Raw genomic sequence first — 87,761 nt, forward strand, 5'->3', positions numbered from 1 at the left:
TTTGCGGCGCATGCCTACAAGTTTGACGAGAACACCTCGACCTTTATCGTCGAGACGCCGGAGGCGGTGTGGAAGGCGCACGGCCTGGACCAGATGAGCCAGGAGGAAGGCATCGCGTTTTGCGAGCGGCTGTTTGCCAAATACCTGGACGGCAATGCGCTGATGAACAACGCAACGCACGTGCGCGGCTCGGCGATCTGGATACGTTTTCCGCGCGTGGTGTGCGAGCGCTGGGTGCATGAGGCCGACATCAAGAGCAAGAACGTGCCGATTGTCTTGATGGGCGATGCGGCGCACACAGCGCATTTCTCGATCGGCAGCGGGACCAAGCTGGCGCTGGAAGACGCGATTGAGCTGACCAACTGCTTCGCGAAGCATGGCGATGCCGCGGCGGCGCTGCAGGCCTATGAGGCGCTGCGCTCGGTCGAGGTGCTGAAGATCCAGAACGCGGCGCGCAACTCGACCGAATGGTTTGAGAACGTGGACCGCTACAGCGGCATGGAGGCCGAGCAGTTCTTTTATTCGCTGCTGACGCGCTCGCAGCGCATCAGCCATGAAAACCTGCGGGTGCGCGATGCGGCCTGGCTGCAAGGTTATGAGCAGTGGTTGGCCAAGAGCAGTGCCGCGCATGCGCCACCGCCCATGCTGTTGCCGCTGAAGGTGCGCGAACTTCATTTAAAGAACCGCATTGTGGTGTCGCCCATGGCGACCTACAGCGCGGTGGACGGCGTGCCGCAGGACTTCCACCTGGTGCACCTGGGCGCGCGCGCGCTGGGCGGCGCGGCGCTGGTGTTTGTGGAAATGACATCGCCCTGCCCCGAGGGCCGCATCACCCCGGGCTGCCCGGGCTTGTGGAACGACACGCAGGCCACGGCCTTCAAGCGCATTGTGGATTTTGTGCATGTGTCGGGCGCGGGCGCGAAGATAGGCCTGCAGCTGGGCCACAGCGGGCCCAAGGGTTCGACGCAGGTGGGCTGGGAGCAGCCCGATGAGCCGCTGGTCACCGGCAACTGGCCGCTGCTGGCGGCGAGCGCCGTGGCTTACGGCCCGACCAACCAGATCCCGCAGGCGATGACGCGCGCCGACATGGACCGCGTGAAGGCGGAGTTTGTGCAGTCCACCCGCTACGCGGCGGAGGCCGGCTTTGACTGGCTGGAGCTGCATTGCGCGCACGGCTACCTGCTGTCGAGCTTTATCACGCCGCTGACGAACCAGCGCACGGACGAGTACGGCGGCAGCCTGGAAAACCGCTGCCGCTTTCCGCTGGAGGTGTTTGCCGCGATGCGCGCGGCCTGGCCCGCAAGCCGGCCCATGAGCGTGCGGATCTCGGCGCACGACTGGGCGCCGGGCGGCAACACGGCGGACGATGCAGTGGACATCGCGCGCATGTTCAAGGCCGCGGGTTGCGACTTCATCGACGTCTCGTCAGGCCAGACCACGCGCGCGGCCAAGCCGGTTTACGGCCGCATGTACCAGACGCCGTTTGCCGATCGCATCCGCAACGAGGTGGGCATACAGACCATCGCGGTGGGCGCGATTTCGGAAGTGGACCACGTCAACAGCATCATCGCGGCGGGCCGCGCCGACCTGTGCGCGATTGCGCGCCCGCACCTGGCCGACCCGGCCTGGACGCTGCATGAGGCGGCCAAGCTGCAAAGCCGCCACGTGAACTGGCCCCAGCCCTACCTGAGCGGGCGCGACCAGCTGTACCGCGAACTCGCCAAGCAGAAAGAGATGGCGGCGCAGGCACCCATCAACAAGTAGCAGGCAAACAGCAAGCACACCAAGGAGACGACCATGGACATGGAAGCACGAGGCCACAGCGAGCACCCCGAGGCATTGCGGCTCTGGCTGCGCATGCTGACCTGCACGCAGCTGGTGGAAAAGCAGGTGCGCACGCAGCTGCGCGAGCAGTTCGACACCACCTTGCCGCGCTTCGACCTGATGGCGCAGCTGGAGCGCAGCCCCGAGGGCCTGAAGATGAACGAGCTGTCGCGCCGCATGATGGTGACGGGCGGCAACGTGACGGGCATCACCGACCAGCTGGTGGCCGAAGGCCTGGTGGAGCGCGTGGACGTGGAAGGCGACCGCCGCGCCTACCGCGTGCGCCTGACGCCGCGCGGGCGCAAGCTGTTCGACGAGATGGCCAGCGAGCATGAAGCCTGGATCGTCGCCGCCTTCGAGGCCCTGTCGCCGCGCGAGGTCGAATCACTGCACAAGCTGCTGGGCAAGGTCAAGCAGCACCACCACCAGCTCGCCGACAACAAACTGGAGACCACATGAAGCATTACATAGGCCTGGCCAACCCCATGCGCTCGCATTTCGATGCGATGGCGCATTACCAGGCGGAGCACTTCGCCTATGCCTTCGACGCCGGCGTCGCGACGCTGACGCTGAACCGGCCGGAGCGCAAGAACCCGCTGACCTTTGATTCGTATGCGGAGCTGCGCGACCTGTTCCGCACGCTGAACAGCGCGACCGACGTGAAGATGGTGGTGATCACCGGATCGGGCGGCAATTTCTGCTCGGGCGGCGACGTGCACGAGATCATCGGGCCGCTGACGAAGATGACCATGCCGGAGCTGCTGGAGTTCACGCGCATGACGGGCGACCTGGTCAAGGCCATGCGCCTGTGCCCGCAGCCCATCATCGCGGCGATTGACGGCATTTGCGCCGGCGCGGGCGCCATGATGGCGCTGGCGGCCGACATGCGCCTGGGCACGGCGCAGGCGAAGACGGCCTTCCTGTTCACGCGCGTGGGCCTGGCCGGCGCCGACATGGGCGCCTGCGCGCTCCTGCCGCGCCTGATAGGCCAGGGGCGCGCGTCGGAACTGCTGTTCACCGGCAGATCGATGAGCGCGCAGGAAGGCCTGGCCTGGGGTTTCTTCAATGCGCTGCATGAGCCGCAGGACGTGCTGGCGCAGGCGCAGAAGCTCGCGCTGGAACTGGCCGAGGGCCCGACCTTCGCGCACGGCATGACCAAGACCATGCTGCACCAGGAATGGGCCATGACGCTGGACCAGGCGATAGAGGCCGAGGCGCAGGCGCAGGCCATCTGCATGCAGACGCAGGATTTCACGCGCGCCTACAAAGCGTTTTCGGCCAGGCAGAAGCCTGTGTTCCAGGGCGACTGAGCGCGGCAGCACAACAAGGACTATTGACGCATGAGATCCACCACCGCCCACCTGGCGCTGCCTTTTTTTGGTGACGTTCACCGCGAGCTGGGCCAGCGCCTGGCCGACTGGATGCCGGCGCAGCACATCGACGAGAGCGACGACCGCAAGGCCTGCAAGGAGTGGGTGGCGCTGCTGGGCGCGGAAGGCTGGCTGCGCTACTGCGTGCCGGCCGGCAAGGACGGCGCCCTGGGTGGTGCACTGGAAAAACTCGACTCGCGCGCGCTGGTGATCCTGCGCGAGACGCTGGCCTTTCATTCGCCTTTGGCGGATTTCGCGTTTGCGATGCAGGGCCTGGGCAGTGGCGCGATCACGCTGGCGGGCACGCCGGCGCAGCAGGCGGCGTACCTGCCGCTGGTGGCCAGCGGCAAAAAGATCGCGGCCTTTGCCTTGAGCGAGCCCGATGCGGGATCGGACGCCGGCGCCATGGTGACTTCAGCCACAGACACCGGTGAGGGCTGGACGCTGAACGGCAGCAAGACCTGGATCAGCAACGGCGGCATCGCGGATTTTTACGTGACCTTCGCCAAGACCGACCCGCAGGGCGGCACGCGCGGCATCACGGCCTTCATCGTCGATGCGACCAACAAGGGCCTGGACAGCAGCGAACACATCGCCGTGATGGCGCCGCACCCGCTGGCCACGCTGAAGTTCGCGCATTGCAGGCTGCCGCAAGACGCGCAGCTGGGCGCGCTGCATGGCGGATTCAAGCTGGCGATGCAGACGCTGGACATCTTCCGCGCCTCGGTGGCGGCGGCCGCGCTGGGCATGGCGCGCCGGGCGCTGGCCGAGGCTGTGCGCTTCTCGAAGGAACGCAAGATGTTCGGCCAGACGCTGGCGGACTTCCAGCTCACGCAGGCCAAGCTCGGCGAGATGGCGGCGCTGGTCGACGCGGCCGCGCTGCTGACCTACCGCGCCGCCTGGATGCGCGACGAAAGCGAACGCCTGGGCACCGGTGCGCGCATCACCGCCGAGCCGGCCATGGCCAAGATGGCGGCCACCGAGAACGCGCAGAAGGTCATCGACATGGCGCTGCAGATGCACGGCGGCCTGGGCGTGAAGGTCGGCACCAAGGTGGAAAGCCTGTACCGCGACATCCGCTCGCTGCGCATTTACGAAGGCGCGACCGAAGTGCAGCAACTGATTATTGGAAAGGCCGTACTGCAATCATGAGCTCCTCCACTTCCGACGCTATCGACGCCATCGCCCCCATCGAAAGCCTTGCCTCCGCGCCCTCCGCGCAGGCGGACCGCTTTGTGCATGAGCGCCTGCCGTCGCCCGAGCAGCTGCCGCGCATGGTGTATGCCATGCCCGAACTGCGCATCCCGGCGCGGGCCAACCTGGTGCAAAGCCTGTTTGACAAGGCCTTTCGCGAGGGGCGCGCGGACAAGCCGATGTTGCGCTCGGACAAAATCACCCTGACGTATGCCGACGCGCTGGAACGCGTGAACCGGATCGCGCAAGTGCTGACCGAAGACTTCGGCCTGCAGCCCGGCAACCGCGTGCTGCTGCGCGGCGGCAATTCGATAGGCATGGCGCTGGCGTGGCTGGGCGTGGTGCAGGCCGGGCTGGTGGCGGTGGCGACCATGCCGCTGCTGCGCGCCAAGGAGCTCGGCGAGATCATTGAAAAAGCCCGGCCCGCGCTGGCCCTGTGCGATGCCACGCTGCTGGAGGAATTGCAGGCGGCGCAGGCGCAAAGCGACACGCTGCCGACCATCGTGCCCTTCAACCTGATGGATGCGCCGGGCTCGCTGGCCGTGCTGTCGGCGCAGAAGGACGGCAAGTTCACGCCCTGCCCGGTGTCCGCCGACGACATCGCCTTGATGGCCTTCACCTCGGGCACCACGGGCAAGCCCAAGGCCGCCGTGCACACGCACCGCGACGTGCTGGCCGCCTGCGAGGCCTGGCCGCGCCACGTGCTCAAGGCGAAGCCCGACGACATCGTGATCGGCTCGCCGCCGCTGGCCTTTACCTTCGGCCTGGGCGGCATGCTGATTTTCCCGATGTGGGCGGGCGCTTCTGTCTACTACCCTTCCATCGGCTACACGCCGGAGGCCATGGTCAAGCTGATCAACCAGGTGGGCGCGACGGTCTGCTACACCGCGCCCACGTTTTACCGCCAGATGGCGGCGTTCGCCAAACAGCACGGCGTGCCCGGCCTGCGCATGTGCGTGAGCGCCGGTGAAAGCCTGCCGGACGCCACGCGCCAGCTGTGGAAAGACGCCACGGGCATAGAGATGATCGACGGCATAGGCGCGACGGAAATGTTCCACATCTTCATCTCGGCCGCCGGCGCCGACGTGCGCCGCGGCGCCATCGGCAAGGTGGTGCCGGGCTACACCGCCAAGGTGGTGGACGACACGGGCGCGGAAGTGCCGCGCGGCACCATAGGCAAGCTGGCCGTGGTGGGGCCGACCGGTTGCCGCTACCTGGACGATGAACGCCAGGGCAACTACGTGAAAGAGGGCTGGAACTACCCGGGCGACGCCTTCATGCAGGACGCCGACGGCTATTTCTTCTACCAGGCGCGCGCCGACGACATGATCATCACCGCGGGCTACAACGTGGCCGGCCCCGAGGTGGAAGACGCGCTGCTCAAGCACCCGGCCGTGGCCGAATGCGGCGTGGTGGGCCTGCCGGACGACGACCGCGGCATGGTGGTGAAGGCCTTTGTCGTGCTCAAGCCCGAGCACACCGCCGGCGACGCGCTGGCCAAGGCCCTGCAGGACCACGTCAAGGCGACGCTGGCGCCCTTCAAGTACCCGCGCCAGGTCGAGTTCGTGGACAAGCTGCCGCGCACCGAGACCGGCAAGCTGCAACGTTTCAAGCTGCGCCAGTCATGAAGTTCAGCGTTCCCAAGCTCGTCCGCTTCCACCACTGCGACCCGGCCGGCATTGTTTTTTACCCGCAGTTCTTTTACCTGCTGCATGAGGTGCAGGAAGACTTCCTGGCGCACATCGGCTTCCCTGAACACAAGCTGATCGCCGGCGGCACCGGCGTGCCCATCGTGGACCTGAAGACCGAGTTCCTCGGCATGTGCCGCAACGGCGACCAGCTCACGATCACGCTGGAACTCACGCGCATAGGCGGCTCGAGCATGGGCATGCAGTACGAGATCCTCGGGGATACCGGCGCCGTCAGGCTCAGGGCGCACGGTGTGGTCGTGTATTCCGAAGTTCCCCATGGCAAGGCCGTGCGCATCCCCGACGAACTGCGCAGCGCGCTGCTGCCTTATCTGAAAACAACATCTCCTGGAGACACATGATCAAAAAACTACAACCCCCTGATTGGGCCGAGCCCAAAGGGTATGCCAACGGCATCCTGGCGCGCGGCGCGCTGCTCTTCGTCGGCGGGCAGATAGGCTGGAATGCGAGGCAGGAGTTTGAGAGCGACGACTTCATCGCGCAGACCAAACAGGCCCTGCAAAATATCCTGGCGGTGCTGCAGGCCGGCGGCGCGGGCCCCGAACACATGGTGCGCATGACCTGGTACGTGGTGGACCGCGTGGAGTACGGCGCCAGGCTCAAGGAACTGGGCGGCGCCTACCGCGAGGTGATGGGCAAGAACTTCCCGGCCATGACTTGTGTGGAAGTGGCGGCGCTGGTCGAGGACCGTGCCAAGGTGGAGATTGAAGTCACGGCGGTGGTGCCGGACTGAGTGGGTGTACGGGCCTGTTGGGTGGCGATGTTTGCATCGCCGCTTGACAGGCCCTATCGCGGCGCCCATTCGATCAATCAAGAATGTGAGCCGGAAAGCAAAACGCCTGCTAGATGCAGGCGTTTTGCTGTGAGTCCGGAGACTCACGTGTTGGTTGCGCGGGCAAGATTTGAACTTACGACCTTTGGGTTATGAGCCCAACGAGCTACCAGGCTGCTCCACCGCGCGGTATATCTGTATTGTAGCTTACTCTGCCTTGGCCGTGTCAGCGGTAGTGTCTTCCGACACATCAGGGCGGTCCACCAGTTCAACCAGGGCCATCGGCGCATTGTCGCCAACGCGGAAACCCATCTTCAGGATACGGGTGTAGCCGCCGGGACGAGCCTTGTAGCGCGGGCCGATTTCAGCGAACAGCTTGACGACCATGTCGCGGTCGCGCAGGCGGTCGAATGCCAGGCGCTTGTTGGCCAGCGTGGGTTCTTTGCCCAGGGTGATCATGGGCTCGACCACGCGGCGCAATTCCTTGGCCTTTGGCAGAGTGGTCTTGATGACTTCGTGCTGCAACAGCGAGTTCATCATGTTGCGCAGCATGGCGAGGCGGTGCTCGCTGGTGCGGTTGAGTTTACGTAGTCCGTGTCCGTGGCGCATGGTGTGTTCCTTTTTTAAAATCCGGGCAGCCGTGTCAGGTACTGCCCGTGCGAGATCCCCGTTCAGGCGGGATCTTGGGGTTTCTATTATCGCTTGTCGAGGCCGGCGGGCGGCCAGCTTTCAAGGCGCATTCCGAGGGTGAGGCCGCGGGAGGCCAGCACTTCCTTGATTTCGTTGAGGGATTTGCGTCCCAGATTGGGGGTCTTGAGCAGCTCGTTTTCAGTGCGCTGGATCAGGTCGCCAATGTAGTAGATGTTTTCCGCTTTGAGGCAGTTCGCCGAGCGCACGGTGAGTTCGAGCTCGTCGACAGGACGCAGCAGAATCGGGTCGAACTGCTGCGAGCTGCGCTGAACGGGTGCGTCAAACGCGGCCAGTTCGTTGCCTTCGAGCTGCGCGAACACGGCCAGCTGCTCAACCAAAATCTTGGCCGAGGCACGGACGGCATCTTCAGCCGTCACCGCGCCGTTGGTTTCGATTTCCAGCACGAGCTTGTCGAGGTCGGTGCGCTGCTCAACGCGGGCGCTTTCGACGATGTAGCTCACGCGCTTGACGGGCGAGAACGACGCGTCCAGCACGATGCGGCCGATGGATTTCGGCGACTCGTCGCCGTAGCGGCGCTGGTTGCCCGGCACGTAGCCGCGGCCGTTTTCAACCTTGATCTGCATGTCGATCTTGCCGCCGTGCGACAGGTTCACGATCACGTGCTCAGGGTTGATGATTTCCACGTCATGCGGCGTCTGGATGTCGGCGGCGGTGACAGGGCCTTCGCCGTCCTTGCGCAGGCTCAGCGTGACTTCGTCGCGGTTGTGGAGCTTGAACACCACACCCTTGAGGTTCAACAGGATGTTGACGACGTCTTCCTGCACACCGTCGATGGACGAGTACTCGTGCAGGACACCCGCGATGGTGACTTCGGTGGCGGCGTGGCCGACCATGGAAGACAACAAAACGCGGCGCAGCGCGTTGCCCAGCGTATGGCCGTAGCCACGCTCGAACGGCTCCAGAGTCACCTTGGCGCGGTTGGCGCCAAGCTGCTCAACATTGATGGTTTTTGGTTTCAACAAATTGGTCTGCATGCAGTCTTCCTCTCAATACCCTCGGTTCGTTACACCGATAAGGCCGGCGAAGCACACCCTGGCGATACGGTGCCCCGTATCGCAGGAACGAAAATTAGCGTGAGTACAACTCGACGATCAACGATTCGTTGACGTCGGCGGCAAACTCATCGCGGTCAGGAACCTTCTTGAAGGTGCCTTCGCCCTTGTCGGCGTTCACATCGACCCAGGCGGGCATGCCGACCTGTTTGGCGAGCTCGAGAGCTTCGGTGATGCGGGTCTGTTTCTTCGACTTGTCGCGCACGGCGATGATGTCGCCGGCCTTGACCATGTACGAAGGAATGTTGACCGAGCCGCCGTTGACCGTGATGGCCTTGTGCGACACGAGCTGGCGCGCTTCGGCGCGGGTCGAACCGAAGCCCATGCGGTACACCACGTTGTCCAGGCGGCATTCCAGGATGAACAACAGATTGGCGCCGGTGTTGCCCTTGCGGCGGTCGGCTTCTTCGAAGTAGCGGCGGAATTGCTTTTCGAGCACGCCGTACATGCGCTTGACTTTTTGCTTCTCGCGCAGTTGCAGGCCGAAGTCGGAAGTACGGGTACCGGAGGTACGGCCGTGTTGACCTGGCTTGGAGTCGAATTTGGCCTTGTCGCTGATGGCGCGGCGTGCGCTCTTCAGGAACAGGTCGGTGCCTTCACGGCGGGAAAGTTTGGCCTTGGGGCCTAGGTAACGTGCCACTTGAGTGTCCTTTTGTCATCTGCTGCAATGAATTGCAGGAGCCGGAGGTCGTAACCTGCGGCGGTGGGCTTGGTGAAAATGCCTGGTATCTGACGGGCCGAAACAACCCGTCGGATACCAGGCACGGGGGATCAGATGCGGCGGCGCTTTTGCGGCCGGCAACCGTTGTGCGGAACCGGGGTCACATCGGCAATGGAGTTGATCCGGATGCCGAGTGCGCCCAATGCGCGAACAGAGGATTCACGGCCTGGACCAGGACCCTTGATTTCGACGTCAAGGTTCTTGATGCCCTGCTCAATGGCGGCGCGGCCAGCCACTTCGGAAGCGACCTGCGCTGCGAAGGGGGTGGATTTGCGCGAGCCCTTGAAGCCCTGGCCACCGGAGGATGCCCAGGACAAGGCGTTGCCCTGGCGATCCGTGATGGTGATGATCGTGTTGTTGAAAGAAGCGTGGACGTGGGCGATGCCATCGGCCACGTTCTTGCGAACTTTCTTGCGAACGCGCTGTGCGGCGTTATTGCTTGGTGATTTTGCCATGACGACCTCTCAATTATTTCTTCAAAGCTGCAGCGGCCTTGCGCGGGCCCTTGCGGGTACGGGCGTTGGTCCGGGTGCGCTGGCCGCGCATGGGCAGGCCACGGCGGTGACGGAAACCGCGGTAGCAGCCGATGTCCATCAGGCGCTTGATGTTCATCGTGGTTTCACGACGCAAGTCACCTTCGATGGTGAACAGGGCGATCTGCTCACGGATTTTTTCCAGGTCGCCATCGGTCAGATCTTTGACCTTTTTGGCGTACGCGATGTCACATGCTTCGCAAATTTTGCGAGCGCGTGTGCGACCGATGCCAAAGATAGCAGTCAAGCCGATTTCGGCGTGTTGCTGCGGCGGAATATTGATACCAGCGATACGAGCCATGTTCGTCCTCTAAAACTCTTGAAATCAGCCTTGACGCTGTTTGTGACGCGGATCCGTGCAAATCACACGGACAACGCCCTTGCGACGGATAACTTTGCAGTTACGGCAAATTTTCTTGACCGAAGCTGAAACTCTCATTTCTATTACTCCTAAACTTTCACTCTGTGCTTACTTGGCACGGAAAACAATTCGTGCGCGCGATAAATCGTAAGGCGTCAATTCAACCGTTACCTTGTCACCGGGAAGAATGCGGATGTAGTGCATCCGCATTTTCCCTGAGATGTGCCCCAGTACAACATGTCCATTTTCCAGCTTCACCCTGAAAGTCGCATTGGGAAGGTTTTCTACAACCTCACCTTGCATCTGGATCACATCGTCTTTAGACATATCCCATCAAATATCCAGTTAACCGCCCAGTGACGTCTTGAAGTTCGCCTTTTTAAGCAACGACTCATACTGTTGCGACATCATGTAGTTCTGCACCTGGGCCATGAAATCCATGGTCACCACGACAATAATCATCAACGACGTGCCGCCGAAATAGAAAGGCACGTTGTATTTCAAAATCAGAAACTCCGGCAGCAAACACACGAATGTGATGTACACCGCACCTGCCAGCGTCAAGCGCACCAGGATTTTGTCAATGTAGCGGGCCGTCTGGTCGCCCGGCCGAATGCCGGGGATGAAGGCGCCGCTCTTCTTCAGGTTGTCCGCCGTTTCACGGCTGTTGAACACCAGGGCCGTGTAGAAGAAGCAGAAAAACACGATCGCGCTGGCATACAGCATCACATAGATCGGCTGGCCCGGGGTCAGCGTGCTGGCGATGTCCTTGAGCCAGCGCATGCTGTCACCAGCACTGAACCAGCCCACAACCGTCGCCGGCAACAAGATGATCGACGAAGCGAAGATCGGAGGGATCACACCCGCCATGTTCAGCTTCAACGGCAAGTGCGATGACTGCCCGCCGTAGACCTTGTTGCCCACCTGTCGCCGCGCATAATTCACAAGAATCTTGCGCTGGCCACGTTCCACAAACACCACAAAGTAGGTCACCAGCACAACCACAGCAACGATCAGGATCGCCACCACGATACTCATGGCACCGGTGCGCACCAGCTCCAGCAAACCACCCATCGCGTTCGGCAAGCCGGCCGCGATACCGGCGAAGATCAGGATCGAAATCCCGTTGCCCAGGCCGCGCTCGGTGATCTGCTCGCCCAGCCACATCAAGAACATCGTGCCGGCCGTGAGGCTGAACACCGCCGTCATACGGAAACCGAAACCAGGCACCAGCACCAGGCCCGGCGAGCTTTCCAGCGCCACGGCAATGCCCATGGACTGAAACAAAGCCAGGGCCAGCGTGCCGTAACGCGTGTACTGGGTGATCTTGCGGCGGCCGCTTTCACCTTCTTTTTTCATCTGCTCAAACGTCGGGACCACATAGGTCATCAACTGCATGATGATGGAGGCCGAGATGTACGGCATGATGCCCAGGGCAAACACCGTGAATCGCGACAGGGCACCACCCGAGAACATATTGAACAGGTTCAATATGCCGCCTTGCTGGCCCTTGAAAAGCTCTTTCAGCTGGCCAGGGTCAATCCCTGGCACCGGGATGTGCGCGCCAATGCGGTACACCACCAGGGCCAGCAGCAAAAACACAAGCCTGTTGCGCAGATCACCGTACTTGCCGGTTTTCGCGATTTGAGCCGAAGTGGTTGCCACTGATTTATCCAGTCAGGTATTAAGCGACGGAGCCGCCGGCGGCTTCGATCACGGCCTTGGCAGCTGCCGTGGCGGAAATGCCGTTCAGCTTGACAGCCTTGGTCAGTTCACCGGTCTTGATGATCTTGACGTTCTTGGCGAGCTGGCCCACCAGGCCGGCCGTCTTCAGAGCGAGCAAGTCCACTTCGGCCAGGCCGAGCTGCTCCAGCGCGCCAAGAGTGACTTCGGCGTTGAACTTCAGCAGATGCGACTTGAAGCCGCGCTTGGGCAAGCGGCGCTGCATAGGCATTTGACCGCCTTCGAAGCCCACCTTGTGGTACCCACCGGAGCGGGACTTCTGGCCTTTATGACCACGTCCTGCCGTTTTGCCCAGGCCAGAGCCGATGCCGCGACCGACGCGTCGTTTGGCATGTTTGGCGCCTTCGCTAGGCTTGATTCCGTTCAATTCCATGATGAGTCTCCGCTCAGACAATCTTGACCAGATAGCTGATCTTGTTGATCATGCCGCGCACTGCGGGGGTGTCCTGCAGTTCGCTGACGCTGTTGACGCCACGAAGGCCCAGACCGCGCACGGTGGCGCGATGCGATTCCTTGGTGCCAATCGGGCTGCGAACCAGCTGGACTTTTACTTTGGTTTCTTTGGTCATTTCAATGCCGCCTTAGCCGAAGATTTCTTCGACTGATTTACCACGCTTGGCCGCAATTTCAGAAGCGGTCGTGGAGTTGTTCAGTGCATCCATGGTGGCGCGCACCATGTTGTAGGGATTGCTCGAACCATGGCTCTTGGCCACGATGTCGGTAATGCCCATGACTTCGAAAACAGCGCGCATCGGGCCGCCGGCAATGATGCCGGTACCCTTGGGAGCCGGCGCCATCATGACGCTGGCTGCACCGTGGTGGCCGAAAACATTGTGGTGGATCGTGCCGTTCTTCAACGAGACCTTGGTCATGTTGCGGCGCGCTTCTTCCATGGCCTTCTGCACGGCTGCAGGCACTTCTTTCGACTTGCCCTTGCCCATGCCGACGCGGCCGTCACCGTCACCAACGACCGTGAGTGCGGCGAAACCGAGGATACGGCCGCCCTTCACGACTTTGGTCACGCGGTTGACCGCGATCATTTTTTCCTTCAGACCATCGTCTGGAGCGTCGTTGTTCGATTTTGCTTGAAACTTAGCCATACTTAATTCCAGTCTGCTTAGAACTGCAAACCAGCTTCGCGAGCCGCATCAGCCAGCGCTTTGACGCGGCCGTGGTACGCAAAACCGGCGCGATCAAACGCCACTTTTTCAACACCTGCTGCTTTTGCCTTTTCGGCAATGCGCTTGCCAATGGCCTGCGCAGCAGCAACGTTTCCGCCTTTACCCGAGGCGCCGATTTCCTTGCGCACTTCGACTTCCGCGGTGGAAGCGGCAGCCAGAACCTTGGCGCCGTCGCCGGAGATAACGGTCGCGTAGATGTGCAGATTGGTGCGGTTGACGGTCAGACGAGCAACACCTTGCGTGGCAATGCGGATGCGGGTCTGGCGTGAACGACGAAGGCGCTGCTCTTTTTTGGTCAACATGATGCAGCTCCTTATTTCTTCTTGGTTTCTTTGATCGTGATTTTCTCATCCGAATAACGGATGCCCTTGCCTTTGTAGGGCTCGGGAGGACGGACGGCGCGCACTTCGGCGGCGATCTGTCCCACACGCTGGCGGTCGGAACCCTTGATGACGACTTCGGTCGGCGTAGGCGTTTCCACCTTGATGCCGGCCGGCATGTCCATCACCACCGGGTGGGAGTAACCCACCGTCAGGTTCAGCTTGGCGCCTTGGGCCTGGGCCTTGTAACCCACGCCGATCAGGCTGAGCTTCTTCTCAAAGCCCTTGGTCACACCGGTCACCATGTTGTTCACGAGCTGGCGCATCGTGCCGCTCATGGCATTGGCTTCACGCGAATCGTTGGCCGGTGCAAAGGTCAGCTTGCCCGCATCGTTCTTGATGGTGACAAGCGCGTTTTGCGTCAGCGCCAGGGTACCGAGGGCGCCCTTGACGTTGATCTGGTCGTCTTTGATCGCCACGTCCACGCCCTGGGGCACGGAGACTGGCATTTTTCCTACACGAGACATTTCAGTTTCTCCTCAATGCCGCCGTTAGGCCACGTAGCAAAGCACTTCACCACCGATACCGGTAGCGCGGGCTTTACGATCAGTCATGACGCCCTGGGGCGTCGTGACAATTGCCACACCAAGGCCATTCATGACCTGGGGGATGGCGCCATGGCCTTTGTAGACACGGAGGCCGGGGCGGCTGACGCGCTCGATGCGCTCAATCACGGGGCGGCCTGCGTAGTACTTCAGGGCGATTTCCAGCTGGGACTTGCCTTCGTCGGTCTTGACGGAGAAGCCATCGATGTAGCCCTCATCCTTCAGTACCTGCGCGATGGCAACTTTGACTTTCGACGACGGCACCAGCACAACGGCTTTTTCAACCATTTGTGCATTGCGGATGCGGGTCAACATGTCGGCAATAGGATCACTCATGCTCATTTTGTGGTTCTCCTATGCTTACCAGCTTGCCTTGGTGATACCAGGGATATCACCAGCAAAAGCCAATTCACGGATCTTGGCGCGAGCCAGGCCGAATTGACGGAACGTACCGCGCGGGCGACCCGTGATCGCGCAGCGGTTGCGCTGGCGGGTGGGGTTGGCGTTGCGGGGCAACTTTTGCAGCTCAAGGCGGGCCAGAGCGCGTTCGTCGTCCGAGCGCTTGGCGTCGTTGGACGTCGCCTTGAGTTCAGCGTATTTTTTGGCGAACTTGGCCGCGAGTTTCTCGCGCTTCAGTTCACGTTGCAGTAAAGCTTGTTTTGCCATGTCCCGCCTCAGTTCTTGAACGGAAAACGGAAAGCGGTGAGAAGTGCCTTGCACTCTTCATCGGTCTTTGCCGTGGTGGTGATGCTGATATTGAGACCGCGCAGGGCGTCAACCTTGTCGTACTCGATCTCAGGGAAAATGATCTGCTCTTTCACGCCGATGTTGTAGTTTCCGCGGCCGTCGAAGGCCCGGCCGGAAATACCACGGAAGTCGCGCACGCGGGGCAGGGCCACGGTGACGAAACGATCGAGGAACTCATACATCTTCACGCCGCGCAGGGTCACCATGCAGCCGATGGGCAGGTCTTCGCGGATCTTGAAACCGGCGATAGCTTTCTTGGCCTTGGTAACTACTGGCTTCTGGCCAGCGATCTTGGTCATGTCGCCGACGGCGTTGTCCATGACCTTCTTGTCGGCGACAGCCTCGCTCACACCCATGTTGAGCGTGATCTTGGTGATGCGGGGAACCTGCATCGGCGAGGTGTAGCCGAATTTTTCAATCAGGCCGGGGGCGATTTTTTCGCGGTACTGGGCTTGCAGGCGGGCCTGCGAAGCGGCTTGTTGTACAGGTGCGGTCTTTGCCATGTTATGCAGCCTTGATTTCTTCGCCGCTGGACTTGAAGACGCGCACTTTTTTGCCGTCTGCCAGAAGCTTGATGCCAACGCGATCCGCCTTGCCGGTTGCGGCATTGAAAATTGCCACGTTCGACTGGTGAATCGGCATGCTTTTTTCGACGATGCCGCCGGTGGTGCCCTTGAGGGGGTTGGGCTTGGTGTGTTTTTTCACCAGGTTGATCCCATCCACCAGCACGTAGCTGTCGTCTTTGCGCAGCGAAATCTTGCCGCGCTTGCCTTTGTCGCGACCGGCGATCACGATGATCTCGTCGCCTTTACGGATTTTGTTCATGGCGAGTCCTTACAGAACTTCAGGAGCCAGGGACACGATCTTCATGAACTTCTCAGTGCGCAGTTCGCGCGTGACGGGTCCGAAGATGCGGGTGCCGATAGGCTCCAGCTTGGCGTTAAGCAACACTGCTGCGTTGCCGTCGAATTTGACGAGGGAGCCGTCACCGCGGCGGATGCCTTTGGCGGTGCGAACGACCACAGCGCTGTAAACCTCGCCTTTTTTGACGCGGCCACGCGGAGCGGCTTCTTTGATGCTCACCTTGATGACGTCACCAACGCTGGCGTACCGGCGCTTGGAGCCGCCCAGAACCTTGATGCACATCACGGACTTGGCACCCGTGTTGTCAGCAACATCGAGCTTGGATTGCGTTTGAATCATTTAAATGTGTTCCCAACTTGCACCGGAAGGCAACCCCTTGGGATCACCAGCCAATCAGTCTTGGGCCTGTCGTCCACACCGCAAACCACTTGCGATGCTTCCTTTAGGCAGAATTCTTCGCCTTTTAGAGCGAAGCCCACGATTATCACTAAATCATTTGGGCCTGTCAACCGGCTGTTGTGAAAATATCCCCGCGACAGCCCGGCAAACGGCTTTGGCGGGCCCAAAGGCCTCGCAACCAGCCTTGGTGTTGCGCCGAGAAACCATGCCAAATCAAGTTCAAACTCACTACAGGCATAGTCAGGGTGCTATCAAAAATAGAGCAAGCCGGGGCCGGTGCTTTCCGGTCCCCAGGTGTCCGATTTTTCAGTCAGGCAGGCTCAGGTATTGGCCGCACAGCGCCAAAAATGCGTCCAGTTGCGGATCCACCCCGGTTTCCTGCTGCAGCAGGGACGCCACTTCCGGGGCCAGGGTTCTGGCCAGGGCGGCGTCCAGGAAGAGCAGGCGCGAACGCCGCGCCAGCACGTCTTCGACCGTACGCGCATATTCATGGCGGGCGGCGAAGCGCACCATGGCTTCCGTCAGGCCGCCGCCCAGTTCGTGGCCGGCGCCCGGCAGACTTTCCATGGCGGGAGCCTCACTGCCATATAGATGTGGGCCCGGCGCTTCGCTGATCTTGTGACCAGAGTTGTGAGCGCCAACTAACTTCAGGTGCGAAGTGGCGCCGGCAGCACGGGCCGACAACAAGGCCGCCTTGAAGCAGTTGTCCAGCACGTCTTCGGCCATGGCCCGATAGGTGGTCCATTTCCCGCCGGTGACCGTCACCAGGCCGCTCTTGCTGACCAGCACCGTGTGCTCGCGCGACAGGGCCTGGGTGCTGCCGGCGTCCTCGTCCGGCGGCTTGACCAGCGGCCGCAGCCCCACCCAGATGCTTTTGATGTCCGCCGGCCCGGGCGCGCGGCTCAGGTAGCGGGCCGATTCGCGCAGGATGAAGTCGACCTCTTCCCGGAAAGGCAGCGGCTCGCGCGCCAGGTCGTGGCGCGGCGTGTCGGTGGTGCCCAGGATGGTCTTTCCGAGCCAGGGCACGGCAAACAGCACCCGGCCGTCGGCCGTCTTCGGCACCAGCATGGCGTGGTCGGTGGGCAAGAACGAGCGGTCAACTACGATGTGCACGCCCTGGCTGGGCGCCACCATGGGTTTGGCGTCGCGGCCTATGGCCTGGCCGTCCAGCAGGCGCAGCTGGTCCACCCAGACGCCGGCGGCGTTCACCACGCAGCTCGCGCGGATCTCGAAAGCACGGCCGGTTTCCTGATCGCGCGCATGCAGGCCGGCCAGTTTGCCGTCCTCATGGATCAGGCCGGTGGCGGCGCAGTAATTGACCAGCAGCGCGCCCTGGCGGGCCGCCGTGCGGGCCAGCGCCAGCGCCAGCCGTGCGTCGTCAAACTGGCCGTCCCAGTACTTGACGCCGCCCTTGAGGTCTTGCGGCTGCACGGTCGGCAGGTAGGCGAGCGTTTCCTTCCGGTTGAGGAACTCGGTGGCGCCCAGGCCCGCCTTGCCGGCCAGCGCGTCATACATCTTGAGCCCGATGCCGTAGAACGGCGCCTCCCAGAATTTGTAGGAGGGCATCACAAATGGCAGCGGTTGCGCCAGGTGCGGCGCATTGGCCAGCAGCGTGGTGCGTTCGTGCAAGGCTTCGCGCACCAGGGAGATATTGCCTTGCGCCAGGTAGCGCACGCCGCCGTGCACCAGCTTGGTGGCGCGCGAGGATGTGCCCTTGGCGAAGTCGTGCGATTCCACCAGCACGACGGAAAACCCGCGCGCGGCGGCGTCCAGCGCCACGCCCAGGCCGGTGGCGCCGCCGCCGATGATGGCGACGTCGTAGTGCCGCGGCTCGGCGAGCCTGGCCATCAAATCCTGGCGCCGCGTCGCCGCCGGCGCAAATTCAGTCGTCATGGGCTTTGATTCCCGTTCCATACAAACCCATTTTTTAAAGTGCGCCCGAGCTTACCCCAGCGCCATGGCGTCGCCCGTATCAGGCTTCAGCAAAAAGCAGGCCGCGCGGCACCCTTGTGCCGCGCGGCCTGCGGGCTTAGCGTACCTTGCCGTCTTTCCAGGCCTGCAGCAGCTTGTCGTAGTTGATGGTTTCGCCTTTGGGCTTTTCATTGGCCAGCTTGGCCCAGGGCGCCGCCTTGTCGCTCAGCCATTTGGCCGGGTCGCCCTTGGGATTGAGCTTGGGCGGGCACTTGGCCATGCCCGCGCGCTCCAGGCGGCCCATCACCTGGTCCATCTCGTCGGCCAGGGTGTCCATGGAGGCCTGCGGGGTTTTTTCGCCGGTCACGGCCTGCGCCACGTTCTTCCACCAGAGCTGGGCCAGCTTGGGGTAGTCCGGCACGTTGGTGCCGGTCGGCGACCAGGCAACGCGGGCGGGGCTGCGGTAGAACTCCACCAGGCCGCCCAGCTTGGGCGCCATGTCGGTCATCGCCTTGGACTGGATGTCCGATTCGCGAATCGGCGTGAGGCCGACGATGGTCTTTTTGAGCGAGGTGGTCTTGGCGGTGATGAACTGCGCGTACAGCCAGGCGGCTGCCGTCTTGTTCTCGTCATGCGCGGCGAAGAAGGTCCATGACCCGACATCCTGGTAGCCGTTTTGCATGCCCTGCTTCCAGTAGGGGCCGTTGGGGCCGGGCGCCATGCGCCACTTCGGCGTGCCGTCGGCATTCACCACGGGCAGGCCCTTCTTGGTCATGTCGGCCGTGAAGGCCGTGTACCAGAAGATCTGCTGGGCGATCTGGCCCTGGGCCGGCACCGGGCCGGCTTCGCCGAAGGTCATGCCGGTCGCCTCCTTGGGCGCGTACTTCTTCATCCAGTCCACGTACTTGGTCAGCGCGTAGACGGCGGCCGGCGAATTCGTCGCGCCGCCGCGCGACACCGAGGCGCCCACCGGCGTGCACTTGTCGGCCGCCACACGGATGCCCCACTCGTCGATGGGCAGGCCGTTGGGCGTGCCGATGTCGGCGGTGCCGGCCATGGACAACCAGGCGTCGGTAAAGCGCCAGCCCAGCGACGGATCCTTCTTGCCGTAGTCCATGTGGCCGTAGATGGGCTTGCCGTCTATGGTTTTCACGTCGTTGGTAAAGAACTCGGCGATGTCCTCATAGGCGCTCCAGTTCAGCGGCACGCCCAGGTCGTAGCCGTATTTGGCCTTGAACTTGTCCTGCAGGTCCTTGCGCGCGAACAGGTCGGCGCGGAACCAGTAGAGGTTGGCGAACTGCTGGTCGGGGAGCTGGTAGAGCTTGCCGTCGGGCGCGGTGGTGAACTTGGTGCCGATGAAGTCCTTGAGGTCCAGGCCAGGATTCGTGTATTCCTTGCCCTTGCCCGCCATGTAATCGGTCAGGTTCAGCACCTTGCCGTAGCGGTAATGGGTGCCGATAAGGTCGGAGTCGGAAATCCAGCCGTCGTAAATCGACTTGCCCGACTGCATGGAGGTCTGCAGCTTCTCGACCACGTCGCCCTCCTGGATCAGGTCGTGCTTGACCTTGATGCCGGTAATCTCCGCGAAGGCCTTGGCCAGCGTCTTCGATTCGTACTCGTGGGTGGTGATGGTCTCGGACACCACCGAGATTTCCTTCACGCCCTTGGCCTGCAGCTTTTTGGCCGTGTCGATGAACCACTTCATCTCCGCCTGCTGCTTGTCCTTGGACAGCGTGGAGGGCTGGAATTCGCTGTCAATCCATTTCTTCGCCTCGGCTTCGCCGGCCCAGCCGGGGCTGGCCGCGGCACACGCGGCGGCAATCGCCAGTACCGAATAACGCGAATAACGCACTTTCATGACTTGTCTCCTCATTGGTTCACTCCCCGTGGTGGAAGGTTGTTCGGCTCCGGGGAATATGAGCCGGGTTCCTTTTTCTCATCTCTGTTTTTCTTTTCTTTCTTGTCGCCTGGCTATCCCTTGCGCATGACCAGGGCCAGCAAGGCCATCGACAGCACAAAGCTGATCCAGATAGACGGGTCCGCCTCCAGCCCCAGCCAGCCGGCCAGCTTGCCGCTGATGCCGACAAAAATCAGGTTCACATAGGCCGCGCCGAGCAGGCCTATGAAGAGCCGGTCGCCGCGCGTGGTCTCCAGCGGCAAAAAACCGCGCCTGAGCGTCGTCGGCGACTTCAGCTCCCACACCGTCATGCCCACCAGCATCAACACGATGCAGCAGAAAAAAACCGCCACCGGCGTCGTCCAGGCCATCCACTCAAACATGAGTCATCTCCTTATTCAGCAGCATCCGCACCGCACGTGCCCAGGCAAGTGCCATCGCGGAACCGGCTTCGCCGGGCCGCAGGTGGCGCCCCCTTGAGGGGGAGGCGCCGAAGGCGCTTCGGGGGTGTTTCATACCCGGCCCATCGCGAAACCCTTCGCGATGTAGTTGCGCACAAACCAGATCACGATGGCGCCCGGCACGATGGTCAGCACGCCGGCCGCGGCCAGCGTGGCCCAGTCCATGCCCGAGGCCGACACGGTGCGCGTCATGGTCGCAACGATGGGCTTGGCATTGACGCTGGTCAGCGTGCGCGCCAACAGCAGTTCCACCCAGCTGAACATGAAGCAGAAGAAGGCCGCCACACCCACACCGGCCTTGATCAGCGGCAGGAAGATGCGCACAAAAAAGCGCGGGAAGGAGTAGCCGTCGATATAGGCCGTCTCGTCGATCTCGCGCGGGATGCCGCTCATGAAGCCTTCCAGGATCCACACCGCCAGCGGCACGTTGAACAGCAGGTGGGCCAGTGCTACCGCGATGTGGGTGTCCATCAGCCCCACCGTGGTGTAGAGCTGGAAGAAGGGCAGCAGAAACACCGCCGGCGGCGTCATGCGATTCGTCAGCAGCCAGAAGAACACATGCTTGTCGCCCAGGAAGCTGTAGCGCGAAAACGCATACGCGGCCGGCAAGGCGACGGTGATGGAGATCACCGTGTTGATGGCGACGTAGATCAGGCTGTTGATGTAGCCCGAATACCAGGACGGGTCGGTAAAGATGGTCTTGTAGTTGGCCCAGGTGAAGTGCTGGGGGAAAAACGAGAAGCTCGACAGGATCTCGGAATTGGTCTTGAAGCTCATGTTGACCATCCAGTAGATGGGCAAGAGCGCGAACACGATATAGGCAATCAGGAACAGCGTGCGTGCCTGGAATCTGGAGGTGTTCATTCCACGCCTTCTTTCCCCTGCGTGCCGACGCGCTGCATCCAGTTGTAAAGGATGAAGCACAAGAGCAGGATGATCAAAAAGTAAATCAGCGAGAAAGCCGCCGCCGGGCCCAGGTCGAACTGGCCGACGGCTTTCTGCGTGAGGTATTGCGAGAGGAAGGTCGTGGCATTGCCCGGCCCGCCGCCCGTCAGCACAAAGGGCTCGGTGTAGATCATGAAGCTGTCCATGAAGCGCAGCAGCACCGCGATCATCAGCACGCCGCGCATCTTGGGCAGCTGGATGTAGCGGAACACCGCGAACTTGCTGGCGCCGTCTATGCGCGCGGCCTGGTAGTAAGCGTCCGGAATCGAGCGCAAGCCGGCGTAGCACAACAAGGCCACCAGCGGCGTCCAGTGCCAGACGTCCATCATCAACACCGTCACCCAGGCATGCGTGGCGTTGCCGGTGTAGCTGTAGTCAAAACCCATTTTCTGCAGCATCGCGCCCAGCAGGCCGATGTCGGCGCGCCCGTAAATCTGCCAGATGGTACCCACCACGTTCCAGGGGATCAGCAGCGACAGCGCAACCAGCACCAGCACCAGCGAGGCCTTCCAGCCCTGCGCCGGCATGGAGAGCGCGAGCGCAATCCCCAGCGGAATCTCCACCGCCAGCACCGCCAGCGAAAAGGTCAGTTGCCGCCACAGCGCCGCATGCAGTTCCTCGTCGCGCATGACCGAGGCAAACCACTCGGTGCCGACGAACACGCGCCGCTCGGGCGAGATGATGTCCTGCACCGAATAGTTGACCACCGTCATGAGCGGCAGGATGGCGGAGAAGGCCACGCAGATGATGACCGGCAGCACCAGCAGCCAGGCCTTTTGATTAATGGGCTTGGTTGTCGTGCTCATGGGTTTGCCCCCACGCTTGTCACTGCGTGTACTGCGCTGCCCCCCGAGGGGGCCGGAGCTTGCTTGAAGCGGTTCTGCGCTGCGCTCATGCATCCACCAGTTCATCATTGAGGTAAAGGCAGGTATGCGGCCCCATGACCTGCAGCCAGACTTCCTCGCCCACCTTGGGCGCTCTCGCCGCCGGGTTCAGCCGGGCTTTCAGCGTGTGTTCGCCGATGCGGGCCGTCAGCATCCAGTGCGTGCCTATGTCCTGCACCAGCGTGACGGTGAAGGGCAGCGCGGCCGGGTCGCCGGGCGCGGTCTTCACCACGTATTCGGGGCGCACGCCCAGCTTGAGTTCGCCGTCGGGCATGGCGCGCTCGGGCGGCAGTGCCAACGGCCGCCCCGCGACGCGCAACGCGCCGCCCGTCACCGTGGCCGGCAAAAAGTTCATGCCGGGCGAGCCGATGAAATGGCCCACAAAGGTATGGCGGGGTCGCTCGAACAGCGCATCGGCCGAGCCGGTCTGCACCGCGCGGCCGCGCGTCATCACCACCACATCTTCGGCAAAGGTCAGCGCCTCCACCTGGTCGTGCGTGACGTAGATCAACGTCAGCTTGAGCTCGCGGTGGATCTGCTTGAGCTTGCGCCGCAGCTGCCATTTGAGGTGCGGGTCAATCACCGTGAGCGGCTCGTCGAACAGCACGGCCGACACGTCGGGCCGCACCAGGCCGCGGCCCAGCGAGATCTTCTGCTTGGCGTCGGCCGCCAGCCCGGCCGCGCGGTGGTTGAGCTGGCCGCTCATGTCCAGCATCTCGGCGATTTCGCCCACGCGTTTCTTGATCTGGTCTTCCGGCACCTTGCGGTTGCGCAGCGGGAAGGCCAGGTTCTCGGCCACCGTCATGGTGTCGTAAATCACCGGGAACTGGAACACCTGCGCGATGTTGCGCTGCTGCGGCGTCGCATGCGTCACGTCCACGCCGTCGAACCTGACCGTGCCCTGCGAGGGCACCAGCAGGCCCGACATGATGTTGAGCATGGTGGTTTTGCCGCAGCCCGAGGGGCCCAGCAGCGCGTAGGCGCCGCCGTCGCGAAAACTCATGGTGAGCGGCAGCAGTGCGTAGTCGCTGTCCTCGCGCGGGTTGGGCCGGTAGGCGTGGGCCAGGTCCAGGTCAATGCGCGCCATGAGACCTCCGTGGCGCCAGCAGCAGCGCGCCTTCCGCATCAAACACATAGACCTGCGCCGGATCGAGGTACAGGGTGACCGGCGCGCCGAGGTCGAAGTAGTGCACGCCCGTGAGCTGGGCGACCAGTTCGCCCACCGCGGTGGACACGTGGACAAAGGTGTCAGAGCCCGAAATTTCGGCCAGCTCGACCTTGCCGGGCAGCGCCACCTCGTCGCCGCCGCGCGCCGTGATGCGCAGCGCGCTGCCGCGCACCCCCGCCGTGAAGGACACCAGGCGCTGGGCGGGCGCAGCGGGCAGTTTCAGTGTCAAGACCGGACCGCCCGCCAGCTGCAGGCCCTGCGCGGCGGGCATCGCGGCCATCAGGTTCATGGGCGGGTCGCTGAAGGCGCGTGCCACGCGCAGCGACTGCGGCGTGTGAAAGACCTCGGCCGTCGGGCCGTATTGCAGCAGTTCGCCGCCATCCATCACGGCGGTGTAGCCGCCCAGCAGCAGGGCTTCGCCGGGCTCGGTGGTGGCGTAAATCACCGTGGAGTCGCCGGCGGCAAAGAGCTGGGTCAGTTCTTCGCGCAGTTCCTCGCGCAGCTTGTAGTCGAGGTTGACCAGCGGTTCGTCGAGCAGCATCAGGGGCGCGCCCTTGGCCAGCGCGCGCGCCAGGGCCACGCGCTGCTGCTGCCCGCCGGAAAGCTCGGCCGGGTAGCGGTCCAGGAAGCTGTCGATGTGCAGGCGCGCGGCCAGGCTGCGCACTTTCTGCGCGATGTCTTTTTCGCCGCGCAGCTTGAGCGGCGAGCCGATGTTGTCGGCCACGCGCAGCGAGGGGTAGTTGATGAACTGCTGGTAGACCATGGCGACGTTGCGCTCGCGCACTGGCGTGCCGGTCACGTCCGCGCCGTTGACCAGGACCTTGCCTTGCGTGGGAACGTCCAGCCCCGCCATGATGCGCATCAGGCTGGTCTTGCCGGCCTGCGTGGCGCCCAGCAGCACGGTGACTTCCCCGCTGCGCGGCGCCAGGCTCATGCCGTGCAGCCATTGCTCGGCGCCGACTTTTTTGCTGATCTGGTCCAGGGCCAATTGCATCATGCCGCGCCCATGTCCCGCACGGGTTGCAAGGGGCGGAACCGGGCCTCAGCCAGGGCCGCGACAGACAGAAAAATGGAGACAGGCGACAAGACAAACACTCCCTGTAAAACTTGCGGTCGAAACTTTTGGAAGTTCGGTTTTTTTCTATTTTTCTTCTTTCGTGATTGTTTGATCTACTTGTTTTCCCTTATCTGTTTCCTTTTGTTTCGATATAAAGTTTCTTCGAGCCCTATCCTTAAGTCCTTCTAGTAAGTCCTTCCAATCCCCGCCACCTCAGACTTGGACCCGCGTGAACTCCAACCCCAGGCAAATCAAGCTTCTTGACGTGGTGCGCACCCATGGGTCGGCCTCCGTCGAGCAGTTGGCCGACAAGCTCAACGTCACCCTGCAGACCGTCAGGCGCGACGTGCAGCGCCTGTCCGAAGCCGGGCTGCTGACGCGCTTTCACGGCGGCGTGCGGGTGCCCAGTTCCACCATTGAAAACATCGCGCACCGCCAGCGCGAAAGCCTCAACGCCGAAGGCAAGGCACGCATCGCGCGGGCCGTGGCCAGGCGCATTCCCAACGACTGCTCGCTGATCCTCAACATCGGCACTACCACCGAAGCCATCGCCAAGGCCTTGCTGAACCACAAGGGGCTGCGCGTCATCACCAACAACCTCAATGTGGCGGCCATCCTCTGCGGCAACACCGACTGCGAGGTCATCGTGGCCGGCGGCGTGGTGCGCGCGCGCGACCGCGGCATCGTGGGCGAGGCGGCGGTCGACTTCATACGCCAGTTCCGCGTCGACATCGCCGTCATCGGCATCTCGGGCATAGAGCCCGACGGCTCGCTGCGCGACTTCGACTACCGCGAGGTCAAGGTCGCCCAGACCATCATCGGGCACGCGCGCGAAGTCTGGCTGGCCGCCGACAGCAGCAAGTTCAACCGCCCGGCCATGGTCGAGCTGGCCACACTGTCGCAAATCGACCGCCTGTTCACCGACATGCCGCCGCCCGAGCCCTTTCCGGCCCTGCTGGAGGAAGCGGACGTGAGCTGCGAAGTGGCGCATTCCTGAACATCCGGGCCGCCGGCTTTTCATACACTCCAGCGCATGACCTACCTTCTTGCCCTCGACCAGGGAACCTCCAGCTCCCGCAGCATCGTGTTCGACGAACAGGGCCACATCGTGGCCCTGGCCCAGCAGGAGCTGCCGCAGATCTACCCCAGGCCCGGCTGGGTCGAACACGACCTGAATGAAATCTGGCGCACCCAGTTGGCCACGGCGCGCGAGGTGCTGGCCAAAGCGAACATCAAGGCCGGCGACATACGCGCGCTGGGCATCACCAACCAGCGCGAGACCACGGCCGTCTGGAACCGCAAGACCGGCCAGCCCATCCACCACGCCATCGTCTGGCAGGACAGGCGCGCCGAAGCCACCTGCGCCGCCTTGCGCGAACAGGGCAAGGAAAGCCTGATCCAGTCCAAAACCGGGCTGCTGATAGACGCCTATTTCTCGGGCACCAAACTCAAATGGTTGCTCGACAACGTGCCCGGCGCCCGCGCGCAGGCCGAGCGCGGCGAGCTCGCCTTCGGCACCATAGACAGCTGGCTGATGTGGCAACTCACGGGCGGCGCGCTGCACGCCACCGACGTCAGCAACGCGTCGCGCACCATGCTGTTCAATGTGCACACCAACCAGTGGGACGATGAACTGCTTGAACTACTCGGCATCCCGGCGTCGCTGATGCCCAAGGTGTTGCCCTCCAGCGCGCACTACGGCGAAGTGCTGCCCGAACTGCTGGGCCAGGCGATTGCCATTGGCGGCGTGGCCGGCGACCAGCAAAGCGCGCTCTTCGGCCAGGCCTGCTTCAAGGCCGGCATGGCGAAGAACACCTACGGCACCGGCTGCTTCATGCTGATGCATACGGGCGGGCAATTCCAGACCTCGCACAACGGCTTGCTGACCACCAGCGCGGCACAAACAACGGCGCAAACCCAGTTCGCCATCGAGGGCAGCGTGTTCGTGGGCGGCGCCGTGGTGCAGTGGCTGCGCGACGGCCTGCACGCCATCAAGGGCAGCGCCGAAGTCCAGGGGCTGGCCGAAAGCGTGCCCGACTCGGGCGGCGTGATGATGGTGCCGGCCTTCACCGGCCTGGGCGCGCCCTACTGGAAACCCGACGCGCGCGGCACCATCACCGGCCTCACGCGCGGCACCACGGTGGCCCACATCGCGCGCGCCGCGCTCGAAAGCATCGCCTACCAGAGCGCCGCCCTGCTGCAGGCCATGAGCCGCGATGCGGTCAGCGCCGGCGCCGCGCCGGTGGCCGAGCTGCGCGTGGACGGCGGCGCCTGCGTCAACGACCTGCTGATGCAGTTCCAGGCCGACCTGCTGGGCATCCCGGTGATACGCCCGGCGGTGATCGAAACCACCGCGCTGGGCGCCGCCTGCCTGGCGGGGCTGTCCAGCGGCGTCTACGGCAGCATCGACGAACTCTCGGGCATGTGGCGCGCCGAGCGCAAGTTTTTGCCCACGCTGGGCGCGGACCGGGCCGCAGAACTCATGGCGCGCTGGGAGCAGGCGGTGCGGCAGACCGTGGCGCAGTAAACGCGGCCGCTGTCACATTTCCCGCAGGCGCGGCCGCTAGACTGGCTGCATGAACACGCATTCCGCTTCCCTCTCCAGGCGCCGCCTGGTTTTCGGAGCCGGCGCGGCCTCCGTTCTGGGTCTGGCCGGCTGCACGGCGCCACCGCCGGCAGCCACAACTACCCAGCCGCCCCGCGCGCGCCTGCGCCTGATCGGTGAATCCCTCTTCGCGCACCGCCTGCAGTTCCAGGGCAGCACGGTCGGCGGCCTGTCGGGCATTGATTACGACCCTGCCGCCGACCTGTATTACCTGGTCAGCGACGACGGCGCCAGTTCCAGCGCCAGCCCCGCGCGCTTTTACACCGCGCGCATCGCGCTGGGCATGGACCGCCTGGGCGAGCCGGAACTGCTGGGCGTATCCACCCTGCGCCAGGCCGACGGCAAGCCTTACCCTTCGGCGCTGCAGGGCGGGCCGGTGCCCGACCCGGAAGCCATACGCTGGCGCGCGGCGAGCAACACCCTGCTCTGGACCAGCGAGGGCCATGCGGCCACGGGCACCGCGCCCTGGCTGCGCGAAGCTCGTCCCGACGGCAGTTTTGTGCGCGAATTCGCTTTGCCGGCCATGTTCAACTTTCAGCCCGGCGCCGGGCCGCGCGGCAACCTCACGCTGGAAGGCCTGGCGCTGGCGCCGGACGGCCGGACCGCCTGGATCGCCATGGAAAACGCCTTGCTGCAGGACGGCCCCGTGCCCACGGTGGAGGCGCCGGGAGGCCCGTGCCGCTTCACGCAGATCGATCTCGTCAGCGGAAAAACCCTGCGGCAGATCGCCTATGTGCCCGACGCGATCCCGCGCCCGCCCGTGCCGCCCACCGCCTTCGCCGACAACGGCGTGTCGGAAGTCCTGATGCTGGACGCCGAGCGCATGCTGGTCCTGGAGCGGGCCTATATGGCCGGCTGGGGAACCGGGGCCGGCAATTCGCTGCGGCTCTACCTGATCGACACCCGCCAGGCCTCCGACACGCTTGCGCTTGCCGCTCTGCAGCCCGGCAATTACCGGGCGGCCGGTAAAACCCTGCTGGCCGATTTTTCGGCCTTTACCGGCGCGGGTGCCGGCCCGCGCCTCAAACGGCTGGACAATACCGAAGGCATGAGCTGGGGCCCGGTGCTTCCCAATGGGCGCCGCAGCCTCATGTTCATCAGCGACGACAATTTCAGCGCCCGGCAAATCAGCCAGTGGCTGGCCTTTGAATTTTTGGACTGACAACGCATGACCCCCTCTTCCACCACCTCCCCCACCCGCATCGAACACATCGCCTTCGTGGGCGGCGGCAACATGGCCAGCGCCATCCTGGGTGGCCTGATCAAACAGGGCCTGCCGGCCGGCCAGATCCAGGTGGTCGAACCGTTTGCCGAACAGCGCGCCAGGCTCACCCAGCAATTCGGCGTGCAGGTGCATGAAGGCCCGGGCGCTTGGCTGGCCGCCGCGAGCCTGGTCGTCTGGGCCGTCAAGCCGCAGGTCTTCAAGGATGCGGCGCTGCAAACGCGCTTTCACACCAAAACCGCTCTGCACCTGAGCGTGGCGGCCGGCGTACGCTCCAGCAGCATCGCGCGCTGGCTGGGCACCGAGCGCGTGGTGCGCGCCATGCCCAACACGCCGGCGCTGGTCGGCAAGGGCATGACGGCCCTGTTCGCGCGCGAAGCCGCCACCGATGCCGACAAGCTGGCGATTGAAAAAGTGCTCACGCCCACGGGCGACTTCCTGTGGCTGGCCGAGGAAGCCCAGCTCGACGCGGTGACCGCCCTGTCCGGTTCAGGCCCGGCTTATGTGTTCTATTTCATCGAGGCCATGATCGAGGCCGGCACCGACATGGGCCTGCCCCTGGCGCAGGCGCGCCAGCTCGCGATCGGCACCTTTGTGGGCGCCTCGGCCCTGGCGCAGGCCTCGGACGAGCCGCCGCAGGAGCTGCGCGCGCGCGTCACCTCCAAAGGCGGCACGACTTACGCTGCGCTGACATCCATGGAGCAGGACCGCGTCAAGATGCAATTCATGCGCGCCATCCACGCCGCCCGCCAGCGCGCCGCCGAGCTGGGCGACGAATTCGGCGGCGCCTGATCCGCCTGCAGAGCCGCGTCAACCGCCTGGCAAGGGCAAACGTTGAACATGGGCGTACGTGCAGCTTGTCTTGATCCACACCCTGTGGGACACCCCGGCAGCATCCGCGTTACAACTTTTTCCAACATCCGGAGCCTCACATGAACAAACTTCTGTCCACCCTCATCAGCGCAGCCGTCCTCGCCATGCCCCTGGCCGTGATCTCCACGTCGGCATCGGCCCAGGCGCCTGCCGCTGCACCCGCAGCAGCTCCCGCTGCCGCGCCAGCCGCCGCACCTGCGCAAAAAGCAGCCCCCGCCACCAAGGCAAAGGCCAAGAAAGCCAAGCGCAAGAGCAAAGCCAAGGCCAAAAAAGCCGCCGTCTGATCAGCCTGCGCTGACGCAAAAAAGCCCGCTTCGTGCGGGCTTTTTCATGGGCGCCTTTGTGCAGCTTTCGCTATCAACGCCCCAGATAAGACAGCGCAATGCCCGCGAACAGCGTAAAGCCCAGCCAGTGGTTGAGGCGAAAAGCCTTGAAGCAGTCCTCGCGTTCGCGCCTGCGGATCAGCCAGCCATGCCACAGCGCCTGCAGCAGGGCCGCGCCCAAGGCGATCCAATAAAGGGGCGACCGCGCGATGTCCGCCAGGGCCCAGGCCCAGATCACCAGGTAAGCCAAATAGCAAAACATCACCGCCGCCACGTCAAAGCGGCCCAGCGTGATGGCCGAGGTCTTCATGCCGATTTTCAGGTCGTCGTCGCGGTCCACCATGGCGTATTCGGTGTCATAAGCCACCACCCAGAACAGGTTGCCCAGCAGCAGCACCCAGGCCAGCAGCGGCACACGCGACTGCACGGCGGCAAAGGCCATCGGGATGCCGAAGCTGAAAGCCACGCCCAGCACGGCCTGCGGCATGGACACATAACGCTTGGCGAAAGGGTAGGCCAGCGTGATGGCCAACGCGGCGAACGACCAGGCGATGGTGGCGGTGTTGGTCGTCAGCACCAGGCCGAAGGCCAGCAGCGCCAGCACGGCGCCGACGATCAGCGCCTCACGCACCGACACCGCGCCGCTGGTCACGGGCCGCTGGGCCGTGCGTTTGACGTGGCGGTCGAAGTCCCGGTCGGCCACGTCGTTGACGCAGCAGCCCGCGCTGCGCATCAGAATGGTTCCCAGCGTAAAAACGGCGATCAGGTGCCAGCCCGGAAAGCCGTGCGAAGCCACCCACAGCGCCGACAGCGTGGGCCACAGCAGCAGCAACCAGCCCGCCGGACGGTTCCAGCGGATCAGCTGAAGGTAAAGAGCCCCCACGCTTTTCACTTTGTGTAATGCGCGAGGCCTTGCAGGCCGCGGCTCGCGAGACGCTTCGCCTCTGTCGCCCGTCCAAGCCTGCGCAGGCAGGCTTGGAGCCGCGGACTCCAGCCCCTCAGGGGCGCTGCGCCTGCGGCCCGGCAAAGCCGGTTCCGCGGCCCCTGCTGGCGAAGAAGCGTCCCTCGCGCTGTTTTCCTGCAACGGTGCTGATCTGCCGTTATCAGCCTCGTCTGAAACGCGCATGCAAGACTCACTCCTCAAGCAGCGAGCGCAGCATCCAGGCGGTTTGTTCGTGCACGGTCAGGCGCTGCGTCAGCAGGTCGGCCGTCGGCTCGTCGCTGGCCTTGTCGGCCAGGGGGAACAGTTCGCGCGCGGTACGCGCAACGGCCTCATGCCCTTGCACCAGGATGCGCACCATTTCAAGCGCCTTGGGCGGCACGACGGGCACGTCGGGAATCGAGGCCAGCTTGCTGAACTGGGCATAGGAGCCCGGCGCGGGATGGCCCAGCGAACGGATGCGTTCGGCGACCGGGTCGACCGCGGCCCAGAGTTCGGTGTACTGCGTCATGAACATCAGGTGCAGCGTGTTGAACATCGGCCCCGTCACGTTCCAGTGGAAGTTGTGGGTGGTCAGGTACAGCGTGTAGGTGTCGGCCAGCAGGCGGCTCAGGCCCTTGGCGATGGCCGCGCGGTCTTTTTCGCTGATGCCGATGTTGATGGAGGGTGCGGGTTTGGCGGAAGTCTTGGCCATGGTGTTTCCTTTTTTGAAGATTCAGCGACAACTTTACGAAATCAGGGCGGGCGCCGCAACAGCCGCGCTTTATGTCCGCCATAGGCGGTATTTACGACAGGCGGTTCACGCCGGGCAACTCGCAGGCATAGATCGCATTGCGCAGAGCGGCGATCGCTTCATAGCGCGTGAAGCTGCGCCGCCAGGCCAGCACCACGCGCCGGCTGGGCACCTCGCCTTCGAAAGGCAGGTATTTGATGAAGGAAGGCTGCTCGGCCGCACCGTTGCGAACCGGGGCGGCCTTTCCTTTGGCGGTTTTTCTGGCGGCGGCCTGTTCCAGCAAGGCCTCTTTGGGAACGCCCAGGCGCGGCACCAGTGTGATGCCCATGCCCGCGGCCACCATGTGCTTGATGGTTTCCAGGGAAGAGCCTTCAAAACTCTTGCGTATGCCCTCGGTGCTGCTGGAAAAGCGCGCGAACTCGGGGCAGACCTCGAGCACGTGGTCGCGAAAGCAGTGGCCGGTGCCCAGCAGCAGCATGGTTTCCTTCTTGAGTTCCTCGGCCGTCACGCCCTTGAGCGCGGCCAGCGGGTGCCCGCTGGGCACGGCCGCCATGAAGGGCTCGTCATAGAGCGGCGCGATCGCCAGGTTGGCATCGGGGAAGGGCTCGGCCAGGATGGCGCAGTCGATCTCGCCGGTGCGCAGCTCTTCGAGCAGCTTGACGGTGAAGTTCTCCTGCAGCATCAGCGGCATCTGCGGCGTCATCGCGATCGCCTGGCGCACCAGGTCGGGCAGCAAATAAGGGCCAATCGTGTAAATGACGCCCAGCCGCAGCGGGCCGGCCAGCGGGTCCTTGCCGCGCTTGGCGATCTCGCGGATGTTGTCGGCCTGCTCGAGCACGCTCTGGGCCTGGCGCACGATCTCTTCGCCCAGCGGCGTCACGGTGATTTCGTTGGCATTGCGCTCGAAGAGCTTGACCTGCAGCTCTTCCTCAAGCTTCTTGATGGCCACGCTGAGCGTGGGCTGCGAAACGTGGCAGGCATCGGCGCCCTTGCCGAAATGCTTCTCGCGGGCCACGGCGACGATGTATTTGAGTTCGGTCAGCGTCATGGGCTTATTGTGCTGCTTTTCTCAATCGCCGTGCCGCGCAGGTGATCTCAGGCCTGTTCAGGCCTTCAGGTACTCGGCTTTGCCGCCCAGCCAGCGCAGGATGTGCCGGTGCGCAAGCTCCGCATGCCGGTCCAGCATGGAGGGCGCCAGGCTGCGCGCCCAGGCCAGCAGCTCGGTGTCGGTGGCCAGGTCGGCAAAACGCAGCAGCGGCGCGCCGGACTGGCGCGCCCCCAGGAATTCACCGGGCCCGCGGATTTCGAGGTCGCGCCTTGCGATCTCGAAGCCGTCGTTGGTCTCCACCATGGCCTTGAGGCGCTCGCGCGCCATTTCGCCCAGCCGGGGCGCATCGCCCGTCGAATACAGCAGCACGCAGGCAGAAGCCGCCGCGCCGCGCCCGACCCGGCCGCGCAACTGGTGCAGTTGGCTCAGGCCGAAGCGCTCGGCGTGTTCGATCACCATCAGCGAGGCGTTGGGCACGTCCACACCGACCTCGATCACGGTGGTGCTGACCAGCACGCCCATCACGCCGCTGGTGAACAAGGCCATTACCGCCTTCTTTTCAGCCACCGGCATGCGCGAATGCAGCAGGCCGACCATCACGCCGGGCAGGGCCGCGCCCAGCGCTTCGTGCGTTTGTGTGGCGTTGACGAGGTCGATCGACTCGCTTTCTTCTATCAGCGGGCAGACCCAGTAGATTTGCCGGCCTTCGGCGAGCTGGCCGCGTATGCGCGCGACCACCTCGTCGCGCCGCGAGTCGCTGACCACCTTGGTCACGATGGGCGTGCGGCCGGGCGGCAACTCGTCGATGGTGGAGACGTCGAGGTCGGCGTAGTAGCTCATGGCCAGGGTGCGCGGAATCGGCGTGGCGGTCATCATGAGCAAATGCGGTTCCTCTCCGCCCTCGGTCATCTTGCTGCGCAAGGCCAGGCGCTGCGCCACGCCGAAGCGGTGCTGCTCGTCGATGATGGCCAGCGCCAGGTTTTTGAATTTGACCTTGTCCTGGATCACCGCGTGTGTGCCTATGACCAGGCCGGCGTCGCCGCTTTCAATCATGGCCAGCATCTCGCGCCGTTCCTTGGCCTTCTGGCTGCCGGTCAGCCAGGCGGTCTTGATGCCCAGGGGTTCGAGCCAGCCAATCAGTTTGCGGAAATGCTGCTCGGCCAGGATTTCGGTGGGCGCCATCAACGCGCACTGCCAGCCCGCGTCCATGCAGCGGGCCGCGGCCAGTGCGGCCACCACGGTCTTGCCGGCGCCCACGTCGCCCTGCAGCAGGCGGTGCATGGGGATGTTTTTCTTCAGGTCCACCTCAATCTCACCGCACACGCGCTGCTGCGCGGCGGTCAGGCGAAAAGGCAGGCGTTCCAGCAACTGATCTTCCAGCGTGCACTGCGGGCCGCGCATGGGCGGACCCGTGAGCGCCGGCGCGCGCATGGCCGCGCGTATGCGCCTGGCCTGCAGCTGCGACAGCTGCTGGGCCAGCAGTTCCTCGGCTTTCAGGCGCTGCCAGGCCGGGTGGCTGCGGTCTTCCAGCGTGGCGAGCGACACGTCGGGCGCCGGGTGGTGCAGGAACTGCAGCGCCTCGCGCAGGCTCCACAGGGGCTGCGGCAGGCTTTTGCCCAGCACCTCCTCGGGAAGGGTTTCCCGCAGGTCGGCGCGGAACAAGCCACTGAGCACCGCCTTGCGCAGATAGTTCTGCGGCAGGCCGGCCACCGTGGGATAGACCGGCGTCAGCGCACCCGGCAGGTCGCCCTCGGCCAGCCTGAAGCTGGGGTGGATCATCTCGCGGCCGACAAAACCGCCGCGCAGCTCGCCGCGCACGCGCACCCGCGCGCCCACGCTCAGGGTTTTCTGGTGGGCCGGGTAGAAGTTGATGAAGCGCAGCACGCAGGTGTCGCTGCCGTCGTCCACCGTCACGCGCAGCTGGCGGCGCGGGCGGAAAGCGATGTCGCTGTGTGTCACCACGCCTTCGATCTGCACCAGGTCGCCGTCGCGCGCATCGGCCAGGCGCACGATGCGGGTTTCGTCCTCATAGCGCAAGGGTAAATGCAGGGCCAGGTCGATGTCGCGGCGCAGGCCCAGCTTTTCGAGGGCTTTTTGCGCAGGCGATTTGGCAAGGGCCTTTTCAGGCTTGGCCTGCGGCGCGGCTGCGCTCCCGTCCGCAGCCTCGGGCGGAGCGGCTTTTCGGGCGGAGGCACTGGGCGGCGGCATGGGACAATTGTGCCTTCATGAAGACCCATTTCACCCTCGGCGATTTCGATTTCACGCTGCCCGAAGAACTCATAGCCCAACACCCCGCCGCCCAGCGCAGCGCCTCGCGCCTGCTTGACGGGCGCGAAAGCCCGCCGGTGGACCGGCGTTTTACCGAACTCCCCGGCCTGCTGCTGCCGGGCGACCTGCTGGTCTTCAACGACACCAAGGTCGTCAAGGCCCGCCTCTTCGGCCAGAAAGCCAGCGGCGGCAAGCTGGAACTGCTGATAGAGCGCGTGCTGTCGCCGCATGCGGACGAAGGCCATGAGGTCGCCGCCCACATGAAGGTCAGCAAAAAACCGCTGCCGGGCGCGGTGCTGCAAATGGACGGCGGCTTCACCGCCACCCTGCTGGGCCGCTGGCCCGAGGAAAGCGGGCCGCTGTACCGCTTTCGCCTGAGCAGCGACCCCTACGGCCTGATGGCGCAGCACGGCCACGTGCCGCTGCCGCCCTACATCACCCACACCGATTCCGCCGACGACGAGCAGCGCTACCAGACGGTGTTTGCGAAAAACCCAGGCGCGGTGGCCGCGCCCACGGCCGCGCTGCATTTTGACGAGGCCGTGCTGGCCGAGCTGGAGGCGTGCAGCATCCGGCGCGCCAGCGTGACCCTGCACGTGGGCGCCGGCACCTTCCAGCCCGTCAAGGCCGAGAACATCGCCGACCACACCATGCATTTCGAGCGCTTTGAGGTGCCTGCTGCAACGCGGGAGGCCATTGCCGCCTGCAAGGCGCGCGGCGGCCGCGTGGTGGCCGTGGGCACGACGACCGTGCGCGCGCTGGAGTCGCATGCCAAATTCGGCCCCGGGTGCGACGACACCAACATCTTCATCACGCCGGGCTATGAATTCGCCGTGGTCGACCTGCTGCTGACCAACTTCCACCTGCCCAAAAGCACGCTGATGATGCTGGTCAGCGCGTTTTCGGGCTACGAGCACATCATGGCGCTGTACCGGCATGCGATTGCCCAGCGCTACCGCTTTTTCAGCTACGGCGACGCCATGCTGTTGGCGCGCAAAAGCCCTGCGAAACAGCCTTAAACACACCTGCGACAATCACGAGATGCTCGATTTTGAAGTTCTGAAGACCGACGCCCCGGCCGGCGAAGGCGCCGGCGCCTACCTCGGCAGCTACGCCCGCCGCGGCAAACTGACGCTCAACCACGGCGTGGTGCAAACCCCCATCTTCATGCCGGTCGGCACCTATGGCACGGTCAAGGGCGTGATGCCGCAGTCGCTGCACGACATGGGCGCGCAGATCATCCTGGGCAACACCTTCCACCTGTGGATGCGGCCCGGCCTGGACGTGATGCAGCAGTTCGGCGGCCTGCACAAGTTTGAAAGCTGGAACAAGCCCATCCTGACCGACAGCGGCGGCTTCCAGGTCTGGTCGCTGGGCGAGATGCGCAAGATTTCCGAAGAAGGCGTGAAGTTCGCCTCGCCCGTCAACGGCGACAAGCTGTTCCTGACGCCCGAAATTTCGATGCAGATCCAGACGGTGCTCAACAGCGACATCGTGATGCAGTTCGACGAATGCACGCCCTACGACACCAAGGGCCACATCACCACCGAAGGCGAGGCGCGCAGCTCCATGGAACTGAGCCTGCGCTGGGCCGGCCGCTGCATCGCCGAGTTCAACAAGCTGGAGAACCCCAATGCGCTGTTCGGCATCGTGCAGGGCGGCATGTTTGAAAACCTGCGCCAGGAATCGCTGGACGCGCTGGTCGAGCTGGACCTGCCCGGTTACGCCGTGGGCGGCGTCAGCGTGGGCGAGCCCAAGGAAGAAATGCAGCGCATCATGGCGCACACGCCGCACCGCCTGCCGGCGGGCAAGCCGCGCTACCTGATGGGCGTGGGCACACCCGAAGACCTGGTCGAGGGCGTGGCCGCCGGCGTCGACATGTTCGACTGCGTGATGCCGACCCGCAATGCGCGCAACGGCCACATGTTCACGCGCTTCGGTGATTTGAAGATCCGCAACGCGCGCTACAAGACCGAAGACCAGCCCGTGGACGCGACCTGCACCTGCTACACCTGCAAAAACTTCTCGCGCGCCTACATGCACCACCTGGATCGCTGCGGCGAAATGCTGGGCCCCATGCTGTCCAGCATCCACAACCTGCATTACTACCTCAACCTGATGCAGGAAGTGCGCGACGCGCTGGACGCCGGCCGCTTCGGTGAATTCACCGTACAGTTCCGTGCCGACAGGCAACGGGGCGTTTGATGAACATCAACCTGCAACGATGGATAGACCGCTGGGCCGGCATTCCGCTGTGCGCGGCCGTTTCCGCCGTGGACGCCGTTGCGCGGCGCTTTCGCAAGGATGACAAGGCCGCTACCGCGCCCCGCGCCATCGTGGTGATCCTGCTGTCGGAAATGGGCAGCCTGGTGCTGGCCCACGAAATGTTCGCGCAGCTCAGGCAGCGCTACCCCGGCGCGCCGCTGCACGCCCTGCTGTTCGGCAAGAACCGCGAAATCCTGGACCTCATGAAGGTGGTGGACCCTGCCCATGTGCACACGGTGGACGACAAGTCGCTGGGCGGCCTGCTGTCCAGCCTGTGGAAGGCGATTGGCGAGCTGCGCCGCGCGCACGTCGACGTGGCGATCGACTGCGAGCTGTTCTCGCGCATCAGCAGCCTGTTGTCGTATGCCAGCGGCGCGCGCATCCGCGTGGGCTTTCACCGCCACACGCAGGAAGGCCTGTACCGCGGCTCGCACATCAACCGGCCCGTGCCCTACAACCCGTATCACCACATCAGCGCGCAGTTCCTGACGCTGGCGCGCGCGATTGATTCCACCGCCGTACCCAAATCCAAGCTGCCGGCCAACCTGGCGCTGACGGGCGCCGGCAAAGCGCCGCCGCACGTGCAGCTGGACGCATCGCTGGTGCCCGGTATCCAGGCGCGCCTGGCACAGGACTTTCCCGCGATTGCCGGCAAGCCGCTGGTGCTGGTCTACCCAGGTGGCGGCATTTTGCCGATACGTGCCTGGCCGCTGGAGTCTTACACCGCGCTGTGCCAGGGCCTGGTGGCCGACGGTTGCGCGGTGGCCGTGATCGGCCTGAAGGACGACCAGGCGCTGGCGCGGCAACTGGTGGCCAATGTGCAGGCCGCCTTCCCGGCCAGCCCGACCGGTTCCGTGATCGACCTGACCGGCTACACACGCTCAATTTCCGAGCTGCTGGCGCTGTTCCATGTGGCGCGCCTGCTGGTCACCAACGACGGCGGGCCGGGGCAGTTCGCGGCGCTCACGCCGATCTGGACGCTGATGCTGTTCGGCCCGGAAACGCCGGGCCTGTATGCACCGCTCACGCCGCAGTGCCATTCCTTCTACAGCCAGTGGCCCTGCTCGCCCTGCCTGACCGCCTACAACCACCGCTCGTCTTATTGCGACGGTGACAACCAGTGCCTGAAAGTCATCGCACCCGAAGCCGTATTGGCCAAATCGCGCGAGTGCCTGGCAGCGCCCTGACGCCACACACACACCGATGTCCACACTCCGATCCTTTGCCGAGGCCGTCATCCGGCGCCTGCCCGAGCGCCTGCAGCCCATGGTGCGCTGGCGCTTCATCAAGTTCGGCGTGGTGGGCGCCAGCGGCACGGTGGTCAACCTCGCGGTGCTGTACCTCGCGCAGGAATTTCTGTTCCGCCACATTGCGGATTTCCACGACCGGCTCAACTACTCCATCGCGCTGGCGATCACCGTCGCCACCATCAGCAACTTCTACTGGAACCGGCGCCTGACCTGGCGCGACCGCAAGCACGAAGCCCACCATTCGGCGCTGTTCCTGTTCTTCAAGTACGTCATGGCAGCGGGTCTCGCCATCGTGCTGCAGTCGCTGCTGACCAAATGGCTGGCCCTGTACATGCACTACCTGCTGGCCAACGTGCTGGCCATCGCGCTGTCCAGCGTCTGCAATTTTGTGGCCAACGACCGCATGACATTCCGCCGCCGCAAGGCCAAAATTGTGGCCACAGACGAAACCCCTTCGCCCGACGTCCATGACAAGCCTTGAGTCCCTGAAAACCCGCCTGCCCGCCCATCGCGTCTGGATAGGGCTGGCCATCCTGGTCGCGCTGGGCTACCTGTTCGGCCTGGCGGGCGACCACATCCCTCGCAACGGCGACGAACTGGTCTATGCCCACATCGCGCGGCTGACGGCGGAAACCGGCAAATGGCTGCCGCTGGTGAGTTCTTACGACTTCATGCGCAACACCAAGCCGCCCGTGCTGTTCTGGCAGGCCATGGTGGCCGGCGGTTGGGGCGATCACTGGACGCTGCTCAACCTGCGCCTGCCCAGCATTGCCTATACCTGGGCGACTGCCCTGATGACCGCGTTGCTGGCCTGGAAGATCGTCCTCGGCGAAGCCGCACCGGCCGACCGCCGCCGCCATGCGCTGGCCATGGGCGCCCTCGCGGCCATCGTCTACCTGTCCTTCTTCAGCACCTACCGCTACGGCCGGCCCTACCTGACCAGCGCGCCCGAAACCTTCTGGCTGTTCGGTGTGTTGTTTGCGCTCGCCTGGTCGCCGGCCAAACTGCTGGCCTCGCGCTGGGCGTTTCCGCTGCTCGCCGGGCTCGCCATCGGCATAGGCTGCCTTTACAAGTCTTTTGTCATGGTGGTGCCGGTCGGCTTTGCGCTGGCGCTGTGCTACCAGGTGCTGGGCGCGCGCAAGGCGCCATGGGACGTTTTCCGTCGCGGTGTCGTGGTCGACGGCATCAAGGTGGCGGCCATCTGCCTGCTGGCCCTCGCGATTTTCGGCCTGTGGTTTGCCATAGACCCGCAGCCGGGCGAAGTCTGGCGCGAATTCGTCGTCGGTGAAAACGCCGGCAAGATGAACTCGTCGAAGGGCTACTTCGCCATCGCCTTCAGCGGCAGCAGCGGCATCCTGACCATCCTGACGGGCTATTACTCCAACGCCTTGTTCCTGCTGCCCGTCGCGGTCGGCTGCACCTGGGCCGCGTGGAAGGCCTGGCGCCAGCGCCGGGGCACGGCACAAACCATCAGCGACACCGAAAAAGCCCTGTGGATCTGGCTGCTGGCCTTCGCGCTGGTGTTCATGGTGCCCACGCAGCGCTCCACGCGCTACCTGATTCCCGCGATGCCGGCCCTGGCCGTGCTGATCGCGCTCTACTGGGAACGCATCGCGCGCATCTGGTTCAGCCTGACCCTGGTGATCTGCCTCATAGGCGCGCTGGCCATGGGCCTGATCGGCTACGGCGGCGTGCGGGCCACGCAGGATGCCTGGCTGTTCTCGCCGCTGTACTGGATCTTCCTGGCTGGGCTGGCCGTGGCCTGCGTCGCGGGCATGTTCAAGCCGGCATGGACGCGCCCGGTGACCGCGCTCAGCAGCTTTGGCGTGCTGTTCGCGCTGGCCTGGGTCACCGCACCCTTCAACGGCGACATGGGCCGCTTCCGGGCGGAGACCAACGCCTTGCTCAAAGGCCAGGCCGTGTCGGTGCCCAGCAACTTCAACGGGCATTTCGAGCGTTACGAGTTCATCATCCCCGGCGCCAAAATCGTTCCCTATTTCGCCGCGCAGCCTGTCGATTACCAGGACGTGGAGGCGCTCTTCAAGACCACGCGTTACGCGCTGGTGCAGCGCCGCGCCGGGCAAAAGCCCTGCGAGCAATGCCGCGTCATCGACGAGCGCTGGGACTTGCGTTCGCGCCAGGATGAAAAGGAAGGCACACTGGGCGCCTTCAAGTCGCCCGAGACCTTCTGGTACGCCAAGGAATACCTGGTCGAGCGAGCGGCTCCTTGAACCACCCTCCCTGCAAGTTTCACAAAGGAAGTTCCATGACCCGATTCCCGAGGTTTGCAGGGGTTTTCGCCCTCGTGGCCATGCTGGCGCTGGGCGGCTGCGCCACGGCCATCAAGCCGCATGAGACCACAGGCGCGCCCACGCTGGGCTTCCAGAACATGGCGCTCAACCCCGGCAATGGCGGGGAGCTGATAGGCGCCGACGCGCTTTTGCCCGGCGACATCATCCTTACGGCCGAAAACGGCATCAACTCCATCGGCATCCGCCTGATCACGCTGTCGCCCGTAAGCCATGCGGCGGTCTATATGGGCAACCGGCAGATCGCCGAAGCCGTGGGCTCGGGCATACGCATCCGCAGCGTGTCGGCGCTGCTGGACGACGAGGCGACGGTGGTGGCCTTTCGCCATCCCGACCTCACCTCGGGGCAGGCCGTGCAGATCAACACCTTTGTGGCCAGCCATGAAGGCAAGAAATACAACTACGTCGGCGTGATGCTGCAGGCCCCGTTCGCGCTGGAGCGGCGCATGTGCGAGCTGCCGCTGGTGCCGTCCATGGTGCGCGACTTCTGCATACGCGGCATTGCGGCCGTGCAGCTGGGCCTGGGGCGCAACGACCAGTTCTTCTGCTCGCAGTTCATCCTGGAGGCGTATCGCAGCGCGGGCCTGCCGCTCACCGACGCCGACCCGCGCCTGATCAACCCCGGCGACCTGCTGCACATGCGGGAGGGCGACGTGCCCTCCATCATGATTCACAAGCCGCTGCGCTACGTGGGCCACCTCAAGGCGGCCCCGCAGGTCGCGGCTGCGGAGCAGCTGGGACAATAAGTCCCTGAGGCTTAGCCGCCCACGTGCATGGTGAACTGCGCGCCGTTGGACAGTTTGCACTGCCCGGTGCCCATGGTGGACGAGTTCATCTGGTAGCGGCAGCTGATGTAGCTGCCCCGGCTGCCGGAGCCGTTGGCCACGCCTTCACGCACGGATGAGCCCGCGATGCGCGTGGCTTCCCCGTTGAAACTCTCACCATTGATGTTGGTAGTGAAAGTGCCGCGCCCGTTCATGTCGTTGGAGACCACGGCGCCCACCATGCCGTAGGCCTGGGCGATGTCGTTGGACGGATACAGCCGCGCCGCAAAGGTCGTGCTGGCCGGCATGGCCGGCGTGACATACACCGTGGAGCTGACCGGCGGATGGCCGGGCTGCACCGGCACGACGTAGCAGCCCGTCAGGGCGGTGGCGCCCAGCACCGCGGCGGCCAGGGCCGTGCGGCGAGACAACCGTGAGAGGCGTGACAGGGAGAACAGGGAAGAATTGATCTTCATACATAACCCGAAGGCCCAAGCACATGCTTGTGGAGGCAGTGTGCGGCGGGATATCAAAAAGGTTGCATTTAAAGATACAAGATCACCCAATGGATACGACAAGCATCAAAATCGGATACTTCATCGAAATTCGCCAGTAACTCAGCGCCAGCCAATAGCCGACACACAGCACAAAGACCCAGGCTCAGGCACCATCACACCTTCCCTCACTTCTGCGCAAGATGACCATGCAATACCGCCGCCTCGGAAACAGCAACCTCAAAGTCTCCGCCCTGTGCCTGGGCACCATGATGTTCGGCAAGCAGACGCCTTTTGAGGAGGCGGCGCGCATCGTGGCTTCGGCCCGCGAGCACGGGCTCAACTTCATCGACACCGCCGACGTCTATAACCAGGGCCAGTCCGAGAAGGATGTGGGCAAACTGCTGGCCGGCCAGCGCCAGCACTGGGTGCTGGCCAGCAAGCTGGGCAACGCGGTCAGCGAGAACGTCAACGAGAGCCACTACTCGCGCCGCTGGCTGGTCCAGCAAACCGACGCCATCCTGGCGCGCCTGCAGACCGACTACCTGGACATCCTCTACCTGCACCGTGATTACCACGAAGAAAACCTTGAGGAAGCGGTGCGCGCGCTGGGTGATTTGATACGCGCGGGCAAGCTGCGCAGCTTCGGCCTCTCCAACTTTCGCGGCTGGCGCATCGCCGAGGTGGTGCGCCTGTGCAAGGAACTGGGCGTGCCGCAGCCCGCCGTGTGCCAGCCTTATTACAACCTGCTCAATCGCGGCCCGGAAGTCGAGATCCTGCCGGCCTGCGGCCACTACGGCCTGGGCGTGGTGCCCTACAGCCCGCTGGCGCGCGGCGTGCTCACGGGCAAGTACCCGCCCGGCCAGGCGCCCGCCGAAGGCACACGCGCCGGCAGCGGTGACAAGCGCATCCTGGAGACCGAGTTCCGCGAGGAATCACTGGTGATCGCGCAGAAGATCAAGGCGCGCTGCGAAGCCAAAGGCCAGGTCCCCGGCCAGTTCGCCGCGGCCTGGGTGCTGGCCAACCCGCTGATCAGTTCGGTCATCGTGGGACCGCGCACCTTGCCGCACCTGGAGGACGTCTACGGTGCGGTGGACCTGGTGCTGGACAAGGACGACGAAGATTTCGTCAATGAACTCGTTGTGCCCGGCCACGCGTCCAGCCACGGCTACAACGACCCGGGCTACCCCTTCTTCGGCCGCCCCGTCTGAATCGGCTCAGAGCGCCGGCGCGTCGTCGGCGCCGGTCTGCGGCAGCTTCAGTTTTTTGTCCGCCGTGCTGCCGCAGGCGTGGCAGAACTTGGCGAACGCGCTCTTGCGCGTTGTGCATTTGAAGCAGTGGTCGAACAGGCCTATGCCGCAATGCGGGCAAAAATCGATTTCCGCGTTTTTCAGGTCCACCGTCCGCTCGCAACCGGGGCACACGCTTTTTGACAGGCGCGTGAGCGCCGTGTCGTAGCTCAGTTCCTCGCGGCGCTGCGCGTCGGGCAACTGCTCGGCCAGCTTCTGTTTTGCCAGGTAGCGGTTCAGCGAGACGATGGCCTGCCGGCCCACCAGCGCCGTGACGACGATGCCCACGATGTAACGCACATAACCGCCATAGCTGGGCAGGTAAGGCACCAGCTCGACGAAGAAGGCGAACACCGCGAAGAAGATAAAACCCCAGACAAAGGGCCAGTAAGTACTTTTGCGTTTTTTCGCGAACAGCCAGCCGGCCGCCACCAGCAACGGAAGCGTCAGGGCCAGGCGGTACAAGAAGACGCGCAGTTCCACGCGCCGGTATTCGGCGTTGAGTTGCAGCTGCGCGGCCTCTTCCATCTCGCCGAGCTTGCGGCGTTCTCGCGCGGCGCCCTGGCGCGCATCGAGCGCGGCCTGCTGCTGGGCTTCGACGGCCACGCCGGCCGCGCGTTCGCGGTCCTTGAGCACGTCCAGCGCGCGCGTGCGCGACAGCAGCTCGGTGTCTTGTTCCGCCAGTTGCGTGGCGCGCCGCGTGGACAGCCAGTTGTCGAAGGTCTCGCGTGCGGCGGCCGAATCGGCCTGCGCGGCGCGGCGCTTGAGCTGGGCCTGGTCCAGCGCGGCCTGGGCATCCCGCTCGGCGATCTCAGCGGCCTTGATGGCGTTGCGCGCCGCATTGCTGGCGTTCGCATCCATGTAGTCGTCGAGCGAAAGCTGCTTCTCGACCTTGGGCAGGTCGCCCACCACGGTGCCGCCCAGCCCGATCAGGAAGCCGGCAAACACAAAAGCCACCAGCCAGAGGCCGCGGTGCATCCATTTTTCGGTCAGTCGCAAAGTATTGGCCATGCTTATCTCCGGTTGCTGAACATCACAAACACATCGCTCACAGCTTGATCACAGACACGGGCTTGCCGTCCGTCATGCGCGCGCGCTGCAGCCAGTCAAACACCGAGTCCACCGTGACGGTTTCAATACGGTCGGAAAAGCGCTTGTCGTTGGGGTGGTCGTCAAACGCGACATTCGCCGCGGTCACGCGGCCGCCCAGCCGGGTCAGGGGCCCCAGCTTGAGCGCCGTGGGCTCGTAGCCCTTGAACTGCAACCAGGCCTGCGCTTTTTCGCGTGTGGTCACGCCAGGCTCCGCGGCGGCGGCCATGGTTTCAATCGCCCACTGGTTGGACTGCTGGTATTTGCGGCCCCAGGCATAACTCACGATGCTGTAGGGCTTGTGGTGCATGGCCGTCAGGCGCACCGGGTCCTGCAGCAAGGCCAGCAACTGGTCTTGCGCTTGCGGCGCGGGCGCCACCCAGGCCGCTTCGAAGCGCCACAAGTCATCGAGGAAAAACTCGCCCAGCCCCTGCCGGTAGACCGCCGAGTCGCTGGTGCCGCAGCTGTTGAGCTTGTGCACCACGCGCCAGGTCATACCGCCCTGCCCGTCGGGCAGCTGGTAGGCCAGGCCCAGGTGCGAATAGCGGATGCCGTACTTGCCCAGGTCCTGGCCGGCGCGCGCCAGCAGCACGACTTTTTCGCCGCTGGCGTTGAGCGAAGCCAGGGTTTTTTCGGCCAGCGTCATGGCGCGCTCGACCGTCTGCGGCGTGGTCTTACGGGCTTCGCAGGAACGCCCCGCGTGGGCGGCCGGTGCCGCGCCTGTGAAAACGCTTGCCAGCAGCAAGGGCAAAAGGGCTTTGAAGATTTTCACGGTGCGGTTTCCTTTATTGCGTCAGGCGTTCGTTGTGCAGCAGGGCGCGGCCCAGCGCATTGGGAATAAAGGCAATCGCCTCCCCGGCCGCCGACAGCACCACGCCCGCGCCCACCACGCTGACCGTCACGGCCGTGCCGACCACCATGGACGCGCCGGCAACGCCCTTGCCCACCACCTCGATGCTGGCGCGGGCGCCGTCGGAGGCGCGCTCCAGCACATACACGGTTCCGCGGGCCGTGCTTTCCACGGTCTTGATCACCAGCACGGCGCCCGCCGTGGACAGCACGACCGGAATGGCGACCACGGCACCCGCGGCGGCGCTGGCGCCGGCCACAACGGAGGCCACCGGCAGGGCCGACACGGCGCTCAGGGCTGAGGCTTCGGACTGGGCCTGCGCATTGAACGTGGCGCCTCCCGCCAGGGTGAAGCAGGCGGCGATCCAGTAAGCGGCAAATCGGTTTTTCATGATGACTCCTTGTTGTGTGTGCAGTGTGTTTATTCGTTGGCGGCGTTGTTGCGCGCGGGGCGGCCCAGGCGGGCTTCGCTGAGGTCGGCCTCGTGGCGGTCGCGCAGGGTCTTGGCCAGCGTGAAGCTGCAGGTGATCAGGTAAAGCCAGCTCACGCCCAGGAAAGCCTTGTAGGTTTCATTGACCTCCATGCGCCACAGTCCCCAGCCCGTCAGCGACATGGCCAGCAAGAAACCGCCCCACACCACCAGCTTGAACATCGGCGTGTCGGCCAGCTTGCCTTCGGCCTTGCTCTTCTCCTGGTCGCGCACATACTTGGCCAACACAAAGGCCGCCGACAGGCAGAAGAAATAACCCATGACCATGAAGGCGCGGTCCAGGTCCTTACCGGGCAGGTAAGACAGGCCCACGGCGCACAGAAAAACGGCGATCAAAAAAGAAACCCAGACCTGCAATTGCCAGGGTTTGGAGTCACGGTGTATCAGCGTCTGCATAAAAACCTTCGCGGTTGTTGGGGTGCCGCTACTGTGCGGCCGACGCCCCAAAATTGACGCAAATGACAATACAGTTCTTCAAAAATAACCGACAAGTATTGAATTTCGATACTTTCTATCCCTCCAGCCTAGGGATGCCGCAGTATCTCGGCCATGCGCAGATTGAACAGGGCCGGATCTTCAATTTGCGGAATGTGCCCGACGCCGGGTAGCACCAGCAGGCGTGATCCGGCGGCCAGCCTCTGCAGCGTCCGGGCCTGGTACAGCGGCGTGATCGTGTCCTCCTGCCCCCAGACCAGCGTCAACGGCATGGGCAGTTTGCGAAAGCCTTCAGGCCTCTCGCTGAGGGACTTGCCGCTTTCACCGGCAAACTGCGCTGCCCAGTCACCCAGGCTGGCGGTGAAGCCGTCCAGCACAAAGGGCTCACGGTAGATCGCGGTGCGCGAAGGCGTGACGACTTCCTTGCGGGCCACGAACTTGCGCAACCAGAATTCACTGAACAAGGGCTGGGTGCCGACCGTGGCAATGAGGGCCGTGCGCAGCGGGCGAATGCCGAAGAGGCCCGCCACTACGCCGCCGCTTTTCGCCGGCGCGGGATTCTCCACCAAGCCGATCGCAGCATCGACGAGGATCAGATGGCGCACGCGATCCGGTTGCAGCATGGCGGCTTCGGCCGCGGGGCCGCCGCCATAGGAGTGGCCCAACAGCGTCACCGGGCCCAGCTTCAACGCGTCGATCAGACCGATGATGCGGCGCGCCTGCGCGGCACGGCTGTAGTCGCGCGCGGCGGGCCGCGTGCTGAAGCCGAAAGGCGGCAGATCGACCGCAATGACGCGGTAGCCCGCGGCGGCCATGGCCTGCACGTTCTGGTCCCAGGTGCCGCTCCAGGCGCCGGTGCCATGGGTCAGGACCAGCGGCGGCGCGGCCGGGTCGCCGAACTCCTGCACGTAGAGCTCGACATCATGCGCATGCAGCCAGCGCCCTTGCGCGGGCGCGGCCTGGCGCGGGCCGCGGTCTTCGACCCACAGCATGCGCGCCCACGAAAAAGCCACAACCAGCAACAGGCAAGCCACCAGCGCAACGAGCACACGCCAAGGGTAAAAAAACCAGCGGCGCCCCGGCTTCCGCTCACGCCGCCTAGTAGTCAAAAACATGCTCTATCTGCAGCTTGCCGGCTTGCCACTGGCGCAGCGACTCGGCAAGGTGTTGAACAGGCACCGTCAACACGACCCGCTGGATCCCGGGCCGGGTGAGGATGGCCTGCTTCAGCAATGGTGTGGCCGGGCTGGCGGGTTCCCAGGCGTCAGGCGCCAGCACGCTGACCAGAATGAAGGAACTATTGCCCGCGATCTCGCTGAAATTGACACCTTGCATCGCCAGCGCCTGCGCATAGCTCATGAAAGCTTCATAGCGGGGAATAGTGACCAGCGCCGAGCCGTCGGGCGTCGGCGAGAGCACCTTCAGTTCCGGCAACGCGGCATCAGCGCGCGGCACAGGCTTTGCCACCACGGCTGTGACCGGCAATGGCGCGTCGTAAATCGTCTGCGTGCCCAGCTTGATCAGCCGGGCATAACCCGCCTTGACCAGGTATTCGGTCGTAAGCGCAAAGCGGCGCTCCCACTTGCGGGCCATGTCCGGCCCGGTGAGAGGCACATCACGCCAGAGGCCTGCCAGCGCCTTGTCGAAGTCATACAGGTACCAGGGCTGCACGCGGATGAACCGTACATAGTCCTGCGCAACGCCGGCCGCATGCCTGTCCTCGGGCGTGGGCCGGGCGGCCAGCGATTCGGCGAGCCGTGCGATGAGCGTTTCATACGCGGACTTGACCGCATACTCCACCGTCGTGCTGGTGCCTATCACCATGATCATCAGGTGGTAACCCGGATTGAGGTCGAGCCCGCGGCGGCGCGTCTCGTCGAAGACGGCCTTGTAGCTTTCCCAGAACTGGCCGATATGGCCATAGAAAGGAAAGCGGCTGGGTGCGCCGGCGCCTATGAACTCGCCGTACTCATAGGGGCTGAACACCAGGAACCACTCGGGGTAAGTGAGCAGTGTCTGCTCGACGCCGCGCACGTGCTCGGGCCCTGCCAGCGGCGCAGGACCGGCGGCCGGCGCCGCACCGACGAGCGCAGCGAATGCACATGCAACCGTGAGATTGCGCAGCCAGCGCCTCATGCGACAGCCTCGCCGGATTTGATGAACGCCAACAGCACGTTGTCGGAAGGATCATGCGCCTGCAACTCGCGCTTGCCGCTGTCCTTCAATCCGCGTTCACCAAGGTAAGCAACCCATTCGGCGACAGGCCGGAAGTGGCGTAACTCCCGCTGATTGGTTTCCCATGCACCGTTCAGGCCGGCATTGAAGACCGTGTGTACCAGTGAGACAAACGTGAACATCTCGGGCGTCGTGACGTCATGGTCGCGCAGGATGAACATGCCGCCCGGTTTAAGCACGCGCACGATGGAGGCAACAAATGCATCCAGCTTGTCCAGGGGGCAGTGGTGCAGGCCGATGTAGCAGGTCACCAGGTCCACACTGGCATCGGGAAGGCTCGCCGGCAGCGGGTCATGGTCGTTCATCGGCACAAAATCGCCGATCTTGAACAGGCCGCCGCGCTCCGCGATGTCCACCGGCGAGTTGGTGGGCGCCACATCATTGACCAGGGTGATGGGGCCATTGACTTTGATGCGCTTCCTCAGCTCGCTGATATAGCGGCCGGTGGAGCCGATCTCCACATAACCGTCAATCTGCTTTTTGCCGCCCAGGAGCCGCTGGGTCTGGTCGGCCATTTCCTTCTTCTGTTTGAAGAGCGCCGGCAAGGCCAGGGTCAGGTCCGCCATGAAGGGTTTGATCTTCGGCAACTCACGCTGGAGCCTGCGGTAAATGGCTTCGTCGTTGTCGAGTTCGGCCGAGGTGTTCTTGATCAGCGTGTGAAACCGGTCCTCGGGATAAAGGCGGTAGATGTTCTGCAGGAATTTGTAAAAACCGTCGTGCCAGCGAGGGACACTGAAAACGGCACGAAATTCCGAGGCTTGTGGGGTAGTGGTCATGGCAGGCCCTGTCGTTCAGGTGTTGGAGTCGTTCAGTGTGGGCGCGTAGTATTTGTCCCAAAGGACATTGCGCAGGCGAAATTGCGGATCGAGCTTGCGTTTCAGCGCGAACAGCTCTTTGGCCCGCGGATAGGCGGCATGAAACTGCTCCGCCGTTGCATGCGGCTGGTAAGGCAGGTAGTAGCTGCCGCCGACACTGATGGCCGCATCAATCAGCTCGCGCGTCCAGACCGAGACGCGGTTGATCGCGTTGTCCCGGGTGCGCTGCTTGTAATAAAGAACAAACGCAAAGGTCTCACCCCTGGCCCATGCCAGGAGGGTGCCGGGGTCCTGCCGTGCATGCCGCACCGACACGTTGAGTGCATTGACGCGATATCGCTGCAGGATTTCCGCCATCATCGGCACGAAGTCGTCAAAACGCTCCACCGGAATGAAGTACTCCTGCAATACATAGGTCGTGTACTTGCGCGAAGCCGGCTCAAGCTCCGCCACGTCGTAACCCGCCTCGAAGTTGCGCCAGTGCACCTTGCGGAAAAAATATAGGAGCGGGTCGATCAGGTATTCGCGTCGCCATTTCCCCAAGGGGGTTTCGGTCACGGCCCATACAAAATAGCGGTTCACGGGATAGGTTTCGCCGCCTTGCTGCAAACGCCTTGACTCGGTGGTGGCTTCGTCGGTGCGCGCCCAGGTGACGGAACGCACCTTGCGGTAGTGCGGCGGGTAAAGGTCGGCATTGTGGAAAACCGCGTCCTGAAAATACCTGACCTTGGCCTTGAAGTGGCTGATGTATTCGGCGGCACTCATCTTGCGGGCCAGCCGCTTGACCTTGGTGTTGTCCGCCAGGTCCAGTTCGGCCTCAACGATCACCGCCACACCGCCGTAGCCGCCGATCACGGCATAAAAGAGTTCCGCATTGACGGAAGGCGAAGCGTCCTGCACGCTGCCGTCGGCCAGAACCACCCGGATTTCGCGCACCGACATCACCACGGCACCCAAACCCATGTAGCGGCCATGGCAGTTCACGCTGAGCGCGCCGCCGACCGTGAAGTTTGCATAGGTCTGCATGATCTTGACGGCCAGGCCGTGCGGATCGACAAAACGCTGGATGTCGCACCAGCGGATACCGGCCTGCACGCGGATCACCTTGTCCTGCGGAAAAAATGCGATGACCTGGTTCATGTCGCGCATGTCCAGGTGCAGGCTGCCCGGGCTGGCAGTCTGGCCGCCCATGCTGAAGTGCCCGCCGCCCACGGACAGCGGCCCGTCGGTGCGCCGTATGGCGTCGGCCACGTCGGCCGCGGTTTTCGGTTTGCTGATGGCCCAGACCGCCACCGGGTTCAGGCCTGTGACGTCGTTGACGATCAATGAGTTCTGCTGCATTCCCCTGCCCCCTCTTTTTTTGACGCTTTACCGGACCACGAGATAGTCGCCGCGCGGCAACAGCGGGTCCGGGCCCCAGCGGTTGCCTTCGGGAACGCCGCGCCGCAAGGCCAGCTGCCAGACCAGCCAGAGCGCCCCCGCCACGGGGACCACTACAAGCAGCAACCACCAGCCGGAATAATTCCGGTCATGCAACCGCCGGATGCAAAGCAACACCAGCGCCGCCAGCGCGGGCAGGTTGACGATCCATGTCAGTACGCTTGCCGTAGAACTGCCGAGTGCGCTCCACACCAGATAAAGCACACCCCAGACGACAAGCCCGTGAAACCAGAAACCTCCGCGGGACAAGCGCCCTTGCGCCTTGAAAAACTGAAGCGATTTCATATGCCTCCCTGTTGAAAAAGCTGTTCGACTTCGGCGCGCAGGCTCTCAGGCGCCACTTTTTCAGCCGCCAGGGGAGCACCGACGTTCAAGCCTACGCGACTGAAGAGCCCACGGCGAAACGGCTTGACCATCGCCGTGCCTTTTTCGACGCGGCTGAAGAAGGATCCCCACAGATTCGTCAGCGCCATGGGCACGACCGGCACCTGCAGGCCGTCTCGCTCGGCGTTCTCCAGGATCTTCATGATGCCGCCCTTGAAGGCCTGCAGTTCGCCGTTCTTGGTGATGCCGCCTTCCGGGAAGATGGCCAGCAGGTCGCCGTCGCGCAGCACCTTGGCGGCCGCTTCGAAAGCCGCTTCGTAGAGCGCCGGGTCTTCGGTGCGCGGCGCGATCGGGATGGCCTTGGCCAGGCGGAACAGCCAGCCCAGCACCGGCATTTTGAAGATGCGGTGGTCCATCACGAAATAGATGGGGCGCGGGCTGGCGGCCATCAGCAGCACCGGGTCGACAAAACTGACGTGGTTGCAGGTCAGCACGGCCGCGCCCTGCGCCGGGATGTTGTCGTCGCCGGTGATCTTGAAACGGTAAACCAGGCGCGAGGAAATCAGCGCGACGAAACGCAGCAGGTACTCGGGCACCAGCATGAAGATGTAGAAAGCCACCACCGCGTTGGCCAGGCCCACGAAGAGGAATATCTGCGGAATGCTGAAGCCGGCCTTGAGCAACGCGCCGGCCAGGATGGCGCTGACGATCATGAACAGCGCATTGAGAATATTGTTGGCCGCGATGATGCGGGCGCGGTGCGTGGGCTGGCTGCGCAACTGGATCAGCGCGTACATGGGCACGCTGTACAGGCCGGCGAAGAGGCTCAGCAGCGCCAAGTCCAGCATCACGCGCCAGTGCGCATGCTGCGCCATGAACTCGCCCAGGCTCATGACGGGCACGGCGGGCAGGCCGCGCGAGGCGAAATACAGGTCCACCGCGAACACGCTCATGCCGATGGCGCCCACCGGCACCAGGCCGATCTCCACATGGCGCTTGCTGAGCACTTCGCACAGCAGCGAGCCGGTGGCGATGCCGATGGAGAACACCACCAGCAGCAAAGAGGCTACCTGCTCGTTGCCGTGCAGCACTTCCTTGGCGAAACTCGGGAACTGGCTCAGGAAGACGGCGCCGAAAAACCACATCCAGCTGATGCCCAGCATGGAGCGGAACACCACCACGTTGCCGCTGGCAAGCTTGAGGTTGCGCCAGGTTTCCGTGACCGGGTTCCAGTTGATCTTGAGGCCCGGGTCTGTCGCCGGCGTGAGCGGAATGAACTGCGACACCAGCCGGCCGACCAGGGCCAGGGCGACGCAGGCAATCGCCACATAGTCGGGCCCGACCTGCGGCACGGCCACCATCAGCCCGCCCACGACCTGGCCCAGCAGGATGGCCACGAAGGTGCCCATCTCGACCATGCCGTTGCCGCCCGTGAGTTCGCGCTCGTTGAGCGCCTGCGGCAGGTAGGCAAACTTGACCGGGCCGAAGATCGTGGAGTGCAGCCCCATCAAAAAGGTGCAGCCCAGCAGTACAGGCACCTGCACGTTGGCGTTGTCGCTCATGAAGCCGACGGCCGCGATCAGCATGATCACCACTTCGAGGTTTTTGACGAAACGGATCACGCGCGTTTTTTCAAACTTGTCGGTGAGCTGTCCGCTGGTGGCCGAGAACAGCAGAAACGGCAGGATGAACAGCGCGCCTATCGCCAGCCCGGCCAGCGCCGGCGGCAGCCAGCTCACGCTGAGCTGGTAGGTCACCATCACGGTGAAAGCGAACTTGAAGAGGTTGTCGTTGGCCGCGCCGGAAAACTGCGTCCAGAAAAAAGGCGCGAAGCGGCGTTGCTTGAGCAGCGCGAACTGGTTCGGGTGCTCGTGAACAGGCGGCGGCGACACCGGTGCGGCCATATCAACACTCATGCTTGACTCCTCGTTTCGGTTGTTGTGCGGCGGGCTCTGCGCCGGGGCGCCTGGCCTGCTCTGTTCTTTGACGGTGCACTGGATTCTGCCCTGAATTTCCGGGCGGCCAGCAGGGCCATGAAGACGGGCCAGGCGGCGCAGGCGGCCACCACATGCTTGAGGCTGTGGCCCGACACCAGCTGGCCCGTCCATTCAAAGACGGCGTGGTCGCCCAGCTCCAGCAGCTTGGCCAGCGCATAAATTGCAATCAGCACAGCCCAGCGGACCGGCAACTCCCGCGCCTGTGCGGGCCGCAGGCAGGCGAAGCCCAAGATCAACACCATGCCGCCTCCCTGCAACACCGCCCAGGGCAGCACATTGCCGGTCAGCGACCAGGCATGCACCGACAGTGGCCCCAGCACCAGCACCGCCGTGGCCAGCGCCATCCCGGCGCGCACGCTGACGGCCTGCATCGCCGCCAGGCCCAGCAGCCCGGCAAAGGCCAGCACCATGCCGCCCCGGTCCCAGACCAGGCCCGCGTCGCCGGGCTGCAAATGGTAGGCCGCGGACACCGCCGCCGTCACCCACAGCCCGCCAAAGAACAAGCCGGCCATGGCGGCCGTTGCGGCATCGACCGCGCGCACGCGCACAGCGCGCAGTAGCGCCCACCCACCCACCATGCCCCACAGCGCAAACGGCAGGTTGCTGAGGACGTCCATCGCGTGCGGCAGCCAGCCCCAGTTGCGCTGGTCGGCAAAGTCGTGGTACTGCGAAGGTTGCGCCACCGAAGGCCCCAGCAGCGCCGTTGCCAGCAATAGCAGGAACACGCCGGCAAGCAGGCATTCGCGGCGCCAGACCAGGGCAGCCGGGCGCGCGTGCCACGGGAGAGGCTCGACGCGGCGGTGAAGAATGGGTGGGATGGATGGCATGTGCAAGCTCCTCTGTATGTCTATGAGTGAGCCGCACTGTGCGGGGCGGGCATGGCCGCCAGCATCAAAATTCAGCGCGGTGGAGCCCCATCGAACCGGAAGTATCCATAATCGATACCCATGAGCACCACCGCCGACCTCGTCACCGTCCTCAAAAAAGAACTCAAGGCCGCCCGCATGACCTATGCGGACCTGGCCGCCAAGCTGGGCATGGCCGAGTCCAGCGTCAAGCGCATGCTGGCCAAGGGCGACATGCCGCTGTCGCGCATAGACGCGATCTGCCGCGCGCTCAAGCTGGACTTTGCCGACCTCGCCAGGCGCATCGCCGATACGCAGCCGCTGCTGGCGGAGTTGACTGAAGCCCAGGAAAAAGCCGTGGTGGCCGACAAGAAGCTGCTGTTGACCGCCATCTGCGTGCTCTCGCAATGGACGCTGGAGCAGATCACCGGCAGCTACCGCCTTACAGAGGCCGAGTGCATCAAGTACCTGGCGCAGCTGGACCGCATCGGCATCATCGAACTCAAGCCGCTGAACCGCTACCGGCTCAAGCTCGCCAAGACTTTCCGCTGGCGCCCGCATGGCGCGGTGATGGACTACTTCCGCGAGAACGCCCTGCTGGACTATTTCTCCGGCGGCTTCGACGGCAACGGCGAAGGCCTGCTGTTGGTGCACGGCTCCATCAGCCGCGGCCTGGCCCCCTCCTTCCTGGAACGCATGCAACGTGTGGCCCAGGATTTTGCCCAGCAGCACCAGAGCGACCAGAAGCTGGGCGAGAAGGACCGCGAGGGCTACACCCTGCTGCTGGCCATGCGCAGCTGGGAGTTTGAAGCCTTTGCTGCATTGAGGAAGTAGCTTCCACGGTCGCTCACTTCGCGTAGCCTGCGGCATCTCCCTGCCCCTTTCATCACGAGAGGGGCCGCTGCGCCTGCGGTCTGGCAAAGCCAGTCCCGCGGCCCCTGCTGGCAAATGCATATGCGCAAAGTGACGCCACGTCCAATTGCATGCAATTACATTAGCAGGCTAAGTAAATATCGCGTTTACTGGTAATATTTAGCAAGGCAAAGTCGAAAATACGGCTCTATGCATGCAATTTCACCGAGAACCACGATGAACCCCAGTTCCACCTACGTCGGCCTGCCCGTCCCCGTGGCGGCCAACCTGACCGACACCAAATACTTTTTCCAGGCGCTGGACAACTTCTCGCGCGTGATGGCGATACGCCCGGGCGACCGGGTGCTGATGCTGGCCGACCCGTTGCTGGACCCGCGCGTGATCGACGCGGTGATCGGCATCGCCAAATCGCGCGGCGCCGAAGTGCGCATCTATATGGAGCCCAGCACGCAGGTGACGGCCGTGCCGGAAGAAGTGCACGCCATGCTCAAGAAGGCCACCTTTGTGGTGTCGACCTGGTTCTGCTCCATCCTGGACCCGCTGTGCATCAACCTGCGCCGCGCGGGGCAGCGCTGGGTCAAGATCACCTACTTCCGCAACCTTGACCTGCTGCACACGCCGCAGGCGCGCTTTCCGGTCGACGTCATCGGCGAGATCATCCGCGGCACGGCCGCGCGCTACCCGACCGAAGGCGACTTCGACCTGCGCTTTACCGACGCGCGCGGCAGCGACTTCCGCATCAGCTTCACGCAGGAAATGCGCGCCAACCAGCTGGCCACCAACCGCTGGCGCGGCCAGATGACGGCCGAGGAAGACGGCTGCTACGTGCATTACCTGCCGACGCACGGCCCCAACCTCTGGGACCATAACTCGGTCAAGAACGACTTCAAGGCCGTGGTGCCCATGGCCGGCGTGCTCTATCCGCAGTGGGCGGTCGGCTTTGCAAAACCCTTCGAGGAAAAAATCGCCGTGCGTTTTGAAGGCGACACGATTTCCTCGGTCGAGGGCATCTCGGAGGAAGCCGTGATCCTGCGCGAGATGCTGGTGGGCGGCCGCATGATCGAGGGCGGCGGCTGCGGTTTCAACCCCAAGGCGCCGCGCCACACGGTCTACCCGGCCGGCTCGAACGCGCCGGGCGCGCTGCACTTCGGCATCGACCTGGCCCAGCCCAGCGACTACATACGCCGCGTGATGCCCGACTGGGAGGAGCCGCCTGTGCACATGGACCTGATCACGCTGGACGGCACGGTCACCGCGGGCGAGCAGACCCTGATCAAGGACGGCTTTTTGTGCGCGCTGCGCGATCCCTCAGTGATCGCAATGGCCGCGCGTTATGGCGACCCTGTGGAATTGCTCGAAGCCCAGGTGCTTTAGGCCGGCGCAGTGAACACCGTCAGCACGCCGGTGTAACCATAAAGGTGGTGACGCGCGATCTCGCCGCCGGCGAAAAACCCGACCAGCGGCACATCGCCCAAAGCCCGCCGCACGATCTGCATCTCGGCGCTGGGCGCGCCGAAGTGCGGCCCGCCCCGCCCTGAGCAGCTCACGTAGATCGCGCCGGCAATGCGCCGCGCGGCATGCGGCGCCGATTCTGCGTCCGAAGCACTCAACGCACTGGCAACTTCCAGCGTGACCTCCTCGGGCTCCAGCTCTTCGCGGATTTCGGCGCAGACGCGGATCAGGTCGGCGCGCGCGGCTTCCATGTTGCGTTCGCAGAAAGCCAGCTTCATGCCCACGGCCGGCACCTCGGCAATCGCGATGCCGCGGCGCGCCGGGTCCAACCCGATCAAATGGCGCACCCGCACCTCGGCGCCGAACTGGCCCGCACGCCGGCCGGCGGCATGGGGCGCGCCGTCGTCTGGAATGTCGGCCGGCCGGCTAAGGCCGACCAGCGTGGTGCGCACCTTGGCCAGCGCCTCGCGCGGCTCGTCCAGCGACACGGCCAGGTCGGCCAGCATGACGTCGAGCGCGGGCTTGCCGTCAAGCTCCGTCACCACATTGGATTCGCAGGCCGTGATTTCATGGTCGGCCGACACCGGCCGGCAACCCTGGGTGATGCGCGACATCAGCGCCGCGCCGCGGCCGAAGGCCACGCCGCTCAGGCCGCCGCTGAACACGCCGCCCGCCGCGCCCTGGCCCTTGACGTTGCCGTGCCCGCTGAGCGCGAACTGCACGGTGCTGGAGCGGCTCGAAGCCAGGCCGCCGAACACATAACCGCTGTCGGTGCGCTCGGCCATTTCGGCGATCAGCTCGGCCACGTCGGGCGTGGCGGCATCGGCATGCACCAGCGCGGTGTGCGCCTTGAAGCGGCCGCTGCTGGCCGGCGGCAGCGGCGACACGCCGGAAAACACGCGGTACTGGTTGTGCGGCAACTCGCACAGCATCACGGTGAGGGCCGGCTCGTCAAAGTATTCGACGTTGTTCGACGCGATGCCCACGCCCACCGTGCCGCTCCAGTCGGTGACGTCGGGCAGTTCGGCGCTCAGGTGGTCGAGGATGTCCTGCGCGTGCGGCGCGTAATGGTCGGTGATGTACAGCAGCGCCAGCGTGGGCGACTTCGCATAACCGGGCAGCGCCAGGTAGGCGCGCAACTGCGCCAGCACCAGGCCGGCCGCCATCTGCCATTGCGGATGGGTGGCGTGGCCGTAGGGGAAAAGCTTCATGGGGTCCTGGTGAATTTCAGTGGGGGTTCAAGAAAGGTTCCAGCCTACCTCAACGTGCGGTTTTGCGCGCGGCCTTGCGGGCCGGAGCCTTGGGTTTCGCCTTGCTTGCGGGCTTGGCGGCGGGTTTGGCGGCGGTTTTTCCGGCCGGTGTGGGCCAGCCCTGGCTGCTGCGCAGCGCCGTGTTCATGGCCGCGCGCGCGCCGCCCGCCACGGTCTTGCCGGCGCTTTCGGCCATGTTGCGGGCCATGCCCGTGGCCATGCCGGTCGCGGTTTTCATCGCGTCCTTGGCGAGGCCCGTGGCCAGGCTCTTGGTCGTGTCCATCGCGGTCTTTTTGGCCGCTTCCTTCATGGCGTCCGTCGCGATCGCCTGGAACTGCTGGGTCAGCGCGCCCCACCACTGCATGGGGTCAACCACGCCGGCAGGCGCGGCGCCGGCCTTGGCCGCGGCAGGCGCTTTGGCCTTGCTGCCATTGGATTTGGCGGCAGGCTGGCTCGTGCCGAAGCTCGTGGGCGGCACTTCCAGCCCCGAAAACGTGCGGGCCTTGTCGGCCACGCGCTGCACGCCGCCGGCCACGCTGTCGGCGACCTTGAGCTTGAAGGCATTGGCCACGTCGCCCATGTTGAAGTTCATGCCCTTGAGCGTGGCCAGCGTCATCTTCTGCACTTCCAGCGCCTGGATGGTGGCCTTGAGCGCCATGGCGTTCTGGTCCAGCCAGAACTGCACGGCCTTGAGTTCCTCGATGCGCTTGTCGAGCTCCTCGACGTTGAGCGTGGGCGCCACCCAGCTGCCGAGGTTGGGCAGCTGCGGGATGCTTTGCGTGGCGCTGCCGGCCGCCTGCTTGGCCAGGTTCTGCAGGAAATCAAAGCCGGGCACCAGCTTGCCGAAGCCGGGGAAGGAAGGGTTGTCTGCGTCACTCATGGATGTCTCCTGGCTTTGTTTTGCATGATTGCATCGAAGGACAAGGCGGCGGGACGGCCCTGCGCGTGTCTTCATTGTGCAACGCTGGGGCGGCGCGTCAACCGGTTTTTGCTTGCTGCGTGCGGCCCCGCCACCCGAAGGCCCGCGCCGGCGCCAGGGACTGATAAGCTCGGCCCATGGCCTATACCTTTGCCTCCGCCACGGTGCTGCTGCTGCTGATCACCGACCCTTTCGGCAACATCCCGATTTTCGTGAATGCCCTCAAAGGCGTGGCGCCCGAGCGGCGCATGTGGGTCATCCTGCGCGAGGTGCTGATCGCCTTTTTGCTGCTGCTGGCTTTCATGTTCGTCGGCGACGGTTTCCTGCGGCTGATGAACCTCAGCGACCTGTCGCTGCAGATCGCCGGCGCCGTCGTGATGTTCCTGATCGCGCTGCGCATGATTTTCCCGTCGGACCAGCCCGAAACCGCGCCCATGATGGGCGAGCCGCTGATCGTGCCGCTGGCCATTCCGGCGCTGGCAGGCCCGTCGGCGCTGGCCACCGTGATGCTGCTGGTGTCGCAGGCGCCCGAGCGCAGGCTTGAATGGATCGCCGCGCTGTGCGTCACCATGGCCGTCTGCGCCGTGGTGCTGGTGCTGTCCGAACGCATCCAGCGCGTGGCGGGCGACCGCGTCATGATGGCCTTCGAGCGGCTCATGGGCCTGATCCTCGTGGCCATCTCCGTTGAAATGCTCCTGCGCGGCATACGGCTGTTCATCACCCAGACCGGAGCCGCCGCGTGAAAGCCGCGCACCGCGTCGCCCTGCTGTGCGCCTGCGTTCTGGCCCCGGCCTGGGCGTACGCGGTCCAGGACTGCGAACTCAACGGCGAAAGCGTCAACCCCAACCACGGCGGCACCACCGCCGGCAAGACCGGCATCATGCGCTGCAAGGACCGCGACTCGGGCCAGATGGCCCGCGAGCAGGAACTGCAGGGCGGCAAGTACATGGGCCTGGTGCGCTACTACAAGGACGGCAAGCTGCAGCGCGACTACAGCGTGAACGAGCGCGGCAACCAGCACGGCCGCGCGCGCGAATTCGCGCCCGACGGCCAGGTGCTGCGCGACAGCAGCTATGACAACGGCAACCTGACGGGCCTCTCGCGCAGTTTTTACGCCAACGGGCAGTTGCGGCGCATCACCTTTTATCAGTTGCGCGAGAGTTCCGGCGACGAGCAGGCCTATGCCGAATTCACCGAACGCGGCCAGTTGCAGGCCCTGCGCTGCGGCGACAAGGCCCTGCTGGCGCCGCCGGCCGACGACGCCCGCTGGTGCGGTTTTTCGGGCGGCGCCTCGCAGGTCGAGCTGTTCAACAGCCGGGGCGCGCTCAAGGGCCGCAGCAGCTACCTGGCCGGCAAGCGCATACGCCATGAAACGCTGGGCGAAAGCGGCCAACCCGATTACCAGGACGAGGTCGCGGCCAGCACGCGCACCGAGCGCCATTTCAACAGCGCCGGCGTCAAGCGCCGCGAGGTGCAGTGGCTGCTGGTCGACGGCAGGACATCCTTCAAGGAGCGCGAGCAGGACTTCGCCGACAGCGGCGCACCGACGCGCGACAGGCGCTGGTCGGCCGGCAAACCCGTCAGCGACCTGAGTTACTACCTCAACGGCCAGCCGCGCAGCAAAACCGAGTACGGCGGCGAAGGCGATGCGGTCTGGCAACAAACCACCGAGTATTTCGACAGCGGCAAGGTCGCCGCGACCGGCCGCTTCAGCGCCTCCAACCGCTACCGGCAGCTGCCGCTGGGCACGCACCAGCGCTTCAATGAGGCCGGCAGGGTGGTGGCGGAATCGAGCTACGACGACCGCGGGCGCATCACGCGCGAAAAAGCCTGGGATGACGAAGGCAAGCCGCTGCGCGACGATGCCGTCTTCGAGGACGGCTCGCGCAAGGCGTACTCCAGATAACACCCCCGTCCAGGCTCACTGCGTGTAGCCTGTTCCCCCCTCAAGGGGGCGGCGCCTGCGGCCCGGCAAAGCCGGTTCCGCGGCCCCTGCTGGTTATTCAGGGGTGGATCAGGCGTTCTCGACGATTTTCTGGTCGATGGCGCCAAATACCGAGAGGCCATCCTTGCCCTTGGCTTCGATGCGAATCGTGTCGCCGTATTTCATGAACTCCGTCTTGGGCTTGCCGTCCTCGATGGTTTCGATCGCGCGCTTTTCGGCGATGCAGCTGTAGCCGTGACTCCAGTCCTTGTTGCTGACGGTGCCCGAGCCGACGATGCTGCCGGCGCGCACGTTGCGGGTCTTGCAGATGTGGGCGATCAGCTGGCCGAAATGAAAGGTCATCTCGGGCCCGGCCTCGCACATGCCGACCTTGCGGCCGTTCCAGGTGCTTTGCAGGGTCAGGTGCAGGCGGCCCTTGTCCCAGGCCTCGCCCACTTCGTCGGGCGTCACCGCCACCGGGCTGAAGGCCGTGGCCGGTTTGCTCTGGAAGAAACCAAAGCCTTTCGCCAGCTCGTTGGGAATCAGGTTGCGCAAGGAAACATCGTTGACGAGCATCAGCAGGCGCACGCCTTCGAGCGCCTGCGCCGGCGTGGCGCCCATGCGCACGTCGCCCGTGATCACGGCGACTTCGGCTTCAAAGTCGATGCCGAAGTCCTCGCTGGGCACGACCACGTTGTCGCAGGGGCCTATGAAGTCGTCACTGCCGCCCTGGTACATCAGCGGGTCGGAATAAAAACTTTCGGGCACTTCGGCGTTGCGGGCCTTGCGCACCAGCTCCACATGGTTGATGAAGGCCGAGCCGTCGGCCCACTGGTAGGCGCGCGGCAGCGGCGCCATGCAGCGCGAGGGCTCAAAGGGGAAGGCGTGGCGCGCCTTGCCCTGGTTCAGGGTTTCATACAGGTCCTGCAACTGCGGCGACATGAAGTTCCAGTCGTCCAGCACCTGCTGCAGTTTGCCGGCGATGCCGGTCGCATAATGGGCCGTGGAAAGATCGCGCGACACCACAACGAGCTGGCCGTCGCGTGAAGAGTCTTTGTAGGTGGCAAGTTTCATCGAGATCCTGAGAGGTGGCTGTCGGTTTCGCTGGTTTCACTAAAGAGCTGATTGTGCCGTGGCCGGCGCAGGGGGCGGCCGGCCCCGCGTTACGATCCATGCATCCACAGCCCGACGGGTCACCCGAAATTCTAGACAAGCCCATGAAAGCCACCGCTTCCGCCCGCAACAGCACGGCGCCGCAGCGCGCGGGCATCCAGTCGGTCGAGGTCGGCTTCGCCCTGCTGGAGGTGCTGTCCGCCTCGCCCGGCCCGCTGATGCTGCGCGACCTGGCCGCCGCCGCCGGCATGAGTGCGGCCAAAGCCCATCGCTACCTCGTGAGCTTCCAGCGCCTGGAACTCGTGGTCCAGGACCCGGCCACCACGCTGTACGACCTCGGCCCCGCGGCGCTCAAGTTAGGGCTCGCTTCCCTCTCAAGGCTGGACAGCGTGAAGCTGGCCCGGCAGCGTTTACAGCCTTTGATGGCGCAGACAGGCCAGACCCTGGCCCTGGCCGTCTGGGGCAACCAGGGGCCCACGCTGGTGCACTGGGAAGAATCGCCGCGGACCGTGACGGTCAACCTGCGCCTGGGCGACGTGATGCCCTTGCTGTCTTCGGCCACCGGCCTGTGCTTCACGGCGTTCTCGTCCCCGCGCCTGGCGGCCGGCGCCAAACCGCAAGGCCGGCTGGCGCTGCTGCTCAAGGACGAACTGGCACGCAACCAGAAACTGGCGCGCCAGGACGTGCCCACGACGATGGCCGGCGTGGCCGATGTACTGGACGAAGTGCGCCGCCGCGGCATGGCGCGCGCGGTCAACACCCTGCTGCCCGGCGTGGCCGGCTTTTGCGCGCCGGTGTTTGATGCCGACGGCCACCTGGCCCTGGGCATGGTGGCACTGGGCTCGCTGGCCGCCTTCGACCCGGAGTGGGATGGCGCGGTGGCGCGGCCCCTGGCGGCGGCGGCGCGGCAACTTTCGCGTGACCTGGGCTTCGAACCGGCATGAACACCCTGGCGGCAGCGCCTGCTTCGCCCCTTGTGCCCGTCCACGTCGCGCCGCCCTGGCGCGCGCTGGCGCTGCTGGCCGTAGCGGTGCTGGCCGCCCACGCATTGCTGCTCCAGTCCGCCCCCGAACGCTTCGGCCCCGAGCGCAACCCGGCGCCCAAACCCGCCAAGGCTTTTGTCACGCGCAGCATCGCCCCCCCGCCGCCGGTGCAGCCCGCCGCACCGCCGCCCGTGGCAGTGCCCAAACCCAGGCCGGTGGCAAAACCTGCCGCGCCGCGTAAACCCCCGGTTGCCGCGCCCGAAACACCGCCGTCGGAAACCACCGACGCCATGGCGGCTTCCGCGCCCCAGCCTCCGGCGTCCGATGTCGCGCCCGAGGCGCCAGGCGATGCTGACCGCCTGCTCGCGGAGGCCGCCGCGGCTTCCGCGGCAAGCGCGCCTGCTTCGGCGCCGGCCGGCCCCGTCCAGACGCCTGTGATGGCCATGGCCCTGCCTGCCAGCGTCAAGCTGGACTACAAAATGACCGGCGGCTCCAAAGGCCTGACCTACCACGCGAACGCCGAACTGCGCTGGCAGAACGCGGGCGACAGCTACAACGTCCTGATGCGTGTGAGCGCCCTGTTTCTCGGCTCGCGCAGCATGGCCAGCACCGGCGCGCTCAGCGCGCAAGGCCTGGCGCCCACGCGCTTTTCCGACAAATCCAGGAGCGAAGTGGCCGCGCATTTCGAAGCCGACAAAAACCAGATCAGCTTCAGCGCCAACACGCCCACGCTGGCCTGGGTCCAGGGCGCGCAGGACCGGGTCAGCGTGTTTATCCAGCTGGGCGGCATGCTGGCGGGCAACCCGGCCGGCTTTCCCGTCGGCTCCACCATCTCGATGTACACCGTCGGGCCGCGCGATGCGGACACCTGGACTTTCCTGGTGGAGGCCGAGGAAAAGCTCACACTGCCCTTTGGCGAACTCGCGACCATCAAGCTCACACGCCAGCCGCGGCGCGAGTTCGACCAGAAGGTGGAGATCTGGTACGCACCCTCGCTGGGCTATCTGCCGGTGCGCAACAAGATCACCCAGGCCAACGGGGACTTTGTCGACCAGCAGCTCAGCGCACTGGGCAAGGACTGAGGCCGCGTTGTTATGCCGCACGCTGAAGCGGCCTGAACGTGCGCTTTTACACGCTGTAGCGCGTCTTTACCGAACTCTTGCATGCCGAATCCCCCCAGGACTTGAACTTGGCACCATCGTTGCTATCTGACGATAAAGGACCTCACCATGCAAATGCTTTACGACTCAGATTCTTTTGCCGTGGTTCAGATTCACGCGAATGCGCCGGAAGAATCTGCGCCCGCCCCCGCCGTTCCCGAACTGGCCCGCCACGGCTTTGAAATCGTGGACAAACGCTCGGGCAAAGAGGTCTACCTGGACGGCTCCTGGGCCGAGATGTTCCAGCAACGCCTGAGGGCCTGGGCGCAGAACACGCCCACGCAGGAAGAGATTGAGGACACGCTGGAAGGCTATAGCGGGCTGGCCAATACCCCGATGTCATTACATTGAGCCCCCACGCTTCTCACTGCGCCTTCGGCTTCGTGTAGTGCGCTGCCCCCCGAGGGGGCGTTGCGCCTGCGGCCCGGCAAAGCCGGTTCCGCGGCCCCGACTGGTGAAGATAGAGCCCCCACACTCGTCACTTCGTGTACTCGCTGCCCCCCCGAGGGGGCGCTGCGCCTGCGGCCCGGCAAAGCCGGTTCCGCGGCCCCTGCTGGCCTGAACAGCTCGCTTCGCATCGCCTCATTTTCTTCTCACTCAGCCGGTGGACTTTCTGCTCGCGCTGCTGAGCGCTTCTCGTAAATCCACCGGTACATGGGCTCAGCCACCAGCAGCACAGCCGCCAGCCGCGTGACGTGAAACGCAGTCACCACCGGCACCCCCAGTTGCAGCACCTTGGCCGTGATGGCCATTTCGGCGATGCCGCCGGGTGAGGTTCCCAGCAGCAGCGTGGCCCAGTGCAGGCTGGTGAACTGGGCCAGCGACCACGCAAAGCCCGCGCACAGCGCAATCATCCCCACCGTGGCCAGCGCCACCGATCCGAGCCAGCGCGGCGCCATGTGCACAAAGCCGCTGGTAAAGCGCACGCCCAGGCTGATGCCGATGACCAGTTGCGCGACATTGGTCATCCACTGCGGCAGGGCCGAGAGCGTCACGCCGCTGGCCGTCAGCAGCAGCGACACCACCAGCGCGCCTATGAACCAGGGGTTGGTGCGGTCCAGTTTCACCATGACCCAGCAGCCTATCCCCGTCAGCACGGCCAGCAGGGCCAGGCCGGGCAAGGCCACCACGCGCGCGCCGGGCAGGGTGGCGTCCAGCCCGTGCAGCCCCGCCCATTGAAAGCCGAAGGGAATCACCAGCGTGACCAGCAGCACGCGCAGGCTGTGCGCGGAAGCCACCAGGTCGGTCTGCGCGCCGTGGCGCTCGGCCATCAGCGTCATTTCGGACGCGGCGCCTATGGGCGCGGCGAAGTAGGTCGTGATGCGCGACAGGCCTTTCACATGGAAAGGCCCGGGTCCGTGGTGCACGCGGTAGAGCCAAGTGCCGAAGGCCAGCCCCAACGCGAGCGCCCAGACGATGTTCAGCGCAATCGCCCACCACAGCCCTGCCAGCAACCCGACCACCTGGGGCGTGAAATACAGCCCCAGCGCACAGCCGATCACCCATTGCCCGGTATTGCGCAGCGGCGTCCAGCTGGCAGTGGGGCCGCCCAGCATGGAGACCACGGCCGTGGTCATCAGCGGGCCGATCATCCACGGAAGGGGCGTGCGCAGCCAGAGGCACAGCGAGGCGGCGGCCCAGGCGAGCAGCAGCGTCAGGGCCACGCGCGCGGCAAAGGCGCGGGTCATGCGGGCGTACAGGGAAGGGGATGACATGGGAGAGCGGCGAAACAAAGCAGGCGGGAGGCGGTAGTATCCACCGATGCCCCATTTTCACACCCCTCGCCCTTTGGCATGCCTTCTCTGCGCCGCCGCGATGGCCTTGGCGGGCGGTTGTGCGGGCCGGCCTGAAGCGCCCATCCTGCAGGCGGCCGGCGGCAGCGCGGATGCGCAGACCTCGGCCCGGCTCGATGCCTTGCTGCCCGTCGACGTGCTGATCCTCGGCGAGCAGCACGACGCGGCGGCGCACCAGCAGCTGGAGCAGCAGGCCGTCGCCCTGCTGGCCGCGCGCGGTGCGCTGGCGGCGCTGGCCCTGGAGATGGCCGACACCGGGGCCAGCACCTCGGCGCTCAAGCCCAGCGCCACCGAGCAGCAGGTGCGCAACGCCTTGAACTGGAACGACAAGGGCTGGCCCTGGGCCGCCTACGGCCCCGCCGTGATGACGGCGGTGCGCGCCGGCGTGCCGGTGCTGGGCGCCAACCTGCCGCGCGCGCAGATGCCGGACCGCATGGCCGACCACCAACTCGACCTGCGCTTGCCGGGGCCGGCCCTGAAGGCGCAGCAGCAACTGATACGCGCCGGCCACTGCAACCTGCTGCCCGAAAGCCAGATCACGCCCATGACGCGCCTGCAGATCGCCAAGGACATCACCATGGCCAACACCTTGGCCCAGGCCGCGCTGCCCGGCAAGACCGTGCTGCTGCTGGCCGGCAGCGGCCATGCGGACCGCAACCTCGGTGTGCCGCAGCACTTGCCGGCGGACGTGAAGGCCAAGGCCGTGCGCCTGCGCGCTGGAGGCACCACCAACGGCGAGAAGGCCGACGCGTTCGATGCCGTGTGGGAAACGCCCGCGCTGCCCGAAAAAGACTACTGCGAAGGCCTGGACAAAAAGCTGGCGAAATAGGCCCCCACGCTCCCCCACTGCGTGTGGGTCGCTGCCCCCCGAGGGGGCCGCCCGCCTGCGGCCCGGCAAAGCCGGTTCCGCGGCTCAAGCTGGTGAAGAGCCCTCTCTCAACCGCCGGCGCTATATGTGGCCTCTTCAGGCGCCGCTCACCGCCTCAGGCGTGTTTGCGGATCGCGTCAGCCACCACGTTGACGATGCGGTCTATGTGCTCTTTCTCCACGATGTAAGGCGGGCAGACCACAATGTTGTCGGCCGCCGGCCGCACCAGCACGCCGTGGTGGAAACATTCGATGAAGATGTCATAGGCGCGCTTGCCCGGCGCACCGGCCAGCGGTGCAAGCTCCACCGCGCCGGCCAGGCCCAGCGTGCGTATGCCGATCACATTGGGCAGGCCCTTGAGGCCGCTGTGCATCGCGTCGCCCAGCACCTTGCCCATCTGGCCCGCGCGCTCGTAGAGTTTTTCTTCCTTGAGCAGCGCCAGCGTGGCGATCGCCGCCGCGCACGCCACCGGGTGGCCCGAATAGGTGTAGCCGTGGAAAAACTCGATGGCGTGCTCGGGCGCGCCGCTGTTGGCATTCATCATGCCGTCGTAGATGCGGTCGGTGCAGATCACGCCGCCTAGCGGGATCACGCCGTTGGTCACGCACTTGGCGAAGTTGAGCATGTCGGGCACCACGCCGTAGTAGTCGGCGCCGAAGGCCGTGCCCAGGCGGCCGAAGCCGGTGATGACCTCGTCGAAAATCAGCAGGATGCCGTGCTTGTCGCAGATCTCGCGCAGGCGCTTGAGGTAGCCCTTGGGCGGCAAATACCAGCCGGCGCTGCCCGAAACAGGCTCGACGATGATGGCGGCCACGTTGCTCGGGTCGTGCAGCGGCAGGATGCGGTTTTCCAGTTCCAGCAGCAGGTCTTCCTCCCACACCGGCTCGGTGCCGTTGATGTAGGCGTGCTTCACCGGCTCGTGGATGAAACGCATGTGGTCCACGCGCGGCAGCAGCGCGGCGCCGTAGACCTTGCGGTTGGCCGGAATGCCGCCCACGCTCATGCCGCCGAAGCCGACGCCGTGGTAGCCCTTCTCGCGGCCGATGAAGATGTTGCGGTGGCCTTCGCCGCGCGCGCGGTGGTAGGCCAGCGCGACCTTCAGCGAGGTGTCGGCCGCCTCCGAGCCCGAATTGCAGAACAGCACCTTGTTGAGGTCGCCGGGCGCCATGTTCGCGATGACTTCGGCGGCCTTGAAGGCCTGGTCGTTGCTGGCCTGGAAGGCGGTGGCGTAGTCCAGCGTGTCGAGCTGCTTCTTGATGGCCTCATTGATGGGCTTGCGGTTGTGGCCCGCGCCCACGCACCACAGGCTGGAGATGCCGTCGATGACCTGCTTGCCGTCATGCGTCGTGAAGTGCATGCCGTCGGCGGCCACGAACACGCGCGGGTCCTTCTTGAAGCTGCGATTCGGCGTGAACGGGAGCCAGTGGTGCTCCATGTTGAAATCCTGATAGGCCATGGCGTGTCTCCTGCGACTGGAAAGAGGGTGTTCCTGCATTCTGGCACTGTTGCCGCGCCGTCGCACCGGCCTTTATGCCTCGCCCGGACGGCCGCGGGCCCCACCTGCGACAATTCATCCCCTATGAATCACGCTTATATCCTCACCCTGTCCTGCCCGGACCGTATGGGCATTGTTCATGCCGTCTCCGGTTTCCTGCTGGACAACGGCGGCAACATCGAAGAAGCCGCGCAGTACAACGACCACGACACGGGCCTGTTTTTCATGCGCGTGCAGTTCGCCTGCGACAAGCTCACGCACGACGAACTCTCCAGCCAGCTCAAGGCCTTCGCCGGCCCCTTCGGCATGAACTGGAAGCTGCATGCCACCACCCAGCCCATGCGCACCGTCATCCTGGTCAGCAAGGAAGGCCATTGCCTCAACGACCTGCTGTTTCGCTGCAAGTCGGGCCTGCTGCCGATTGATGTGCGTGCCATCGTCTCGAATCACCGCGAGTTCTACCAGCTGGCGGCGAGCTACAACATCCCGTTTCACCACCTGCCCGTCACGGCGGCCACCAAGGCCCAGGTCGAGGCCAGGCAACTCGAGATCATCGAATCCGAAGGGGCCGAGTTGGTAGTGCTGGCGCGCTACATGCAGGTGCTGTCCAATGAGCTGTGCCAGAAACTCGCCGGCCGCGCCATCAACATCCACCATTCCTTCCTGCCCAGCTTCAAGGGCGCCAAGCCGTATTACCAGGCGCATGACCGCGGCGTGAAGCTGATTGGCGCGACCGCGCACTACGTGACGGCCGACCTGGACGAAGGCCCCATCATCGAGCAGGACGTAGCCCGCGCCGACCACAGCAAGACCGTGGAAGACCTGACCGCCATGGGCCGCGACACGGAAAGCCAGGTGCTGGCGCGTGCGGTGAAATGGCACAGTGAGCACCGCGTTCTCCTCAACGGCCACAAGACGGTGATCTTTAAATAAGCAGCATGGCCACGCCGGCGCGAATTCCACCGATTCAATGCCTGCTGACCTTCGAGGCGCTGGCGCGCTTGCGCAGCGTGACGCAGGCGGCCGAGGAGTTGTGCGTCACGCCCAGCGCGGTCAGCCACCGCGTCAAGCAGCTCGAGCAGATCATCGGCACCAAGCTGTTCGGGCGTGCCGATTTTTCGCTGACCACCGAGGGCAGCGAATACCTGGCCCATGTGCGCGAAGGCCTGGCCACGCTGCAGAAGTTTCCCGGCGCGGCCGGGCAGAGCAGCACACCCGGCAAGCGCAAGCTGCGCCTGGCGGTCACGCCGACCTTTGCGCGTTCCATCCTGATTCCGCGCCTGCGCCAGTTCACCGACGCCTATCCCGAGATCGACCTGACCTTGCAGGTATCGATTCCGCTGCTGGACGTGGTGGCCGAGGACGCCGACCTCATCGTGCGCTTCGGCACAGGCCGTTATGCGGACCTGGAGCACGTCTGCCTCAGCAAGGACGAAGTCGCGCCGCTGGCCTCGCCCGCCTTTGTGCGCGAGCACGGCCCGTTTGAAGCGGCCGAAGACCTGGAAGGCGAAAGCCTGCTGCGCTCGCCGCTGGAGCCCTGGCGCACCTGGTTTGCCGCCCACAAGCTCGATTGGCCGGAACCCCCCGACGGTTCCCAGTTCAACGACATCGGCCTGATGTGCGACGCCGCCGCGGCCGGCATGGGCATTGCGCTGATACGCCTCAAGCTGGGCGCGCCCTGGCTGGAAAACGGCTCCCTGGTGCGGCTGGGCAGCAACAAAGTGTTCGCCGGTAATATTCCCAGCCCGCATGCGCACTACCTGTGCTGGCGCACCGGCACCATGGATCGCTGGGAATGCGCGGCGTTTGCCGACTGGCTGCGCAAAAGCCTGGGGTAAACCCTAGGCTCACCGGCAGGTGACACCGGCCTCGCGCAGGTTTAGGATTTCCGGGCGGACCTTGGCAAACAGCCGTAGGGCCCGCAGCAGCGATTCAAAAAACCAACCAAGCTACGAGGGAATTTTCATGACAAAAAGCGAACTTACCGCTGGCGTTGCCGGCATCCTCTTTTCCGTTTTTGCCTTGGCGCCCCTGGCCCATGCCGAGGGCAAGCCCGCCGCCGCGAAGGCCGTCAAGCCGGGCACCTTCTGCACCATCCAGAACGCCAAGGCCTGCCAGGACGCGGTGACGCCCGCGCAAATACTGTCGCGATTCAAGGGCGGCAACACGCGCTTTGCCTCCGGCAAACCGCGCCACCAGAACTACCTCAAGGAAATGAAGGCCACGGCGGACGGGCAGTTCCCGCTGGCCAGCGTGGTGTCCTGCATAGACTCGCGCGCGCCGGCCGAAATCGTGTTCGACCAGGGCATAGGCGATCTCTTCAATGCGCGCGTGGCGGGCAACATCGTCAACGAAGACATCCTGGGCAGCCTGGAATTCGCGCACAAGGTCCTTGGCGCCAAATTGCTGGTGGTGATGGGCCACACCAGCTGCGGCGCCATCAAGGGCGCGTGTGACGATGCCCAGATGGGCAACCTGACCGGCCTGATCGGCAAGATCAAGCCGGCCGTGAGTCTCGTCTCCGCCGACATCAAGGACCGCAGCTCCAAGAATTACGCCTTTGTCGAAATGGTGGCCGAGAGCAATGTGCGCCTCACGGTGGAAACGATTCGCGAGAAAAGCCCCATCCTGCGCGAGATGGAGCAAAAGGGCGAGATCATGATCGTGGGCGCCATGTACGACGTGAAGACGGGCAAGGTCAAGTTCTATGACACGCCCGGCGCCAGCAAGGCACCGGGCACGAAGTCCTGAAGACTGCGGCGCCCTTTTCACTTTTCACGCGCCGCATTAAATTTCTTCAACCCGGCGGGGGCCGCTTGCCCTACAGTCTGATTTCACCTCCGGAGCCAGACGATGAACGCCCCCGCCTCACCCGAACAACACAGCCTGCTTGAACGATCGGAGCGGCAAGCGCAGGTCGTGCGCGCGCTGCAGGCGGTGCTGCCGGCCCATGCGCTGCTGTGGAACAACGAAGACACCACGCCCTATGAATGCGACGGCCTGACGGCCTACCGCCAGCGTCCGCTGGTCGTGGCCCTGCCCGAGACCTACGGCCAGGTGCAGGCCGTGCTCAAGGCCTGCCACGCCCTGGACGTGCCGGTGGTCGCGCGCGGCGCCGGCACCGGGCTTTCCGGCGGCGCCATGCCGCACAAGCTGGGCGTCACGCTGTCGCTGGCCAGGTTCAACAAAATACTCAGGCTCGACGCCGCCAGCCGCACGGCCGTGGTGCAAGGCGGCGTGCGCAACCTCGCCATCTCCGAAGCGGCCGCGCCGCTGGGCCTGTATTACGCGCCAGATCCCTCGAGCCAGATCGCCTGCACCATAGGCGGTAACGTCGCTGAAAACTCCGGCGGCGTGCACTGCCTCAAGTACGGGCTGACGGTGCACAACGTGCTCAAGGTCAAGGGCTACACGATTGAAGGCGAAGAGGTCGAGTTCGGCGGCGAAGCACTCGATGCGCCCGGCTACGACTTGCTGAGCATCGTCATCGGCAGCGAAGGCATGCTGGCCGTGACCACCGAGGTCACCGTGAAGCTGGTGCCCAAACCGCAACTCGCGCGCTGCATCATGGCCAGCTTCGACGACCTGCGCAAAGCCGGCGACGCCGTGGCCGCCGTGATTGCAGCCGGCATCATCCCCGCCGGCCTGGAGATGATGGACAAGCCCATGACGGCCGCGGTGGAAGATTTTGTGCACGCCGGCTACGACCTGAGCGCCGAGGCGATTTTGCTGTGCGAAAGCGACGGCACGCCCGAAGAGGTCGAGGAAGAGATAGGCCGTATGAGCGAAGTGCTGCGCCGCTGCGGCGCAACCGCCATCGCCGTGAGCCAGGACGAGGCCGAGCGCCTGCGTTTCTGGAGCGGCCGCAAGAACGCCTTCCCGGCCTCGGGCCGCATCAGCCCCGACTACATGTGCATGGACTCCACGATTCCGCGCAAGCGCCTGGCCGACATCCTCCTCGCGATCGCGGAGATGGAAAAGAAATACCGGCTGCGCTGCGCCAACGTCTTTCATGCGGGCGACGGCAACCTGCACCCGCTGATTTTGTTTGACGCCAACGACCCCGACCAGTTGCACCGCTGCGAACTCTTCGGCGCCGACATCCTGGAGACCAGTGTGGCGATGGGCGGCACGGTGACGGGCGAGCACGGCGTGGGCGTGGAAAAACTCAATTCCATGTGCGTGCAGTTTTCCGCCGAGGAAAACGAGCAGATGTTCGGCGTCAAGCGCGCCTTCGACAGCAAGGGTTTGCTCAACCCCGGCAAGGTGATCCCCACGCTGAACCGCTGCGCCGAATACGGAAAAATGCTGGTGCGGGGCGGGCAGATCAAGCATCCCGACCTGCCGCGTTTCTAGGGCTGGACGATGACGGCACTGCGCGGACTGGCCTGGCTGCTGATTTTTCAGTCCATAGGCGAACTGCTGTCGCGCGGCTTTTCCCTGCCGTTTCCGGGGCCCGTGATCGGCATGGTTTTGCTGCTGGTTGGGCTGCGTTCAGAACTGGTGCGAACCCCTGTGTCAGTGTGCGCAGACTTTCTTTTGTCGCACCTTTCGTTACTCTTTGTGCCTGTCGGCGTGGGCGTGATGACCCATTTGTCGCTGGTGAGCCAGTACGGCGCGCGCATTTTGCTGGCGCTCGTGGTGTCCACTTTGGCGGGTTTGCTGGTTACCGTGCTGACCTTGCACCTGCTGCGCGATCGCGGTGATACGGCTGCCGGGGAGCCGCCGGATGCCTAAATTCGTCGAGCTCTGGGTCTACCTGTCGGCCACACCGCTGTTCGGCCTGACGGCCACGCTGGTGGTGTATGTGCTGGCTCAGGCCGCCTATGCGCGCCTCGGCCAGGCGCCCTGGGCCAACCCGGTGCTATGGACGGTGGTGTGCCTGGCCGGCGCATTGCTGGCCACGGGCGTGCCCTACCCCACTTATTTCGCGGGCGCGCAGTTCATCCATTTCCTGCTCGGGCCCGCCGTGGTGGCGCTCGCCTGGCCGCTGTGGCTGCGGCGCGAGGAGTTGCGCAGGCGCTGGGGCCGCGTATTGCTCGCCGCGCTGGCCGGTGGCATCGCGGCCAGCGGCTCGGCGCTGCTGATGGGCTGGGCGCTGGGTTTGCCCCCGGAAGTGACCTTGTCGCTGGCGCCCAAGTCGGTCACCGCGCCGGTGGCCATGGGCATCGCCGAAAAGATAGGCGGCATCCCGGCGCTGGCGGCCGTGTTCGCGGTGATCACCGGGCTGGTCGGCGCGCTGGGCGGCAAATACCTGTTCGACGCGCTGCGCATTCCGCGCGACGGCGCAGGCTGGGCCGCGCGCGGCTTCGCACTGGGCACGGTGTCGCACGGCCTCGGCGCGGCGCGCGCGCTGCAGGTCAACGCCGACGCGGGCGCGTATGCCGGGCTGGCGCTGGGCCTGCAGGTGGTGCTGGCCTCGGCGCTGATACCGCTGGCGTTTCGCTTTTTCTAGGGCAAACGCAAAAACGCCGCACCACCTTCCTGCCGCGAACGGCCGGGAAGTGATGTGGCTTTTTTGATGGCGCGTTGACCGCGCCTGTCCTTGGTTTAAAAGTCTCCTACACCGCCTGCAGACCCGTCTTGACCGCGCTTGCCGGTTTCGCGGCAGCCAACGCGCCGAACAATATCTCGCCCGAGAGCTGGCCGCCTTCTTCAATCACCAGCTTGCCGTAGCGGATGATGCCGGTGACTTTCCCGGTCGAGTAGATCACCAGCTTCTGGCGCACCGTGAGGTTGCCGTTGAACTCGCCGCGGATTTCCGCCACGTCGATTTCCGCGGAGCCCTTGAAGGCGCCCTGCTCGGAGATCTGGATCACGCGCGAATCCATGGTGGCCTCCACCAGGCCTTCGACCACCAGCGTGTCGCAGTCGGTGATCTCCACGCCCTTGAGCTTGATGTTGGGCCCCACCGTCAGCTTGCTGCCGCCTTCCTTGACGGCAGCACCGGCCGTGGTGGTGACCGGCGCGGTTTCGCTCACGGCTTTGGCGGCATTGTTCTGCTGGCCGGACAGCGGCGACGAATGCAGCGTGCTGGCCGAGCCCGAGTTGCCGTAGCCGTTTCCAGGGCTGTTGCGCAGGCCCGTCGGAGTCTCATTTTCTCGCTTGCCAAAGAACGGTGTTGCCATTGTGAGTTCCTTCAAAAAAGAAGGCATGGTACGTCCGTGAAAAATTAAAAGCTCGGGGCCCATGCAAGAGAGGTAACGAAATTAATTCTTACATTCGGCCGCGAGACCGCCCGCGCATGTAGCATGTGGCACACCATGACCGCCGACAGCGAACCTCACGGCTTCACGCTTTTTGCCACCGCCATCGGGCCCTGCGCGCTGGTGTGGAACGGACATGGCATCGCCGCCGTGCGCCTGCCCGAGCAGAGCGAAGGCCGCATGCTGTCGCGCCTGCACCGGCAGTTCCCGCAGCTCGAAGCCGCCGCGCCGTCGCAAACGATGCTGCAGGCTGTGCAGGGCATGGTGGCCCTGCTCGAAGGCGAAGCCCGCGACCTGCGCTTTTGCGCGCTGGACCTGCGACGCACGACGCCCTTTCACCGCCGCGTGTATGCGGCCGCCCAGGACATCCTGCCGGGCAAAACCAAAACCTACGGCGAGATCGCCGCGCTGCTGGGCGAGCCCGGCTCGGCGCGCGCCGTGGGGCAGGCGCTGGGGCACAACCCCTTTCCCATCATCGTGCCCTGCCACCGCGTGCTGGCCTCGGGCGCGCAGTCGGGCGGCTTCTCGGCGCCTGGCGGTGTCTCGACCAAGCTGCGCATGCTGCTGATCGAAGGCGCCGAGATAGGCGGCGCACCCGGGTTGTTTGATCGCGAACCGCCGCCTTCCACGCACTGATTTTTTTCACGACAGCGCCACCCACACCATGCCCCCAGACTCCTCCGCCGCAGCACCCTCCATACGCCTGTACTCGGCCCGCCTCAGCATGTTCGGCGCCAAGGTGCAGATCGCGGCCATTGAAAAAGGCATCGCCTTTGAGCTCGTCATGGTGCCCTTCACCCAAACCGAAGGCTATTCGCCGAAAAATCCGGAGGTGGCGCGCATCAACCCCAAGAAGCAGGTGCCGGTGCTGGTGCACGGCGACCTGGAGCTCTTCGATTCGACGCAGATTCTGGAGTACCTCGAAGACCTGCGGCCCGAGCCGGCGCTGTGGCTCACCGGCATCCACAACCGCGCGCGAGTTCGCCAGATGGAGCACCGCTCCGACGAGGTCTACTTTCCGCACGTCATCAAGCTGATGGGCCTGCAGGACAAACTCGACGACCCGCAAGCCGTCGCGGCGCTGCAGGGTGCGCGGGATTTTTACCGTTACCTCGAACCGCTGCTGGACGGGCAGGACTACGTGATCGGGGCTTTCTCGAATGCCGACATCGCCCTCTACATGGCCATGATTTTCGGCGAGCGCATGGGCGCGCCCCTCACGGCGCAGACACCGCGCCTGCTGGCCTGGCGTGACCGGATGAGCGCGCGCGCCTCGGTGCGCGAGGTGGTGATACCCATGGCGAAATACCTGCTGTCAGACGGCCGGCTTTTACCTGCCTTCATGGCAGAAATGCTGCACCGCGACTGAACATCAGGCCTTGCGGCAACGTGGCTGCTGCAATGAGCCAAGCAAAAACCGGAACTTTGGCGCAAACTGACGGCCCGGCCACGCCACAACTCCAACACGCGCGGACCGGCATACAAGGAGTTCGCCATGCCCCGCCACACACCCATAGAGCGCTACCGCAACATCGGCATCAGCGCGCACATCGACGCCGGCAAGACCACCACGACCGAGCGCATCCTGTTTTACACAGGCGTGAACTACAAGATCGGCGAGGTCCATGAAGGCACGGCCACCATGGACTGGATGGAGCAGGAGCAGGAGCGCGGCATCACCATCACCTCGGCGGCGACCACGGCTTTCTGGAAAGGCATGGCGGGCAACTACCCCGAGCACCGCATCAACATCATCGACACGCCGGGCCACGTGGACTTCACCATCGAGGTCGAGCGTTCCATGCGCGTGCTCGACGGCGCCGTGATGGTCTACGACGCCGTGGGCGGCGTGCAGCCGCAGTCGGAAACCGTTTGGCGCCAGGCCAACAAGTACAAGGTGCCGCGCCTGGCCTTCGTCAACAAGATGGACCGCGTGGGCGCCGATTTTTTCCGCGTGCAGCGCCAGATCAGCGAGCGCCTCAAAGGCGTGGCCGTGCCGGTGCAGATCCCGGTGGGCGCGGAAGAGCATTTCCAGGGCGTGGTCGACCTCGTCAAGATGAAGGCCATCATCTGGGACGACACCAGCCAGGGCCTGCACTTCGAGTACGGCGACATCCCGGCGAACCTGCTGGAGACCGCCAACGAGTGGCGCACCAAGATGATCGAGGCCGCCGCCGAAGCGAATGACGAGCTGCTGAACAAATACCTGGCGGGCGAGCCGCTGAGCGAGGACGAGATCAAACAGGGCCTGCGCCAGCGCACCATTGCCAACGAGATCGTGCCCATGCTGTGCGGCAGCGCTTTCAAGAACAAGGGCGTGCAGGCCATGCTCGATGCAGTGATCGACTACATGCCCTCGCCGGCGGACGTGCCCGCCATCCTGGGGCACACCGAAGACGAAGGCGAGGCCGAACGGCACCCGACAGACGACGAGCCCTTCTCGGCTCTGGCCTTCAAGATCATGACCGACCCCTACGTCGGGCAGCTGATTTTCTTCCGCGTGTACTCCGGCGTGATCAAGGCGGGCGACACGGTCTACAACCCGGTCAAGGGCAAGCGCGAGCGGCTGGGCCGCATTTTGCAGATGCACGCCAATGAACGCAACGAGGTCAAGGAAGTGCGCGCCGGCGACATCGCCGCGGCCGTGGGCCTGAAGGACGCGACCACCGGCGACACGCTGTGCGACCCGGCCCACGTCATCATCCTGGAGAAGATGGTGTTCCCCGAGCCGGTGATCTCGCAGGCGGTGGAGCCCAAGACCCAGGCCGACCAGGAAAAAATGGGCATCGCGCTGCACCGCCTGGCGCAGGAGGATCCGTCCTTCCGCGTGCACACCGACGAGGAGTCGGGCCAGACCATCATCTCCGGTATGGGCGAGCTGCACCTGGAAATCCTGGTGGACCGCATGAAACGCGAGTTCAGCGTGGAAGCCAACGTCGGCAAGCCGCAGGTGGCCTACCGCGAAACCATACGGCAGGCGGTCAACGACGTCGAAGGAAAATTCATCAAGCAGTCGGGCGGGCGCGGGCAGTACGGCCACGCCGTGCTCAACCTGGAGCCGCAGCCTTCGGGCAAGGGCTATGAGTTCGTCGACGCCATCAAGGGCGGCGTGATCCCGCGCGAATACATTCCCGCCGTCAACAAGGGCATCCAGGAAACGCTGAAGGCCGGCGTGCTGGCGGGCTACCCGGTGGTGGACGTGAAGGCCACGCTGGTGTTCGGCTCCTACCATGACGTGGACTCCAACGAAAACGCCTTCCGCATGGCCGGCTCGCTGGCTTTCAAGGAAGCCATGCGCCGCGCTAGGCCGGTGCTGCTGGAGCCCGTGATGGCGGTGGAGGTCGAAACGCCCGAGGACTTCATGGGCAACGTGATGGGCGACCTCTCGTCACGCCGCGGCATGGTGCAGGGCATGGAAGACATCGCGGGCGGCGGCGGCAAGCTGGTGCGCGCCGAAGTGCCGCTGTCGGAGATGTTCGGCTACTCCACCACCCTGCGCTCGCTCACGCAGGGCCGCGCGACCTACACCATGGAGTTCAAGCGTTACGCCGAAACCACGCCCGACGTGGCCGCGGCCATCATGCGCGGCAAGGGCGGGTAGGCCCGCCCCGGCGCGCCCGGCCCGCCCTGGACCGCTTCACAGGGTGGCGCGTGCCGGCGCGTTGCTGACGGCCCAGGAATACAGTGCAACGAAGATCAGTGCGTCGAACACCGCGCCGAAACAGATGTAGAGCACCGGCATGAAGAGCACCGACAGGTGCTGCATGATGAAAGCCTGGGCCAGCACCTGGTGGGGAATCAGGATGGTGAAAAATCCCAGGATCAATGCGGTGTTCAGCAGCTTGACTGCCAGGCCCTGGTTCAGGATGTAGTAGCCCACTGCCAGCATCACCGGCGTCGCCAGCATCACCGCATAGCCTATGGTCATGAGCTCCTCGCTGTGGCGCGCGATGCTGTAGGGAAAGGCGGAAGGCGAAAGCCAGAAGTACAGCAGCGCGACGGACTGCAGCACGCAGACGATGCGCAGCGGATATTTCAGCGGCAGCCTGGCGTCCTTCATGCGCAGCGACAGGGCAAAGGCGGCCAGCGTCACCAGCGCGGTGACCACCAGGGTAGCGGTGCCGGGCAGCGGCGTCGCGGCCGTGTCCACGCCCATCAGCAGCGGATACTGTCCGGCCTCGTTCACACGGACGGCCAGGCTGAAGGGAATGTCCAGCCGGGTGGACCAGAACAGGATGCAGTTTCGCCAGAATTCGAACAGCAGCGGCCTGAACCACAACAGCAGGCCGCACAGCAGCAAGGGCAGCACAATGGCCTGGGCCGCCAGGTACGGCGTCACGCGCAGCGGCGTGATGGCGCGGTGCGGGCGCACCTTGACGCGCAGCGCGCGGGCACGCCGCGCCGCGTCGAACGCCGCATGGAAAACTCGGTCATGCTCGCGGGCCTGCGCCGATACGGAATTTGCTCGGGTGCTCATGGACCGCCTCAGAAGTTGTGGAAGATGCCGACGTTGATGCCGGAGCGCTGGTACAGCGGATTGGTATAGCGGTTCGCGCTGAGCAGCACGCCGGTGCGCGGGTTCAGCCAGTGGCGCCACGCGATGCTGGCTTCATGGCTGTCGAAGTTGACCAGTTGCGTGGACGGCCCGGTCGCCAGGTAGCCCTCACCGCCCCAGGTATAGCGCCCCGTGACCAGGTCCTGCTTGTCGCGGCCCCAGGTCAGCGCGGCAAACTGCTGGTGGGTTCGCACGGAGCCGGGATTGCTGCTGTTAAAGCGAATGCCCCCTTCCACAATCCATGGCGATTCGAAGTAATAGGCCGCGCCCAGCGACACGCTGCGGTCGCTGTGGCCGTCCGGCGCCTTGTAAAAGCCCGCGCCCACGTTGCCGACAAGGTTGCGCCCCGGCAAAAACTTGCGGTAAAGCGCTGCGTCCACCCGGTAGCGCGGCAGGTAGAAAGCGCCGTCGCCGGCGCCCACGGCAAGCGAGCCGTACCAGTCCTCATCGAAACTGTAGGTGTCGCCCAGGCCGAGGAAGGCGCCGTCCTGGTTGAAGCGGCGCTGCACCGAGGCTTCGGCCTGGAACACGTGGCGCGACTGCCCGTAGGCGCCGCGCAGGCTGATGTCGTTCCAGTCGCCGTAGCCATTGCTGAGCCGCTGGGCGCCGGTGCTGAGCTCAAGGCTGCGCAGCGGCTCGGCCGAGGCCTGTATAGGCGCGGCTGACGGCGCGGCCTGTTGCGTTTGTTGCGCCGGTTGTGCGCTTGCGGCTGCGGCAAACATCAGCCAGGGCAGCGGCAGGAAAACGGAAAGGAAATGGGCGGGTTTGAGCATGAAGCTCCTCTCAGGGAAAAAAGAAAAAGGCAAAACGAAAAGAAGAAAAGAACCCCGGTGCGTCAGCCGCAGTCAGCGTCCGGGGCGGCCGGCTTGATGCCTTTGCCGGTGACGATCTGGAACGACACCTCATCGGTCACGGCCCAGCGCGCCGAGTGGCGCAGCGGCGCCGCCTCGCGCAGCCAGCAGCGCGCGCTGGCCGCATCGTTCTGGCGCAGCGCGAGCACCGCGAGCAGGCCCCAGGGATAGTCCGCCTTGCCCTGGCTGAGCCACTCGGCGCGATGGGCCGTCATCCACTTGCGGTAGTAAGGGCCCGCCGCCTCGGGCAGCAAAGGAAAGTCCACCAGCAAGGGGAAAATCTGCGCGACGTGGTGCGGGTAGAAAGCCGCTTGCAGGCTGCGCTGCTCCAGCTGCGTCGACACCAGGAAACGCTTGTCGACCGGGTTCCAGAAAGTCGCCTGGATGGCCTGCGCCAGTTTGCCGGCTTCGCCGGACTGCCCGGCCTGCTTCTGCTGCGCCTTGAGCGACCAGACCTCCAGGTTGTCCATGAAGAGCCCGTGCAGCACGAGGGGAGACACCATGTAAACGCCGCGCGAAGGCTGGAACAGATGCGCCAGCGCGGCTTTGCTGGTGGCATGGCTTTTCAGCCACACCGGGGTTTTCTGCAACTGCGCCGGCATGGTCTCCAGCAGGCGCATCCACATGGCGAGCAGCGAATCGTCGGCGTCCGCCGCCTTGCAGGACACCCAGGGCCCGCCGGCTTCGCGGCAAAAGCGGTCGAAGGTGCCGTCGGGTTTTTGCCGCGGCGCCAGCCAGTCGGCGAATTTCGCGGCGGGGACTGAAACGTCGACACCGTTATCGTGCGCCAGCAGCAGGGCCTGCATCGCGAAATAAGGATCCGCCGAATTTCCTTCGTGCAGCACCGTGATCGCGCCCGCAGCGTCTGTATAGCCGGCCAGCGCCAGCGGCGGCGCCGCGTGGCTGGCCGTTCCCAGCAACGCCAGGGCTGCAAGGGCCGCGGCCGGTAGAAGATGGCTGAATTTCGTCACGGCTTGACCATGCCGATCTCATGTGCCCACAGCGCGCCATGCACGTTCACACCTTCCTCGACGATGATGTTGTTCGCGCTGACGGTGGTCTGCGCCTCGGGCAAGCCGATCACCGCGCCCGCGCCTATCAGCACGTCGCTCTCGGAAATCACCGGCCCCCAGATGCGGGCCTGCGAAAACACATAGATGCGCTTTTCGCAGGTCAGGGCGCCTTGCACCGTGGCGCCCGGGCCTATGCTGGCGCCCTCGCGCGCCTTGATGTCGCCGTCCACGCGGGTCCCCGCGCCTATGGTCAGGAAACCCGTCACCACCAGCGAACCCTCGTAGGCCTTTCCCGGAGGAAGCGCGCAGTCGCCACGGATCAGGTAGAGGTCGGGCGTCTGGCGCAGGGCGCCGGGCAGGTCCGCATAACCGGCCGGCGTGCCTTCAAAGGACGGCGCGGCGGGCGCGCTTTCGGCCGGGGAGCCAAAGCACAGCAGCGGGGCCTCAAGGCGTTCAAACCAGGCCTCGTTGCCCAGCTCGATCGCGGTTCCCGCGGAAATCCGCCGCAGGCCGGTGCTGTTGCCGCCCAGGCGGACTACGCCGTCGGCATGCGCCCAGTCGCTGATCTCGCTTTGCGGACCGAGTTCGATGTCGCCGGTGGCGTAAAGCGCCGTGAAGCTGGATTGCGCGCCGCCGCGCAGGCTGCCTTGCACATAGACCGGCTGCGTGCTGTGGATGGGCCCGGGGCTGTCGATGCCGGCGCGCGAAATCAGGCGCTTTTCGGCCTCGCGCCAGTCCATGCCGTCCGGTGACTGCGGCAGGTCCGCCACAAAATCGAACTCCTCATAGCCGGTCGAAGGGCCGGCACCCAGCCTGGCCGAGGCGTCCGCGTGCAGCCGGCGGGCAAAGTGGTCGATGTCGCTGGCGTAGTTGGCGGACACCGGCAGCACGCCGGCATCCGTGGGGTACAGCCATTCGCGAAAGGCCGGGATGAAGGGCGCGGTCAGCAACACGCCGCAGGTCAGCGCGAAAGCGATGTAGGTCAGGTAGTCGGGTGTGTTCATTTGGTCGGCGCCTCGCGGTAACGTATGGTTTTGTCCCAGACCATTTCACGGCTCAGGATGCGGTCCAGCATCAGGCTCCAGACGGCGCCGGAGATGGCAAACAGGCTGACGAGAAAGCCCAGCATGTTGAAGGGCAGCAAGCGAAGCCGCCTGCGGTTGCCGTCGATCAGCACGGCAATGACGATTTCAAAAAAGGCGGCGAAATTGCCCAGGGTGCCGTAGACCATCAGCGCGAAGACCGGGATCAGCACCGACAGCAGCGAACCGGCATTGAGGAAGTACAGGCCCAGGGCCAGGCCCCAGCCCGCCAGCATGATGAGCGGCACGACAAAGACGAAGAGCAGCAGCAGGCCGTCCAGGCGCTGGCCGGGCGTGAGGTAGGAGCTGGTGGCAAAGCGCCACCAGTAACGGCTCATCACCTGGTTGTGGCCCTTGGCCCAGCGCGTCACCTGCTTGATGCGGACGCTCCAGTCTTCCGGCACTTCCTCGTAGCATTCGGAGCGATTGGTGTAGACGGTTTTCCATCCGTTGAACATGAGGCGGTAGGTGATGTCGGTGTCCTCAGCCAGCGTGTCGTCATGCCAGCCGCCCACGGCGCGCACCGCGGAGAGCCGGACGCCGCCCACGGTGCCGCCGTACTGCGGCATCAGGTTCATGTTCATGCGCGCCTGCTGGTCCACCTGGTAGCCGCCCGAGCGCTCCAGGTCCAGCAGCCGCGTCAGCAGGTTGGCGCCGCTGTTGCCGGGAACCACGCGGCCCATGACGGCGCCGATTTCAGGATCGAAGAAGGGCGCGACCAGTTGCTTGAGCAGGCCGCGGCCCGGCACGTAATCAGCGTCGAAAATGATCGCGATGTCGCCTTGCGCGAAGGCCAGCGCGTCTTTCAGCGCCGCGGACTTCCCGGCCTTGCCGCCGACCCGGTGGAAGGGCCAGATGCGCGAGGGGTAGCGCTCCACGTAGTCATCGATGATCTGCGCCGTCGCATCCTTCGAGCGATCGTTGACCGGAATGATCTTCAGCCTGTCCTGCGGATAGTCGGTGTTGAGCAGTGCCTCGATGCAGCCGGCGATCACCTTCTCCTCGTTGTGGGCCGCGATGAACACGGTGATCATCGGCCAGGGCGCCACCGTGATGTCGATATAGGGATGGCGCTGAACGCCCGTCAGCCGGTTCATGGTGAACATGAAATGCCGCACGCCGTAAAGCATCATGATCAGCACGATCAGGAACAGCACCGAGGCCATGACGGCCGCGACCGGGTAGTCCTTGAACGAAGGCACGAGCGCCTGGGCTCTTTCGGCCTGGGCGAAGGCCGGCACGGCGGCCGCCAGGCCGATGAGCCCGATGGACGCGGCCAGGGCGGCACGCGAGGCGTGCGGGAAAAGGGATTTCATGACGCTTGCTCCATTCACGGCCGTCAGACCAGCTCGGGCAGCGCGACTGCCTCGCCCGCCAGGCTGAGCGCCAGGACGTCCGCGATGCGCCGCGACGCGGCGCCGTCCCCAAACGGGTTGCCGGCCTGCGACATCCGCGCATAGGCGGCCGTATCCGTCAGGAGGCGAAGGGTTTCCCGCACGATCACCGGTCGCGCCGCGCCTATCAGCAGGGCGCACCCTGCCTGAACCGCTTCGGGCCGCTCGGTTTCCTCTCGCAGCACCAGCACCGGAACGCCGAAGGTGGGCGCTTCTTCCTGCAGGCCGCCGGAGTCGGTCAGCAACAGGCAGGCATCCACGAGGGCTTGTTGCATCTGCGTGTAGTCCAGCGGAGCCGTCAGCCTGACATTGGGCAAGCCGCCGAGGATGGCGTTGACGGGCTTCTGGATCACCGGGTTCAGGTGCACCGGGAACAGCACTTGAAGTTCAGGCTGCAACTGCGCGATCTCAGCGATGGCGTGGCAGATTTCGGCCACGTCGTCACCCCAGTTTTCCCGGCGGTGAACCGTCACGAGCAGATGGCCCCGCCCCGGCACGGAGCGCCGGATGTCGTGGCGTTTGCAGGCCCAGCGCTGGGCATCGATCACGGTGTTGCCCGTGAGATGGATTTTCGCGTCGGCAATGCCCTCGGCCTGCAGCGCCGCCTGCGCCCCCTGCGTGGGCGCAAAGTGAAACTGTGCAAGGCGGCTGATCATCTGGCGCAGCCCTTCCTCGGGGAAAGGCCGGTTCAGGTTGTACGTGCGCAGGCCCGCTTCAACGTGCGCCACCGGGATGCGGTGGTAGAAGGCGGCGAGCGCGCCCTGAAAGGCGCTTTCCGTGTCGCCCTGGACGATCACGAGCGACCAGTCCCGCCCGCTCATCACCGCCTCCAGCTGCTGGCGGCAACCCGTGCTGAATTCGAGCAGGCTGCTGCCGATGCGCGTGAGCGAAACATCGGGCTTCACGTCGAAGCAGTCGAATATCTGCGTGGCCATTTCGGCATGCTGGCCGGTATGCAGCCATTGGACGCGGGCCCAGGACGATTCGCGCAATGCGTGATAGACGGGTGCGAGCTTGATGATTTCGGGGCGGGTGCCCGAGACAATGAGGATGTTTTGCATGTGCCTGGCTTGGGAACGAAAAGGACGAGCTTCATCCGCCCCAAGGGGGCGAACGAAACAGGAAAAAGGAATTGAGGGGGAGGAAACGCCTGGGCGCGCCGCTCAGGCCCGTGCTGAAGAAGGCCCGCCGCCAACGCTGTCGTTGGCGGCTTCAGCGTTCAAATCAACAACGAGCACCAGGTCTCCGCCAAAGCGGCCCACACCGAATTCGCGGATGAGTTGCTGCTCCTGCTCGGCGGAACCCATGCGCAGAAAACACAAGGCCTGGCGTTTGCCGGCCTGCGTGGCAGCGAGGATGTCCAGCCGTGCGATGGAACCGAAACGGGAACACAGGGAGAGCAGTGCGGGGCGCAAAGCGCCAATGTCCGCGTAACCGTTAAGTTCGTCGAGAGTTGTATTCATGTTGCTTTCCCACTAAATTTTGAGTGCTTTTGTTTCCAGACTGGAATCCAATTCATGTATGAATGTAAAAAGCAATATCAGGGGAAACACGGAGGGAAAGCCGCCCACCGCTGTAGGACGATCACTCGCAGGCTTGGCTCTGGGCATGAATTCCATCCCATTGGCACAGCAGGCCGCAAAAGATGCGCTTGCGCAGCCCGCCGTCTGTCCGCTAACGGACAAACAGCCGCATTCCCGGAGTTTTTTGTAGTGACAGGCATTGGGCAGCCGCAGCGAAAGCCCGCATCGTTTCACCATGAGACCTGCGCTTGTCCTACCGCAGCGGGCGCCAACGGATGTCAGGCACGATGACGCCGGGCTGTTGTGATCTTTGGGTTCATTTGTCCCGCGGGGCAGCTGGCGTCATCACCGGAGCCCCCATGAGATTCATCACTTACCTGGCGCAGCACGCAGCGCAGGACAACAGCGCCGTCATTGGCAAATGCATCGAGAAAAAGCCCTCGCATGGCACGGCCGCGCGGCAGGCCGGCTGATCCATGGAAAAACTCCTCTCATTGACGCCGGGCCAGGCGGGCTACAGCCATGAAGACGCGGCAACGCAAATACTGGGCCTGCTTGAGCGGGCGGCAAAGGCCGGCGCATGGGCGGTGGACTTGCCCGCTCGCCACTTTTCGTGGACCACACAGCTGGCAGCCCTGCTGGGCATTTCCCCCTCGGCAGCACCGTCGTTCGAAGAAGCCCTGGCTTTTTACGCCCCGGAATCACGCGCGCTGATGGCCGGCGCATTCGAGGCCTGCATGGAGTACGGCACGCCGTTCGACGAAGAGGCCCAGGTGATTGCGGCCGGCGGCCGCTTGCTGTGGGTGCGCTCCCTGGGCGAAGCGCTGCGCGATGCGGCCGGCCGGGTGGTGCGTGTGCAGGGAATACTGCACGACCTTACGGACAAAAAAATGGCGGAGCAGGATTCATTGCGCCTGACCATGCGCCTGAGCACCACCCTGGCCAGCATCACGGACGCGTTTGCCACGCTGGACATGGAAGGCCGCTTCGTCTACGTCAATCCCGAGAGCGAGCGCCTGCTGCGCCGCAAGAGCCGTGAATTGCTGGGCCAGACGCTGTGGCAGGCGGTGAATGCCAATCGCGGCGGGCGCCTGCGGCGAGAGGTGCGGCACGCGCTGGTGAGCGGCCAGCCCGTTGAATTTGAAGAGTTCTACGCGGACCTGGGCAAATGGCTGGAATTGCGCGCCTATCCCTTCGAAGAGGGCCTTGCCGTGTACTTTCGCGACATCACGGAACGCAAGGCGGCCAAAGACGAGATCGAACACCTGGCGTTCTACGACGCACTGACCCAGTTGCCCAACCGGAAGTTGTTGATGGACAGGCTGCAGGGCGCGCTGGCCGACGGTGCCGGCCATTGCCGCATAGGCGCGCTGATGTTCATCGACCTGGACCATTTCAAGGTGCTCAATGACACGCTGGGCCATTCCAAAGGCGACCTGCTGCTCCAGAAAGTGGCCTCACGCCTGGCGGCGTGTGTCAGGCACAACGACACGGTGGCGCGGCTGGGCGGTGATGAGTTCGTCGTGCTGCTGGAAGACCAGGGAGAGAGCCCGGAGGATGCCATCACGAGGACCCGGGTGGTCGGCGAAAAAATCCTTGCGGCGCTCAGCGAGCCGTATGACCTGGCAGGCCACGAGCACCACGCCACCTGCAGCGTCGGCATCACGCTCTTCAGCCAGCAGCAGGAAAGCATAGGCGACCTCCTCAAGCAGGCCGACCTGGCAATGTACGGCGCCAAGGCAGCGAGCCGCAACACACTGTGTTTCTTTGACCCGCAGATGCAGGCGGCGGCGACCGCCAATGCCGCCGTCAACGTGGAGCTGCGCCAGGGCCTTCGCAATCGGGAATTTTTGCTTTACTACCAACCCCAGGTGGGGAACGAAGGGCACATGGTGGGTGTGGAGGCCTTGATCCGCTGGCGGCACCCGAAGCGCGGGCTGGTGTTGCCTGACGAATTCATCGCTCAGGCGGAGGAAAGCGGCCTCATCCTGCCCCTCGGCAAATGGGTGCTGGAAGCGGCCTGCGCGCAACTGGCCGCCTGGGCCGGGCGCCCGGAAACCGCCCACCTCAGCATTGCCGTCAACGTGAGCGTGCGCCAGTTCCGGCACCCCGATTTTGTGGAACTGGTGATGGCGGCGATTGAGGAGGCCGGCATCAGCGCCCACAGGCTGAAACTGGAACTCACCGAAAGTCTGCTGGCATCGAATATCGAGATCACCATCGCCAAGATGGGCATTCTCAAACAGGCCGGTGTCACTCTGTCGATTGATGATTTCGGCATGGGCTATTCGGCGCTCTCTTACCTGAAGCACCTGCCGCTTGACCAGCTGAAAATTGACCGCAGCTTCGTGAAGGATGTTTTGACGGACCCCAATGACGCGGCCATCGCCCGCACCATCATCGGCCTGGCGCAAAGCCTGGGCCTGGGTGTCATGGCCGAAGGCGTGGAGACTGAAGCCCAGCGCGAATTCCTGGTTCGCTATGGTTGCGGTTGCTACCAGGGTTATCTGTTCTGCAAGGCACTGCCCATCGACGAACTTGAAGCCTTCATGCTGGGCAAGAGGGCCTGACAACAACACCTGCATCGCTCCGGGGGCCGGCTTCCGGTCCGGCTTACGGCGGCAAGGGCGGCCGAAATCGTCCAGATCCGCCACAATGCCGGCATGAAGCACACACCCCTGATCGAATTGACCCGCGGCGGCACACTGGAGTGCCAGCACCTGGGTTCCGTGGCCGTCGTCAATACCGAGGGCCGCTTGCTGGCCCACGTGGGCGACCCGTACTGGCTGACGTTTTCACGCTCCACGCTCAAGGCCTTGCAGGCCCTTCCCTTTGTGGAAGCGGGCGGTCCCGCGCAGTTCGGCTTCACGACCCGGCAAATCGCGATGATGTGCGCCAGCCACAACGGCGAAGTCATGCACGTGGCCGAAACGCAAGGCATGCTCGACAAGGCCGGGCTGAACCACGAGGCGCTGCGCTGCGGCTGCCACGTGCCCGCCATCTTCACGCAGCTCGAACAGGCACCGCCGCCCGGCTTTGTGGTCGACGAGCGCCACAACAACTGCAGCGGCAAGCACGCCGGCTTCCTGGCTTACTGCGTGCAGCACGGCCTGCGCCTGGATGACTACATCGCGCCCGAGCACCCTTTGCAGCAGGCGATACGCCGCGACGTCGCGCGTGCCGTGGGCATGGACGCCAACGATTTCGGGATGGGCATAGACGGCTGCTCTGCCCCCAACTACGCGCTGCCGCTGGCCAGCCTGGCACGCGGCTATGCGCGCCTGGCCAGCGGCGCGCGCGACGCAGAGTTCGGCGCCAGCTTCGCCGCACTCGGCGAGGCCATGACCGCCCACCCCGAACTGGTGTCAGGCACCGGCCGCAACGACCTGGCCTATATGCGCGCCGGCCGCGGCGACTGGGTGACCAAGATAGGCGCCGACGGCGTGCAGGTCGTGGGCAGCAAGTCGCGCGGCGAAGCGGTGGCACTCAAGATCATGGATGCGAACAAGGTGGCGCTGCATGCGGCGACTGTGGAAGTACTGGACCAGCTGGGCTGGCTGGACGACGCGCAGCGGGCGGAGCTTGCCCCCTGGCGGGCGGCGGAGATTGTGAATGCGCGGGGTCTGGTTGTTGGAGAAAGACGGCCTGTCTTTCAACTGCAAGCGGGGGGTGCTTAGCCGGGTCTTGCGCCGGCTTGCGCGCCCTCGCCCTTTGCATAGGCTTGCTGGCCGGGAGTGGCCCGGCGGCCAGTAACTTTCTTTTGCTTCGCCAAAAGAAAGTCACCAAAGAAAAGGCGACCCTGGCTCCTGCGTCCCTTCGCTTCGCTGCGGGCAACCTGCGGTGCTCGAGCCAAGCGGGGTCTGGCTAAACTCGCTACGCTGCGCTTCGCTTGTATGGTTAGGGTGCTGGGGTGAGGAACCACACATTCGCAATCGGCCGTTCACAGCGGACCGACAGTCTGAGCAATTCCCACCCC

92 protein-coding genes and 1 tRNA gene (1 of these 93 running past the window's edge) are annotated in these 87,761 nt (G+C 64.7%); 38 read left to right on the forward strand and 55 right to left on the reverse strand.

Annotation, left to right across the window (positions count from 1 at the left end):
• The 7 genes in view from ACLV74_RS06035 to ACLV74_RS06065 are tightly spaced (at most 33 nt apart) and all read left to right on the forward strand, a layout consistent with a single transcriptional unit that may run on beyond the window.
• A protein-coding gene (locus ACLV74_RS06035; protein ID WP_411878472.1) for a bifunctional salicylyl-CoA 5-hydroxylase/oxidoreductase crosses the window boundary here: on the forward strand, positions 1–1,764 show its 3' portion. 561 nt of this gene lie to the left of the window's left edge; only the last 1,764 of its 2,325 coding nucleotides appear in the window; the start codon falls outside the window, past its left edge; it ends in the stop codon at positions 1,762–1,764.
• Positions 1,765–1,797: 33 nt separating this feature from the next.
• On the forward strand, positions 1,798–2,283 hold the full coding sequence (locus ACLV74_RS06040) for a MarR family winged helix-turn-helix transcriptional regulator (RefSeq protein WP_411878473.1): 486 nt from the start codon (positions 1,798–1,800) through the stop codon (positions 2,281–2,283).
• Positions 2,280–3,134, forward strand: coding sequence for an enoyl-CoA hydratase family protein (locus tag ACLV74_RS06045; protein ID WP_411878474.1), 855 nt, complete (start codon positions 2,280–2,282; stop codon positions 3,132–3,134). The genes ACLV74_RS06040 and ACLV74_RS06045 overlap by 4 nt, the downstream gene beginning before the upstream one ends.
• Positions 3,135–3,164: 30 nt before the next feature.
• Positions 3,165–4,346, forward strand: a complete 1,182-nt coding sequence (locus ACLV74_RS06050) for an acyl-CoA dehydrogenase family protein (protein ID WP_411878475.1) — start codon at positions 3,165–3,167, stop codon at positions 4,344–4,346.
• Positions 4,343–6,016 carry a benzoate-CoA ligase family protein gene (locus ACLV74_RS06055; protein ID WP_411878476.1) on the forward strand — a complete coding sequence of 558 codons (1,674 nt, stop codon included), beginning with the start codon at positions 4,343–4,345 and terminating at the stop codon, positions 6,014–6,016. The genes ACLV74_RS06050 and ACLV74_RS06055 overlap by 4 nt, the downstream gene beginning before the upstream one ends.
• On the forward strand, positions 6,013–6,438 hold the full coding sequence (locus ACLV74_RS06060; RefSeq protein WP_411878477.1) for an acyl-CoA thioesterase: 426 nt from the start codon (positions 6,013–6,015) through the stop codon (positions 6,436–6,438). Before ACLV74_RS06055 ends, ACLV74_RS06060 begins: the two co-directional genes overlap by 4 nt.
• Complete coding sequence (locus ACLV74_RS06065) at positions 6,435–6,830, forward strand: RidA family protein (protein WP_411878478.1); 396 nt, start codon at positions 6,435–6,437, stop codon at positions 6,828–6,830. Before ACLV74_RS06060 ends, ACLV74_RS06065 begins: the two co-directional genes overlap by 4 nt.
• 151 nt (positions 6,831–6,981) lie before the next feature.
• On the opposite strand, the gene ACLV74_RS06070 is transcribed toward ACLV74_RS06065, so the two are convergent.
• The 26 genes from ACLV74_RS06070 to ACLV74_RS06195 form a co-directional block, all read right to left on the reverse strand.
• A tRNA-Met gene (locus ACLV74_RS06070) sits at positions 6,982–7,058 on the reverse strand.
• A gap of 18 nt (positions 7,059–7,076) precedes the next feature.
• Positions 7,077–7,478 (reverse strand): 50S ribosomal protein L17, encoded by a 402-nt coding sequence (gene rplQ, locus ACLV74_RS06075; protein WP_092130227.1) that lies wholly within the window; start codon positions 7,476–7,478, stop codon positions 7,077–7,079.
• A gap of 86 nt (positions 7,479–7,564) precedes the next feature.
• Positions 7,565–8,554 (reverse strand): DNA-directed RNA polymerase subunit alpha, encoded by a 990-nt coding sequence (locus tag ACLV74_RS06080; RefSeq protein WP_122954336.1) that lies wholly within the window; start codon positions 8,552–8,554, stop codon positions 7,565–7,567.
• A gap of 94 nt (positions 8,555–8,648) precedes the next feature.
• Positions 8,649–9,272, reverse strand: coding sequence for a 30S ribosomal protein S4 (rpsD, locus tag ACLV74_RS06085; RefSeq protein ID WP_411878479.1), 624 nt, complete (start codon positions 9,270–9,272; stop codon positions 8,649–8,651).
• A gap of 131 nt (positions 9,273–9,403) precedes the next feature.
• Entirely contained in the window at positions 9,404–9,808 is a 405-nt protein-coding gene (gene rpsK, locus ACLV74_RS06090) for a 30S ribosomal protein S11 (protein ID WP_007869288.1), read from the reverse strand.
• Between the two features lie 13 nt (positions 9,809–9,821).
• Positions 9,822–10,187, reverse strand: a complete 366-nt coding sequence (rpsM, locus tag ACLV74_RS06095) for a 30S ribosomal protein S13 (protein WP_074579313.1) — start codon at positions 10,185–10,187, stop codon at positions 9,822–9,824.
• 24 nt (positions 10,188–10,211) lie between these two features.
• Complete coding sequence (gene rpmJ / locus ACLV74_RS06100; protein WP_028820150.1) at positions 10,212–10,325, reverse strand: 50S ribosomal protein L36; 114 nt, start codon at positions 10,323–10,325, stop codon at positions 10,212–10,214.
• A gap of 30 nt (positions 10,326–10,355) precedes the next feature.
• Complete coding sequence (gene infA, locus ACLV74_RS06105; protein WP_007869286.1) at positions 10,356–10,574, reverse strand: translation initiation factor IF-1; 219 nt, start codon at positions 10,572–10,574, stop codon at positions 10,356–10,358.
• An 18-nt stretch (positions 10,575–10,592) separates the two neighbouring features.
• The gene (secY, locus tag ACLV74_RS06110) at positions 10,593–11,912 is read right to left on the reverse strand and encodes a preprotein translocase subunit SecY (RefSeq protein WP_411878480.1); all 1,320 of its coding nucleotides are present in this window, start codon (positions 11,910–11,912) and stop codon (positions 10,593–10,595) included.
• A gap of 19 nt (positions 11,913–11,931) precedes the next feature.
• The gene (gene rplO / locus ACLV74_RS06115) at positions 11,932–12,363 is read right to left on the reverse strand and encodes a 50S ribosomal protein L15 (protein ID WP_411878481.1); all 432 of its coding nucleotides are present in this window, start codon (positions 12,361–12,363) and stop codon (positions 11,932–11,934) included.
• Positions 12,364–12,376: 13 nt separating this feature from the next.
• The gene (gene rpmD / locus ACLV74_RS06120) at positions 12,377–12,559 is read right to left on the reverse strand and encodes a 50S ribosomal protein L30 (RefSeq protein WP_122954340.1); all 183 of its coding nucleotides are present in this window, start codon (positions 12,557–12,559) and stop codon (positions 12,377–12,379) included.
• A 12-nt stretch (positions 12,560–12,571) separates the two neighbouring features.
• On the reverse strand, positions 12,572–13,090 hold the full coding sequence (gene rpsE / locus ACLV74_RS06125) for a 30S ribosomal protein S5 (protein ID WP_092130234.1): 519 nt from the start codon (positions 13,088–13,090) through the stop codon (positions 12,572–12,574).
• Between the two features lie 17 nt (positions 13,091–13,107).
• Positions 13,108–13,473, reverse strand: a complete 366-nt coding sequence (rplR, locus tag ACLV74_RS06130; protein WP_411878482.1) for a 50S ribosomal protein L18 — start codon at positions 13,471–13,473, stop codon at positions 13,108–13,110.
• Positions 13,474–13,484: 11 nt separating this feature from the next.
• Positions 13,485–14,018 (reverse strand): 50S ribosomal protein L6, encoded by a 534-nt coding sequence (gene rplF / locus ACLV74_RS06135; RefSeq protein WP_411878483.1) that lies wholly within the window; start codon positions 14,016–14,018, stop codon positions 13,485–13,487.
• Positions 14,019–14,042: 24 nt separating this feature from the next.
• On the reverse strand, positions 14,043–14,438 hold the full coding sequence (rpsH, locus tag ACLV74_RS06140; RefSeq protein ID WP_122954342.1) for a 30S ribosomal protein S8: 396 nt from the start codon (positions 14,436–14,438) through the stop codon (positions 14,043–14,045).
• Between the two features lie 18 nt (positions 14,439–14,456).
• On the reverse strand, positions 14,457–14,762 hold the full coding sequence (gene rpsN / locus ACLV74_RS06145) for a 30S ribosomal protein S14 (protein WP_411878484.1): 306 nt from the start codon (positions 14,760–14,762) through the stop codon (positions 14,457–14,459).
• 8 nt (positions 14,763–14,770) lie between these two features.
• Positions 14,771–15,346 (reverse strand): 50S ribosomal protein L5, encoded by a 576-nt coding sequence (gene rplE / locus ACLV74_RS06150; protein WP_411878485.1) that lies wholly within the window; start codon positions 15,344–15,346, stop codon positions 14,771–14,773.
• 1 nt (position 15,347) lies between these two features.
• Positions 15,348–15,668: a 50S ribosomal protein L24 gene (gene rplX / locus ACLV74_RS06155; protein WP_122954344.1), complete on the reverse strand. Its 321-nt coding sequence runs from the start codon at positions 15,666–15,668 to the stop codon at positions 15,348–15,350.
• 9 nt (positions 15,669–15,677) lie between these two features.
• Positions 15,678–16,046, reverse strand: coding sequence for a 50S ribosomal protein L14 (gene rplN / locus ACLV74_RS06160; protein WP_007869247.1), 369 nt, complete (start codon positions 16,044–16,046; stop codon positions 15,678–15,680).
• A 366-nt stretch (positions 16,047–16,412) separates the two neighbouring features.
• Positions 16,413–17,999 (reverse strand): FAD-dependent oxidoreductase, encoded by a 1,587-nt coding sequence (locus tag ACLV74_RS06165; protein WP_411878486.1) that lies wholly within the window; start codon positions 17,997–17,999, stop codon positions 16,413–16,415.
• Positions 18,000–18,135: 136 nt separating this feature from the next.
• Positions 18,136–19,875: an ABC transporter substrate-binding protein gene (locus ACLV74_RS06170; RefSeq protein WP_411878487.1), complete on the reverse strand. Its 1,740-nt coding sequence runs from the start codon at positions 19,873–19,875 to the stop codon at positions 18,136–18,138.
• 113 nt (positions 19,876–19,988) lie between these two features.
• Positions 19,989–20,297, reverse strand: a complete 309-nt coding sequence (locus tag ACLV74_RS06175; RefSeq protein WP_411878488.1) for a DUF2160 domain-containing protein — start codon at positions 20,295–20,297, stop codon at positions 19,989–19,991.
• Between the two features lie 129 nt (positions 20,298–20,426).
• On the reverse strand, positions 20,427–21,239 hold the full coding sequence (locus tag ACLV74_RS06180) for a carbohydrate ABC transporter permease (protein WP_411878489.1): 813 nt from the start codon (positions 21,237–21,239) through the stop codon (positions 20,427–20,429).
• Positions 21,236–22,126, reverse strand: coding sequence for a carbohydrate ABC transporter permease (locus tag ACLV74_RS06185; RefSeq protein ID WP_411878490.1), 891 nt, complete (start codon positions 22,124–22,126; stop codon positions 21,236–21,238). The genes ACLV74_RS06180 and ACLV74_RS06185 overlap by 4 nt, the downstream gene beginning before the upstream one ends.
• A gap of 85 nt (positions 22,127–22,211) precedes the next feature.
• The gene (locus ACLV74_RS06190; protein WP_411878491.1) at positions 22,212–23,291 is read right to left on the reverse strand and encodes an ABC transporter ATP-binding protein; all 1,080 of its coding nucleotides are present in this window, start codon (positions 23,289–23,291) and stop codon (positions 22,212–22,214) included.
• Entirely contained in the window at positions 23,278–24,366 is a 1,089-nt protein-coding gene (locus ACLV74_RS06195; protein WP_411878553.1) for an ABC transporter ATP-binding protein, read from the reverse strand. The genes ACLV74_RS06190 and ACLV74_RS06195 overlap by 14 nt, the downstream gene beginning before the upstream one ends.
• A gap of 292 nt (positions 24,367–24,658) precedes the next feature.
• Between ACLV74_RS06195 and ACLV74_RS06200 the strand changes: the two genes are divergently transcribed.
• The 5 genes from ACLV74_RS06200 (at position 24,659) to ACLV74_RS06220 (ending at position 29,413) form a co-directional block, all read left to right on the forward strand.
• Complete coding sequence (locus ACLV74_RS06200) at positions 24,659–25,426, forward strand: DeoR/GlpR family DNA-binding transcription regulator (protein ID WP_411878492.1); 768 nt, start codon at positions 24,659–24,661, stop codon at positions 25,424–25,426.
• Positions 25,427–25,462: 36 nt separating this feature from the next.
• On the forward strand, positions 25,463–26,956 hold the full coding sequence (gene glpK, locus ACLV74_RS06205; RefSeq protein ID WP_411878493.1) for a glycerol kinase GlpK: 1,494 nt from the start codon (positions 25,463–25,465) through the stop codon (positions 26,954–26,956).
• A gap of 49 nt (positions 26,957–27,005) precedes the next feature.
• A complete protein-coding gene (locus ACLV74_RS06210; RefSeq protein ID WP_411878494.1) occupies positions 27,006–28,196 on the forward strand; it encodes an esterase-like activity of phytase family protein in 1,191 nt (396 codons plus the stop codon).
• 6 nt (positions 28,197–28,202) lie between these two features.
• Positions 28,203–29,048, forward strand: coding sequence for a pyrroline-5-carboxylate reductase (gene proC / locus ACLV74_RS06215; RefSeq protein WP_411878495.1), 846 nt, complete (start codon positions 28,203–28,205; stop codon positions 29,046–29,048).
• Positions 29,049–29,188: 140 nt separating this feature from the next.
• Positions 29,189–29,413, forward strand: a complete 225-nt coding sequence (locus tag ACLV74_RS06220) for a hypothetical protein (RefSeq protein ID WP_411878496.1) — start codon at positions 29,189–29,191, stop codon at positions 29,411–29,413.
• Positions 29,414–29,486: 73 nt separating this feature from the next.
• Here ACLV74_RS06220 and ubiA read toward each other — a convergent pair whose 3' ends face one another.
• From ubiA to recG, 4 genes are all read right to left on the reverse strand, one after another.
• Positions 29,487–30,344 carry a 4-hydroxybenzoate octaprenyltransferase gene (ubiA, locus tag ACLV74_RS06225; protein WP_411878497.1) on the reverse strand — a complete coding sequence of 286 codons (858 nt, stop codon included), beginning with the start codon at positions 30,342–30,344 and terminating at the stop codon, positions 29,487–29,489.
• 241 nt (positions 30,345–30,585) lie between these two features.
• A complete protein-coding gene (locus ACLV74_RS06230; RefSeq protein ID WP_411878498.1) occupies positions 30,586–31,086 on the reverse strand; it encodes a Dps family protein in 501 nt (166 codons plus the stop codon).
• Positions 31,087–31,177: 91 nt separating this feature from the next.
• Positions 31,178–32,173, reverse strand: coding sequence for a LysR substrate-binding domain-containing protein (locus ACLV74_RS06235; protein ID WP_411878499.1), 996 nt, complete (start codon positions 32,171–32,173; stop codon positions 31,178–31,180).
• A gap of 57 nt (positions 32,174–32,230) precedes the next feature.
• Positions 32,231–34,381, reverse strand: coding sequence for an ATP-dependent DNA helicase RecG (gene recG, locus ACLV74_RS06240; protein ID WP_411878500.1), 2,151 nt, complete (start codon positions 34,379–34,381; stop codon positions 32,231–32,233).
• A gap of 17 nt (positions 34,382–34,398) precedes the next feature.
• Between recG and queA the strand changes: the two genes are divergently transcribed.
• Genes queA through ACLV74_RS06270 form a run of 6 tightly spaced genes read left to right on the forward strand, consistent with a single transcriptional unit; the run spans position 34,399 to position 41,011 of the window.
• The gene (gene queA / locus ACLV74_RS06245) at positions 34,399–35,460 is read left to right on the forward strand and encodes a tRNA preQ1(34) S-adenosylmethionine ribosyltransferase-isomerase QueA (protein WP_411878501.1); all 1,062 of its coding nucleotides are present in this window, start codon (positions 34,399–34,401) and stop codon (positions 35,458–35,460) included.
• A 22-nt stretch (positions 35,461–35,482) separates the two neighbouring features.
• The gene (tgt, locus tag ACLV74_RS06250) at positions 35,483–36,646 is read left to right on the forward strand and encodes a tRNA guanosine(34) transglycosylase Tgt (RefSeq protein ID WP_411878502.1); all 1,164 of its coding nucleotides are present in this window, start codon (positions 35,483–35,485) and stop codon (positions 36,644–36,646) included.
• Entirely contained in the window at positions 36,646–37,893 is a 1,248-nt protein-coding gene (locus ACLV74_RS06255) for a glycosyltransferase family 9 protein (RefSeq protein ID WP_411878503.1), read from the forward strand. The genes tgt and ACLV74_RS06255 overlap by 1 nt, the downstream gene beginning before the upstream one ends.
• A gap of 16 nt (positions 37,894–37,909) precedes the next feature.
• Positions 37,910–38,437, forward strand: a complete 528-nt coding sequence (locus tag ACLV74_RS06260) for a GtrA family protein (RefSeq protein WP_411878504.1) — start codon at positions 37,910–37,912, stop codon at positions 38,435–38,437.
• Complete coding sequence (locus tag ACLV74_RS06265; protein WP_411878505.1) at positions 38,424–40,187, forward strand: ArnT family glycosyltransferase; 1,764 nt, start codon at positions 38,424–38,426, stop codon at positions 40,185–40,187. Before ACLV74_RS06260 ends, ACLV74_RS06265 begins: the two co-directional genes overlap by 14 nt.
• Before the next feature lie 35 nt (positions 40,188–40,222).
• Entirely contained in the window at positions 40,223–41,011 is a 789-nt protein-coding gene (locus tag ACLV74_RS06270; RefSeq protein ID WP_411878506.1) for a distant relative of cell wall-associated hydrolase, read from the forward strand.
• 11 nt (positions 41,012–41,022) lie between these two features.
• Here ACLV74_RS06270 and ACLV74_RS06275 read toward each other — a convergent pair whose 3' ends face one another.
• Positions 41,023–41,505, reverse strand: coding sequence for a hypothetical protein (locus ACLV74_RS06275; RefSeq protein WP_411878507.1), 483 nt, complete (start codon positions 41,503–41,505; stop codon positions 41,023–41,025).
• A gap of 227 nt (positions 41,506–41,732) precedes the next feature.
• Between ACLV74_RS06275 and ACLV74_RS06280 the strand changes: the two genes are divergently transcribed.
• Positions 41,733–42,734: an aldo/keto reductase gene (locus tag ACLV74_RS06280; RefSeq protein ID WP_411878508.1), complete on the forward strand. Its 1,002-nt coding sequence runs from the start codon at positions 41,733–41,735 to the stop codon at positions 42,732–42,734.
• Positions 42,735–42,740: 6 nt separating this feature from the next.
• Here the strand turns inward: ACLV74_RS06280 and ACLV74_RS06285 are convergent, their stop codons facing one another.
• The 11 genes from ACLV74_RS06285 to ACLV74_RS06335 all read right to left on the reverse strand — a co-directional run bounded on the left by ACLV74_RS06285 (position 42,741) and on the right by ACLV74_RS06335 (position 53,313).
• Complete coding sequence (locus tag ACLV74_RS06285; RefSeq protein ID WP_411878509.1) at positions 42,741–43,823, reverse strand: serine endopeptidase; 1,083 nt, start codon at positions 43,821–43,823, stop codon at positions 42,741–42,743.
• Between the two features lie 37 nt (positions 43,824–43,860).
• Positions 43,861–44,667 (reverse strand): DUF2145 domain-containing protein, encoded by an 807-nt coding sequence (locus ACLV74_RS06290; RefSeq protein ID WP_411878554.1) that lies wholly within the window; start codon positions 44,665–44,667, stop codon positions 43,861–43,863.
• 19 nt (positions 44,668–44,686) lie between these two features.
• On the reverse strand, positions 44,687–45,142 hold the full coding sequence (locus tag ACLV74_RS06295) for a hypothetical protein (RefSeq protein ID WP_411878510.1): 456 nt from the start codon (positions 45,140–45,142) through the stop codon (positions 44,687–44,689).
• Positions 45,143–45,171: 29 nt separating this feature from the next.
• On the reverse strand, positions 45,172–45,636 hold the full coding sequence (locus ACLV74_RS06300; protein WP_411878511.1) for a YiaA/YiaB family inner membrane protein: 465 nt from the start codon (positions 45,634–45,636) through the stop codon (positions 45,172–45,174).
• Between the two features lie 128 nt (positions 45,637–45,764).
• On the reverse strand, positions 45,765–46,724 hold the full coding sequence (locus ACLV74_RS06305) for an alpha/beta fold hydrolase (RefSeq protein ID WP_411878512.1): 960 nt from the start codon (positions 46,722–46,724) through the stop codon (positions 45,765–45,767).
• A gap of 49 nt (positions 46,725–46,773) precedes the next feature.
• Positions 46,774–47,811 carry a hypothetical protein gene (locus tag ACLV74_RS06310; RefSeq protein ID WP_411878513.1) on the reverse strand — a complete coding sequence of 346 codons (1,038 nt, stop codon included), beginning with the start codon at positions 47,809–47,811 and terminating at the stop codon, positions 46,774–46,776.
• Entirely contained in the window at positions 47,808–48,686 is an 879-nt protein-coding gene (locus ACLV74_RS06315; RefSeq protein WP_411878514.1) for a methyltransferase domain-containing protein, read from the reverse strand. The genes ACLV74_RS06310 and ACLV74_RS06315 overlap by 4 nt, the downstream gene beginning before the upstream one ends.
• Before the next feature lie 15 nt (positions 48,687–48,701).
• Complete coding sequence (locus tag ACLV74_RS06320; protein WP_411878515.1) at positions 48,702–50,066, reverse strand: FAD-binding oxidoreductase; 1,365 nt, start codon at positions 50,064–50,066, stop codon at positions 48,702–48,704.
• Between the two features lie 27 nt (positions 50,067–50,093).
• Positions 50,094–50,450, reverse strand: a complete 357-nt coding sequence (locus ACLV74_RS06325; RefSeq protein WP_411878516.1) for a DUF805 domain-containing protein — start codon at positions 50,448–50,450, stop codon at positions 50,094–50,096.
• On the reverse strand, positions 50,447–52,405 hold the full coding sequence (locus tag ACLV74_RS06330; protein ID WP_411878517.1) for an MFS transporter: 1,959 nt from the start codon (positions 52,403–52,405) through the stop codon (positions 50,447–50,449). Before ACLV74_RS06330 ends, ACLV74_RS06325 begins: the two co-directional genes overlap by 4 nt.
• The gene (locus ACLV74_RS06335; protein ID WP_411878518.1) at positions 52,402–53,313 is read right to left on the reverse strand and encodes a hypothetical protein; all 912 of its coding nucleotides are present in this window, start codon (positions 53,311–53,313) and stop codon (positions 52,402–52,404) included. Before ACLV74_RS06335 ends, ACLV74_RS06330 begins: the two co-directional genes overlap by 4 nt.
• 120 nt (positions 53,314–53,433) lie before the next feature.
• Between ACLV74_RS06335 and ACLV74_RS06340 the strand changes: the two genes are divergently transcribed.
• Positions 53,434–54,165 carry a helix-turn-helix domain-containing protein gene (locus ACLV74_RS06340; protein WP_411878519.1) on the forward strand — a complete coding sequence of 244 codons (732 nt, stop codon included), beginning with the start codon at positions 53,434–53,436 and terminating at the stop codon, positions 54,163–54,165.
• A gap of 255 nt (positions 54,166–54,420) precedes the next feature.
• Entirely contained in the window at positions 54,421–55,578 is a 1,158-nt protein-coding gene (locus ACLV74_RS06345; RefSeq protein ID WP_411878520.1) for a hypothetical protein, read from the forward strand.
• Here the strand turns inward: ACLV74_RS06345 and ACLV74_RS06350 are convergent.
• A complete protein-coding gene (locus tag ACLV74_RS06350) occupies positions 55,575–56,867 on the reverse strand; it encodes an FIST N-terminal domain-containing protein (protein ID WP_411878521.1) in 1,293 nt (430 codons plus the stop codon). The genes ACLV74_RS06345 and ACLV74_RS06350 overlap by 4 nt on opposite strands.
• Before the next feature lie 49 nt (positions 56,868–56,916).
• Positions 56,917–57,786 carry a PhaM family polyhydroxyalkanoate granule multifunctional regulatory protein gene (locus tag ACLV74_RS06355; protein ID WP_411878522.1) on the reverse strand — a complete coding sequence of 290 codons (870 nt, stop codon included), beginning with the start codon at positions 57,784–57,786 and terminating at the stop codon, positions 56,917–56,919.
• 176 nt (positions 57,787–57,962) lie between these two features.
• On the opposite strand from ACLV74_RS06355, the gene ACLV74_RS06360 reads away from it, so the two are divergent.
• Both ACLV74_RS06360 and ACLV74_RS06365 read left to right on the forward strand, forming a co-directional pair.
• The gene (locus ACLV74_RS06360; RefSeq protein WP_411878523.1) at positions 57,963–58,568 is read left to right on the forward strand and encodes a MarC family protein; all 606 of its coding nucleotides are present in this window, start codon (positions 57,963–57,965) and stop codon (positions 58,566–58,568) included.
• On the forward strand, positions 58,565–59,731 hold the full coding sequence (locus ACLV74_RS06365) for a toxin-antitoxin system YwqK family antitoxin (RefSeq protein ID WP_411878524.1): 1,167 nt from the start codon (positions 58,565–58,567) through the stop codon (positions 59,729–59,731). The genes ACLV74_RS06360 and ACLV74_RS06365 overlap by 4 nt, the downstream gene beginning before the upstream one ends.
• 108 nt (positions 59,732–59,839) lie before the next feature.
• Here the strand turns inward: ACLV74_RS06365 and ACLV74_RS06370 are convergent, their stop codons facing one another.
• On the reverse strand, positions 59,840–60,823 hold the full coding sequence (locus ACLV74_RS06370; RefSeq protein ID WP_411878525.1) for a fumarylacetoacetate hydrolase family protein: 984 nt from the start codon (positions 60,821–60,823) through the stop codon (positions 59,840–59,842).
• Between the two features lie 143 nt (positions 60,824–60,966).
• Here ACLV74_RS06370 and ACLV74_RS06375 point away from each other — a divergent pair, with 143 nt between their 5' ends.
• From ACLV74_RS06375 to ACLV74_RS06385, 3 genes are all read left to right on the forward strand, one after another.
• The gene (locus ACLV74_RS06375; RefSeq protein ID WP_411878526.1) at positions 60,967–61,806 is read left to right on the forward strand and encodes an IclR family transcriptional regulator; all 840 of its coding nucleotides are present in this window, start codon (positions 60,967–60,969) and stop codon (positions 61,804–61,806) included.
• The gene (locus ACLV74_RS06380; protein WP_411878527.1) at positions 61,803–62,927 is read left to right on the forward strand and encodes a DUF3108 domain-containing protein; all 1,125 of its coding nucleotides are present in this window, start codon (positions 61,803–61,805) and stop codon (positions 62,925–62,927) included. The genes ACLV74_RS06375 and ACLV74_RS06380 overlap by 4 nt, the downstream gene beginning before the upstream one ends.
• A 147-nt stretch (positions 62,928–63,074) precedes the next feature.
• The gene (locus tag ACLV74_RS06385; RefSeq protein WP_411878528.1) at positions 63,075–63,356 is read left to right on the forward strand and encodes a DUF3567 domain-containing protein; all 282 of its coding nucleotides are present in this window, start codon (positions 63,075–63,077) and stop codon (positions 63,354–63,356) included.
• A gap of 242 nt (positions 63,357–63,598) precedes the next feature.
• Here ACLV74_RS06385 and ACLV74_RS06390 read toward each other — a convergent pair whose 3' ends face one another.
• On the reverse strand, positions 63,599–64,720 hold the full coding sequence (locus ACLV74_RS06390; RefSeq protein ID WP_411878529.1) for an AbrB family transcriptional regulator: 1,122 nt from the start codon (positions 64,718–64,720) through the stop codon (positions 63,599–63,601).
• A 100-nt stretch (positions 64,721–64,820) separates the two neighbouring features.
• On the opposite strand from ACLV74_RS06390, the gene ACLV74_RS06395 reads away from it, so the two are divergent.
• A complete protein-coding gene (locus tag ACLV74_RS06395) occupies positions 64,821–65,627 on the forward strand; it encodes a ChaN family lipoprotein (RefSeq protein WP_411878555.1) in 807 nt (268 codons plus the stop codon).
• A gap of 154 nt (positions 65,628–65,781) precedes the next feature.
• Here ACLV74_RS06395 and ACLV74_RS06400 read toward each other — a convergent pair whose 3' ends face one another.
• Positions 65,782–67,122, reverse strand: coding sequence for an aminotransferase class III-fold pyridoxal phosphate-dependent enzyme (locus ACLV74_RS06400; protein ID WP_411878530.1), 1,341 nt, complete (start codon positions 67,120–67,122; stop codon positions 65,782–65,784).
• Positions 67,123–67,245: 123 nt separating this feature from the next.
• Between ACLV74_RS06400 and purU the strand changes: the two genes are divergently transcribed.
• The 6 genes from purU to ACLV74_RS06430 all read left to right on the forward strand — a co-directional run bounded on the left by purU (position 67,246) and on the right by ACLV74_RS06430 (position 72,616).
• Entirely contained in the window at positions 67,246–68,094 is an 849-nt protein-coding gene (gene purU, locus ACLV74_RS06405; protein ID WP_411878531.1) for a formyltetrahydrofolate deformylase, read from the forward strand.
• Between the two features lie 5 nt (positions 68,095–68,099).
• Positions 68,100–68,999: a LysR substrate-binding domain-containing protein gene (locus tag ACLV74_RS06410; RefSeq protein ID WP_411878532.1), complete on the forward strand. Its 900-nt coding sequence runs from the start codon at positions 68,100–68,102 to the stop codon at positions 68,997–68,999.
• A 127-nt stretch (positions 69,000–69,126) separates the two neighbouring features.
• Entirely contained in the window at positions 69,127–69,912 is a 786-nt protein-coding gene (locus tag ACLV74_RS06415; RefSeq protein WP_411878533.1) for a carbonic anhydrase family protein, read from the forward strand.
• Between the two features lie 102 nt (positions 69,913–70,014).
• A complete protein-coding gene (locus tag ACLV74_RS06420) occupies positions 70,015–71,517 on the forward strand; it encodes an FAD-linked oxidase C-terminal domain-containing protein (protein WP_411878534.1) in 1,503 nt (500 codons plus the stop codon).
• A gap of 9 nt (positions 71,518–71,526) precedes the next feature.
• Positions 71,527–71,898, forward strand: coding sequence for a CidA/LrgA family protein (locus ACLV74_RS06425; protein WP_411878535.1), 372 nt, complete (start codon positions 71,527–71,529; stop codon positions 71,896–71,898).
• Entirely contained in the window at positions 71,891–72,616 is a 726-nt protein-coding gene (locus ACLV74_RS06430) for an LrgB family protein (RefSeq protein WP_411878536.1), read from the forward strand. Before ACLV74_RS06425 ends, ACLV74_RS06430 begins: the two co-directional genes overlap by 8 nt.
• A 106-nt stretch (positions 72,617–72,722) precedes the next feature.
• On the opposite strand, the gene ACLV74_RS06435 is transcribed toward ACLV74_RS06430, so the two are convergent.
• Positions 72,723–73,289 carry a bactofilin family protein gene (locus ACLV74_RS06435; RefSeq protein WP_411878537.1) on the reverse strand — a complete coding sequence of 189 codons (567 nt, stop codon included), beginning with the start codon at positions 73,287–73,289 and terminating at the stop codon, positions 72,723–72,725.
• 135 nt (positions 73,290–73,424) lie between these two features.
• Between ACLV74_RS06435 and ACLV74_RS06440 the strand changes: the two genes are divergently transcribed.
• The 3 genes from ACLV74_RS06440 to fusA all read left to right on the forward strand — a co-directional run bounded on the left by ACLV74_RS06440 (position 73,425) and on the right by fusA (position 76,968).
• Positions 73,425–74,003 (forward strand): methylated-DNA--[protein]-cysteine S-methyltransferase, encoded by a 579-nt coding sequence (locus ACLV74_RS06440; RefSeq protein WP_411878538.1) that lies wholly within the window; start codon positions 73,425–73,427, stop codon positions 74,001–74,003.
• 28 nt (positions 74,004–74,031) lie between these two features.
• Positions 74,032–74,736, forward strand: coding sequence for a glutathione S-transferase family protein (locus ACLV74_RS06445; RefSeq protein ID WP_411878539.1), 705 nt, complete (start codon positions 74,032–74,034; stop codon positions 74,734–74,736).
• Between the two features lie 126 nt (positions 74,737–74,862).
• Positions 74,863–76,968 (forward strand): elongation factor G, encoded by a 2,106-nt coding sequence (gene fusA / locus ACLV74_RS06450; RefSeq protein WP_411878540.1) that lies wholly within the window; start codon positions 74,863–74,865, stop codon positions 76,966–76,968.
• Positions 76,969–77,004: 36 nt separating this feature from the next.
• Here the strand turns inward: fusA and ACLV74_RS06455 are convergent, their stop codons facing one another.
• From ACLV74_RS06455 to ACLV74_RS06485, 7 genes are all read right to left on the reverse strand, one after another.
• On the reverse strand, positions 77,005–77,844 hold the full coding sequence (locus ACLV74_RS06455; protein ID WP_411878541.1) for a hypothetical protein: 840 nt from the start codon (positions 77,842–77,844) through the stop codon (positions 77,005–77,007).
• Between the two features lie 8 nt (positions 77,845–77,852).
• Entirely contained in the window at positions 77,853–78,695 is an 843-nt protein-coding gene (locus ACLV74_RS06460) for a YaiO family outer membrane beta-barrel protein (RefSeq protein ID WP_411878542.1), read from the reverse strand.
• Between the two features lie 62 nt (positions 78,696–78,757).
• On the reverse strand, positions 78,758–79,744 hold the full coding sequence (locus ACLV74_RS06465; RefSeq protein ID WP_411878543.1) for a hypothetical protein: 987 nt from the start codon (positions 79,742–79,744) through the stop codon (positions 78,758–78,760).
• Positions 79,741–80,790 (reverse strand): polymer-forming cytoskeletal protein, encoded by a 1,050-nt coding sequence (locus ACLV74_RS06470; protein ID WP_411878544.1) that lies wholly within the window; start codon positions 80,788–80,790, stop codon positions 79,741–79,743. The genes ACLV74_RS06465 and ACLV74_RS06470 overlap by 4 nt, the downstream gene beginning before the upstream one ends.
• Positions 80,787–82,184 (reverse strand): glycosyltransferase family 2 protein, encoded by a 1,398-nt coding sequence (locus tag ACLV74_RS06475; RefSeq protein WP_411878545.1) that lies wholly within the window; start codon positions 82,182–82,184, stop codon positions 80,787–80,789. Before ACLV74_RS06475 ends, ACLV74_RS06470 begins: the two co-directional genes overlap by 4 nt.
• A gap of 23 nt (positions 82,185–82,207) precedes the next feature.
• Positions 82,208–83,323, reverse strand: a complete 1,116-nt coding sequence (wecB, locus tag ACLV74_RS06480) for a non-hydrolyzing UDP-N-acetylglucosamine 2-epimerase (RefSeq protein WP_411878546.1) — start codon at positions 83,321–83,323, stop codon at positions 82,208–82,210.
• 102 nt (positions 83,324–83,425) lie between these two features.
• Complete coding sequence (locus ACLV74_RS06485; protein ID WP_411878547.1) at positions 83,426–83,725, reverse strand: hypothetical protein; 300 nt, start codon at positions 83,723–83,725, stop codon at positions 83,426–83,428.
• A gap of 536 nt (positions 83,726–84,261) precedes the next feature.
• Here ACLV74_RS06485 and ACLV74_RS06490 point away from each other — a divergent pair.
• Positions 84,262–86,355: a putative bifunctional diguanylate cyclase/phosphodiesterase gene (locus ACLV74_RS06490; RefSeq protein ID WP_411878548.1), complete on the forward strand. Its 2,094-nt coding sequence runs from the start codon at positions 84,262–84,264 to the stop codon at positions 86,353–86,355.
• 93 nt (positions 86,356–86,448) lie between these two features.
• On the forward strand, positions 86,449–87,462 hold the full coding sequence (locus ACLV74_RS06495) for an asparaginase (RefSeq protein WP_411878549.1): 1,014 nt from the start codon (positions 86,449–86,451) through the stop codon (positions 87,460–87,462).
• Positions 87,463–87,761: the final 299 nt, after the last annotated feature.

The organism is Polaromonas sp. YR568, from assembly GCF_943369415.1.
Classification (GTDB): Bacteria; Pseudomonadota; Gammaproteobacteria; order Burkholderiales; family Burkholderiaceae_C; genus Polaromonas.

Coding starts and splice junctions, on each gene's coding strand:
- ACLV74_RS06040 (WP_411878473.1), top strand. CDS start 1,798: ATGGACATGGAAGCACGAGGCCACAGCGAGCACCCCGAGGCATTGCGG.
- ACLV74_RS06045 (WP_411878474.1), top strand. CDS start 2,280: ATGAAGCATTACATAGGCCTGGCCAACCCCATGCGCTCGCATTTCGAT.
- ACLV74_RS06050 (WP_411878475.1), top strand. CDS start 3,165: ATGAGATCCACCACCGCCCACCTGGCGCTGCCTTTTTTTGGTGACGTT.
- ACLV74_RS06055 (WP_411878476.1), top strand. CDS start 4,343: ATGAGCTCCTCCACTTCCGACGCTATCGACGCCATCGCCCCCATCGAA.
- ACLV74_RS06060 (WP_411878477.1), top strand. CDS start 6,013: ATGAAGTTCAGCGTTCCCAAGCTCGTCCGCTTCCACCACTGCGACCCG.
- ACLV74_RS06065 (WP_411878478.1), top strand. CDS start 6,435: ATGATCAAAAAACTACAACCCCCTGATTGGGCCGAGCCCAAAGGGTAT.
- rplQ (WP_092130227.1), bottom strand. CDS start 7,478: ATGCGCCACGGACACGGACTACGTAAACTCAACCGCACCAGCGAGCAC.
- ACLV74_RS06080 (WP_122954336.1), bottom strand. CDS start 8,554: ATGCAGACCAATTTGTTGAAACCAAAAACCATCAATGTTGAGCAGCTT.
- rpsK (WP_007869288.1), bottom strand. CDS start 9,808: ATGGCAAAATCACCAAGCAATAACGCCGCACAGCGCGTTCGCAAGAAA.
- rpsM (WP_074579313.1), bottom strand. CDS start 10,187: ATGGCTCGTATCGCTGGTATCAATATTCCGCCGCAGCAACACGCCGAA.
- rpmJ (WP_028820150.1), bottom strand. CDS start 10,325: ATGAGAGTTTCAGCTTCGGTCAAGAAAATTTGCCGTAACTGCAAAGTT.
- infA (WP_007869286.1), bottom strand. CDS start 10,574: ATGTCTAAAGACGATGTGATCCAGATGCAAGGTGAGGTTGTAGAAAAC.
- rplO (WP_411878481.1), bottom strand. CDS start 12,363: ATGGAATTGAACGGAATCAAGCCTAGCGAAGGCGCCAAACATGCCAAA.
- rpmD (WP_122954340.1), bottom strand. CDS start 12,559: ATGACCAAAGAAACCAAAGTAAAAGTCCAGCTGGTTCGCAGCCCGATT.
- rpsE (WP_092130234.1), bottom strand. CDS start 13,090: ATGGCTAAGTTTCAAGCAAAATCGAACAACGACGCTCCAGACGATGGT.
- rplR (WP_411878482.1), bottom strand. CDS start 13,473: ATGTTGACCAAAAAAGAGCAGCGCCTTCGTCGTTCACGCCAGACCCGC.
- rplF (WP_411878483.1), bottom strand. CDS start 14,018: ATGTCTCGTGTAGGAAAAATGCCAGTCTCCGTGCCCCAGGGCGTGGAC.
- rpsH (WP_122954342.1), bottom strand. CDS start 14,438: ATGAGCATGAGTGATCCTATTGCCGACATGTTGACCCGCATCCGCAAT.
- rpsN (WP_411878484.1), bottom strand. CDS start 14,762: ATGGCAAAACAAGCTTTACTGCAACGTGAACTGAAGCGCGAGAAACTC.
- rplE (WP_411878485.1), bottom strand. CDS start 15,346: ATGGCAAAGACCGCACCTGTACAACAAGCCGCTTCGCAGGCCCGCCTG.
- rplX (WP_122954344.1), bottom strand. CDS start 15,668: ATGAACAAAATCCGTAAAGGCGACGAGATCATCGTGATCGCCGGTCGC.
- rplN (WP_007869247.1), bottom strand. CDS start 16,046: ATGATTCAAACGCAATCCAAGCTCGATGTTGCTGACAACACGGGTGCC.
- ACLV74_RS06165 (WP_411878486.1), bottom strand. CDS start 17,999: ATGACGACTGAATTTGCGCCGGCGGCGACGCGGCGCCAGGATTTGATG.
- ACLV74_RS06170 (WP_411878487.1), bottom strand. CDS start 19,875: ATGAAAGTGCGTTATTCGCGTTATTCGGTACTGGCGATTGCCGCCGCG.
- ACLV74_RS06175 (WP_411878488.1), bottom strand. CDS start 20,297: ATGTTTGAGTGGATGGCCTGGACGACGCCGGTGGCGGTTTTTTTCTGC.
- ACLV74_RS06180 (WP_411878489.1), bottom strand. CDS start 21,239: ATGAACACCTCCAGATTCCAGGCACGCACGCTGTTCCTGATTGCCTAT.
- ACLV74_RS06185 (WP_411878490.1), bottom strand. CDS start 22,126: ATGAGCACGACAACCAAGCCCATTAATCAAAAGGCCTGGCTGCTGGTG.
- ACLV74_RS06190 (WP_411878491.1), bottom strand. CDS start 23,291: ATGGCGCGCATTGACCTGGACCTGGCCCACGCCTACCGGCCCAACCCG.
- ACLV74_RS06195 (WP_411878553.1), bottom strand. CDS start 24,366: ATGCAATTGGCCCTGGACCAGATCAGCAAAAAAGTCGGCGCCGAGCAA.
- glpK (WP_411878493.1), top strand. CDS start 25,463: ATGACCTACCTTCTTGCCCTCGACCAGGGAACCTCCAGCTCCCGCAGC.
- ACLV74_RS06210 (WP_411878494.1), top strand. CDS start 27,006: ATGAACACGCATTCCGCTTCCCTCTCCAGGCGCCGCCTGGTTTTCGGA.
- proC (WP_411878495.1), top strand. CDS start 28,203: ATGACCCCCTCTTCCACCACCTCCCCCACCCGCATCGAACACATCGCC.
- ACLV74_RS06220 (WP_411878496.1), top strand. CDS start 29,189: ATGAACAAACTTCTGTCCACCCTCATCAGCGCAGCCGTCCTCGCCATG.
- ACLV74_RS06230 (WP_411878498.1), bottom strand. CDS start 31,086: ATGGCCAAGACTTCCGCCAAACCCGCACCCTCCATCAACATCGGCATC.
- ACLV74_RS06235 (WP_411878499.1), bottom strand. CDS start 32,173: ATGACGCTGACCGAACTCAAATACATCGTCGCCGTGGCCCGCGAGAAG.
- recG (WP_411878500.1), bottom strand. CDS start 34,381: ATGCCGCCGCCCAGTGCCTCCGCCCGAAAAGCCGCTCCGCCCGAGGCT.
- queA (WP_411878501.1), top strand. CDS start 34,399: ATGAAGACCCATTTCACCCTCGGCGATTTCGATTTCACGCTGCCCGAA.
- tgt (WP_411878502.1), top strand. CDS start 35,483: ATGCTCGATTTTGAAGTTCTGAAGACCGACGCCCCGGCCGGCGAAGGC.
- ACLV74_RS06255 (WP_411878503.1), top strand. CDS start 36,646: ATGAACATCAACCTGCAACGATGGATAGACCGCTGGGCCGGCATTCCG.
- ACLV74_RS06260 (WP_411878504.1), top strand. CDS start 37,910: ATGTCCACACTCCGATCCTTTGCCGAGGCCGTCATCCGGCGCCTGCCC.
- ACLV74_RS06265 (WP_411878505.1), top strand. CDS start 38,424: ATGACAAGCCTTGAGTCCCTGAAAACCCGCCTGCCCGCCCATCGCGTC.
- ACLV74_RS06270 (WP_411878506.1), top strand. CDS start 40,223: ATGACCCGATTCCCGAGGTTTGCAGGGGTTTTCGCCCTCGTGGCCATG.
- ACLV74_RS06275 (WP_411878507.1), bottom strand. CDS start 41,505: ATGAAGATCAATTCTTCCCTGTTCTCCCTGTCACGCCTCTCACGGTTG.
- ACLV74_RS06280 (WP_411878508.1), top strand. CDS start 41,733: ATGCAATACCGCCGCCTCGGAAACAGCAACCTCAAAGTCTCCGCCCTG.
- ACLV74_RS06285 (WP_411878509.1), bottom strand. CDS start 43,823: ATGGCCAATACTTTGCGACTGACCGAAAAATGGATGCACCGCGGCCTC.
- ACLV74_RS06295 (WP_411878510.1), bottom strand. CDS start 45,142: ATGAAAAACCGATTTGCCGCTTACTGGATCGCCGCCTGCTTCACCCTG.
- ACLV74_RS06300 (WP_411878511.1), bottom strand. CDS start 45,636: ATGCAGACGCTGATACACCGTGACTCCAAACCCTGGCAATTGCAGGTC.
- ACLV74_RS06310 (WP_411878513.1), bottom strand. CDS start 47,811: ATGAGGCGCTGGCTGCGCAATCTCACGGTTGCATGTGCATTCGCTGCG.
- ACLV74_RS06315 (WP_411878514.1), bottom strand. CDS start 48,686: ATGACCACTACCCCACAAGCCTCGGAATTTCGTGCCGTTTTCAGTGTC.
- ACLV74_RS06320 (WP_411878515.1), bottom strand. CDS start 50,066: ATGCAGCAGAACTCATTGATCGTCAACGACGTCACAGGCCTGAACCCG.
- ACLV74_RS06325 (WP_411878516.1), bottom strand. CDS start 50,450: ATGAAATCGCTTCAGTTTTTCAAGGCGCAAGGGCGCTTGTCCCGCGGA.
- ACLV74_RS06330 (WP_411878517.1), bottom strand. CDS start 52,405: ATGAGTGTTGATATGGCCGCACCGGTGTCGCCGCCGCCTGTTCACGAG.
- ACLV74_RS06335 (WP_411878518.1), bottom strand. CDS start 53,313: ATGCCATCCATCCCACCCATTCTTCACCGCCGCGTCGAGCCTCTCCCG.
- ACLV74_RS06340 (WP_411878519.1), top strand. CDS start 53,434: ATGAGCACCACCGCCGACCTCGTCACCGTCCTCAAAAAAGAACTCAAG.
- ACLV74_RS06345 (WP_411878520.1), top strand. CDS start 54,421: ATGAACCCCAGTTCCACCTACGTCGGCCTGCCCGTCCCCGTGGCGGCC.
- ACLV74_RS06350 (WP_411878521.1), bottom strand. CDS start 56,867: ATGAAGCTTTTCCCCTACGGCCACGCCACCCATCCGCAATGGCAGATG.
- ACLV74_RS06355 (WP_411878522.1), bottom strand. CDS start 57,786: ATGAGTGACGCAGACAACCCTTCCTTCCCCGGCTTCGGCAAGCTGGTG.
- ACLV74_RS06360 (WP_411878523.1), top strand. CDS start 57,963: ATGGCCTATACCTTTGCCTCCGCCACGGTGCTGCTGCTGCTGATCACC.
- ACLV74_RS06370 (WP_411878525.1), bottom strand. CDS start 60,823: ATGAAACTTGCCACCTACAAAGACTCTTCACGCGACGGCCAGCTCGTT.
- ACLV74_RS06375 (WP_411878526.1), top strand. CDS start 60,967: ATGAAAGCCACCGCTTCCGCCCGCAACAGCACGGCGCCGCAGCGCGCG.
- ACLV74_RS06380 (WP_411878527.1), top strand. CDS start 61,803: ATGAACACCCTGGCGGCAGCGCCTGCTTCGCCCCTTGTGCCCGTCCAC.
- ACLV74_RS06385 (WP_411878528.1), top strand. CDS start 63,075: ATGCAAATGCTTTACGACTCAGATTCTTTTGCCGTGGTTCAGATTCAC.
- ACLV74_RS06390 (WP_411878529.1), bottom strand. CDS start 64,720: ATGTCATCCCCTTCCCTGTACGCCCGCATGACCCGCGCCTTTGCCGCG.
- ACLV74_RS06395 (WP_411878555.1), top strand. CDS start 64,821: ATGGCCTTGGCGGGCGGTTGTGCGGGCCGGCCTGAAGCGCCCATCCTG.
- ACLV74_RS06400 (WP_411878530.1), bottom strand. CDS start 67,122: ATGGCCTATCAGGATTTCAACATGGAGCACCACTGGCTCCCGTTCACG.
- purU (WP_411878531.1), top strand. CDS start 67,246: ATGAATCACGCTTATATCCTCACCCTGTCCTGCCCGGACCGTATGGGC.
- ACLV74_RS06410 (WP_411878532.1), top strand. CDS start 68,100: ATGGCCACGCCGGCGCGAATTCCACCGATTCAATGCCTGCTGACCTTC.
- ACLV74_RS06415 (WP_411878533.1), top strand. CDS start 69,127: ATGACAAAAAGCGAACTTACCGCTGGCGTTGCCGGCATCCTCTTTTCC.
- ACLV74_RS06420 (WP_411878534.1), top strand. CDS start 70,015: ATGAACGCCCCCGCCTCACCCGAACAACACAGCCTGCTTGAACGATCG.
- ACLV74_RS06425 (WP_411878535.1), top strand. CDS start 71,527: ATGACGGCACTGCGCGGACTGGCCTGGCTGCTGATTTTTCAGTCCATA.
- ACLV74_RS06430 (WP_411878536.1), top strand. CDS start 71,891: ATGCCTAAATTCGTCGAGCTCTGGGTCTACCTGTCGGCCACACCGCTG.
- ACLV74_RS06435 (WP_411878537.1), bottom strand. CDS start 73,289: ATGGCAACACCGTTCTTTGGCAAGCGAGAAAATGAGACTCCGACGGGC.
- ACLV74_RS06440 (WP_411878538.1), top strand. CDS start 73,425: ATGACCGCCGACAGCGAACCTCACGGCTTCACGCTTTTTGCCACCGCC.
- ACLV74_RS06445 (WP_411878539.1), top strand. CDS start 74,032: ATGCCCCCAGACTCCTCCGCCGCAGCACCCTCCATACGCCTGTACTCG.
- fusA (WP_411878540.1), top strand. CDS start 74,863: ATGCCCCGCCACACACCCATAGAGCGCTACCGCAACATCGGCATCAGC.
- ACLV74_RS06455 (WP_411878541.1), bottom strand. CDS start 77,844: ATGAGCACCCGAGCAAATTCCGTATCGGCGCAGGCCCGCGAGCATGAC.
- ACLV74_RS06460 (WP_411878542.1), bottom strand. CDS start 78,695: ATGCTCAAACCCGCCCATTTCCTTTCCGTTTTCCTGCCGCTGCCCTGG.
- ACLV74_RS06470 (WP_411878544.1), bottom strand. CDS start 80,790: ATGAACACACCCGACTACCTGACCTACATCGCTTTCGCGCTGACCTGC.
- ACLV74_RS06475 (WP_411878545.1), bottom strand. CDS start 82,184: ATGAAATCCCTTTTCCCGCACGCCTCGCGTGCCGCCCTGGCCGCGTCC.
- wecB (WP_411878546.1), bottom strand. CDS start 83,323: ATGCAAAACATCCTCATTGTCTCGGGCACCCGCCCCGAAATCATCAAG.
- ACLV74_RS06485 (WP_411878547.1), bottom strand. CDS start 83,725: ATGAATACAACTCTCGACGAACTTAACGGTTACGCGGACATTGGCGCT.
- ACLV74_RS06490 (WP_411878548.1), top strand. CDS start 84,262: ATGGAAAAACTCCTCTCATTGACGCCGGGCCAGGCGGGCTACAGCCAT.
- ACLV74_RS06495 (WP_411878549.1), top strand. CDS start 86,449: ATGAAGCACACACCCCTGATCGAATTGACCCGCGGCGGCACACTGGAG.